Source organism: Paenibacillus rhizoryzae (assembly GCF_059686995.1).
Genome location: NZ_JCAALT010000003.1, coordinates 115,343 through 230,685 on the forward strand (window position 1 = coordinate 115,343; position 115,343 = coordinate 230,685).

Sequence of the window (115,343 nt, forward strand, 5' to 3'; positions counted from 1 at the left end):
GAGACTGGCGGCACGGCACTGGTTCCAATCAGCGAGAACGGCAAGAATATGCTGCTTTACAAAATCGTCCACCGTCTCGAGGAGCAGCTGCAATTGTTCAAAGGCAGCGAGACCCAGCATGGATTTATCGAACGTCTGGGCGAGCTGATGACCGAGTGGAAACGATACGGGATCGGCACAGACGAGCTGTCCTCCTTCGTCGAAAGCCGCATGCCTCAGAAGGGCAGCTCGCTGCTAGGGAGAAAACTTCATGATCTACAAATGATAGCCTCAGGCCTTGAGCGTGAATTGGACGGGCTTTATGTGGATGCCGAGGATTATTTGAGCTGGCTGGTTAAAGGCTTTCATCAAGCGCCTTCTATGGCGGATACAGAGATTTGGGTAGATGGCTTTCACGGCTTTACGCCCAAGGAATTCGATGCGCTAGGCACGTTGATGAAGTACTCCAAAGGTATGACGGTGACGCTATGTCTGGACAAGCTTTACGAACAAAGCGAGCAGCCGCATGAACTGGATCTATTCCGGCCGACTGCGGAGACCTATATGAAGCTGCGCGATTTGGCAGTCGAGAACGGCGTAGAGATCGAAGAGCCTGTCCTGTTAAGCGGAACGCCTTACAGGTTCAAGGAAAACCCGATGCTTGCGCATATGGAACGCCATTACGGCGGAAGGAAACCTCTTAATCTGTCGGAGACTGAGTTGAATCAAGGAGGCGTATCGCTCCATGCCGCAGCTAATCGCCGTGCAGAAGTAGAAGCGGTAGCTCGCGATATTACGCGCAGAGTACGTGATGAAGGGCTGCGCTATCGGGATATGGCCGTTATGGTACGGAATGCGCCTGATTACAACGATTATATTAAAGCCGTATTCGCCGATTACGGCATTCCCTTCTTCCTCGATCAGAAGAATGGTGCGCTTCATCATCCATTCGTCGAGTTTATTCGTTCCGCGCTGGAAATCGCGACGCACGGCTGGCGTTATGAAGCCGTATTCCGCTGTATTAAATCAGAGCTTCTCATTCCAGAGGATGGCAGCATAACGCGGGAAACGTTTGATTTGCTGGAGAACTATGCGCTTGCAGCAGGCATGAACGGCAACAGATGGACGACGCTCAGCCAGTGGAAGCCTTTAATGCGAGATACGCTGGATGGCGATCCCGTTCAAGCGGGCGAGAATGAGCTGCGAGAATTTGATGCTATAATGGCCGCCAGGGAAGCGGTTGTACCGATTCTGCGAAAATTCAGCAGAGAGATGAAGAAAGCCAGCAGCGTCAGACAAATGTGCGAGGCCATGTACAGACTGCTCGTCACAATCGAAGCGCCGGATCGGATGGAGCGCTGGAGCCGCAAAGCGATTGCGGATGGCAATCCCCTGCGGGCGAGAGAGCACCGGCAGCTGTGGGACGGCGTTATGGATTTGCTCGATCAGCTGACCGAAATGACGGGAAGCGAATCGATGCCGCTCGAGCTGTTCACGGGCATGGTGGAGACGGGACTTGAGAGCTTAAAGCTTGCATCCGTTCCGCCTTCGCTTGATCAAGTGTTGATCGGAAGCATGGATCGTACGCGCTCCGGTCAAATCACAATCTGTTATTTGCTCGGTGCGAACGACGGCGTCATGCCGCAGCGCATGCAGGAGGATGGCGTACTGACCGAGCAGGAGCGTGAAACGCTGGAATACGGCGGACTTGTCATGGCGCCGGGCGTTCGTCGCAAGCTGCTGGATGAGCGGTTCATGATCTACAACGCGCTTACGACCCCAAGCGAGCATCTGTGGATAAGCTGGCCGCAGTCGGATGAAGAAGGGAAAAGCTTGCTTCCTTCCGAAATTATTCGCCATATTAAAGGACTCTTCCCCGGCATGATGGAGAAGGGAATCGCAGGCGAGCCTGTTCCGGCTATGCCGGAGTCCGAGCAGCAAGCATTTATGGCACATCCTGAACGAACGCTCTCATACCTAATCACGCAATTGCGGATTTGGAAGCATGGCGGCGAGATTGCTCCGCTTTGGTGGGAGGCTTACAACTGGTTTGCCGTTCGGCCGCAGTGGCAGGACAAGCTGCAGCGCCTTGTTTCTTCTTTGCAATATACCAATGAGGAAGTGACGCTTTCCCCGGAAACAGCTGAGCAACTATATGGAACGCTGTTGCGAGGAAGCGTGTCTCGGATGGAGCGTTTCGTGTCTTGTCCGTTTCAACATTTTGCGATACATGGTCTCCGTCTTCGTGAGAGAGCCCTTTATAAACTAGCTGCGCCGGATATCGGACAGCTGTTCCATGCTGCACTGAACCGGCTTACGGAAACGTTAGGCGACAGTTGGGCTTCGCTCACTCCGGAACAGCTGCGCGACGCTTCGACGGAGATCGTAAACGAGCTCGCAATGAGGCTGCAATCGCAGATCCTGTTCAGCAGCAACCGCCATCAATATGTAGCGCGCAAGCTTCGCGATACCATTAGCCAAGCTGCGGTTATTCTGGGTGAGCATGCAAGGCGGGCACAGTTTAAACCGGTTGGACTTGAGATTGGCTTCGGGCCGCAAGGGCCTTTGCCTGCGGTTACGATCCCGCTGTCCGACGGCAAAATGCTGGAGATGGTCGGCCGAATTGACCGTGTTGACGCTGCTCAGACGACTGATGGTCTGCTGCTTCGTGTCATCGACTATAAGTCCAGCGCGAAGCAGCTTCGCTTGGAGGAGGTTGCTTACGGCATGGCGCTGCAAATGCTGACCTATCTGGACGTTCTGCTTACGCATGCACCGGAATGGCTTGGACAGCCTGCGAAAGCAGCAGGTGCGTTATATTTCCACGTGCATAATCCGATGCTGTCTACCTCCAACGGTATGCCGCCTGCGAAGGCGCGCACTGAAATACTGAAACGATTCAAGCTTAAAGGACTGGTTCTGGCAGATGAAGAAACGGTCAGAATGATGGACGGTGCGCTTTCAACCGGTTATTCCGAGCTGCTGCCGCTTGCGCTGAAGCGTGACGGCGGCTTCTATAGCAGCTCGTCAGTCGTATCTGATGAGCAGTGGGGAACGCTGCGCCGTTCGGTGCGAGGAACACTTCGCCGAATCGGCGACCGGATCGCGGGCGGAGATGTTTCGATTACCCCGTATCGGCTGGGCAATAAGACACCATGTCAATTTTGCGCGTATAAGCCGGTATGTCATTTTGATCCATTGGTAGAAGGCAATTGCTATACAAGGCTGAACAAGCCTGGTAAAGATGAAGTTTGGGAGCTGCTTGCGAGCGGTGATGATGATGCAGGCGGTACGGTTGATGTTCAAGAAGATACAGGGAAGGAGCAAAAGGGATGACGACAACGTTACCCGGGAATACGACAATTCCGCCAAAGCCGATCGGAAGCACGTGGACGGATGACCAGTGGAGAGCCATCGTAACAGGCGGCAGTAATATCTTGGTTGCGGCGGCTGCGGGCTCAGGCAAAACTGCCGTACTTGTTGAACGGATTATCCGCAAAATCTCGGCAGATACCGATGTCGATCGGCTGCTTGTTGCGACCTTCACGAAAGCGGCGGCCGCGGAGATGAAAGAGCGAATTCGAATCGCCTTGGAGAAAGAGCTGGATCGAAATCCGGGCTCCGATCATCTGCGACGTCAGCTTGCCTTAATGGGGCGCGCCTCGATCACGACGCTTCATTCCTTCTGTCTTGATGTTATTCGGCGCTACTATTCGTTAATCGGACTCGATCCCGGATTTCGCATCGCCAACGAGACAGAAGCGGAGCTTCTGCGCATTGACGTGCTTGATGCATTATTCGAAGAGCGGTACGGAGAACCGGAATCGGAGGAAGGCCAAGCGTTCCTTCAGCTGGTTGACAAGTTCGGCGGGGAACGCGGCGATGAGCCGCTCTACGCGCTTGTTATGAAGCTCTATCACTTCTCGCAAAGTCATCCTTGGCCGAAGGTATGGCTGGAGGAGACGGCGAACGCGTTCCAAGTTCAGGATGCGGAAGAGCTTAGTCAAACCGAATGGGTGACGAGTTTGACGGATGCCGTATCGTTGTCTCTGCAAGGCGCAGTCAGCCTGCTGGAACAAGCGGAGGCTCTAACCTACCAGCCCGGAGGTCCGGATGCCTATGGCGAGACATTCCGAGATGATTTGGCGCTTGTTCGCTCGCTTCTCTATCGGGTTGAAAGTCAGCCATGGACCACATGGCATGAAGGCTTCACTACTGCCAGCTTCGGGAAGCTGAAGAGCCAGCGAGGCGATGTATGCGACAAGGCACTGCAAGAGCAGGCCAAAGACTTGCGTGATCGTGCCAAGACAATCATCGCTGATTTAACCGACGAGCTGTTTACTCGTACTCCGGAGGAGTTTGCGGCAGAGCTGGCCGAGATGGCTCCGCTTATGAAGACACTGGCTTCCCTTGCCGATCAGTTCGGCAGCCGGTTCGAAGCGGCGAAGCTGGAGAAAGGTCTCATCGATTTCGGCGATATGGAACACTATTGCCTGCGCATATTGCGCGATGCTGATTCCACAGCCGCTTCGTTAGTACCGTCAGCAGCGGCATTGGAATATCAGCAGCAGTTTCAAGAGATTTTGCTCGATGAATATCAAGACACGAATATGGTTCAAGAAGCGATTGTATCGCTAATCTCGCGTTCAGGCAGAGGGAACCGATTCATGGTAGGCGACGTGAAACAGAGCATCTATCGATTCCGCTTGGCGGAACCGGGATTGTTTTTGCGTAAATATAAGAGTTATCACATGGCCGGTGAAGTGGACGCAGCAGCCTCGGAGGATGTGCCTGACGAGCAGGGCAGCGGGGAGTTTGGCGTACGGATCGATTTGGCGCGAAATTTCCGAAGTCGGCAGGAAGTCGTGGATGGCGTTAACAATGTGTTCCGCGCCATCATGCGCGAGAAAGCAGCGGAAATGGACTACGATGCGCGGGCCGAGCTGGTGTGCGGCGCAACCTATCCGTCTTCAAGCGAAGGCGGTTCTGCCGAGCGGTATGCGGTAGAGCTTGCCGTTCTTGACCGTGGCAAAGGGGAAGCTTCGGACCATTCCGCTGAATCGCAAGAAGAGACGGAAACGGAAGGCGAAGGCGTGTCGGCGGCTGAATCCGCGGAAGATTTGCAAACCGTACAGCTTGAAGCGCGCTATATTGCCAGTCAAATTGTTCGGCTGAAAGGCATGCAGACAGATGCCGCAAACGCAGAGCCCTTCGAGGTGTACGACGGCAAGAAGGGCCGTAAGCGACCGCTTGCTTGGCGAGATATCGTAATTTTGCTGCGGGCAGATAAGCAATGGGCGCCTGTCATTATCGAGGAGCTGCAGCAGCATGGCATTCCGGCTTATGCTGAACTAAGCAGCGGCTACTTCGAGGCGACTGAGGTCGAAACGATGCTTTCATTGCTGCGCGTCATAGACAACCCCTATCAAGATATTCCGCTTGCGGGCACGCTTCGTTCACCGCTAGTTGGGCTATCGGGGGAAGAGCTTGCTCTTATTCGAATCGCTGCAGGCCGCGTTTCCTATTTTGAAGCGGTCAGAAATGCAGCGGATGATCCCAATATGCCGGAAGATACGCAGCGGAAACTGCAAAGCTTCTTAGCTGCACTTGAAGTGTGGCGGGGAGAGGCTCGCCAGGGATCGCTTGCCGATTTGTTATGGCGGATCTATCGGGAGACCGGCTATTACGATTTGGCGGGCGGCATGACAGGCGGCTTGCAGCGGCAAGCGAATTTACGCGCGCTTCATGACCGGGCAAGGCAGTATGAGGCGACAACGCTCAGAGGTTTGTTCCGTTTCCTGCGGTTTATAGACCGGATGCGAGAGAGCGGCGGCGACCTCGGAACGGCCAGAGCGCTCGGGGAACAAGAAGATGTCGTACGCATTATGTCCATACACAAGAGCAAGGGGCTGGAGTTTCCGGTAGTCTTCGCTGCGGGCCTCGGCAAGCAGTTTAATAAAAGGGATCTAAGCAGTCCATTCCTTATGCATAAACAGCTTGGATTCGGTCCTCGCTATGTCGATACGGAGCTGAGAGTCAGTTATCCGACATTGCCGCAGCTGGCGATCAAACAGCATCTGGCGATGGAAACGTTGGCGGAAGAGATGCGGATTTTGTATGTTGCGTTGACGCGGCCAAAAGAGAAAATGTTTCTCGTCGGAACGGTCGCAGACGCAGCGAAGCAGCTGCAGCGCTGGGAATCGGCCCTGGATGCAGGCGGCGGATTGGCGGATTTCCGAATCGCCGGCGCGTCTAGATTCCTCGATTGGCTCGGCCCGCTCGCAATGGGAGCGGGATTACCGACTGTCATGGTAAGCGAAACGGTTGACTCCGTGGATGAAGCCGGAAATGCGGAAGCGGCTGAAAGTGAAGAAGCAGCCAGAGACGCTGAGGTTGTTGAGTCGGTGTTAGTTGGGCACGAATCCGAGGCTGCGTTGCCAGATGTCGTGGCAACAGATGGCGATGCCGGAGTCATCTCCTTCCGCGATTGGCGGACTGCAGTCGTTCCTGCTTCAGTCCTCGGCCTTGAAGCGGCAGTAGGCACGGAGGAAGAAACGGAAGAGGCGGCGGCATTCGCTGAGCGCATGCAAGCTGTACAGGAGCTTGTTCCACTGCCTGAATCGCCGGAGGCTGCGGAGGAGATCGAACGTCGACTTAGCTGGCAGTATCCCTATACAGCGGCTACGATGACGGCAGCCAAAACATCCGTAACCGAGATGAAACGGCTGCATGCCGAAGCCGGAAGGGATGAGGCGGCATTTCTGCTGCCGGAGCTTGCGGGAGACGACGGGTTAGCCGGCCTGGGATCAGCGGAAGAAGCTGATTATCTTGAAGAAGCTTCAGAGATTGAGGCTGTACAATCCTCCACTGCAAGTATAGGGATGGAGGAGCAGGTTGAGTTTCTTTTTGACGAAGAGACTATCAGTTTGGTTCAAGAGGAACCTCAGACTCGGCGTTTAGTAGAAGAGACAGCCGAACATAAAGGAAAACAAGGCGGCGATGGCGAGTATACCTTCCGTCTGCGCCGTCCGAAGTTTATGGAGGAAACTGCATTAACGCCAGCCGAACGAGGGATGGTCAGCCATCTCGTGATGCAGCATATCCCGCTGACGGACGAGCTATCGGAAGAGGCGGTTCAAGCAACAGTAGCGAGTCTTCGAGAGCGTAATATGCTGTCTGCTCAGCAGGCGGCGGCCGTGGATATCGCGGGTTCGGCGGCATTTTTTCAAAGTGAGGTCGGCCTTCGGCTGCTTCGGGCACAATGGGTGCGCCGCGAGACACCGTTTAGCTGTACGTTCCCCGCCGATCGCGTTTACCCGAATGCGTCGCACCAACTGAGCGACGAGCCGATCCTCATTCAAGGGGTTATCGACTGTCTGTTCCAAGATGAAGAAGGCAGACTTGTGCTGCTAGACTATAAAACGGACCGGATTACGTTGAAACGATGGGCGGAGGCGGCGGAACGCCACCGTTTCCAGCTCACGCTGTATGCGGAAGCGATTCATTCTATTATTGGACGCAAGATTGATGAATGTTACGTGTTCTTCTTCGATGGGGGAGAAGCGGTGAAATTGTTTTAATCAGAAAGGATGGGGAAACAAGCGATGCGCATACTGCATACGGCAGACTGGCACTTCGGGCGGTCGCTCGAGGGTCGCAGCCGATTAGAGGAACAAGCGGCTTTCGTAGACGAGCTGGCTTCTCTCGTTAAGGACGAAGGGATCGATTTGGTGCTGCTCGCAGGCGATGTCTACGATTCCGTCAACCCGCCGGCAGCAGCGGAGCAGCTGTTCTATGAAGCGGTTGCCCGATTAGCCGATGGCGGCAAGCGGACCGTAGCGGTGATCGCGGGCAATCACGATCATCCGGAGCGGGTATCTGCATCTGCACCGCTTGCAGCACGCAGCGGCATTCGGCTGGTAGGGATGCCGACAGACCAACCGATTATCGTCGATGTTGCCCGCACGGGAGAGCAAGCAGTTATTGCAGCTTTGCCTTATCCGTCGGAATCCAGGCTGCGCGAGCTGCTAAGCGAAGCGACCGATGAGGCGCTTTTGCGCACGGCCTATTCGGAGCGAGTGGGGCGGCTTATGACGCAGCTTGGTGGTGCTTTTCGCAGCGACACGGTGAATTTGGCGATGAGTCATATTTATGTGCTTGGCGGTTTGGAGACCGATTCCGAGCGTCCGATTCAAATCGGCGGCGCTTATACGGTTGATCCGTCCGCACTCCGAATCGGTGCGCAATATGTGGCGCTTGGTCATTTGCATCGTCCCCAGCGGGTAGCCGGCGATGAGACGATGCGTTATAGCGGTTCGCCGCTTGCCTATAGTTTCTCAGAAGCAGGCCAAGCGAAGTCGGTTACGGTATTTGATGCGGAGCCGGGTAAGGTAGTTGTGCCGCAGGAGATTCTGCTTCGCTCAGGCAAGCCGCTCGTGAGTTGGAACGCTAAGGGCGGTCTGGCCGAAGTATACAGCTGGCTCGAAGAAGGACGCGATGCGCGTGCATGGATTGATCTGGACGTGTGGATGACGGAAGCGATGACGCTTCAGCATATCCAGCAGCTGCGCAAGCTGCATGACGGACTGATCCATATCCGTCCGATCTATCCGGAATCTGCCGAAGCGCTGGAGTCAGGCGAACGTTCGCGTGAGCAATTACCTGCCGAAGAACTGTTCAGACGTTTTTTTGCCAAGCAGACCGGAGGCGGAGAGCCTGATGATCAGACGGTTCAGTTGTTCTTGGAGCTTATTGCCGAAGAGGAAGATTTGCAAAGCGGCGACAATGGCGTAACGTCATCCGACGACGAACTGGTGTCGGGAGGCGAGCGCGTATGAAGCCGATATCCCTTCGATTAAGCGGATTACAGAGCTATCGGGAACCGCAGGATGTCGATTTTGAACGGCTAACCGAAGCCGGCGTATTCGGTATCTTCGGTCCGACCGGGAGCGGGAAATCCAGTATTCTTGACGCGATTACGTTATCGCTCTACGGCAAAGTTGAACGGGCTGCGAACGGGACGCAGGGCATTATGAATCAAGCGGAGAAAACGCTCGCGGTGTCGTTCACGTTCGAGCTCTCCGGTGCCGGAGAGAAGAAGCGTTTCCGTGTTGAACGGCAATTTAAGCGCGGCGGCGACGTGTCCGTCAGCAATACGATCAGCCGTTTCGTGGAGATTACCGAAGCGGGCGACGTCGTTCTCGCGGATAAACTCGCTGATGTGACGCGCTGCGTGGAAGCGCAGATTGGTCTTCATATGCAGGACTTCACGCGCGCGGTTGTTCTCCCGCAAGGGAAGTTCGCGGAGTTTCTGTCGCTGACCGGCAAGGACCGACGCTCGATGCTACAGCGTCTGTTCCGTTTGGAGCGGTTCGGCGACGGCTTAGCGCTGAAGCTTAGCCAGCGCATGAAAGCGGCGGAAGCCGCGCTCAATGAGGCGGCGGCCGAGCAGCTTGGCCTCGGCGACGCTTCTGCCGAAGCGGTGGCTGCCGCGGAGGCCCGTTACCGCGAAGCGGCAGCCGCAGCCTCGGCAGCGCGCGCCGCGCTTGCCGAAGCGGAGCGGCTGCACGCGGAGCGCCTGCATGTGCGCGAGCGCCTGAGCGCGCTGCGCGAGAAAGAGGCGCTGCAAGCGCAGCTGCTCGCGGAAGCGCCGCGCGTCGCGGAGCTTGAGCGCGAGCTTGCGCGCCTCGCCGCCGCGGAGCGGCTCGCGCCCGCGCTCGGCGCAGCCGCCGCGGCCGAGGCGGCGCTGCGCGCTGCCGCCTCGCGCCGCGAGGCCGCCGGGCTGGCGCACGCCGCCCGGCTTGAAGCGGCCACGGCCGCAGCCGCCGCGCGTTCGGCGGCCGCCGCCGAGGCCGCGGCCGGCGAGCCGCGCCTGGCGCAGCGGCTCGAGCAGCTCGCGCAGGCGCAGCGGCTCGAGAGCGAAGCCGCCGCGCTTGCGCGGAGCGTCGCGGACGGCGAGCTGCGCGCCCGCGAAGCGGAAGAGCGCAGCCGCACCTACGGCGAGCAGGCTGCCAAGGCGCAGGAGATGCTCGGCAAGGCTGCGGCCAAGCAGGGCGAGCTGCGCCGGGAGCTGAAGGCGGTGGAGCTTACCGCCGCGGACCGGGATAAGCGCAATGCGCTGAGCAAGAGGCTGCAGCAGCATAATCACTTGCATGCTCAAGCTTCGGCTGCGCATTCAGAACGGAACGCTGCGGTTGAGCTGCACAACCAAGCGCAGCTTCGGATGGAAACGGCGCAAGCCGAGCAGCGTCAAGCGGCGAGCGAACTTCTCGGACAGCTCCGGCAATTGAAGCCGGTATATGCTTCTTTGACAGGCTTGAACCATGAGCTGAGTGAATGGAGCCGGTCGCTGCCGCAGTGGGTGGAACGCGTCCGCCGGGAGCAGCGCGAGCAGCAGCGGTTACAGCTGGCTTCGCAGCTGGCGGAAGGCTTGACGCAAGGCGAACCATGTCCCGTATGCGGCTCATGTGTACACCCCGGTAATCATGGGATTGCCGCCGAGGATCAAGCTTCCGCTGGCGATACGGTGCTTGCTGCATGGGAGCTGGTGACCCAACAAGCCCAGCAGCTGCAACTGCGCCTATCACCCTTGCATACTAAAGCCAGTACTGCATTAGATCGGCTAACCGATACGATCGATTCGGTTTCAAATGTTTCGCCTTCGTTAGACTCGGGATCTGATGACTCTAACTCTATTGATTCTGATTTCAGTTCGACGAAGATGTTAGATAAAGCAATGCCGGAGGCTGCCGCTGCAGCCGAGGTCGCCGAAAGGCTTACATCGGATGACGTAGCTTCTGCCGAAGCACTGGCAGCACATAAAGCAGCCTTTAAGGCTATTGCTGAAATGATAGCCATGCACGAAAACTGGCTTGCTAGTGCGGAGAAAGGTTTTGCCGGCAGCCGAGGCCGGTTCACGGAAGCCACTCGAATAAGTGAACAGTACGCCAACGACTATCGCACCCAAGCTGCGCTTTCGGATCGCGCGCAGGTTCAATATGAGCAATGCGCGAAGGAATTGAAGCAGGAACAAGCTTTGTGGTTGGAGCAATTCGGAGCCGCCTTGCAGCCGTCGCAAGGGGATGAGCTTCTTCAAGAGCTGGAGCGTCGTGAAACAGCTGCACTTGAATTGCGAAGCCGCCTTGAGCGGAGCGTCAGTTACATCGAGGATACGACGCGGACGCAGCAAGAAAGTGCGAACAAGTCACAAGCGGCTCAGCTGGAATTCGCGACTCTGTCGGCAACGCTTGCCGGCCAGCAGCAGCAGTTAGGCGAGAAACGCAGCCAATTGCATAGCATTACTAACGGAGTCTTAGCAGCAGGATTAATTACGGAAACAGAACAAGAATTGTCTAGGCTGCGAGCGAATCTGAAGACGCTAACCGATCGGCACGAAACCGCACAGCAAGCTTTGTCGGAAGCGGCGCAGCAGCGGAGTGCTGCTGAAGAGGCGGAATTCGCGGCTGACAATCGGCATAAGGAAACAAGCGAGGCTTGGCAGGAAGCCTTAGCGGCGTCCCCGTTTGAGAGCAGCGAGGAAGTCACTGCTTTGCAGCCAATGCTTGTCCATCAATCCCGGATTAAAGAAGATGTCGCCAAATATCATGAAGCGCAGCAGCAGTTAGCCGCGCAAGTGGAACTGCTTCGAGATCAACTGCAAGGACGCAGTCAAACCGAAGAAGAATGGCTAGAAGCGGTTGCTCTGCTAGAGCAAGGACGCGCGATGAATGAGAGCATGCTGCAAGCGGCTGCCAAAGCCGAACGGGATAGGGATGAGCTGAAAGCGAAACAGGAACGGTGGAATGGCCTGGAAGCGAAACGTCTGGAGATGGAGCAGCTTTGCGGCAGACTGAAGTCGCTGCAAACCGTGTTCCGGGGGAATGCATTCGTAGAGTATGTCGCCGAAGAACAGCTGGTACAAGTATGCCGAGCTGCTTCCGAACGGCTTAGCTTCTTGACGAAGCGCCGCTATGCGCTTGAAGTCGATTCCAGCGGCGGCTTTGTCATTCGAGATGATGCCAACGGCGGCATTCGCCGTCCGGTTTCGACGCTCTCCGGCGGAGAAACCTTCTTGGCATCGCTGGCGTTGGCACTTGCATTGTCAGGTCAAATTCAGCTCCGCGGCAAATATCCGCTGCAATTTTTCTTCTTGGACGAGGGCTTCGGGACGCTGGATCCGGAGCTGCTGGATACGGTTATTACCGCGCTGGAGAAGCTGCATAACGATACGCTGTCCGTGGGCGTCATCAGTCATGTACCGGAGCTGCGGGCACGCTTGCCGAGACGGCTTATCGTTATGCCTTCCGAACCGTCGGGGCGAGGCAGCCGGGTCGAACTCGAAACGATGTGACGGAACTGTTAACGTTGCTCCATTCCGGTTGCATTCGCGAGCGGAAAACGCTAACTTAGTGGAGGGCCCTTACCGCCAAACCAAGCATAGGCGCCAATCCTAATCGAACTAACCTTTTGGAGGTAACACCGTGGAGGAGCACAAGCCAAAACGACCGATTTTCACGCCAGTCGTCCTTATTTTGCTTACATTCAGTTTAATCGGCAACGTGTTTCTATACAGCCGTTCGATTCAACATGACAAGGATGAACGCATCAGCCGCGGTACGTCGATCCTGCAGTCCGGCAATGATGCCAAGCTTTACTTTGATCAAGTGACAGCTGGACTTGAGGATTTACTGAAGCATCAGGATATTCCTACCCGGTTGGCAGCCAAGAGTTTGCTGATTGCTGCGTACCATAAGAGCTCTGCCATCACGACTTTTATTAAAGAAGCGGAGACCGTGAGCGGCGCAGAATTCCCGGCAACGAAACGCAATGCAGCCACGTTCTTGGAGCAATCGGAGAAATCGCTGCAGACGCTCGGCAATCACACGGGTCCGCTGACGAATGAGGAACGAATCTACTTAAAATCGCTATTAGCCGTCAATCAAGCGTGCGCGGCAGAGATGGCAACCTTCAAGCATGATACGATATCCGAAACGACCTCCCTGACGATACTTGTCGATGAAGCGTGGGTCAATTCGGGGAAGAAGCTGGTGGAATTTATGAACAAGCCGGCGAATGTTATGTTTGGCAAGTAGTTGGAGTCAAGAAAGGCAGTTCTCCAAGTGCGAAATTGCACTGGAGAACTGCCTTTTTTCATTTCTTATTTCTTATACCCATCCCTAACTCCACAGCCTTGCTTCAATTCTTAATGCCCTTCGAAATAATCTCAACATCCACCTTCGTCTGAAAATCGGTTTTCGGGTAAACAGTCTCCCAGTCGATCGATTTCCAATAGGCGGGATGGAAGGCAATCAAGTCTCGGCCGATGCCAAGTGCATCGGAATTCGAGCGCCGAAGCACTTTCGTAACCTGTTCGGTTTCAGCAGTTAGCAGGCCAGAGAGGCGTTTGTTTAAGTCTGCGATGACCTTTTTATCGGCTAGATTGTCCTTTCCGTATTCAATAACGGAAGCTTTCAGCGACAGCTGCAGCTTAACGGTTACGTTTCCTTCGGCATTAATCGAGACATGCTTGGAGCGCTTTAACTTCACGATATCGATGGAGATGTACTCCTTTATATCGCCAGGCGCGTTCTTTTCTCCATCTTCTAAGTTTCGGGTCATTACGCAGATACCTTCGAGCTTGCCGCTTAGCAATAACAGCATCATGGATTGGTTGGCATTCAGGTGATACCCGGTATATTTGCGATTATTCATCAGTGCGACACCATCGATTTCGGCGCGGCTTCCGACCTTCTTCAAGATGGGCAGGACCGAATCCCGGCCCGGATCGAAGAAGATGGGAAAGACGGAATGCAGGGTCACGTTTGGAATCGCTGTTTCATAACGCGCGCTGATGATGAGCTTTCTCAGGTATTCGCCTGCCGTCGCCGACCCGAATCGTTCCAGTCGAATTAAGTCGCTGGCTTTGCCTTGCACGATCGCAACCATCGATAGCATCGGATCTGCGGAGCTTCGGAATGTGGCATCGAGCAGCGAGGCCAAATCTTGGCGTGCCAGCTTATCGCTGATCAGCATCACTTGATTCTTGGAGGTGGCAACAGGTCCGGCCAATTGCACGCCGATTTTCTTATATAAGGATTCCTCCATCGTAGCGCCTGAGGCCGAGATAACCTCATGTGTCGGAGCCGACCGCTCTTTTCCCCCGGGTGATTGTATGGTTACGGTCGTCACGATCTCATTGTTATCGTTCAAATCCAGCGATGTGGCATAGATTAGCTGTAAGTTCTTTAACTCATTATGGTAGCTGCACCCCGGAACCGTCAGTACAGTGAACAGACATGACAAGAGCAGAACGGTTCGCTTCATGCAGCCTGACCTTCCTTTTTACCCGTCATCCAGGCAATTAGCAGCAGGGCAACCGGGAATCCGAGTACGAAATAAGCTCCGAATTCAATCATTTTCGTTAAATGCGCGATCCCGGTGTCCGATCTCCAGAACAACCCTCCGATACAGATGAGCGGAGTCATGTAATAGATGGCGACTTTTTGTTTATTACGATGAAACAGGTGACCGAGCCCTTTACAGGTCGCATATACATAGCTCGTTAATGTCGCCGTTACTTTGACCAGCCACAAAGACAGAAACAACAGATCAAGCCGCTCCACGAATGGCAGCGAAATTCCATTCATGTAGTAAGGAACCGGCTGCGGAACGCGGACCAGCGCTTCCGGGCTAAAGTTAAAGGAGCAGGTGAGCACGACGACGAGGTAGAAAAATGCAGCCGAACCATTCGCCCATAACATGGGTGCGATTAAGCTTTTCCCATTCTTCTTGACGTCGGAATTGATGACAAGCAGAAGCTCAAAGCCGAGAAAAGAGATCACGGAGCTCTTCATTCCGAGCAATATGGCGCTCCAGCCGCTCTCGCCGATCGGCAGCAGGTAGCGGTAATCAAAATTATCGTGGCCGAAGCACAGCAAGGCCAGCATGAGGATGAGGATGAACGATATCAAAGTATGGTAACGTGCGATAATAGCGGCGCTTTCCTTGGCGAAGTAGAGGAGGATTACGCCATTTGCGATAATGACAAGCCATGGATTGGAGAAGGGGAGGATCCACAATTCCACGAACACCATCTCCAGAAGAAGGATCAAAGTGGAAGTCATCGTAAAATAAGCGACATAGACGATAGTCACTAAGCTTCCGACCCATTTTCCAAGCAGAAACGGCGCAAATTCAAATAAGTTTTTCTGTGGGAAGCGGGCGCAAAGCGCAACATAGCAGAGCAGCAGAAGCTGAATGACGCCTCCTGCCAGGATCACAGATATCCAACCATCCGGTCCGGCCGCAAGGTGCAGCAGATAAGGGAAAGCAAGCACGCCAATCCCGACCTGTGTTTGTAAAATAAAGCCGAACAACTGAAAACGTGACATGCTGGTTCACTCCTGCTTGGACGTCTTGTTGCCAAACATCCGAATAGGCAGCTGTATTAGCGCGGGCAGCAGACGCCGGGGCTCTAATGGTGCAAACGGATAGAAATAAGGGACGCCATACGATTCGAGTTTCGTGAGATGCATGAACAGCAAGCTGAAGCTAAGCGCGATTCCTACAAATCCGAGCATCGCGGAAGCAAACATAACCGGAATGCTGACAAGCCGAAGGGCGAGCCTCATTTCTTGGGAAGGTAGACTGAAAGAGGCCACCGCCGTTAGTGCTATGACGACGATCATCGTTGTGGATACCAGGTTCGCGTTAACCACTTCCGTTCCGATAACCAAACCGCCAACGATCGACAGTGTAGAGGCAATTGATTTCGGCAGACGGAGTGCTGCTTCCCGCAGCAGCTCCAGCACGATGATCATGAATAACGCTTCGATTAACGGATCGAATGGAATATTTTCAAGCGAAGCTTTGAGTGAAAACACGAGATCAATCGGCAGTACTTCGAAGTGGTTGGATACGATCGCAATATAGATCGATGGAAGCGCGACGGTCAGCAGCATGCTAATGTAGCGAAGGAATCGGAAGAAAGTCCCGTTCCACCATCTCGATACGTAATCGTCCGGTACTTGAAAAAACATAAAGAAGGTAACCGGAAGGATTACCGCCATCGCATTGCCGTCAATTAACAGCACGACTCTGCCCTCCATTAAATGAGACACCGTTGTATCGGGGCGTTCAGAGAAAAGCGTTTGAGGGAAAAAGGAGAATGCGCTGCTCTCGAGCAATTCCGTAATCTGGCCGGCAGACTTTACGAAATCAACGGAAATTCCGGCGATTTTGGCTGCGATTTGCTCTACCACGTTGGGATCAGCCACTTCTTGCAGATAAAGGAGTGATACATTCAGCGAGCTCTTCGCACCGAGCACATAATTTCGTTCCACAAGCTCTGCCGCCGTTAACCGCTTTCGGATGAGCTGAGCATTGATCACTAAATCATCGACAAATCCTTCGTGAGAGCCGCGTATCGTTTGTTCGTTTTGCGGTTCGGCAGCATGGTCGGTCAACTGGATGCTGACATCTGCCAGCATGATCTCGGTGCATTGATCCAGCAATATCGCACATTTACCCTGCTCCATCCCCTCGGCAGCGGAGTGGAAGTCGGTTACGCGCTGCAAATCCAAGATAGGGAGCACGTCTTCAAGGCGATTCTCAGTCGCACGCTGAATGGGTTTAAGTACGCTGTTTTGCAGACGCTCTCGGTCTGTGTAAGCAATATGGTAAAGGATGCAGCCTTTGATGTCCTGCAGCCGAAATTCTCTGCTGTAAATATCGCCGGGTGCCTTGAAAACATCGGTTAAGCCGCGGATATTCGACTCCAGATCAGCGGAAGTCGGCAAAGCATGAAGATTAGCCATCGCCACAATTCCTCCACATAGCCCGATTAATCCATTTGAGTATGTACCATTATTGGTGTTTTCATCCAAAAATAGTAGGGCTGCCCACTGGAGCTTGACCCAATAAGCCTGCCGCCAAAAACAAAAAAGCCGAGAACGGAATAGCCGTTTCTCAGCTCTTTACAATGACCGGTAAGATAAATCAATTAATAGGCGCCCCAGCAGCGCCTATACGCCGTTCTACAGCTCCGCAGCATGTCTTCTTGGCTTCGATGCCTGCTCTTGCGATAATTCCGCTATAAGCCGCTCCGCCACGCGCCGACCGCTTGAGAAAGCCCGCTCGGCTAGCTCGCCTTTCCCTTCACAGCCATCGCCGCAGAAGTAGAACGGCATGCTTTCAATTCGATTTGGCACAAGCCGGTTGCCCGCAATGTTTTTCACACTCTGAACCATTGCTTTCTTGGATACCCGTTTCACGGCAACGGCATCCCGCCAGTTCGGATAATGGCGATCAAATAAAGACTCCATTTGCTGCGTACGTTCTTCCAAGTAGGCTTTGCGGTCTACATCGCTGCTGCTCTCGTCGCTTAAGTAAGCGATGCCCTGCAGCAGCTGTCCGCCTTCCGGCACGAGGGTGTGGTCAGTGGCCGATACATCCGAAATAAACAGCTTATGGTTCATATCGCTAATATAGCTGAAAGGCCTTGCAACAACGTGATTCAATCCAATGTCATAGACCATGACTTCGGTTGCCGTATTTTGCTCGTAAGGGGCCAGGAATGGCTCCCAAGGCGTCCCGCGCAGCAGCTTAACGACCTGCTGAATCGGCATCGCGAATATGACGCGATCGAAGGTTTCTTCTCGTGCTTTTGTATTCAGCACATACTTGCCCTGCTCATAACGGATGCCGTCAACACCCTCCTGAAGCGCGATTGACCAGCGCTCGGATGAGTTGATTTTGTCGCGCAGCTGATTCGTTATGACCGCCCAGCTGCCCAGCACATAGTTCACGGGCCGATGCGATAGAAACAAATTATGATAATAATCGCTGATGACTGTACCCGGCACACGTCGTGCATCCTCCGGCGTAATGAAGAAGTTGCTGCACACCAGATGCTCCCACAGTTCCTTCACATCTTCTGCCGCACCTGATTCCGCTAAGTAATCGCCCAGCGTCGCGTAATGCTTAACTTGGTGAATATTCGCCATTATGGCTGTTATTTCACCGACGAAACGGACCTTCTGCATGGGGGTCAATATATCGGTTTTTACTAAATTCACAAAATCCAGCGGAGCAGGGGTCAGATGCTCACCTTTCTCATACATGACTTTGCGTTTGTCCACTTGTTTGCTGCTGAAATCCAAGTGCAGCTCGCGCTCCATAACCGAGAGTGTATGCCGGTCCAAGCCATAAATAGCGTGTGCCCCGTAGTTCAGCGTAAAGCCTGCCTTCTCATACGTGAAAGCGCGTCCGCCAAGCTGCGGACTCCGCTCGAATAGAACACCACTGACGCCGGGCTGCTCTGACAAGTATGCGGCAGCGGTTAATCCCGCAAGTCCGCCTCCGATAATGGCAACATTCATTTCCGATCTCCTCCTAGTGACAAGCGGCCGGGTTTTGCTTGCAGGTTTGCAGCGTGACGAGCAGCTCGTCCAATCCAGCCCTTGGCAACTTATGTCCTTTCACATTATACGCCGCTTGATTGAAGCCAATCTATCTCATTTCTGACTGATAGACTTGCCGATTCGGCATCGGTTTTCTAAGGGACAAAAGCCCATTTTTAGCGCTTGAAGGCGCCATTTGCCTACGGGCGAATATCATGGTAGGAGAATGAAGGAGGTCATGATCCGCATGGAAAAGAAGGTTTCAACGTCGCCGGTAGGGAAAACGCCAAACCAGCCGATGTCTAACAAATCGTTGTCCAACAAATCGATGCCTAACAAGTCGATGCCTAACAAGTCGATGCCCAATCAGCCCATGCCTAACCAGCCGATGCACAAGCAGTCAACTGCAATGATGCCGGCGAAGCACGACAACATGCCTATGGAGAAGCATGAAATGAAAAAAATGTGCCAAGACCATATGCACCGTTACGTGCTCGTGCAAACACGTGACGGCTGGTGCTGCGATGGGATTGTTGAGCATATCGATGACGAATGCGTCTGTATTGCCGTGCCATACTGCGGCCCCCATATGGACCGTGCATTTTTCCCTGGAGGAGGCGGGTTTTTCCCACCCCCGTTCTTTCCGCGCCGCCGGTTCGTTCGGCAAGTGTTCCCGCTTGGCGGATTGCTCGGCTTATCGCTGCTTCCGTTTTATTGGTAAGCGTGACTATTTTCTTGGTTTTGTTAGAGCCGGCGTTCCACGGGGCGCTGGCTTTTTGCACGTGCAAGAGCCATGATTCCGGATTGGACTTGCCCTTTATTTTTCGCTATGATGGACGAAGAATTGTAAACTCGTGAAAAGGAGCAGAGTCATGGACTGTATATTTTGCAAGATTATAGAAGGAAGCATTCCTTCAAAGAAAGTGTTCGAGAATGAACGCGTACTTGCTTTCCACGACATTCAGCCGCAAGCACCGGTACATACACTGATTATTCCGAAGAAACATATCCCGACGATGAATGACGTTACAGATGAGGATGACGCAGTAATGGCGGAATTATTCACGGTTGCGCGTCAGCTTGCGAAGGAGCTGGGCGTTGCTGAATCGGGCTACAGAGTTGTCAATAATTGTAACAGCGACAGCGGACAAATCGTGTTTCACCTGCATCTTCACCTGCTCGGCGGAGAGAAATTAAAGCCTTTGGGTTAAGTGTATAAAAATAGCATCGTCTTTCAAGTTGACACTGCCTTTCCTTATAACATATAATTTAGTTTGATGAACCGTGTTAACTTTTACTGGACGGTCTGATTCGGAGGGAGGGAAAACTGGTGTCTGAAACAAAAGTTCGCAAAAACGAGACGATCGATGCTGCACTCCGCCGCTTCAAACGTACCATCGCAAAGGATGGCGTATTGGCCGAGGTGAAGAAACGCAAGCATTATGAGAAGCCTAGTGTCAAGCGTAAGTTGAAGTCCGAGGCTGCGCGTAAGAGAAAGTTTTAGGAGGATCCTTCCACAATGAACCTTAGCGAACGATTAAACGACGATATGAAGCAAGCGATGAAGAGTCAGGAAAAATTCAAGCTCACCACAATTCGAATGATACGAGCTTCTATCAAGAATTTGGAGATCGACTTGAAACGTCCGCTCGAAGACGCAGAAGTGCTTGATATCTTAAGTCGTGAGATCAAACAACGTAAAGATTCCCTCCAAGAATTTCAGAAAGCCGGCCGCGACGATCTCACGAAAGATGTCGCAGCAGAAATTGAAATTATTAGTGTATACCTGCCTCAGCAGCTGACCGAAGAAGAGATCAAGTTGATTGTTCAGCAGACCATCCAGGAAACCGGTGCTTCTTCCAAAGCCGAGATGGGGAAAGTCATGAGCGCACTTTTGCCTAAAACAAAAGGGCGGGCTGATGGTAAACTAGTAAACACATTTGTGCAGCAATTTCTGCAATAAACATAGGCTGACAGCCAAACACTCCCCGTAAGGGGAGTGTTTTTTCGTTTTATCTGGGCTTACTCCAATCAAGACCTATTGACCATTTGCCCAAACTAGCCCAAAATTAGGCTAACCTATAGAAACGAGGCATACAGCAGCATGTTGCGTAATTGGAAAGAAATTCTAATGTTAGCCATTCCATCGCTTGTCTCATTTGCAAGTATGACGATGACCGGTACCATTAACTTGATTTTGGTCGGACAGCTCGGAGCACTTATCATTGCTATTGTAGGCGTATCCAACATCATCATGTATAACGCTTTCGCATTGTTCTCCGGTATCGGGCACACCGTCAATTATTTAGTCGCACAGAATCACGGCGCAGGTGATATGAAAAAGGGCATTCAGCGAACGTACATCGCCATGTACATGTGTCTCATTTTTGCCTTGCTGATTGCAGTGGTCGGCTGGATTGGCGCAGATGATATTTTGCGCTGGACGGGCGGCTCGAAGGAGCTGGTTGAAACCGGCGATTTCTATTTGGAGCTGCGGTTTTACGCGATGTCCTTTGGTATCGTCAACTTTGCGTTCCATGGTTTTCTGCGCGGCATAGGCGCAACCAAGTTGTCCATGGTCGTTTCGCTTCTTGTCAATGTACCGATAATTTTGCTTACGTACACCTTGACCTTCGGCCATTGGGGAATGCCTGATCTCGGATTAACGGGAGCCGGAATTGCCATATTAATCGGTGAAGGTTTGCAAACGCTTATTTGCGTCTTTATCTTCTTCATCGTGCTTCACAAGAAATATCACACCCGCAGTCGTATTGCTTTCGCCATCCAGTGGATGGAAATGAAGCTTCTGATGATCGAGAGCGGAAAACTCGGCATTCAAGAGTTTTCGCTGAGCATCTCGATGTACATCTTTACCGCTTTCGTGGCAAGGCTTGGCGATCATGCCCTGGCCGCCAATGAAGTGGCGTTAAGCATCATGTCCTTCGGATTCATGCCTGCATTTGCGTTCGGCTCGACCGCGACTATTCTCGTCGGCCAGCATGTCGGCAAAGGCACACCGCTCAAGGGACGCCGAGTCGGTACCGATACGGCGATATTAGGCTCGATCTTTCTTATTTTGCTCGGCACAGTTGAATTTATTTTCTCTAAGCAAATTACGCATCTCTATACGAATGATCCCGAGGTCTATAAGCTCGCTGCACATCTGATTCAGATTTCTGCATTCCTGCAGATCTTTGACGGGCTTCTGAACTTCTATGCGGGCGGTCTGCGAGGAATTGGAGATACCACATTCCTGCTTCGTGTATCCTTCGTCGTAAGCTGGTTTATTTTCGTTCCGCTTGCCTATGTGTTCATCTTCGTCTTTCATTGGGGCAGCATGGGGGCATGGCTCGCGCTCTATGCATTCCTCATGGTATTCGGCATAGCAGTGATGGTGAGGTTCTATCGAACCGATTGGACCGCAGTCCGTCTGAAGGAAGCCAGCCATTAATAACTGAAACGAATTGGTGTCATGTACGTAACATTAACTTAGGTTATAAGCTTGTTAATGTACAAGGAGGGACTGGCGTGCAGCTTGCCCAAAGGTGGAGATTGAAATTGGTGCTTCCTGCTCTGATGGCGCTGCTTTATGTGATGGCGATGGCTATTCCGGCCTTTGCCGCAAATGGCGACTCAGACAGCGCATCGGTAGGCTCAACCATTTACATCGTGAATGTGAAGCAGACCGTTGAATCCGGCTTGCAGAAGACGCTGGAGCGGGCTTATCAGGAAGCCGAGGATGCAAAGGCTAAACGTATGCTGATTGTTCTCAATACGCTTGGAGGGCGGCTGGACAGCGCTCTGGAGATCGGAGAACTAATTAGAACGAGTAAGGTGCCGACAACGGTATATGTGCAGGGGAAAGCCGTTTCAGCCGGGACATACATTGCCCTAAACGCAGACGAGATTATTATGCAGCCCGGCAGTACAATCGGAGCGGCAGCCGTTGTGGATGAATCCGGTGAGCTGGTCACGAATCCGAAGACGCTTTCTTTCTGGACGGAAGAGATGAAAGCGGCAGCACTGCTGAACGATCGCGATCCTAATATTGCAGCAGCGATGGTGAACTCGAATCTGGAGCTTGAATTGAGCGCTCTCGGGCGTACGAAAGCCAAAGGCGACATTCTTACGTTATCTGCCGGAGATGCGCTGAAAGTAGGCTATGCGGAGTTTACGGCGGCAACGGTGGATGACGCGCTCGCGAAATTGAATCTGCCGCAACCGAACATTGTGAATTACGAAGTCAGCGCACTTGAGCGGGTCGGACAATTCTTAACGCTGCCAATCGTTATGACGCTGCTGCTGATTATCGGCATAGCAGGCGTTGCGATCGAGCTGATGATACCGGGATTCGGAGCTCCGGGCATCATTGGCGTCATCGGCTTCGGACTGTATTTCTTCGGCCATTATATTGTTGGCTTTGCGGGACTTGAGGATGTGATCCTGTTTATTATCGGGATCTTGCTGCTTGTCTCGGAACTGTTCGTACCGAGCTTCGGGATACTGGGTATACTTGGTTCTATATCGTTAATTGCCAGTGTGCTCATGGCAGCGCCGAATCCGAAATCGGCCGGTTTATCACTCATCGTGGCTGTCGTTGTTGCGGGTGTTATCGTATTCATCATCGCCAAACGGTTTGCACATCGCGGGATATGGAATAAATTCATTCTGCGTGATCAGCTGACGACGGCTGAAGGGTATATCTCAACGGCAAGCAAAGTATCGTATCTGGGGATGAATGGCAAGACGCTGACACCTCTGCGTCCTGCAGGAACCATTCGAATTGGCGATAGCCGGATAGACGTTGTCACATCAGGGGAGTTCATTCCATCCGGTGCCGACGTTACGGTTATTAAAGTCGAAGGCGCACGTGTCGTTGTCGCCCAGCTTGATGAGAAGAACTAATTAATTGGAGGGGTTTACATGACAGTCGATCCAACTGTAACGATTGTAATTATTGTAGTGCTAGCGGTCATCGCATTATCCGTATTTCTAACCTTCTTCCCAATTATGCTATGGATTTCTGCGCTTGCTTCAGGTGTGCGAGTCGGAATCATTACGCTCGTTGCGATGCGCCTTCGCCGCGTTGTTCCTAGCCGGATCGTCAATCCGCTAATTAAAGCGACGAAAGCCGGTCTTGGGCTTACGATTAATCAACTGGAAAGCCATTTCCTAGCGGGCGGTAACGTTGACCGTGTCGTCAACTCCTTGATTGCCGCGCAACGCGCGAACATCGATCTTGAGTTTGAACGTGCCGCGGCAATTGACCTCGCAGGACGCGATGTACTGCAGGCTGTTCAGATGAGCGTTAACCCGCGTGTTATCGAGACGCCTACGGTTGCGGCCGTAGCGAAGAACGGGATCGAAGTGAAGGTTAAAGCGCGAGTAACGGTTCGTGCGAACATTGAACGTCTGGTCGGCGGTGCCGGTGAAGAAACGATCATTGCGCGTGTCGGTGAAGGGATTGTAACAACCGTCGGTTCCTCTAATTCGCATAAGGATGTTCTGGAGAATCCGGATTTGATTTCGCGTACAGTACTTGGCAAAGGTCTTGATGCCGGAACGGCCTTCGAAATCTTGTCGATCGATATCGCGGATGTTGATGTAGGCAAGAATATCGGCGCGCATTTGCAAACCGAACAAGCGGAAGCGGACAAACGGATTGCGCAAGCGAAAGCCGAGGAGCGCAGAGCGATGGCTGTTGCGCATGAGCAGGAAATGAAAGCGCGCGTTGTTGAGATGCGTGCGCTCGTTGTGGAATCCGAATCGCAAGTTCCGCTTGCGATGGCTGAAGCGCTGAAGCAAGGCAAGATCGGCGTGCTCGATTACATGAATTTCAAGAATATTGAAGCCGATACCAGCATGCGCAATTCGATCGGCAAAACAGACGCGTCGGCGCCGGAAAAAGAAGAACGTTAATCGCTGACCCATTCTTGAGATGACAACGATAATCTGAAGGGGGTGAGCGTTTGAATGAGCTGATCAAGCTGTTGGTTTCCAACATCTACGTCGTTATCGTGCTCGTAGGTTTTCTGCTTACGCTCATAAACAAAATGAAGAACAAGCCGGGCAATCCGAATACGCCAAGTAATCGGATGCCGCCGTTCGGGGGAGAGCCTCCTCTAAGACGGCCGGCTGCGTCTCCGGTGGATTCGCGCCCGGTACAGCCGCAACGGCGGCTTGTCCAACAACGGCCCGTAGAGCCGTCCCAGGAGCCGCGACAAGTCGTGTATAAGTCGCAGTTCGATACAGCCGGCGAAGAAGGCGTCAGCTCTGAGTATGCGGATCCTGGGTTGCTGCAACGTACCGTGCAGCCGGTTCGCGGAAATGACAGAGCGCCACTTCCCAGAGCCGCTCAAGCAGGGCAGCAGCCAAAGCAGGCGGATAGCTTCCGCGTTCCGCAAGGCGATGAGCTGCGCCGTGCATTTATTATGGCGGAAGTACTGGGCGCACCGCGTTCGAAGCGGCCGCTGCGCAAATAACGAAATGGTTAGCAAATGGCTGTATGAAACAGAATCAAGCAGAACCGACCCGATTGGGTCGGTTTTTTTGTGTTTGATTGGTGTGCACGCGGCCATATTCCTCATATTTGGGGCCGCTCTCGCATAATTTGGTACAGTACGGGAAGGGGGCTTCTGCCTGCATGCGCCGATTAAATCGCAAACTGCGTAAGATGGCAGCGGATCTACTGGATCTGCCGCCGGATGTCGTAATGGATTTGCCACGATTAACGATGATCGGCGACCGCCAATTATACATCGAGAATCACCGCGGCGTACTGCATTTCTCCAGCGACAAGCTGCGGCTGGCGCTCAGTAAAGGAGAATTGGAAGTGACGGGCAGCGAGCTGGTCATTCGTACGATTTGGACAGAAGAAGTGTTTATAGAAGGGGTTATTAAACATATCGAAGTGCGAGAATAGGGGGCAATTGTAATGAATGCGACATGGATGCAGTGGCTCCGCGGATTTGTATCGATTCGTGTACGCGGCGGGGCTATAGAAAAGCTTGTGAATGCTGCTCTGGCGAAAGGGCTGCAACTGTGGTCCATTCGCCATACAAACGATCGCGAGCTCGTTTGTTATCTTCAGGTCAATGATTTCTTCCGGCTTCGTCCGATTCTGAAAGAGACAGGCTGTCGCATTCACGTCACGTCGAGGCAAGGATTGCCATTCTGGCTGCTGCGTGTGCGGAGACGCGTTTTTTTTGCGGCGGGGCTCGTCCTTTTCTTCATTGGCATGTACTTGCTCTCCTCGCTCGTCTGGTCCATTGATGTGAAGGGGAATAACCGTTTGTCGGAGGAGCAAATTCTTCAGGTGGCCAAGCAGGAGGGGCTGTACCCGTTTCAGTGGTCGTTCCGGCTTGATGATGCCTCTGTATTGTCCAAGCGTCTCGCACAGAAGCTGCCGGGAGCAGCCTGGGTAGGCGTGGAGAAGCGGGGGACGCGCATAACGATACAAGTGGTCGAGACTTCGGTTGCAACGCCGAAAATCCCTCAGAATCCGCGGCATCTTGTCGCTTCAACGGATGCTGTTGTCACCAAAATATTAGCAGAGACCGGGAAGCCGGTCGTGAAGCGTAATATGAGGGTGAAGCAAGGAGATATTTTAATCTCCGGTTTGCTTGGGGATGAGAATAATACCGCAGCTGTAGTCGCGAAAGGCGTTGTGAAGGGAGTCGTATGGCATGAATACGACATCGTTTCTCCGCTTGAGCGTACGATGAAAGTCTATACAGGCGAGAAGAAGGTCATCTGGTATGGTGTCGTGGCAGGCAGAGCGCTTAAGGTGAGCGGGTTCGGCAAACCCCCTTATGCCATGTACGAGAGCATCAAGCAGGAAGAGAAAGCGGCTTGGCGGACGATGAGTCTTCCGTTTGGAAGGATCAAAGAAACGATTATGGAAGTGCGGATGGAGCACCAAACCGTTGGCGTAGAAGAGGCTAAAGCGGAGGGCATTCAGCAGGCCAGAGCGGATTTAATAGCGAAGGTAGGGCCTGATGCAGAGGTGCTGGCCGAAAACATTTTGCATGAAAAGACGGAGAATGGTAAAGTTTATATGAAAGTGCTTTTTGAGGTGGATCAGTCGATTGCGATAGAGAGACCGTTAGTTCAGATGCAAGGGGATTGAGTATTTTTGCAAAATGAATTCAAAGTAGCCAAAATTCCACTTGCAAACGCAGCGGAAGGACTTGCTCTGCTAGGCCCGCAGGATAAATTTCTGCGATTAGTCCAGCAGCAGACATCGGCGGACATTATGTCTCGCGATGCGGAGATTTCCATTTCAGGGCCAACGTCCGAGGTGGATTCTATTGAACAGCTTTATACCGTTTTGCAGCAGCTTATAAGAGGCGGATACTCGCCGACAGAGCGCGATATCGCTTACGCCCTGGATCTTTCCAAGACGATGCAGGCCGAACAATTGCTAGACCTCTTCAAAGCGGAAATTACGACAACGTTTCGCGGCAAACCGATTCGGGTAAAAACGATTGGCCAGCGCCATTACGTCAAAACGATCAAGAAGATGGATATCGTATTCGGTATCGGTCCGGCCGGTACGGGTAAAACGTATTTGGCAGTCGTGCTTGCCGTAGCGGCATTGAAGGAAGGCTCGGTCAAACGGATCGTGCTGACCCGTCCTGCTGTTGAAGCGGGCGAGAATCTCGGATTCCTCCCGGGCGATTTGCAAGAGAAGGTTGATCCGTATTTGCGGCCGCTCTATGATGCGCTTCATGATGTGCTTGGTCCGGACCAAACGACCAAGGCATTTGAACGAGGTCTCATCGAAGTGGCGCCGCTCGCCTATATGCGTGGACGGACACTTGAGGATTCATTTATTATTTTGGACGAAGCGCAGAACACGACACCGGAGCAGATGAAAATGTTTCTGACGAGGCTCGGGTTTGGCTCCAAAATGGTCATTACCGGAGACGTCACCCAGATCGACCTGCCGCGCGGCAAGCGCTCAGGACTCATCGAAGCACAGCGCATCTTAGCGAACATTCCGGAGATCGGCTTTATCTTATTTACAGAGCAGGACGTTGTCCGTCACAGCCTCGTCCAAAAAATCATAACCGCCTACAACATCGACGCCGAAGCACAGAGTTAAATCCTGCTCTCCAGTTGGCAGTAAGCCGCATTAAGCGGTAGGTAAGCCTTGTGACCGGAGGTCACAAAGCGACTCCTTGCACAACGTAACGCTAGCGGCACGAATGCAGCAGCATTCCACTCGGGGCATCAAGCCGGGGAAGGACGCCGCATGAAAAGTGCGTCCGCGTCAGCGGACGAAAACGAGCCAACGTCGAAGTATGGCCGAAGACGGCCCAGGCGGCAGGCGCGGTACATTCCGGGTCCAGGGACGGCGTCCCTGGGGTCCCCCTTAGGTAAGGGGGATTTAGGGGGATGTATCGGCATTAGAAGTAAGTTTTAATTGAAAGAATATCGTCGTACATAGGGTCCAGGGACAGTGTCCATGGGGAGCTCTAGCTGTAAGGGTTCCAGGGACATAGTCCCTGGATTTCTCCTTACGAAGGAGATCCAGGGGGATGTGTAGTTTCTAGGAGGATATCAACCATGGTAAACCAACAAGCCAACCCGGATGAGTCTAAATCATCGTCCTCCGGATGGAGTGGATGGAAGCACAGCTCGGCTGTTCGCTGGGTATTGCTGCTTCTGTTTGTTTTGCTATTTTATTTCTCTCTTGCCCCACACGTGCTCCCCAAAACGTATAACATCGAATTAGGTAAAGCCAGTGACCGCGACATTGAAGCGCCGGTGGATATTAAGGATGAGAAGGCGACGCTTCAGGCGCAGGAGCTTGCTGCCGAACGGGTGGAGCCGATTTACTCGATCGTAGCTCTTCGCAGCGAAGCGCTGCTGGAGCAGATTTTCGCACGCATGGAGCAGTTGAATCAGGATGACCAAGTCACGTTGGAAAACAAGGTGTCCATTTATCGCAACGAAATTCCGCAGCTGTACACGGAATACGTCGATCAATTTGTTCAGAATAACAAAGGTAATGGCACCTATAACGATACATTGCTTAATGAAATGGCAGAAGTAGTGAAATCGCAGGCTTATCGCATTCCGGAGGAAACCTATTATAAGCTGCCTTCGCTTTCAGCGATCCAGCTCAGCGACATGCATTTGGTCGGTGTGAATATCGTCCGTAAGCTGATGGGTGATTCGCTTCGCGAAGCGGAGACGGCAAGAACGAAAGTAGCGGAGCTCGTCAATGCGAGCACGCTTACCGAACGTAAAACAAGGGAAATCGTGCAGGAGCTTGCCCGATACGCGATCATGCCGAATAAGTTTCTCGATACGCAGGCAACTAACGACGCCAAAGTAGCAGCGAAAGAGAATACGACGCCCGTTGTGGTGAAGCAAGGAGATATTATCGTCCATAAAGGCGAGGTCATTTCAAAGGATCTTTATGACCGGCTTTCCTCCATTGGTGTGCTGCAAACCAAGAAGTCCTATTGGCCGCAGCTCGGATTGCTGTTGCTCTCCGTCCTGTTTCTTATCGTGATCTACAGTTATCTGGAGAGAGCGGCGGGCTTAAGCAGCGGATCGTCTAATGTGCGTTACAGCAACGCCCAGCTGTCGATGCTGCTCTTGATTTTCTTGCTCAATATTCTCGCCATGCACATTGTGGAATTAACACAAACGCAGGAGATGCCGTATGTCGGCTACCTAGCGCCTTCCGCAATGGGTGCGATGCTAATCGTATTGCTGCTGGACATTCAGCTGGCAGTTGTGAGCTCATTTTTATTTGCGATTGTGGGCAGCGTTATTTTCAATATGGAGTCTGGGCAGCTATTCGACTTTAATTATGGCTTTACGACGGCTGTCGTTTCGTTCGCCGCGATCTTCGCGATACATCGCGCCAGCCAGCGTTCGACGATTCTGAAAGCCGGTATTATGGTCAGCTTGTTCGGCTCGGCTTCTGTTCTGGCCATTCTATTGTTAGGCGAGCTTCCTCCCAAATCAGAGATCATCATGACGGTCGCCTTTGCGTTTGCGAGCGGGCTGTTGACGGCGATACTGGTAGTGGGATTAATGCCGTTCTTTGAAGTGACATTCGGTATTCTATCTGCCCTGAAGCTTGTAGAGCTGTCCAATCCGAACCATCCGCTGCTTCGCAAGCTGCTGACGGAAACACCGGGTACCTACCATCATAGCGTGATGGTTGGGAATTTATCAGAAGCGGCTGCGGAGTCGATTGGCGCGAACGGTCTCTTATGCAGAGTGGGGTCCTTCTATCATGATATCGGCAAGACGAAGCGACCTAGTTATTTTATCGAAAATCAGACAAACTATGAAAATCCGCATGATTCCATCGAGCCTAAATTAAGTAAATCGATCATTATCGCCCATGCGCGCGACGGCGTGGAGATGCTTCGCAACCATAAGCTGCCGAAGCCGATCCGGGATATTGCCGAGCAGCACCATGGTACGACTTGTCTGAAATACTTTTATCACAAGGCTTATAAATTGGCTGAGGAAGCGGGAATGGAACCTGATTTTACTGAGGAAGACTTCAGGTATCCGGGACCTAAAGCGCAGTCGAAGGAAGCGGCAATCGTCGGTATTGCGGATTGTGTGGAAGCGGCGGTACGCAGCCTGCGAAGTCCAACGGTGGAGCAGGTAGAATCGATGATTCACAAGATCATTAAAAGCCGGCTGGACGATGACCAATTCAATGAATGTGATTTGACGCTCAAGGAGCTGGAGAAGATCGCACAGACGTTGAAAGAAACGGTTATCGGGATTTTCCACTCGCGCATCGAATATCCGGAAGATGTAAAACAAAAGGAGCGTCTGGCATGAGCTTGAAGTTAGAATGGAGCAATGATCAAGAAAAAGTCGAAATTTCCGAGTCCTTTATCGGCGTGCTGGAGCAGCTGCTGCAATTGGCTGCCGAAGCAGAGGGGATGACGGATGGAGAAGTGACCCTCTCGATCGTGGATGATGAGGAAATCCATCAATTGAACAAAGAATATCGCAACATCGATCGTCCTACTGACGTATTATCCTTCGCGATGCAGGAGGAAACAGACGAGGAGCTTGAAATCATCTACGAGGTAGAAGATGAGAGCGAGAAGGTGCCGTTTGAAGGGATGCTTGGCGATATTATTATTTCGGCGGAACGGGCTAAACTACAAAGTGAAGAGTATGGCCATTCCTTGGAGCGGGAGCTCGGATTTCTGTTTGTGCATGGTTTCCTTCACCTGATCGGTTATGATCACCAAGACGAAGCGAGCGAAGCTGTGATGACCGAGAAACAGGAAGCCGTTCTCCGCCTTGCAGGTCTGACCCGTTAATGAAACGACTGCTGCGCAGCTTCTATTATGCGGGGTCAGGTATCATTTCTGCAGTTCGAACCCAAGCGAATATGCAAATTCATGTGGTTTGCGCGATAGGCGTTAATGTGGCGGGACTGTTGCTTGGACTGACGCGAATAGAATGGGTTGCCATCGTTGCGGCCCAAGCTGTCGTGATGGCAGCCGAACTGATGAATACGGCAATTGAGCATGTCGTTGATCTGGCAAGTCCAAGCCGGCATCCGCTTGCGAAAGCTGCCAAGGATACAGCAGCCGGTGGTGTGCTGGTTACTGCAATTGGGGCCGTTATTATCGGCCTGTTTGTATTTATTCCACATCTTTGGCCTTAGCGGAGAGGAGCTTAAACGATGACATCATCAATCGGAGAATTATCGCCGGTTTGGCGGCAGTTAATGCAGCAAGCCGTAGAAGCTCGGAGCCGAGCCTATGTGCCCTATTCGAATTTTCAAGTCGGAGCGGCACTGCTGGATGCCGAAGGCGGCGTGCATTTTGGCTGTAACGTAGAGAATGCAGCTTATAGTCCAACGAACTGTGCGGAACGTACTGCATTGTTTCGGGCTATAGCAGACGGGCAGCAGGCAGGCTCGTTCGAAGCGATTGCGGTCGTTGGAGATACCGATTCTCCAATTACGCCTTGTGGCGTATGCAGACAAGTGCTGGTGGAGCTTTGCCCGCCGGACATGCCTGTTATAATGAGTAATATGAAGGGAGAATGGCGTATATCGACAGTGGCGGAGCTGCTGCCGGGCGCCTTCTCATCGGATGCATTGACGAAAGCGTAGGAACGCGCAACGTTCTGGAAGGGGATAAAGTTACAGCTTATGAATTCATCATCGTCGGGATCTAAAGGATCCAAGGAGAAATACCATTCCGGGTTTGTCGCCATAATTGGCAGACCAAACGTCGGCAAATCGACCTTAATTAACGAGGTCATCGGACAGAAAATCGCCATTATGTCAGACAAGCCGCAAACAACGCGGAACAAAATTCACGGGGTATATACGAAGGACAATTCTCAAATTGTATTCCTCGATACACCCGGTATACACAAACCGACTTCAAAACTAGGCGACTTCATGGTGAAGTCCGCCGTAGGTACGCTTGGCGAGGTAGACGCAGCTCTATTCCTCATCGATGCTTCTGAGGGACTTGGCGGGGGAGACCGCTTCATCATCGAGGCGCTTAAGAAAGTGAAGACGCCGGTATTCCTCATCATGAACAAGATCGACAAAATCGAGCCGGAGGCGCTGCTGCCCCTAATCGTGCAATATAAAGACTTGTATGATTTTGCGGAAATTATTCCGATCTCTGCCTTGCAAGGCAACAATGTGAATACGCTTCTAAGAGTGCTCAGCAGCTATTTGCCGGAAGGACCGCAATATTATCCGGCCGATCAAATTACCGATCACCCGGAGCAATTCGTATGTGCGGAGCTTATCCGCGAGAAAATTCTTCATCTGACGCGCGAAGAGGTACCGCATTCCATCGCCGTAGCGATTGAGAATATGAAGGTGCAAGAGAACGGCGTCGTAAACATCGGAGCTGTTATCTATGTCGAGCGTGATTCCCAGAAGGGGATCGTCATCGGCAAGCAAGGTGCTCTGCTCAAGCAGGTTGGTAAAGAAGCACGCCGTGACATTGAAACGTTGCTCGGCTCTCGCGTCTTTCTGGAGCTGTGGGTGAAAGTGAAGAAGGATTGGCGGAACCAAGAGCGGGTGCTTAAAGATCTTGGCTTTAGAAACGACTAGACTCTTGCGGCGGCTAATATAGTCATGCGGTCCCCAGCGTATGAAACGGCAGTGAGGAGTTAATTTCCTTTCTACGGGAAAATGTCCGATATTTGTCTGGCATAGCGATATCATCTTCATCGCATCCTAATCCGTGAGCAACATTTCTGAGCGCGGAAAGGATGAATACGAATGCGAGACTTTTCGTGGAAGTATTTTACGCTGACCGGGGATGTGGAAGCTTTCATGCTTTACAGGGAGATGGACGAGCAGGCAGTTTCTACGGAAGCTGTCGGCAGCGAGGAAGAGGGAGAACCAGCGCCCGAAACGGATAACTCCGTTTAGGACGCGCAGGTTAGGGGAGAAGCGATATGCAGTACCGAGTCGAAGGCATTGTCATCCGGAGCATGGATTATGGGGAAGGCAACAAAATCATTACGCTTCTGACGAATACGCACGGCAAAATCGGAATTGTCGTGCGTGGCGCCAAAAAACTGAAGAGCAGGCATGGATCACTCGCGCAATTATTTACGTATGGCGAATATCTATTCTTCCGAAACAGCGGCCTGGGTACGTTAACGCATGGTGAGATTATTGAATCTCACCATGTTTTGCGTGAACAGCTGGATAAAACCGCCTATTCATCTTATGCGGTGGAATTAGTAGATCGAGCACTGCAGGAAGAGGACTTGGGGGCGTTCATGTTTGAACAGCTGAAGGCCTGCTTGACCGCCATATGCGAAGGGAAGGATTTGCTTATTACGATCCAGCTCTTCGAAATGAAAATACTTGCGGCAGCCGGTTACGCCCCAGACCTTGGTGCTTGCATTTCGTGCGGCAATGAGAGCGGCCCGATGGCGCTCAGCGTAAGAGGCGGAGGCATTATCTGCGCTAGATGCCGCTATAAAGACGGAACAGCAATCGAGCTCAGCGATGGCGCGCTTAAGCTGCTGCGATTATTCTGGCAGCTCGATATGCGCAGGCTTGGCAACATACAAGTGAAGGACGAGACCAAACTGCAATTAAAGCACATTATGCGTTCATTAATGGATACGCATATTGGACTGCAGCTGAAGTCTCGCTCTTTTCTGGATCAGATGGATCGTTATTCGTTGTAATTAGGCAGGAGGAATCGTTTCGATATGGCTGGGCAGTCGACACCGAGAATTTGGTCGCTGACATGGCCGATTATGATTGAGATGATGCTGCAATTTATGCTCGGAACAGCAGACACCCTTATGGTGAGCCGAATTTCGGATGATGCCGTCGCTGTTGTCGGGATATCGAATATGTTCTTTAATGCAGTCATTATTTTATTCACACTTGTGACGAGCGGGGCCGGAATTCTTATTGCGCAGAAACTGGGCGCAGGCAAGCCGGACGAAGCGCGCAAAATCGGTATCATGTCCGTTTCCATCACCGTAATACTAGGAATAATCATTAGCGTTTTACTTATTTATGGAACGCCTCTATTTACAACGGCACTGCATGTCCCCGACAATTTGAAGGGTTTATCGCATACATACATGTCGATCGTCGGTGGCGGGATGGTCATCACCGCGCTGAATTTGTCCATGAGCACGGCGGTTAGGAATACCGGGAATACTCGTTCTCCCATGTATATTGCGCTTGGAATGAATGCGTTGCATGTATTTTTAAACTATGCGTTTATTTTCGGGGCGTTCGGCTTGCCGCAGCTCGGACTTATGGGGGTTGGGATATCGACCGTTATCAGTCGAACAGTAGCCTTCTTCTTCCAGCAGCATTTGTTCCGACATGCGTTTGGCGTGCCTGTATTAGTTCGGGAATTTGGCCGCTTTCATGCAAAGCTGCTCAGAGAAGTGCTTAAGATCGGCTGGCCAATCAGCGTGAACGGGGCTTCGTGGACCTTCTCGCAGGTTGTTATTTTCAGCATTATCGCCTCCATGGGCGAGCAGCCGCTGGCGGCACGCACGTATATGAACACGATGGAGTCGTTCGCCTTTACATTCGGCTGGTCGCTCGCGCTTGCTGCTCAAATCCAAATTGCGCATCTGTATGGAGCGAAGAAACTAAGGCAAGCATACTATAGTGCATATCGAGCGCTGGGCTTCGGAGTAATCGTCGTACTTGCCAATACAGCCATCCTGCTGCTATTCCGAACCTCCATTATTACCACCTTCACAAAGGATCCATGGATCATCGATATGGCCGTATCTCTTCTATGGCTCAATTTAGCGCTGCAGCCCGGCAAAATGCTCAACATGGCACTTGGCCAGTCACTCGGAGCGGTAGGCGACAGCCGAACCGTTATGACATACTCTTTACCGAGCATGTGGATTATTGCCGTTGGCGTCTCCTATATGCTTGCCAACCCAATGCACTGGGGCCTGTATGGCATTTATATCGGCATGATCAGTGACGAGTATCTGCGCGGTGCATTATGTTATTTCAGATGGCGCAAGCATCGCAAGAAGCTGTTGTTTGCCGATGCTTTCCGTGAAAATGTGAAACTGGGCACACGCTCCAGCAGCAGCGATACTGTGCCGCTGTAGGTGAATAAAGCTTTTCATTGACACGAGTGGTTAGAATTGCTAAGATAGGATATTATGAAATATGAACGATGATGGAGAAAGTAGTCACGTACAGTCGTCAGATATAGCGAGCCGGGGATAGTGGAAGCCTGGTCGGACGTTCGCGATGAAAGGCACTCCGGAGTTTATGCGAGTTTAGAAAAGAGGGTTTTCAAGCATCCATGCGGATTTGCGCTTGAAGGCCAAGTAGGGTGGAACCGCGGGAGCGTAATAGCTTTCGTCCCTATGTCTGACATCAGACGTAGAGGCGAAGGCTTTTTTATATGCCTTTACATACGTTTCGTTCAGACGCCTTGCATGGCAAACAATTTCGATAGGAGATGAATGACATGAACTTTCAAAACATGATTTTGACGCTGCAGCAGTTCTGGGCCGAGCAAAATTGCATCCTCGTTCAGCCATATGACACCGAGAAGGGTGCAGGCACAATGAACCCCATGACATTCCTTCGTTCGATCGGCCCGGAGCCTTGGAACGTGGCGTATGTGGAGCCGTCCAGAAGACCGGCAGACGGCCGTTATGGCGAGAACCCGAACCGTCTTTATCAGCATCATCAGTTCCAAGTTATCCTTAAGCCATCCCCGGACAACATTCAAGAGCTGTATCTGGAAAGCCTGAAGCGCCTTGGCGTAGATCCGCTTCACCATGATATTCGTTTCGTTGAAGATAACTGGGAATCACCGACACTTGGCGCGTGGGGTCTTGGCTGGGAAGTGTGGCTGAACGGCATGGAAATTACGCAGTTCACGTATTTCCAACAAGTCGGCGGCATTGATGCCAACCCGGTTGCGGTTGAAATCACGTACGGTATGGAGCGTCTTGCTTCTTACATTCAAGAGAAAGAAAATGTGTTTGATCTGGAGTGGGTAGACGGCGTCACTTATGGCGATGTATTCCTGCAGCCGGAATTCGAGCATTCGAAATATACGTTTGAAACTTCCGATACGGCAATGCTGTTCACGCTGTTCAACATGTATGAGGAAGAAGCGAAGAAAACGATGGAGCATAAGCTTGTATTCCCGGCTTACGACTACGTACTTAAATGCTCCCATACCTTCAACCTGCTCGATGCAAGAGGGGCAATCAGCGTAACAGAGCGGACCGGTTACATTATGCGTGTTCGTAACCTCGCACGTGCTTGCGCAGCGACCTACCTGGAAGAACGCGAGCGTCTTGGATTCCCGATGTTGAAGAAAGGAGTGAACGATAATGGCTAAAGACCTTTTGCTTGAAATCGGATTAGAAGAGGTACCGGCGCGTTTCGTCCGCGGTGCTATGAATCAATTGAAAGAAAAGATGGCGAAGTGGCTTGAAACGTCCCGCATCGGTCATGGTGCCGTAGAAGCGTATGCGACTCCGCGCCGTCTTACCGTTCTCGTTCGCGATGTAGAAGAGAAGCAGGCCGATGTGAATGAAGAAGTTAAAGGTCCTTCCCGCAAAATCGCATTGAATGAGCAAGGCGAATGGAGCAAAGCAGCACTCGGCTTCGCTCGCAGCCAAGGCGTGGCACCTGAAGATTTCTTCTTCAAGGAGCTTGCGGGAGTAGAGTATATCTACGCAAACAAGAGCAGCATAGGTACGGTCACTAGCGACGTGCTTCCGGAAGGTTTGGTTTCGCTCATCACTTCGATGTCATTCCCTAAGAATATGCGCTGGGGCAATTATGATCTTCGTTTCGTGCGTCCGATCCGCTGGATGGTAGCTTTGTTCGGCGAGGATATCGTTCCGATCGAAATTACGGCTGTTCAAAGCGGCAGAACGACTCGCGGTCATCGTTTCTTGGGCGGCGAAACGGTTATTGCGGAGCCTTCGCAATATGTGGAGCGCCTAAGAGAGCAGCAAGTTATTGTAGATACTGCTGAGCGCGAAGCCCTTATCGTCTCGCAAATTAATGCACTTGCGGCCGAGAAAGGCTGGCAAATTGCGATTAAAGAAGATTTGCTTGAGGAAGTTGTATTCCTCGTTGAATACCCGAATGTCCTGTTCGGCACATTCGATCCGTCGTTCTTGAACATCCCTCAGGAAGTCTTGATCACTTCGATGCGCGAGCATCAGCGCTACTTCCCGGTACTGGACGATAACGGCAAGCTGCTGCCATTCTTCGTAACGGTTCGTAACGGCGACCGTACATCGATCGAATCGGTTGCCAAAGGAAATGAGAAGGTACTGCGCGCACGTCTGTCGGATGCGAAGTTCTTCTATGGGGAAGATCAGAAGCTCGCGATTTCCGATGCGCTTGCGAAGCTTACATCGATCGTATACCACGAGGAACTGGGTACGGTTGCAGATAAAGTGGCTCGCATCGTGGCCACTACTGAGAAACTGTCGCATGCGCTAAGCACAGATGCTCAAACGGCAACAGATGCAGCTCGCACAGCTGCGATTTGCAAATTCGACTTGGTTACGCAAATGGTCTATGAATTCCCTGAGCTTCAAGGCATCATGGGTGAGGATTATGCGCGTAAAGCCGGCGAAAGCGAATCCGTAGCGAGAGCAATTAACGAACACTATCAGCCGCGTTTCGCCGGTGACAGAGCGCCTTCCTCCTTGGTAGGAGCACTGGTCAGCCTTGCAGACAAAATCGATACCATTGTCGGCTGCTTCTCCATCGGAATCTTGCCAACAGGTTCGCAAGATCCGTATGCACTGCGCCGTCAAGCTGCCGGTATCGTACAGATCGTGCTGGCACACGGACTGAAGCTGCCGCTTAGCACGCTGTTTGATCTATCGCTTGAGGTTCATGCTGCGCGTTCGTTGAAACGCGATGCGGCTGAAATACGTAAAGACTTGTATGAGTTTTTCTCCCTCCGCGTGAAAAACGTGCTGTCGGAGCAAAGCGTTCGGTACGACGTAGTCGATGCCGTTATGGCCGTTGGCTACAATGATTTGCGTCAGACGGTGGACCGTGCGGCTGCCGTTATGGCGGTAGCTGCGGGAGATCGCCGAGATGAGTTTAAAGCCGTGGTCGATTCGCTTAACCGGGTTTGCAACCTTGCTGCGAAAGCAACGTCTAAAGAAGTAGATGAAAGCTTGTTTACGGACGAAGCCGAAGGCGCTCTGTATCGTGCTTGGTCAGAGCTTCGTGACGACGTAGCTGCGCAGGTAGAAGAAGGACGTACTGCAGAAGCGATTGCCAAGCTTGCCAGCTTGAAGACGCCGATCAATGTATACTTCGATAAAGTCATGGTAATGGCTGAGGACGAAGCTGTACGTGCTAACCGTCTTGCTACACTTGCTGCTATTGCAAGCAGCGTCGTGAAAGTGGCGGATTTTTCGAAACTTGTTTGGTAAGTGTTTTTCCGCAGGAAAAGACACTACCTTGGACTAACTTGTTTTTCCGCAGGAAAAGACACTACCTTGGACTAACTTGTTTTTCCGCAGGAAAAGACACTACCTTGGATTAACTTGTTTTTCCGCAGGAAAAGACACAGGAGGGGAAGGAATGGCTACAGATACGCAGCCTGAAGTGATTATTTACGTCGTTTCCGATTCCGCCGGTGACACCGGCGAGCTTGTCGTTCGGGCTGCGATAGCCCAATTTCATCCCATCAACGCCGATATCCGCAGAGCGCCGTTCGTCCATGATGAGGCGTCGCTCGAGCGGTTCGTGCTGCAAGCCAAGGAAAATAGCGCCATCATGCTCTATACACTCGTACTTCCGGGATTGCGCGATCGTATGGTCGAGTTTGCCCGTATCCACGAGGTAACAGCTATCGATTTGCTGGGGTCGTTAATTACGAGCCTCGAAGACAAAACAAACCGCAAATCGCGGCAGGAGCCCGGTCTCAATCATGTGCTGGATGAGGACTATTTCCGCAAGGTGGAAGCTGTTGAATTCGCCGTCAAGTACGATGATATGCGTGATACGACAGGAATTCTGAAGGCCGATATCGTGCTCGTCGGCGTTTCACGCACGTCAAAGACCCCACTCTCTATGTATTTGGCTCATAAACAGTTCAAGGTCGCTAATGTTCCGCTCATGCCGGAGCTCGATCCGCCGGACGAGTTGTTTCAAATTCCTAAAGAGAAAGTAGTAGGTCTTACAATTGATATCAATTATTTGAACGGTATTCGCAAAGAACGGTTGAAAGCACTCGGATTACCGGACAGCGCTGCTTATGCAACAACAGCCCGAATTGAGCGAGAGCTGAAATATGCGGCGCAAATCACGGATCGAATCGGTTGTCTGGTCATTGATGTCTCCCACCGGGCCGTCGAAGAAACAGCAAGTCTGATTTTGGAGTATATAGAATCCAATTGATGCAAGATGGGTGCAGGATTTTTTGGTTATTTGCCGTATATAATAGTACGGTAGTTACAAGAAGATGCGGTGATGCAACGAATGACAGCAATACCAACGATTGTAGTAGATGCTGATGCGTGTCCGGTTAAGCGGGAAATTGTCGAAGTGGCGCGAAAATTCGCGGTTCCTGTTCTGATGGTGGCTTCCCATGACCATCGGCTCCAAGAAGAAGCGGGTGTTTCGATTATGCAAGTCGATCGAAGCGACCAGTCTGTCGATTTGTATATCGTCAATCATATTCAGCGCGGCGATATTGTCGTCACACAGGATTTTGGCCTAGCTACAATTGTATTGTCGAGAGGTGCGATTGCACTATCCCCACGCGGTCAACAGTATGATGACAGCAACATCGATTACTTGATGGAGCGCAGGCACGAGCTGGCGAAGAAGCGTCGAAGCGGCGGCAGAACGAAAGGGCCAAAGGCGATGTCTAACGAGGATCGTGTGTATTTTCAGCAAAACCTGACAAAAGTTTTGCAAACTCGGCAGGAGAATGCCAAGCCGTAGCGAATAGTATTACTTGTCATTTAGGATGAAGGTGAAGGTGTATGGCTTACGAGAAAATACCGGATTCTGTCATTGAAGCGGTGCTTAAGCATCACGATATTGTAGACACGGTAGGAAAGTACGTTCACCTCTCGAAGCACGGGAAATACATGAAGGGGCTTTGCCCGTTTCATTCAGAGAAGTCCCCGTCGTTTACCGTTACCCCGGAGAAGGGAATTTTTTACTGCTATGGGTGCGGTAAGGGCGGCAACGCTATTAAGTTTATTGAGGAGATTGAGGAATACACGTTCCCTGAAGCTATTCGTGTAATGGCGGAGGAAGCGAATATTCCCATCACCTGGTCAGGATCGCAGGAACGTCAACAATCCGCTGATGGGGGAGATCGCGATACTCTGATCGAAGCGCATGAGCTGTCGGTGAAGTTTTATCATTATTTATTGATGAATACGACGAATGGACAGGCTGCGCTGCAATACTTACGCAATCGTGGAGTTACGGATAAGCAAATCGATCATTTTATGATCGGGTATGCGCCTCCGGCTTGGGACACACTCGCGCGATTTCTCGAGGGGCGGGGATTTAATCTCGCGCTGATGGAGAAAGGCGGACTGCTTATTGCCAAGCAGGACAAGAGCGGCTACATCGATCGGTTTCGTGATCGCATCATGTTTCCGATCTGGAACCGCGACGGCAAGGTTATCGCCTTGGCAGGCAGGATGCTCGGTGAAGGTCAACCGAAATATTTGAATTCACCGGAGACGATGCTGTTTAACAAGAGCCGCAACCTGTATAACTTTCATCATGCCCGGACAGCCATGCGCAAAAGCCGCCGAATTGTTCTGTTTGAAGGTTATATGGATGTCATCAAAGCTTGGAGTGCAGGCGTGCATAACGGTGTAGCCTCTATGGGTACGGCACTGACAGAAGAGCATGCCTCGATATTGCAGCGCAATGTTGAAGAGGCGGTGCTCTGTTATGATGGCGATAATGCTGGACAAGCTGCTGCCTTGAAGACGATCCCGCTATTGGAGCGAGTGGGATTACGTGTACAGGTTGCGATGCTGCCCAGAGGAATGGATCCGGATGAGTACATTGAGAAGCATGGAGCAGAAGCGTTCATGCGAGAAACGATTGAACATCCGGTGTCCGCAACGAAATTTAGACTACTATATGCTAAGAAAAACCATATACTCCTAGAAGAAGAGGGACAGAAAAATTACCTGCTCGAAGCGGTCGGCATCATTGCCGTGCTTGATTCTCCGACAGAGCGGGAATTTTATTTGAAAGAGCTGTCCCGCGAGTTCGATATGTCTCTGGATTCTTTGAAGCAGGACTGCTTTGATCGACGGCAGCAGCTGCAAAAAATGAAACCGCAAAGGGATAATAACGACAATTCGTGGAATAATGGTAGGAATGAAAACCGCGAGAACCGTCGTACGTCCTCTGCACCGCCTGTTTTGCCTGCTTATCAGGTCGCTGAACGCAAGCTGCTTGCGCAGATGCTGCAGGATGCTGATACAGCAAACACGGTGCATCAGAAGCTCGGAGAGGCTTTTAATGTAGAGGATCACGCAGCGCTTGCTGCTTACTTATATGCTTACTATGCGCAAGGACATGATCCGGATGTTAGTCGGTTTATCGCTTCGCTCCAAGATAGCCGGCTTGAACGGACCGCTGCTTCTATATTGATGTCGGACGATGACATTCCCTTCGACGAGCATATGCTCGCTGATTATGTGAATGAAATCTTGAAGGTGCCAAAGTTTCGGGAAATCGATCAGATGAAAGAAGCTATGGTACGCGCGGAACGTTCCGGGGACATGTTGAAAGCAGCACAAATTGCAATTGAGATGAATGCCCTAGAGAGACAGCTAAAAGGTCGGCAGGATGATCGTTTCTAGGGAGGAGGGAGTCGGATTATGGCGAATGATCAACATACTGAATTGGATACTGAACAGAAGCTGGAACTCGTCAAGGAACAGCTGATTGAACACGGGAAGAAAAGATCCTCCTTAACGTACAAAGAGATTATGGAGAAGCTCTCACCTTTCGATCAGGATCCGGAACAAATCGATGAGTTTTTCGAGCAGCTCGATGATATCGGCATTGAAGTGGTAAATGAGAACGACGATCTTCCGATTAGCAATCGGGACGATCAAGAGCGTGAGCATGACGACTTCAATTTCGATGATGATCTGGCGCTCCCGCCCGGCATCAAAATCAACGATCCGGTTCGCATGTATTTGAAAGAAATCGGACGTGTACCGCTGCTATCGGCAGATGATGAAGTCGAGCTCGCCAAGCGGATTGAGAATGGGGACGAAGAAGCGAAGCGCAGACTTGCGGAAGCGAACCTCAGGCTCGTGGTCAGTATCGCCAAACGTTATGTTGGACGCGGCATGCTGTTTCTGGATCTCATTCAAGAAGGCAACATGGGTCTAATTAAAGCGGTTGAGAAGTTTGACCATACGAAGGGCTATAAGTTCAGTACTTATGCCACTTGGTGGATCAGACAAGCGATCACGCGTGCGATTGCAGACCAAGCACGTACGATCCGGATTCCGGTTCATATGGTCGAAACGATCAACAAACTTGTTCGGGTATCGCGTCAGTTGCTGCAGGAACTCGGACGTGAGCCAAGTCCGGAAGAAATTGCGGCTGAAATGGATTTGAGCACGGAGAAAGTGCGTGAAATCATGAAGATCGCACAGGAGCCGGTATCGCTTGAAACTCCGATCGGGGAAGAAGACGATTCGCATTTGGGCGACTTTATCGAGGATCAAGAGGCACTCGCGCCGGCAGATGCTGCCGCATACGAGCTGCTGAAGGAACAGCTTGAGGACGTGCTGGATACGCTCACGGAGCGTGAAGAGAACGTACTGAGACTTCGTTTCGGACTTGATGACGGTCGTACACGTACGCTGGAGGAAGTCGGCAAAGTGTTCGGCGTTACGCGTGAACGGATTCGTCAGATTGAAGCGAAAGCACTTCGCAAGCTTCGTCATCCATCGAGAAGCAAACGTTTGAAAGATTTTCTTGAATAACAACCGGGACCTTTCTGCTTGAAGCAGCAAGGTCTTTTTTCCACCTTGTGGAATTTATATGTGTACACTCTTAAGAAACCACCATGAGAGGAATTACTGTGACGTTATGGATCAAGAGCGCCGCAAGACTATCGTAAGAGAGATCGAGCATTGGCAGCGCAGTAAACTGCTTCCCGAGCAATATTGTGATTTTCTGCTCAACTTATATTTGGAAGAAGGAGAAAAGCGTGCTCCGTCGACCTTTGCGGGTCGAGCGGCGGTAATCGTGAAAGGAGCATCGGTAAAACAATGGCTCCTGACATTTGGAATTTTTTCCTTGATCTGTTTTGTTTTTCTTTATTTTACTGTTTTTCATCCGGCATTGCAAATTGCGCTGTCGATAATAGGCGTCTACATCCTGCTGCTCCTAGGACAGCGATATCGTGCCAAAAACGAATCTGTAGGGATCGGACTAATCGGGACCGGGATGCTGCTGATGCTAGGTGCCGGCTTATATATGCTGCAGCTCCATGCGCTTGAAGGATGGGGATGGAAAGCCGGACTTCTTGCTTGCTGTTCCTTATTTTGGATTGCATTTGGCATCGGAGCACGAATACCGCTGCTTCATCTATGTGGCTGGATGGCATCGTTTCTCGTCTATGCTTGGCTGCTGTCTAACAATACGGATTCGCCAAAATGGTTTGAAATCCAGCTGTACTGGCTGCCGGCTTCGTTCGTTTTTGGCTGGTGCAGCTGGTTCTTTCACCGCTGGTCGAGACCTGTGGCTTCGATTTTGTTTGTTGCCGGTGCGCTCGTTTGGTTCATGCCCGAGCTCTACTCGGCTGTATTCGCAGATGCGGAGTTTGGATTACAGCTTCAATTAATGGTCAAAATTATGGCGGGAGGGGCACTGCTCTTCTCCCTCCGAAAACAATGGATTGCGTGGGTTGCATGAGATGATAAAGTTGTCTAAACGTTTACAGCAAATTGCAGATCTGGTCTCGGCACAATCGCGAATTGCCGATATCGGTTCCGATCATGCGTTGCTGCCGGTTTATTTGCTGCAAAGCGTTAAATGTCCGTCCGCTATAGCGGGAGAGTTGAATACAGGACCGTTTCAAGCTGCCAAGAGACAAGTAGCTGAGGCGGGGTTGACGAGGAAGATTGAAGTTCGACAAGGTGACGGATTAGCCGTGCTTGCTCCTGGTGAAGCAGACACCGTCACGATTGCCGGAATGGGCGGCAGCTTAATGGCCGACATCTTGGAGGCGGGTCGTCAGGCAGGCAAGCTTGAAGGCGTTCGTGAGCTTGTGCTGCAGCCGAATGTCGGCGAAGAAATCGTTCGTAAATGGCTCGTAGAGCATGGGTACGTCCTGCAGGATGAAGTAATCCTAGAAGAGGATGGTCGCATCTATGAGGTGCTGCATGCCCTGCATGAACAGCATAGCCCGTCTGGGGTCACCAACGAAAGTGTATATAATCCGTCGTTTCTAGACATTCCGTCAATGACCGAGGCTGTTAAGAGTGATTGGCTTTACCGTATGGGCCCCTATTTGCTGAGACAGCCGAGTGATTGGCTGCATAACAAATGGCAGCATGAGCACGGGAAACTGGATCGGATTTGCCGCCAACTCGGGCAATCGGATTTAGCGGAATCGCGCGAGAAGGAAGCGCAGCTCCGTGGTGAAATGAAGGGGATTGAGGAGGTGCTGTCATGTTTGCGAACGGCCAAACCGTTATCCAGCTCATAGAACAGCTTGCTCCTAAACATATCGCGATGGAGAACGACAAAATCGGTCTTCAGCTCGGCACCTTGCAGAAGGTGGTCAGTAAAGTGCTTGTTGCTCTTGATGTTACCGACGAGGTAGTTGATGAAGCCATCGCATTAGGCGCAGAATTGATCATTGCCCATCATGCTATTATTTATAGACCCCTTGCGAAGCTGGACACTTCAACTCCGGCAGGGAAGTTATATGAGAAGCTGATCAAGAACGACATTGCTGTCTATATTGCGCACACCAATCTGGATGTTGCCGACGGCGGAATCAATGACTGGATGGCTGATATGCTCGGATTGCCAGCTGAAGGCCGCGCGTCACTAGAGGATGTTCATACGGACAAGCTGTTCAAGCTGGTCGTCTTTGTTCCGAAGACGCATCACGAACAAGTGCTGCAGGCGATTTGGAATGCAGGGGCAGGCGATATTGGCGGTTATAGCCAGTGCAGCTTTAATATCGAGGGGGTTGGCACCTTCCTGCCGGGCGATAGCGCAGAGCCGTTCATTGGGGAGAAGGGCAAGCTTGAGCGTGTACAGGAAATTCGCGTGGAAACGATTGTACCTGCAAGCGTGCACCGGAAAGTCGTACAAGCGATGCTAAAGGCTCATCCCTATGAGGAAGTTGCTTATGATTTGTATCCCGTTGATATGAAAGGCCGCGTATTTGGTCTTGGCCGCGTAGGCAAGCTGCCTGCCGCAGTGAAGCTGCGTGAGCTTGCCGAGCGGGCGAAAGCGGCATTCGAGGTTCCTGCTCTGCGCGTCGTTGGCGATCTTGATCGCGATGTACGCAAGGTGGCAGTGCTTGGCGGCTCCGGAGCCAGATATGTGAGACATGCGTTGTTTGCCGGCGCCGATGTGCTCGTAACGGGTGATATCGACTACCATACGGCGCATGATGCTGCCATGGCCGGGCTGTCGATTATCGATCCCGGCCACAATATCGAGAAGCTGATGAAGCCCCGTGTGGCAGAGTGGCTGCGCCGAGAGCTCCAGCAGCGGAAATATGCGACGGAGGCGATTGCCTCGCAGGTTGAAACCGAACCGTTCCAATTCTTGTAAAATGCAAGTGGATATTGTTACAGCCGCTATACGTTCGTCCCGATGGAAATGATACAGACCTTGAGCTTTTCCTTCGATCAGCGTATACTGTGTTGTACACGGAAAGTTTGACAGACAATCGCTGGCGGCCTTGTTGCCGCGAGAGGAAAGTCCGGGCTCCGTAGGGCAAAGATGCTGGATAACGTCCAGTCGGCGCGAGCCGAAGGATAGTGCCACAGAAATGGACCGCCGATGGCCGGATGCAAATCCGGTACAGGTAAGGGTGGAACCGTGGTGTAAGAGACCACGAGCGCCATTGGTGACAATGGGGCTGGTAAACCCCATCTGGAGCAAGACCGAGAGAACGCGGCAGCTTCGCGCTGCACCTCTGCCCGGGGAGCGTTCGGGTTGGTCGCTTGAGCTGATTAGCAATGATCGGCCTAGATAGATGATTGTCGCTTCAAACGTGGGAGGGTAGTTCCCGTCACACCACAAGAGGCACAGAACCCGGCTTACGGCAAGCTTTCCACATGCTCAAAAAACCCGCAAGGCTTATGCCTTGCGGGTTTTTTCGTTTCGTCTGGGATGAAAACCGATTCGAGCTGTTATCTCAAACGGCTTTTATCCTGCTATTCATATTTGCTTGCGATTTGGGCCAGCCGCCGTTCAACCTGCTGTGGAAATTGCTGCAGGGATACCTTCGACTGCTGCGCCGCTTTTAGGGCATTAACGATGTCGATTTGGCCATAGCCGAAATATTTATCCTTGCCTTTATCGCCAAGATCCTTGGCAGATTTCCGCATAATGTCCATGACTTCCACATTGGTTAGCTCCGGATTGATCGACCGAATGAGCCCTGCAAGAGCAGCTACATGCGGACTAGCCATCGAAGTACCGGAGAGCGCGGCATATTGGCTGCCCGGGTAGGTGCTGGCGATGCTGAAGCCCGGTGCGGCTACATCGATGTAATCCCCGTAGTTAGAGAATGAAGAACGAGTGCCGTCCGAATTTGTGGAAGCCACTGCGAACACCTCGGGATAAGCGGCCGGATAGCCGGGACGTTCCGTATTGTCATTGCCGCTTGCGGCTATTAGAACTACGCCTTTGTCATAGGCATATTTGATCGCATCATGTAGAAACTGAGCTTCCGCATAGTTCCCTAAACTCATGTTGATGACTTTGGCACCATGATCCGTCGCCCATATAACACCTTCTGCGACCGTGTAAGTGGAACCTGCGCCACTGCTGTCCAGCACTTTGACCGGTAACACTTTGTTGTACCAGGTCAGACCTGCGACGCCTTCTCCGTTGTTGACAGCGGCAGCGATGATTCCTGCGACATGCGTGCCGTGACCCACATCGTCATCGGGCGGGGTCCCAGTGATGACCAGATTCGTGCCTTCTGCAAGCTTTCCTTTCAGATCGGGATGATCCATTTGCACGCCTGTATCCAATACTGCGATAACGACGTTGTTGCTGCCTTTTGAAACATTCCAGCCCTTCTCGGTTTCGATTACGGGCAGATTCCATTGATATTCCGAATAAAGGGCATCGTTAGGTATAATATCTGATGCCGCATTGGTCATATATAGATAGTGAGGCTCGGCATACACAACATGCCAGCTCGTTTTGAAATACCGCATCATCGATTCCGCATCCATCACTCTGGAGCGAAAAACGTAGGTGTATCCCAACTTTTTCACGGAAAGGGCGGTAATATCAAGCTTGATTTGGGCTAATTGATCTACCGTAGGCGGTTGACGGAATTTCACGACAACTTCATTCATATGGTAGTGGCTCGCATTGCCGTTGTCTTCACCGGTTCTAACCGTAATATCTTCGGTTGAATTCGGTTTGACGGACTCGATCTTGTACTTGCCTTCGGCCGGGTAAGGGACAAGCCGCAAATTGCGCTGTTGATGGCCCTGTACCTTCGTCACGATGTCCTGAAGCAGAATAGCGGCTATGCCGTCGCCTATGTGCTTCGTATCCGGCACACCGATGATCATGTAGCGATGTCCGTTTAATTGAAGCGGAGAGGAGGAGTAAGCCTTCCCTACGATGACATGCTGCTTCGCCTTCATCATCTCTTCGTTAAGCTGCGATAAAGCAGGACTGCTGCCCTTCGTAATGGAGTGACTTTGATGTCTCCACCAAACGTAGATCATCTGCTTGTGCATCTTCATTAAGTGGGTGAGATGCTGCTCATTCGTTGCTGCAGAGGCTTCATGCTTCATCAGCTTCTGGAAGTTCTTCGCGCACTCGGCGTGGCATAGAACAGCGGTAGCGTCCATATCATGTTTTACCGTCGCTAGCTTGAGCTGGCGCTCACGATGCGCGGACATGGTGCGCATTTCGGGTTTCTTTTCGTTATTGGCGGGACTTGGCGAGCTGAACCAAGGTGTGAGCGGAATAAGCAAAGCGAGAGCTGCCAAAATACAAAACCAGCCGACCCACTTTCGCCTCGTCATGATGAATACCCCCTTGAATGGCTGTACTTGCTTTGTTAGACTGGAAGCCCGAAATGGGGCTGCTTGTCTTAGGGTGACGTCGGGTAGGTGAAAATATACGGAGGCTTTGGTAATCCGGAGTACCATCTGTTTGCTATTTGTGGTACGATGTTGATGATTTAAGTATTGTTTGCGATGATGAAAGGGGATCTACCATAATGCCTTCGACTAACGTAAAAGCGATTAGCGAATCAACGAGAGACAAATTAAAACTTGCGGTCGGCCATTTGGAGACGTTTCTGAACCAGTATGCGCTTCCACAGCTAACAGAAGAAGACCAAGGAAGCGATTCCGAGCTTTTCTATAAAGGTCTGCTGGCAGACTTAAGACACATGCTTGTATTCTCCGAAGTTGCTTACGAAAAATTGGGTGTGGCGCTAAGACGTCCTAATTTCGATATTGATTTTGCTGAGCGTGGTCTTTACGAAGCTTATCATCAATGTGTAAATGCATTTTTCTACCCTAAGAACGAATGTTATTCCGAGGACGGCCGTTACGCGTACACTGGACAAGATGCGATCCGTTTCCGCAAAAAGCCGGTACGTGTCGCTCGTGATATCGTACTTACTGTATCGAAAATTTATGAAGAGCTCCGCGATGATCTATCCTACTATGAGAGCGACTATATGACTCAGCGCCGTATGCAGGGTCAAAAATAAGGAAAGCATAACTCACCCCCGGTACGGGCAACTTGATACCGGGGGTGATTTTTATGCCGAATGGCGTAAGCTGTAGTGTTGCTAACTGTTCGTTCTGGAAAGAAGGAAATCAGTGCAATGCCGCGAAAATTGAAATCGACATCGACAGTCATGCGAACAATCATTTCGGATCTGAATTTGCTGAAGAGGGCTTTGGCGGTGAACATCACGATACCGCGGCGAACAAGGCAGCAACCTGCTGCCATACCTTTAAAGCGAAGGAGTGAGGCTTGATGGAACGCGAATCAGAAGGGCATTTCTCCCATAGCCCGCATGATGACTCATCGACTAATCCTTTGTATCATCCTGACATGAAGGCTTACAACGAAGAGATGTCTGCCGAAATTGCAGTACCGCGTCAGGCGATCCATTCCTATCCAAGCCGTGAGAGCAACCATCTCACGAATGATGCTGTCCGTGAAACGAAGTCTGCCGGCCGCGCAACAGGCTGGGCAGCGCTAATATTAGCGGCATTGTCATGGGTGGTATGGCCGGTCGTACTCGGTGCTACGGCAATCATTGTCGGTTTTATTGCTTACAGGCAGGGTGCTCGCGGTCTTGGCGTTTGGTCCATTACGCTTGGATTTATAGCCGCTGCTGCTTACTTGGTCCTTGTTCCCCTTTATTACGCGATAACCTAATGGATCTGAAGCCGGTCAGAGATGAATCTCTGCCGGCTTCTTTCATGACAAACAGACACCCCGTACATCGGCCGGGACTATTGTCGCACTGGCGGAGCCCGTGAAAAAGTTGTAAAATAGTGCTAACTAATGTCGAATTGCGCAAAGGGATGTGGAGGTACACCATGAGCATCGATCCACGAATAATGAAATCATTGCTGCAATTGCAGATGATGCCCAGTTTAGATTTGAACGGGAATGAGAATGTCTTATCTTCTGCAAGCGGCCAAGACGGTTCCTCGATGTTTGATACGTTGCTTCAACAGTATATGGCAGGCGGGACAGGCTCTTCAGCACTGGCTGACATGACCGCGCAACCTGGCATGATGTCATTGGATTCATTAAGCAGCTTCATACCGCCGATCCAATCTGCAGCCATTCAAGGCTCATCGGATGACGGTGGAAGTCCCGCTGAATATGAGGCTTATATCAATGAGGCAGCGGCCAAGTATGGCATAGATCCAGCACTTATTAAAGCTGTTATACATACGGAATCCTCCTATAATCCGGATGCGGAATCCGCTGCCGGAGCGAAAGGTCTCATGCAGCTGATGGATGGAACCGCTCGCGGCCTTGGTGTAACCAATTCGTTTGATCCGCAGCAAAACATTGAAGGCGGCACCAAATTCCTCGCTTATCTCATGCGCAAGTATGATGGCAATGAACAAACGGTATTGGCTGCTTACAATGCCGGCCCGGGCAGGGTCGACCGTGCGGGAATGAAGAGCAATGAAGATTTTACGGCAATGATGTCGTTGCTTCCTCAAGAAACACAACGCTATGTAGCGAAGGTACAACGCGCCAAAGATCAATACGACAGTACGATTTAAGCATGCATGCTAACAGCCGCAAGAGATCATTAAGGGCTGGGGAGAATAAGAGATCACGGGGATCGCTGTGACTATGGGCAAGATGTAAGAAGCCCTCGACAGCATTTTCGCTGATCTTTTTCGTTTGTTGGCAGAAGGATGAGAGGAAGCTGGATATGAAGTATTATTTTGACCACTGTGCTTCGACGCCGCCGCATGAAGAAGTCATTCGCACGATGGCGGAAGTAATGGCGAAACATTATGCAAATCCGTCGTCGCTTCACAGAAGCGGACAAGAAGCGGGGAATTTACTGGAGCGTGCAAGAGGTGCCATTGCTTCGCTATTTCCGGCTACAGATGCGAAGGAATGGATATTTACCTCCAGCGGGACGGAGAGCAACAACATCGCCGTTATGGGAGCGGCCAGGGGTGGAAAGAAACGCGGGAAGCATTTAATTACAACGGCTGTGGAACATCCATCCGTTTATGAAGCCTTCAAAGCGCTTGAACGCGAAGGATTCCAAGTGACCTATTTACCGGTTGATTCGCTTGGGGTGATATCCGTATCCGAACTTGAAGCAGCGATAACCGATGAAACGATACTGGTAAGCGTCATGCATGTGAATAATGAAGTTGGGGCCGTTCAGCCGATTGAGGAAATCGGCAAGCTGCTGAAACAACACAGAGGCGTACTGTTTCATGTGGACGGGGTGCAAAGCGTCGGTAAATTGACGGTTGATCCGGCAGGCTGGGGCATCGATATGTTCTCGGCATCCGCACATAAAGTGAATGGTCCTCGAGGCGTGGGATTGTTGTATGTACGGCAAGGCTTAACGCTGGAGCCGCTGTTCAGAGGCGGGAGTCAGGAGCGGGAACTTCGTCCGGGCACGGAGAACGTGCCGGCCATTGTTGCTTCCGCAAAGGCGTTCCGTCTTGCCGTGGAGAGCAGCCCCGCAAGAGCTGAGCGCATGTACAAGCTCAGAGAACAGCTTATAGCATGCATCAAGGATATACCTGAGCTGCTTATTAACGGCAGCACCGAGTGTAAGCCTGGCAGCTGCGCAGCGCCTCATATCGTGCATTTCTCATACCCCGGCATGAAGCCGGAGGTTATGATTCATATGTTGGAGAAGCAGGAGATAATGGCATCGACCAAATCGGCTTGCTCGTCCAAGAGCGATGAGCCAAGCCGCGTACTGCAAGCCATGAAGGTTTCATATGAAAGCGCAGTGAGCGGAATCCGCATGAGTTTCGGGGATGAACATGGTGCGGCGGAGCTGGACTGGCTTTGCCGGAAGCTGCGTTTGGTCGTTCAGCAGCTAAAGCCGCTCGAGAGGAAGGGGTAAACCGATTATGAATCCGGATATGATCCTAATTCGTTTCGGCGAATTTACGATGAAAGGCAAGAACCGGGACCGTTTCGACAAACGAATGGTTGAGCAAGTGAGACGAGCGGTAGCCGGCTATGTTCGCGCTGAAATTGCGCGGACATATGGAAGAATTTATATCACATTAAATGGTGAACCGTATGAAGAAATTGCTGCAAAGCTTAAGGATATTTTCGGAATTGCTACCTTCAGTCCGATTCGGAAAGTAGCTAACGAATTGGAAGCCATTCGTGCTGCCGCACTGGAAGTGATGCGTGCGCTTCCGGCGCAGCCTGCGACATTCAAAGTTTCCACAAAGCGGGTAGAGAAGCAGTTTCCACATGATACGCAAGAGATGAACCATTTGGTCGGCGGCCATGTGCTGCGCGAAACCCCTGGTTTGAAAGTGAATGTAAGAGAACCTGAGGTTGAGCTTCGCGTGGAAATTCAACCGGAAGGCACCTATGTCTTCAGCAGCGTCGTACAAGCCGCAGGAGGCTTTCCTTACGGCACGAACGGCAAAGCGGTGCTGTTGCTCTCCGGAGGAATTGACAGCCCTGTAGCGGGCTATCTGGCGATGAGACAAGGTCTGGAGATCGAGGCGGTTCATTTTCACAGCTACCCGTTCACCAGCGATAAAGCAAAGGAGAAAGTAATCGACCTAGTCAGACGATTGTCACATTACAGCGGAGTGCCGATCAAGCTTCATTTGGTCTCGTTTACGGATATCCAAACGGCACTGGCGCAGTCCGGACAAGATCCGCTCATCATTACGCTGATGCGCCGCTCGATGCTTCGTATCGCAGAATTGATTGCCGAACAGGTCAGTGCATTCGGCATCGTATCCGGCGACAGCTTAGGACAAGTCGCTAGCCAGACGCTTGGCAGCATGAATGTAATCGGCCGGTCCACGCAGCTGCCGCTGCTCAGACCGCTCATTACAATGGACAAGAATGAAATTATTCGAATCGCTCGTCAGATCGAGACGTTCGAGACGTCGATTCTGCCTTATGAGGATTGCTGTACGTTATTTGTGCCAAGATCACCGAGCACCAACCCGAATCTGGCAATAGTCGAGAAAACCGAGCAGGCAATTGACGGACTGGATGCGATGATCGCGGAGGCTGTAGCGAGCGTGGAAGTTATGCGTATAACGCCGGAAGTGCGAAGTGCTGTTCAGACAGCAGGCGAGGATCGCTGGTTCTAAACAAAAAAGCAGGGAGCCCCAAATTAATGGGTTTCCCTGCTTTTTTCCATTCCGGATGCTTGTTTGCGCGAAGCGTTTTTCCAAAGACCGGCTACGATAATGACAATGACGATCAGAATCAAAAATGACCATTCAAACGCGGGATTGCTCTTGAAGAATTCTTCCAATTTAATTTCATGTGTAATCATCTTGGCAGCCGTGTAAGCCAGCACGCCGGAACCGACATAAACTATCCACGGGATCTTGTTGATCAGCTTAATAAACAGCGTACTGCCCCATACAACGATTGGAATACTGATGATCAGTCCAAGCAGAACAAGTGCTACACTGCCGTGAGCTGCACCTGCGACAGCAATGACGTTGTCTAAACCCATTGCTGCGTCGGCTATAATGATGGTACGAACGGATTGCCACAATGTGTTGCCTGCTGTGATATTGTCATGTGCTTCATTATCAACCAGCAGCTTGTAGGCGATCCATAGCAGCAGAATGCCGCCTGCCAGCATGAGCCACGGAACATTTAGCAAATATACAACTAATGTGGTAGCAATGGCCCGAATACCGACGGCACCGACTGTCCCCCATATGACGGCTTTCTTTTGCTGTTCCTTAGGCAGTTTTCGAGCTGCCAGCCCGATTACGATGGCATTATCACCGGCAAGAATGAGGTCGATAAAGACGATTGTAACCAGTGCAGATAGGAATTCAAGCGATAAAATGTCCATTGACTTCCTGTCCTCCTTTTCTTAAGAGCGCTATGATGTTTATCGTTGTTACGTTCGAAATCGAAGAAGGATTCAAAAATTGATAAACATAAGCTGTCCACTTGGGACATACACGTTCATAGACGAGTGCTTTCCGTACTTAATAGGAAACTCGCATCGCAAAAAGGACGGCAAAAGCCGTTTCTTCTTGAGGGGGCGTAATTTTGTGGACAGCTTAATCATTTTCGTTCAAATTATGTTTATCAATTTGCTCTTGAGCGGTGACAATGCCGTAGTGATCGCTCTGGCAAGCCAGCAGCTCCCGAAAGCCCAGCGGCGCCAGGCTGTTGTGTGGGGCGCTGCTGCGGCCGTACTGCTGCGCTGTTTATTGACGCTGATTGCGCTGACGCTGCTGCAAGTACCGTATCTTCAGGCAGTTGGCAGTATCTTGTTGTTCATGATTGCGATAAAGCTGGTAACGGACGCTTCGGCACATGCAGAGGAATACCACAACATGCGCAAGGTAACCTCGCTTTCCAGTGCGATCCGTACCATCGTGATCGCTGATTTTATTATGAGTTTGGACAACGTCCTTGCCATTGCCGCAGTGGCGGAAGGAGAGCCCGTACTTATTCTTCTCGGGATTGCCCTTAGCATACCTATGATTATTTGGGGGAGTCAGCTGCTTAGTACCATGATCCGTAAATTTCCGTCATTTGTTTACATCGGAGGGGGATTACTCGGTTATGCGGCCGGTGAAATGCTGGTTCACGATCCAGCGATTCACCCTTTATTTTCGAATGAATTATCCGTTCTGTTAAAGGCCATTCCGGTTCTTTGCATCCCTTTGGTCATTATTGTGGCATTGCTGCGAATAAAAAGATAAGGTAAACTATATTTTTAGAGTAAATATAGCAGTAACACTGGTTTTTTGCCTGCTGTTCCAGTACACTAGTAGATGTTAAAAAAGTGCCAAAGAGAAAGGAACATAGGCATGTCGAAAAACCAATACACCATCGGTCTTCTTTTTTTGATCGTAGGTGCTGTTATTTTACTCGGAAAGCTTGGACTGTTTGCGTTTATCGGCACAAACTTCTGGCCGCTTTTCGTTCTGATTCCCGGCATATTGCTGCACGTGCTGTTTTTTGGACGACTGCTTCCTCCGATTGTTCTGATCCCGGGAGCTATTCTGACAATTGACGCCTTTATTTTTTTCTTTTGCATTGCGTTCGGATGGAGCAACATGCACTACTTATGGCCTTTATTTATCTTGGGGGTTTCCATCGGTTTATACGAATATCATTTGTTTGATACGTACCATCCGAAGTTTCCACGAACGCTTGCCATTATCCTTGCTCTTGTTTCAGCGTCGTTTTTTGGCATCATGCTGGTGTGGGGCTGGGGTTTATACCTCATTGCCATTGCATTTATCGCGCTTGGTGCTTGGCTCGTTGCGGGACGTAAAGCTCGCTGGTAAAGGTTCAATTGTTTAACACGTTTGACGCAAGCCCGCACACAGCAGACTAATAAATAAAAAAAAGTTGGAGTGGATTCTTAACATGCAAGTCAGAGAGAACATCAGGAATATCGCAATTATTGCGCACGTTGACCATGGTAAAACTACGCTAGTCGACAAATTGCTTCAACAATCCGGCACGTTCCGCGACAATGAAACGGTTCAAGAACGCGCAATGGATTCCAATGATTTGGAACGGGAACGCGGTATCACCATTTTGGCGAAGAACACAGCTGTTAACTACAAGGAATATCTAATCAACATCGTGGATACTCCTGGACATGCCGATTTCGGCGGCGAAGTAGAGCGTATTATGAAAATGGTTGACGGCGTTCTTCTTGTCGTTGACGCGTTCGAAGGCTGTATGCCACAAACGAAATTCGTACTTCGCAAAGCACTGGAAAGCAATTTGACTCCGATTGTTGTTTTGAACAAAATCGACCGTCCGAATGCCAGCCCAGAGCAAGTTGTCGACGAAGTATTGGATCTGTTCATCGAGCTTGGTGCCAGTGACGAGCAGCTTGAGTTCCCAGTTGTCTATGCATCTGCATTGATGGGAACAGCTAGCTTGGATGTTGACAAACAAGATGAGAACATGCAGGCGCTTTATGAGACTATCATCGAGCAAATTCCAGCTCCGACAGAAAGCGTAGACGAGCCGCTTCAATTCCTCGTTACGCTGCTTGATTACAACGAATACTTGGGCCGTATCGCAGTTGGCCGCGTAAACCGCGGTATCATCCGTCAAGGCCAATCCGTCGCAGTTATTAACCGCGATGGCGTGACGAAACAAGCTCGCATCGAGAAGCTGTTCGGCTTCCAAGGTCTGAAGCGCGTCGAAGTCGAAGAAGCAGGCGCAGGCGATATCGTTGCCATTGCCGGTATTCGTGAAATCAACATCGGTGAAACCATTGCAGATCCTGCTAACCCAGAGGCTTTGCCGGTTCTGAAAATCGATGAGCCGACACTGCAAATGACATTCCTCGTTAACAATAGTCCGTTCGCAGGCCGCGAAGGCAAATGGGTAACTTCCCGTAAGCTTCGTGAGCGTCTGTTCAAAGAGCTTGAAACAGACGTGGCTCTTCGTGTTGACGAAACAGACAGCCCGGATGCATTTGTCGTTTCCGGCCGCGGTGAGCTTCACCTTGGTATCCTGATCGAGAACATGCGCCGTGAAGGCTTCGAGCTTCAAGTTTCCAAACCGGAAGTTATCATCAAAGAAATCAACGGTCAGAAAAACGAGCCTTATGAGCGTTTGCTTATCGACGTACCGGAAGAAAGCACTGGCGCGGTAATGGAGAGCCTTGGCTCGCGTAAAGCCGAAATGGTCAACATGATCAATAACGGTACAGGTCAAGTGCGTATTGAGTTCATCATTCCAGCACGCGGATTGATCGGATACCGTACGAACTTCTTGACCCTGACTCGCGGCTACGGCATTATGAACCATGCCTTTGACAGCTATGGTCCTCTTGCAGGCGCATCTGTTGGCGGCCGCCATCAAGGCGTTCTGATCTCCAGCGAGAATGGCGTAACGACTTTCTACGGCATGATGGGCGTAGAAGATCGCGGCGTTCTGTTCATGGAGCCGGGTACAGATGTATACGAAGGTATGATTGTCGGCGAGCATAACCGCGACAACGACATTATCGTCAATATCTGTAAAGAGAAAGCACTGACAAACGTTCGTTCTGCTGGTAAAGACGACACGGTTCGTTTGAAAACACCGATCTTGTTCTCCCTTGAACAAGCGCTGGAATATTTGAACGATGATGAATATTGCGAAGTGACCCCGAAGTCGATCCGTCTTCGTAAGAAGCTTCTCAATAAGAGCGAGCGCGAGCGCGCTGAGAAACAACGTAAAACAGCTCAAGCTGGCGTTTAAGAAGTATACGATCGCCATTGATGGTAGTAGATGACAGGCAGGGCTTGCAGCGTCCTCTTCAAAGGAAGAGTTCGTTGTTGCCCTGCCGTTTCTCGTCCCTGACCTAATGGAAGTCATTTCAAGTAAATCAGGAGGTAGAAGCATCATGCAGAACTGGTTTCATGCTCATCCGATTTTGACCTATCTCATCATTCTGGCTTTAACCATTTATATTTTTAACGCCGTATTTCGCGTACAACGTTTGCCGATTCTAAAAGAAGTACTTGTGCATCTCGTTATGGCCGTGGGCTCATTCGTGCTGTTCGTGCTGCAATTTGATAAACTGCCCATTATTCAATGCATGTCCGTTGCCGTATTTATGATGGCGCTGCTTCGCGGCAGACAGTTGTATGACAAAATCAAAGCAAAACGCGGTGGTAGCAGCACGGATACGGGAGGGGCTTAACTTGCGGTTTGAGGATGCCTTGTTCAATTGGCTTCAAATTCAGCTGGTAGCAGATGCAAGACCGGAAGATCGTGCTGCAGTAGACACCCGGGATTTCTTCCTTGAGATTCTAACGGAGGATCACGGCATATCGAATCTGCACATACATACGGTAGATGACACGATGATCCATTTGAGGTATGACAAGGAAGGCAAGAGCAAGCTGCAAATGTTTCCCCGCGAATCCGGTGAGCAGCTCCTTCAAGATATTAACGAGAATCCGAAATATAACTGACGAAGGTGGAAGTCATGACTAGGGAATCCGATTTGCCTCCACGTAAGGGCAAGAAGAGATATTGGCTGCGCCGGATGATGGTTCTGTTTCTGGCCTTATTGATTGGTGTTGCGGGATATCTTGGCTATTTGTATAAGGTTTCGAAGGACGTGCTGGGTGAAATCACGACGGATGCCGATCCGACGGTTACGGTCTCGGCGAATCAGTCGGTTAAAGTGAAACCGGTAACGATTATGCTGCTTGGCGTAGATACACGGAAGGAAACCGGCAGTTTAAATACCGATGTTATGATGATTGCGACGTTTAATCCGAATACGAAGTCAGCAGTTGTCGTGTCCATTCCGCGAGATTCCAAAATTGAGCTGTCCGGTTACAATAGCCGTAAAGCAAATGCGTACTATTCGAGATTCCTCGCAGGTGCAAGAAGCGACGGATTGAAGGGCAAAGACGCGGAGCGGCAAGCGAAGCAGGATTTGCGTAAAATGTTCAGCAAATATTTCGATATTCCGATCGACTATACGGCAACGATCAACTTTCAAGGCTTCGTTGATGTCGTAGACGCGCTTGGCGGCGTCGATGTAGATGTGGACATGGACATGCGTTATGTCGACACGGCTGACGGAACGAACATCGATCTGAAGAAAGGCCCTCAGAACCTGAAGGGGGATGATGCGCTTGATTTCGTCCGTTACCGCAAATCCAACGACGGTACGAACATGTCCAGCGACTTTGACCGCAATCGTCGTGAAAGCCAGGTGCTCGGCGAAATCGCGGATAAGCTTAAATCCTTCTCCAGCGTGCCTAAGATAGCTAACGTTATTAAGGCAGTAGGCAACAATATGCGCATGGATATTCCGAGTAACGAAGTGGAAAATATGATGAAAACTTACTTCGGGATCAGCAAAAGCGATATCACCTTCATCCCGCTCGTAGGAGAGTGGCACTCGCCATATGTTCGCCTGGATGAAGCCAAACTTCAAGAAGCGAAATCGGCACTGGCGTCCAAATTGGCGGAATGAATGTGGTAGTACGACGTATGCTATGTTATAATAAAACCATCGAAGCACTGACACAATAGGCAAGGAGGACTGCGGATGACTGAACTTGTCACCGTACTTACTGACGAGCTGCTAAGTGGCCTGGAGAAAGAACCGTTTGTACTGTTGCACACGATTGATGCAGACAGCGGAACTCCGACTTCAAGCGTAATATCGTGGGTTTATGCGGTCAACCGCTCCACACTGCGTTTCGCCATTGACGGCCGTTCGCGCCTAACGGTGAATATGACTTCGAAAGTGGATGTAAGCGTTACTGTGTTTGCGCCGGGTACTGTTCAAACGATCTACGGCACGGCACGGCTTGTAACTGAAGCGCTTGAGGACGTGCCATTCAAACTGGTATGCTTCGATATCGACATTGCTTCGGTTCGCGATGCGATGTTTTACGGCGCACGCTTGTCCGCAAGACCTGAATATGAGAAAACTTACGACAGAAGAGCCGCAGACAAACTGGATGGACAGGTGTTTGCTGCCATGAAGAAAGCCTAGTGAGGAATCACTAGGCTTTTTGTGTTCTTATACCGACTCTCACGGTGCCGGTGTCTTCGTAAGTCTAAAGCTTTTGACTCATTTTTTGCTTATCAGTCTTAGCGTGATCCGGTTGCTCCGGTTGGATATCTCTCGGCACTTGAGGGACGATCCGCCCTATGATGTCGGCCATCTCTTCGGCAAATCCGGCAATGGGTCTGCCGCGCTTCATGTCGGCCTGTACTTCTTTCAGCCGAGTCCCAATGTCGATATCGGCCGTTACGATGGCGTCAATACCATAGGGATCTTTACGGAATGCTTCCGCGACCGCATATTTAATCGTGCCAACTCGGGATCGTTCCAAATTTCCTGCCACATCGATGCCAACGATCGCTGTATTTTTAAACACGACACAGTGAGCGGCCTTCACGCCGGGTACATGCCGCGCCAGATCCTCAAGATGAGCTGCGACTTGTTTAGGGCTGCTGATTTGCTTCTTCTGCGGAGCGCTCTGCTGTGCGCGAACGCGATTATCATTTTGTGGAGAGGGTGATGTCTCATTGCGGGCGACAGTATTACAGCCTGTTGCCAGCAAGCAAAGGATCATAGCGGGCACCAGCCACTTTCTCATATTCGCCACCTGACCTTTCTAGAGTCTGCAAAGTTTGTTCAAGCATAGTTTGCCTAGATGAAGGCCGCGCTATGTACGCCTTTGAACGAAATTCCAACGCCAGGAGGGCTCACGATGAAAAAGATATTCGTGCTCGACACCAATGTACTCTTACATGATCCGCAAGCGATCTTCGCTTTTGATGACAATGAGGTCATTATTCCCGCGGTGGTGTTGGAAGAAATTGATTCAAAGAAAAGATTGGCCGATGAGCTTGGCCGCAATGCGCGGCATGTTTCCCGGCTGCTCGACCAAATGCGGCTGACGGGCCGGCTGCATGAAGGAATTGAACTTGATAACGGGGGCGTTCTCAAGGTAGAACTGAATCATCGCAGCTTTATGCGTGTACAGGAAATGTTCGGCGAAATGTCTAACGACAATCGAATCCTTGCGGTAGCGCTCAATTATCATCTCGAAGAGCAGGACAAAGGGGACCCGCGTCCTGTCATTATCGTCAGTAAAGATGTACTCGTCCGCATTAAAGCGGATGTGCTGGGGCTTGAAGCTCAAGATTATTTATCCGATCAGGTGGTAGCGCCATCGGATGTGTATGCGGGTTATTTAACCCTTAAAGTGCATCCTTCGGTCATTGATGAATTTTATACGTACCGTTTTCTTACGATCAAGAACTTGCTGCTGAATACTCGGCTGCACCCGAATGAATTTGTCATCCTGCGGGATGAAATGGGGACATCTAAATCCGCACTGCTCAAAGTGAGCCAAGACGGAGCGAGGCTGGAGCCGCTGTATCTGAGCAATGATCCGGTGTGGGGGATTACCGCCCGCAATGCGCAGCAGCGCATGGCACTGGAGCTGCTGCTTAGCGACGACATACCGCTCGTGACGCTGACCGGTAAAGCCGGCACAGGCAAGACGCTGCTGGCGCTTGCTGCAGGTCTGATGAAGGTGGAGGATGAGCACAAATACAAGAAGCTGCTGATCGCAAGGCCGGTCGTTCCAATGGGGAAGGATATCGGGTATTTACCGGGTGAGAAGGATGAGAAGCTGCGTCCGTGGATGCAGCCGATTTATGATAATTTGGAATATTTGTTTGATACGAAGAAGTCGGGCGATATTGATAAAATATTAATGGGACTCGGCAGCATTCAAGTAGAGGCGCTCACCTATATTCGGGGGCGTTCGATACCGGGGCAATTCATTATCATCGATGAAGCGCAAAACTTGACTCGGCATGAGGTGAAGACCATTGTATCGCGTGTCGGAGAAGGGAGCAAGATCGTCCTGATGGGCGATCCGGAGCAGATCGACCATCCTTATCTGGACTCCATTAGCAATGGCCTTACGCATATCGTGGAGCGCTTTAAGCAAGAAAGCGTCAGCGGCCATATGACGCTGGAGAAAGGCGAGCGTTCGAGACTCGCCCAACTAGCTGCGGATCTGCTCTAATCGGATTCCGATGCTTCCAGCACAGTTGTTGAGCAGCAGCGGTAGGCGCGTGCAATCCCCTCAATAAGTGCAACCTGATGACGGTCAATGGCGAGCAGCCGGCGGCCGTCATTTTGCATCAGGTGGGCAAGGGCATGCTCGTCCGCTTGTTCTGCGGCTGAAGCAGGCTCAGCATCTGGCGCCGTGCCCGGGATCAAGCAAACAATCGATGCGAGCTCCAAGTTGAGATAACGATTATTTGATTCCGTAATGAGCCCATAATCCGTAAAGGTGCGGCCATTAAGCGACCATGTCTCATCAAGCTGGGCCCATTGTCCATGCTCGCAGCTTACTTTAAATCGCGTGGCGGCAAACGCTTCAATAGCATCCGCGTCTGCTAGGCTGTTGACGAGAAGCAGCGTGTCATCGCGATCCAGCAAGGTAAACGGCGATTCGGCCAATTCTTGCAGCATTTGCACAAAGTGTTCCGGCAGCATACCTTTCGGTAATTGCATGTCAACGCTATAAATCGGCTGCATGGTCTCTACCTCCTTGCAAGGGGAGTTTTCACCAAGTATGACGGATTCTGCAGCGCGAATCAATTTGAAATTCCGTGGACCAGCTGCAATTGACAGGCGACAAAAAAGCGCTTTCTTGCTAAAATAAAGATTAGCTAAAATTTAGCGTTAGAGGTGAGAGTTTGTCTCCGACAAACTCCCTATTAGCGTTAGAGGTGAGAGTTTGTCTCCGACAAACTCCCTATTAGCGTTAGAAGTGAGAGTTTGTCTCCGACAAACTCCCTATTAGCGTTAGAAGTGAGAGTTTGTCTCCGACAAACTCCCTATTAGAGGAGGGACACGGTGTCACGCAGAAAATATGTCATGCTGCTGCTGTGCGTATTTACGATTTGTGCTGCGCTGCTTGTTCCCATGTTCGGTAAGCCGGGATCGCCGGTCACTCACTCAGATGACGATCAATTATCGACTGACAAACCTCAGGTCGTAGATGGGGATGAGCAGGATCGGAAGACGATTTCAATTGCAGTCTCGATGGACGAGGCTGAATACCAATATTGGCAAGGCGAGAATGAGCACTTTGAGTTATCCCATCCTCGAATCAGCATTCAAATGACGAATATACATAACGAAGATGCTGATGAGGCAAGGAAGAAAGCATCGGAGAAAGGCGAACCTTTCGATCTGATGCTGTTAGACAATGATCGCGTACGAGAATTTGCCGTACAAGGGTTTCTGCTCCCCGTCGACGATATTGTTTCCGGAGATACGGCTGCCGATCAAATGGAAGCGCTAACAAGTATTGTGAAGTGGAATGGCTCGCTGTGGGGTGTTCCTCTTGACTGTAATCCATTGCTTGTAGTTTGGCAGAAAAATCTGCTGAAGGCTGCCGGCCTGATTGCCCCGCCTAAAGATCTCGAAGCATTTAAGGCTGCTGTCACGACCTTAGTTGCAACGAACCCACAGCTCAGTCCGTTTAACCTCAACACGGCTGACGCGAAGGAAATGGCTGCTTGGATGGGGATGTTTAGGGAGAACAGCGAGGCGGCTGCCAATCTGTCTCCATTCACCATCACGCAGAAGGAACAGCTTTATTTTGCCGCCGAATATGCTGCAAAGTTGTACAGGCTAGCACCTGTTCAGCAGAAGAATCAGCTGCTCGGAGCATTTGGTGCCGGAACGCTGATGTCTGCGATCATGCCGTGGACGCTCTTCAAATCCTTAACGGATGAGGAGAGAGAGCTGCTGTCGGTTGGCACATCGATAAGCTCTGTTGTCCGCACGAATGGAAGAAGTTTTGTCATGCTGGCAGAAACAGAACGGGTGAGCGAAGCCAGTGCGTACATTACGGAAATGACCTCCACAGAAGCGCAGTTGGATCACTATCAATCGCTTGGGCGGTTGCCTTCGCGTATTTCGGGAATGACAAATGAATTTGAATATAACGATATCGATCAAAGGCCGCCGCACTACCTTGTCAGTATGCTGAGCCGGGCATCCGTAACGCCTGATCCTTCCTGGAGGGAAAGATGGGAACGCTGGTCGAAGCTGCTTGTCATACTTGGCGGGAACAAGACCGAACTCGCACCAGAGTTGGCTAGTAAATTTATATCCCTATGGAACGAGGAGCCGGAACAACCAAAAGGCGGTGCCGAAGCACCGCCTGAGGAGCCATCAAAGACTGATGGTAAGCTTAATCAATAGCTTGCCATCTTCTACGGAGACCGATTTGGTTTTGAGGAAGGATACGATTTTGGAAGGATAGAAGCCGAGATCGAATTCTTTCTCGAGTGCTGCTCTTGTCGTGTCCGGCAGCTCCAAGCCGTTAAAAATAAGCGAATCGACATGAAATAAGATGGAGCCGTCCTTCTCCAAGGAATAATGACCTGTTAATTGCACTTCCATGTTGTCGCGTTTGCCGGTTACGATGACTTTGTCCGATTTGAAGACGAAGGAGAAATTGTCGAACAGCTCGTTTTGCTCTCGCAGGAAAGCATTAAGTTTATCGTCCGGGATAGAGAGGGAGTAATTGAAGCCGTCAATTTCAAGCATGTCTTTATTGTTTTGCACCCAAGCCGGCATTTTCTTCATCGCTTTGGACAGCGCACTGAAGTACCGTTTTACCTCTAACAATCCGACATTCTGCCAGTAGTCCGTAAATTCATTAATGAGCAGCTTGAGTTTGTCTGCATCGGATCGGCCGCTTAACGAGGAGTCGACATCTTGCTGAAGTGCCATAACTCGGTTTCGCTGCGTAGTGAGACGTTCTTCGACTTCTGTAAGTTGTTCCGACTGCGTATCGAGCTTGCTGATGCTTTTCTTCAGTTCTCGATATTGCTTCACGTACGAGTTGAGCGTAAGCTTGTCATTAGTAAAGATAAGGTCGAAAAAATCAAGCAGCTGCAGCAGTTCTGATAAATTGTGCGAAGACACAAGCGCCGTCAGGAAAATATCCCGTTCACCGGTGTAGTAGGCGCGAAGCACTTTCCCTGCCTCTTCGCGTTTCTTCTCGATCGTTTGTTCTTGGCTTGCCAGCTTTAATTTGGAATCATCCAGCTGCGCAAGGATCGACTGCTGCTGTTCTTTCACGCGTGCAATTTCTTTGTCAATTTCAACGACGGAGAGGCTTTTCTCCAGTATCGCTCGGACCTCTTCATCCTTCGGGGTTGCAGGGTCGGCAAATACGGGGAAAATAGTTAGCCACACTGCGAGCGCGCAAACGGCGAACGCCGCAATCCGGCGGCGTATCGTTCCTTTCACGAAGGGCTCCCCTTTCTTTCATCTTCACACATTGCATGCACTACTATATGCATGTACCAATTCTATTATATCTGTAAGCACTAATTTTGTCCTTGATTTGGAGGGGGATTGCATGAGCAGAAACGGCGGGCGGTTGCCCTTGTTAATTGGGGAGCAAATCGCACGGAGCGAGCTGAAGGGACGGGATTCTGTACGCGCCCAAGAGACTGCCGAAGTCAGCTGTATCTCGTTCCATGATTATATGGCCCTGTGTTTATATGACGAGAAGGAAGGCTATTATCGCTCGGGGAAAATACGAGTGGGCAAGAAAGGCGACTTTTATACGAGCTCTGCGATCGGCTCCATAATGGGAGAGAAGCTGGCAAGCTGTGCAGCCTCGTTAATCGGAGACCGTGGGGAGTCAGCGCCTGTTAGGATAATGGAATGGGGGGCAGGTACCGGGCTGCTCTCCCAGCAAATGATTGCAGCATGGTCCACTTCAGGGCATTCGTGGCTCTCTCAAGCGGAGCACGTTATTGTGGACAGCAATCCTGTGCATCTACAGGAGGCACATTCGAGGCTGGAGCAAGCAGCAGCGGACCTGGATCGTTCAGAATCGCCGCGGCCGCAGTTGCGTTACATGACGCCGGAAGAAGCGAATAAAGCATTGCTGGATGCAAACGACAGGGGGACCTCATCGTCTTCTTCGTCGCCGGCGACTTATTCGATCATGATTGCCAATGAGCTGCTGGATGCATTTCCGGTACATCGAGTCGTCTTAAAGGATGGTCAGCTCTGGGAGCTTGGCGTTGCAGCTAGGAACGACAACGAAGATGGAGAAGCATTTCGCTATGTCTACACACCTTTAACTGATGAACGGATTGCAGAAGTACTGAAACGGGATGGAATCGCCTTGCGGGAAGGGCAGATTACCGAGGTAAACCTCGCTGCCGAGCGGTGGATTACAGAACTTAGCGGCATGATAAAACATGGGGCACTCCTTCTCGTGGACTACGGTCACGAAGCGCAAGAATTAACGGCATCGCATCGAATGCAAGGAACGCTGCTGTGCTATAAGGATCATGTGGCGCATGACCGGCCCTTCAGCGCTCCCGGAGAACAGGACATCACCTCGCACGTCAATTTCACGGCTTGCAGACACGCAGCCGAACAGTCGGGCTGGCAAGTGCAGTATTATGATACGCAGAAGCAATTTCTCCTCGATCAAGGCTTGCTGCAGGACCTTGTCGCACATGATGGGACGAATCCGTTCGGTGAAGCAGCAAGACGCAATCGTTCCATCCGCCAGCTGCTGCTGAGCGATAATATGAGCGAGTCGTTTAAAGTGATGGTGCTGCTCAAAGGCGAATAGTGCGGCGAAACGAAAAAAGGCTGTTCCGGAGATGGTATCCCATCTTCTCGGAGCAGCCTTTTGGCTATTTGTGTATGTCAGAAGGTCCGTTATTAGAATGGGTTCCCCATTACAAATACGGTCCAATACGTGAAGCTGACGAACGAGATAAACATGTATCCCCAGAACATCAACATATAGGTTCTTTCGGAAAAGTTCAAATAGCCTAACAGGACAAACACGACGGTTTGAATAAAGAACAAGAGTGCCATCTCGGTCATATGTCCTGCAAACGCCATAAGCGCGATTACAAGCGTCCAGAAACCGAGCACTCGGAACATGCGTGCCATGATTTCATCCCCCTTCTCGTCAGTCTCGACCCGATTACTATTGCCCATTATAACGTTTCAGGTAACATGTGTAAACTGTTTCACTCGTGACGAATTGGCAAACTTTTTGCCTCCTTTTCACGCTCTGATACAAGTTTGCTTCAAATTACGAAAAAACATGTATGAGCCGTCAAAAAAATGGATATACAAATTAGTATCCGATAGATTCTATGAACTCTACCAAGGGCATAGAGATAAAGTAAGCGCCTAATGTTAGGAGGTTTTGGTTGCATGACAGCAGTCAGACAAGATGCCTGGAGCCCGGATGACGATCTCATCCTAGCCGAAGTGACGCTGCGGCATATCCGCGAGGGAAGCACGCAGTTGGCCGCTTTTGAGGAAGTAGGAGAGCGGATCGGCCGGACATCGGCCGCATGCGGATTCCGCTGGAACAGTTGTGTCCGCAAACGCTATGAAGATGCGATACAAATTGCGAAGCAGCAGCGCCAGAAGCGGAACTATATGAAAAAACAAACGTACGTTGCAACACCTCATGTATCCGCGATCAGCATGCTCGACACAGAAGAACGTACGTACAAGAACGATCCGTTGACGGAAGAATCGCTATCAATTGATACCGTTATCCGATTTCTGCGGCAATGGAAAGGTACTTATCAAGAGCTTAATCGCCAGATCAAGACGCTTGAACGCGATCTGCGCGAGAAAGATGAAGAATTGTTCACCTTACGCGAGCTGAATGAAAGATTATCGCTTGAAGTCAACAATGCCCAAACGGATTATCGTGCGGTCAATGACGACTACAAAACGCTCATTCAAATTATGGACCGTGCACGCCGCTTGACCGTGCTGACAGAAGAAGATGAGGCAAAACCTCGCTTCAAAATGGATGCGAACGGTAACTTGGAACGAATCGAATAGCCGGCTTGTTTGACTGAAGGGCCGCTCTCCAAAATCTCTCCGAACCTGCTATGGGTGCGGCGGGATTTTTTAGTTTGCTTCTGTTACGATAAGTTTAATCAGGCGGAAGAAGAAATGAGGCAAAGCAGTGAGAATGATCATCGTGGGAGCGGGAGCGCTCGGACTTTTATATGGGGCAAGGCTGGCGGAAGCCGGAACGGAGGTTATCCTTCTGACTCGCTCGGAAGAGCAGGCGAAGCGGCTGCGTGAGGAAGGTATCCGGTTGACCAAACGGGATGGCATGGAGTGTCAGGTGAGTGTACAGGCTTCGACGATCGATACCTATGTTCCAGATGGACTACGTCAAGAGGATTGGATCTGGCTCACCGTCAAGCAAGTGCATTTGGATGCGCGGTTGCTGCAGCAGGTGGGGCGTTTGGCTGCCCACGGTTGTTCGATCCTGGCGCTTCAGAATGGGATAGGGCATCTGGATTTGCTGCGCACGGTATGTCCCGAGGAGCAGATGAATGCTGCTATTACGACAGAAGGCGCAATGCGAATCGACGAACATTCCGTTCACCATACAGGAAGCGGGACGATAACCTTCGGCAGTTGGCTGAAAAACGAAGAAAAAGCGAGCAAACCTCAAAAAATGTTGTTAAAAGCGCTGAATGGGGCAGGAATTGAAGGCAAACTGTCGAATGAGATGGAGACTGTTGTTTACAGGAAATTACTGATCAATGCCGTCATCAATCCGCTAACCGGCATATTCGGTGTCCGGAATGGGGAGCTCCCGTCCGATCCAAGCCGGTTGCGCTGGATGAAGGCTTTGCATGAAGAGAGCGAGTACATTCTCGTTCGATCCGGAATGGTGAAGGATGCGCATAGCTGGGATCAGCTGCTTCATATTTGTGAAGCTACCGCAGGGAATCAATCTTCCATGCTGCGAGATGTACTGGCAGGACGTTCAACGGAGATCGATTGGATCAACGGCGGCATCGTGTCGCTTGCAAGAACCATTCAAGCTCCTGCTCCGATGAATGAAGCCGTACTGACGCTTATTAAAACACTCCAAACGAACTAATGACCGTAGAGAGGGGCGAACCGAGGATGCAGTGGATTTGGGAAAGCATCAAGAACGTCTACGCTTTTCTAGCTGTTCTTCCGATCATACCGTTTCTACTCGTTTATTTTGGTTATGGAGCTTTCACCGGCGATAAGAAGAGAGCGTTCAGCACCGCTATGGATGTCACTACCGCGCTATTAATTGGCTGTGTGGCCGTATTGTTTAATAAAATTTTTCATAGTTCCTTTGGAATATACGGAATCTTACTTCTTCTGCTCCTTGGCGGCGGTTTGCTCGGCAACGTGCAATATCGGTTGAAAGGCAATATCAACATGCGCCGCATTATGCGCGCAATCTGGCGGCTCGGCTTCTTTCTAATGAGTCTATGTTACGTCATACTGATGTGTATCGGCATCGGGAAGAGTTTTTTTAACGTGTAATCGTTGTTCATAGATCAATATAGATTCGAGGATCACTCTCCATTCACGGAGGGTGGTTTTTTTTTGACGGTGCGCTTTACGTTGTGTACAATGAATGAGAAAAACTGCACTTATCCTAGAGGTGTTACTTACAAGGAAGAAAGGTAGAGACTGTCCATGAAAATCGATACGGTTCAGCTGCCTTTCGGACAGCCTGTCACCGAAGCTTATATACATCGAAGCCACCCCGGCGTAGAGGCGCTGTTCGGCAGCCACGCGGCAGAAAATATGCACTGGAAACGCAGGATGAACTGGCTTTCTGAGAATGCGGATAAGCGCACAGAGGCCCAGCTTCTTGGCGATACGCTCCAAACGTACAATACGCGTTATAACAGCAACGCTGCGGTTATGGCGAATATCGAAGCAATCCGCTCGGGAGCGCCGGTCGTTGTGACCGGTCAGCAAGCTGGGCTGTGGACAGGCCCGCTGCTCGTCATCCATAAAGCGGTTACGGCGATTTCAGCTGCGAAGGAAGCATCGGCTCGGCTGGGTTCGGTTGTTGTGCCGGTGTTCTGGATTGCCGGTGAGGACCATGACTTCGATGAAGTTAATCACGCCTATGTGCGAGGAGAAGCGGCGTTGACCCGATTGGCTGTCCAGAGACCCAGAGGTGCCCGCACCGCCGTCAGCAGGACGAAGATCGCACAGGAAACGTTCACGGAAGCAGTTCAACTGCTTAGCGCGGCATTGCCGGACGCATCCTTTAAGCCGGAGCTCCTAGAGAAACTGAGCCTATTCGCGAAACAATCCGAGACCTTGTCCGATTTGTTCGCTTATTTGCTTGGTTGGCTGTTCGGCAGCCAAGGCCTAATTCTGCTTGATGCGGATGATATCGGCGTTCGGAAGCTGGAAGCGCCGATGTTCGGACAAATGCTGGCACGCAACGATGAGCTGGAGTCGGCTTACTTCCGCAGTGCAAGCCAGCTGCAGGAGCTCGGATTCTCGCCTTCCGCGGATGTTACGCAGGGGAGTGCGAACCTGTTTCTCTTTGACGAGGAAGAACGGATATTGCTACACAAGCATGATGGCCGGTTTCGGAATCGGAAAGGATCGAAATCATGGTCCATCGAGGAGTTGCAGGCATGGGCAGACGGCGATCCGCAGCGGTTCAGCAACAATGTACTGACGAGGCCGATCATGCAGGACTATGTGCTGCCTGTTCTGGCTGTTGTTCTCGGTCCAGGCGAGATCGCATATTGGTCGCTAACCGGTGAGGCGTTCAAGGTTTTAGGCATGGAGATGCCGATTGTTGTGCCGCGGATGTCCTTCTCGCTGATCGAGGACAAAACGTCCAAGTATATGTCCAAGTATGGATTGTCTTTCGAGGAAGTGGCTTACCGATTTAAGACATGCAGAGAAGCATGGCTTAAGGAGCGGGATGAAACCGGCATTGAAGGCGGTTTTGCCGCTGCCCTAGCAGGTATTGAAGCCCTATATGAGCCCATAAAGGCTTTAACCGTTTCGGTTGAGAATGGTTTGGGAGAATTGACGGATCAGAATCTGCTTCGAATCAAGGATCAAATCTCGTATCTTCAGAAGCGGACAATGGATGCGCATGCCAAAAAGTTCGGAGCCGCACTTCGTCAATTGGACTGGATTGCCCTTTCATTGTGGCCGGAGGGCAAGCCTCAGGAACGTGTACTGAATGCGATGGAATTCTATAATCAGTATGGAAGATCGTGGATCGACAAACTGCTGGAGATCCCCTATGATCAGCGGAACGGCCATCATTTGATTTCGATTTAAGGCAAGGATCAACAACGAGCATGTAGAAGAAGAGAGGGTGCTGAAGAACAATGACCGTTAATGCGAAGCAAAACAGTATCGTGCGTGATATGGCGCTTGCGCCGGAAGGACATTTGAAAATTGATTGGGTTGCAGCCCATATGCCGGTACTTAACCGTATTCGTGAGCAATTCGAGAAGGAGCAGCCGTTCAAAGGATTGAAGGTTGCGATCTCCCTCCACTTGGAAGCCAAAACAGCCTACTTGGCTAAAGTTGTTCAAGCAGGCGGTGCAGAAGTAACGATTACGGGCAGCAACCCGCTGTCCACGCAAGATGATGTATGTGCGGCGCTCGTTGAAGACGGCATCACTGTATTTGCCAAATACAATCCGGAGCCTGCTGAATACAAGTCATTGCTTATCAAAGCACTTGAAACGAAGCCTGACCTCATTATTGACGACGGCGGCGATTTCGTTTCGATCCTCCACGCGGAACGCCCTGACCTTATGGAGAATATTCGCGGCGGCGCAGAAGAAACGACGACAGGTATCCTGCGTCTGAAAGCGATGGAGAAGGATGGTTCGCTCAACTTCCCGATGGTTGCCGTTAATGACGCGTTCTGTAAATATTTGTTCGATAACCGTTACGGCACAGGCCAATCGGTATTTGACGGTATTAACCGGACGACTAACCTTGTCGTAGCAGGCAAAACAGTTGTTGTTGCTGGTTATGGCTGGTGCGGTAAAGGGGTAGCGATGCGTGCGAAAGGTCTTGGCGCGCAAGTTATCGTAACAGAGATCGATGCGATTCGCGCCGTTGAGGCGTACATGGACGGATTCACTGTCCTTCCGATGATTGAAGCTGCGAAGCTTGGGGATTTCTTCGTTACGGTAACGGGTAACAAAGATGTCATTCGCGGCGAGCATTATGAAGTCATGAAGAATGGTGCGCTCCTGTCCAACGCAGGCCACTTTGATGTTGAAGTGAACAAACCTGAGCTAGAGGCACTTTCCAACGGTAAGCGTGTAGTGCGCCGCAACATTGAAGAGTACCAATTGAAAGATGGCCGCAGCATTTACTTGCTGGCTGAAGGCCGCTTGGTCAACCTCGCTGCAGGCGATGGCCACCCAGCCGAAATTATGGATATGACGTTCGCTCTGCAAGCGATGTCGCTTAAATATGTGAACGACAACTATAACAGCATCGGCAAGAAAGTTGTAAACGTGCCTTACGCGCTGGATGAGCAAGTAGCTCGTTACAAGCTTGAAGCAATCGGAACGGGCATCGATAAACTCTCCGATGAACAGAAAGCTTATCTCGACAGCTGGCAAGAGCATTAATACAACGTAGTAAATACAAGACGCGTGAACTCGTGTTCCTTATGGAACCGGTTCATGCGTCTTTTTTCTCCCACAATATGCAACATCTACCTTTCTGCCAACGTTTGATAGGTAGGTCGACCATATTAAAGAAAAGCGGGGGTTGTATCATGAGCATGCTTCATGGCGTAGGCGCAACAAAAAAGAGAAGCGTCCGATGGTTATTGCTGGTTAGCATTGTGGTCATGGTATGGATGCTGGCAGGTTGTTCTGCGGGCAACAGTAATTCAAACGATGCGAAGAGCGACGGGTACGCAGGCAGTAGTGCAACCACAAACAGCGCCGCGATGAACACGGAGATGGCAGCGCCGCCGATGGCAGACGGGGACGTAGCCACGAGCAATTCTTCTTCGAATGCGAGTACTACGGACACAGCCAGCAGTGAGGAGGCGCCTGCAGCCGGACTGAGTGATGCCAGCAGCAACATTCCGGATGGCGAATCCAGCTTCACACGCAAAATCATTTATAAAGCGTCTGTGAACATGGAGGTTGAAGACTATGGCAAGGCTCAAACCTCTCTAAGGAATTTGATTCATTTGTCTGGCGGCTATCTGCTCTCCTTCTCGGATAAGAAAACTACCTCCGAGCTTGGCGGTACCTACACGATTAAAGTGCCGGCTGCCGGCTTTGATACCTTCATCAGCGAGCTGGAGAAGATCAAACACGAAGGCTTCGAGAGCAGCGCGCAAGGGACTGATGTGACGGAAGAATACGTCGATATGGAGGCAAGGCTGAAGGCTCGTCAAGTGGTAGAGGCTAGATTGACAGCTTTCATGGAGAAAGCGACGAAGACGACGGATCTGCTGCAAATTTCGAACCAGCTCGGTGAAGTGCAAACCGAGATCGAGCGGATTAAAGGACGTATTCGCTATTTGGACAAAAATGTGGAATACTCCACCATTGATCTTAGGATGTATCAAGTGCTGGAGCCTGTTACGACCAAAGAAGAAGAGAATCCAGGGTTTCTGAATCGAATTTCGGATGCTATGTCCGGCAGCACGAATGTGGTATACGCGTTCATTCAAGGCGTATTTATCTTCATTGCCGGTGCATTACCGGTTCTGGCTTTGGTGGCAATCGTAGGTATTCCTGCTTATATGGCATACCGAAGCAACCGGCGTAAACGTAATTCACATCCGGCGGCGAGCACGAAAAATATCCCGGTGCCTGAGGCTCCGGAACCAGTTAAAGAAGATTCAGAAGCTTAGAAGATCCAATAGGCAAACCGAAGAGCTGCATCACATGTCCCCGGCGACGTGTGGTGTCAGCTCTTTTTGCCGTGTCTGGCTGCTGCCGGCAGCACGCTGGAGAGCAAAAGTTATGGCGGTTTTCCTGGCGATCGCAGAGCGTTCCTCCTCGGAAGCTTCCAAGAAGGTTGGATTGCGGAATAGAGCAGTCAGTGCTTCCTCGCTGGCAGCTGCAGCTTCTTCCTCACTGCGGAGTAAATAGTGTGATACTTGATAACAAAGCAGCTCGACCTTGCGAAGAAGGTTGATTTTATAGGTCAAGGCGGAAGTGCCGGTCATAGGCAGGCCCCCTTATGTATGATTCATCCAGCATTTCTTTTCTAGTGTACACGATCCAAAGCACTAAAAAGTTTCAAAATCGTAACAAGGTTAATCCCATAAATTATTTTATTAAATCCTGCTTAAGGAGCAGGATTTCAAGTGGCGGTGGCGAATAGTTCAACCTAAGTGGTAGAAAGTGGGGTTAAGTGGAGGATTCGGGGGAAGGGGTGGAGCGGTTCAATGTTTATGGGCGAATATCAACATAGCATTGACGAGAAAGGCCGCATCATTATCCCGGCTAAATTCCGCGAACAACTTGGCGACCACTTTGTTGTCACTCGAGGACTTGATAACTGTTTGTTTGTTTATCCGCAGAGCGAGTGGAGCTTGCTCGAACAGAAGCTGAAATCGCTGCCCATGATGAAGTCAGATGCACGTGCGTTCTCCCGTTTTTTCTTCTCCGGGGCAACGGAATGCGAGCTCGATAAACAGGGAAGGGTAAACTTACCGAATACGCTGTGCGAATATGCCAAGCTGGACAAGGACTGTATTGTGCTGGGCGTTTCGAACCGTGTAGAGATCTGGAGCAAACCGATCTGGGAGAGCTATTTCAAGCAATCCGAAGAGACCTTCAATGATATTGCAGAGAAGCTTGTTGATTTTGATTTTAATTTTTAGCTCGCTTGCCGAATCATTTAGGTGGTGCGAGGGGTTTAGAGCAGGGAGGATTACAGCATGTTTCAACACATCACGGTATTGAAAGAAGAAGCAGTAGATGGACTTGCCATTAAACCGGACGGCATCTACGTCGATTGTACACTCGGAGGAGCCGGCCACAGCGAGCTTATCGCATCAAGGCTTGGACCCCAAGGAAGACTTATTGCATTGGATCAGGACGACTGGGCACTCGACAACGCGCGTGTCAGACTGTCCGCTTACATGGACCGCGTCACATTGGTGAAAAGTAACTTTCGATATTTAGCGCATGTTCTGAAGGATTTAGGCATTTCCGGCGTAGACGGCGTATTATTCGATCTTGGCGTTTCCAGTCCGCAGCTTGATGAAGGCGAACGCGGCTTTAGCTACAATCACGATGCGCCGCTCGATATGCGGATGGATCAAGACGGTATGCTGACAGCAGATGATATTGTCAATACATGGGATGAACGAGAAATCTCCCGTATTATTACGAACTACGGTGAAGAGCGGTTTGCCAGATCCATTGCCCGCAAGATCATCGCAGCCAGAGAGCAGAAGCGAGTCGAAACAACCGGCGAGCTGGTCGAAATTATTAAATCCGGCATACCAGCCGCTGCAAGGCGGACTGGCCCGCATCCTGCGAAACGTACGTTTCAAGCGCTGCGCATTGCGGTTAACGATGAGCTTGGTGCTGAAGAGGAAGGTCTTGAACAGACGATAGACGTATTGAATGCCGGAGGCAGAGCTTCAGTCATTACGTTTCATTCCTTGGAAGACCGTATTTGCAAGCAGTTGTTTGCGAAATTTGTTGAAAAATGCACCTGTCCAACCGACTTTCCGATGTGTGTTTGCGGCGGAGGGGGCAAGCTGAAGCTTGTGAATCGCAAGCCGATTCTGCCAAGCGAAGAGGAATTGGAACAGAACCCAAGATCACGTTCAGCGAAGCTTCGCGTTGCCGAGAAATTGTAACCGCATAGAAGACAACACACCATAGATGATGAGGTAGTAGTAACAGAGAAGGGGAGAGGGTACCGCAATGGCATATGTGAATGGGAATCTAGCGCTGCAGCCAAAACGAAAGACGGAGCCGCGGCCGCAGTTCCGCGAAACCAAAAAAGTTGTAATCAAACGCAAGTCGCTGCCGGTGCAGGAGAAGCTGCTGTACATGTTTACGATTCTCGTTTGTGTAATTGTAGCCGGCGTCGTTATTTTCCGATATGCACAAATCTACCAGATGGAGCTTCAAATCAAGCAATTGACAAAGCAGCATGCGCAGCTGACCGAGCAGGTAGCATTCTTGAAATCGGAATACGAGAAAGCGAACGACCCGAAGAATATTAGGGATCTTGCAGAGAAGTACGGATACACTTATCCAGAAGACGACTCCTCCCTAATTAAAGTAAATGCGGCTACTGAAACGACTGTCGCGAGCAGTAAGGAATAGGTGAACAGTTATGACAAAGAGAATTAGATTACGGACATTGTTGGTCGGAGGGTTCATCACCCTCCTTTTTGTTTTATTAGTAGGTCGAATCTATTGGGTTCAAGTGGTGCACGCCGACTTCTGGGCGGATAAAGCCAGAGAAGTATGGTCGAAGTCGGAGAAGATTATTCCGGTTCGCGGGACGATTTCTGATCGGGAAGGCAATATACTCGCTATGGATGTCGCGGCGTATACGGTTGCTGTCAATCCGAAGATCATTCATGACTTGAAGCTGGAAAATGTAATCATCAATAAACTGAGCGGTGTTCTTGGCAAATCGCAGATTACACTGCGCGAGATTGTAGAAGCAAAGCAGAAGAACGGCGAATACTATCAACAGCGCGAGGTGCGTAAAGAAGGCTGGAAGATTGATAAATCGGTTGCGGATCGCATTCTCCGTTTCAGAGACCAGCTTGTCGAGCAAACCGGCCAGAAGGATGTTGGCATCTACTTGATTGATCAGCAGAAGCGCTCCTATCCGAAAGGCAGCTTGGCTTCACATATTCTCGGCTATGAGAATAAAGAAGGAAAGGCTGTTATGGGGCTTGAAGCCGCGCTGGATGATAAGCTGAAAGGTACAGAGGGCGAAATCAAATACGAGCGGGACGGCAACGGTGTCATTCTGGAGAATGGAACCGTCAACTTTAAGCCTTCCGTGGACGGTAAAAATATTAAGCTGACGATCGATACCGAAATCCAGCACTACATCGAAGAAGCGATTAAAGAAACGTACGATAAATATAAGCCGAAGAGCATCACGGCGATTGCGGCGGACCCGCAAACGATGGAGATTCTCGGGATGGCGAATATGCCCGATTTTGACCCGAATACGTACTGGACTGCACCGCAGGAGAACTTTTACGATCATTCGATTAAGTCCTTGTATGAGCCGGGTTCGACATTTAAGATCGTGACGCTCTCTGGCGCGGTCCAAGAAGGTTTGTTCAACCCGGACGCGACCTATAAATCCGGTGCCATTAAAGTACCCGGCGGCACGATTCATGATATCAACCGTGAAGGCTGGGGCACCATTTCGTTCTTGGAAGGGTTGAAACGCTCCAGTAACGTCGCTTTCGTAAAGCTGGGCTATGAAGGACTGAAAGCGGAGAAACTGATGAGTTATATCTCGAATTTCGGCTTCAGCCAGAAGACAGGCATTGAGCTTCCGGGCGAGATCAAGGGACAGGTTAACTTTAATCCCCGTTATCCAACTGAGGTTGCAACCGCAGCTTTCGGTCAAGGTAAAGTACTCGTAACGCCGATTCAACAAGTCGCGGCCGTGGCTGCCGTAGCCAATGGCGGCAAGCTGCTTGTGCCGCATTTGATCAAAGAAATTCAAGATCCGGTAACAAAGAAAGTAGAAGTGATCAAACCGCAGGTCGTCCGTCAGGTGATCACCGAACAAACGGCCAAGAAAGTGGATGAATACTTGGAGCAAGTCGTATCCGACCAAGAGATTGGTTCCGGACGCAGAGCCTACATTGAAGGCTACCGTGTTGCCGGTAAAACGGGTACTGCTCAGAAGGTTATCAACGGCGGATATGCAGACGATAAGTACGTGATTTCCTTCATCGGCTTCGCGCCGGTAGGCAACCCGAAGATCGTCCTTTACCTCGTAATGGATGAGCCGAATGATCGGTTAGCATCCGGCGGTACGGTTATGGCGCCTGTTTTCAAGCAGATCGTGCAGCAAAGCCTTCGCCATATGGGTGTGGATCCGGTGACAACGGTGAAGACGACAACCTCTAGCACGCCGAATCAAGAGCAAACCGTCGAAATTCCGAGTTTGACTAAGCTGGATCTAACGAAAGCGAAAGCGCAGTTGAAATCGCGTAAGCTAAACTACGAAATTGTCGGTAAAGGCACCACCGTCTTGCAGCAAATTCCGAAGGCTGGCACATCGGTCAGCCCGGATCAGCGAATCTATCTGTTAACGGAAGAGCGGACGAAGCTGCCGGTACCGAATATGAAAGGCTTATCGCTTCGTGACGCAATGGAAATGTGCTCGATTCTGCAGATTCGCGTGATGACCACAGGAGAAGGTTTTGTAACCTCCCAGTCATTAGCGAAGCAGGGGGAGAACAAAGTGCTTAAGCTTGTTCTGTCACCGCCGGCAATACAAGCCACCACGCAGACGAGTAACGGAGAAGATGCGACAACAGAAGCAAAAGACAACAGCAAATCGGGAACTACTTCAGGGGGCTAGGCTTGTTCTAAGCCCCTTTTTCTTTGAATAGGCTTGGATTAGGAAACGGATGGACGAACGTTCCCGTTTTACGAGCTATTCGGAGGGGATGTTAAGTGAAGGTTTCGAGTGTGACGATCAGGCGCAGGCTGTTCACGGCGCTTCTTATTGGCATTCTTGCATTCTCGCTTCTGGCCGGACGATTGGGTTATGTGCAGCTGTGGAAAGGCGAGGAGCTGGCAGCGAAGGCGGAGGATTCCTGGCGCAGGGAGATTCCGTTCTCGGCGAAGCGGGGCGAAATATTGGACCGAAATGGCTCCATGCTTGCGTATAATATAAGCTCACCTACCGTGATGGCGATACCTGCCCAGATCAAGGATGCAAAGTCGACGGCCGCGCAGTTGGCCGGTGTGCTGGATATGTCTGAGGATCTTATTTATACCACGATCAAGAAGAAGCAGATGATCGTCAGTCTTAAACCGGGCGGCCGCAAAATCACTACGGAGAAAGCGCAGCAAATTAGGGATCTTAATCTGCCCGGAATCGTGGTAGCTGAAGATAACAAGCGTTACTATCCGCTCGGAAGCTTTGCCTCGCATGTGCTCGGATTTACCGGGATCGATAATCAAGGCTTAACCGGTATTGAAGCCAAGTATGACAATATGCTGGAAGGCATTAACGGGAATATTTCTTTCTTATCGACGGCCGGAGGCGGGCAAATGCCCGGTTCGGGTGATACGTATTTGGAGCCTAAAGACGGACTTAACTTAGAGCTAACGATAGACAAGCAGATCCAGACGATTATGGAACGGGAGCTTGACCAAGCGATGGTCAAGTTTCAGGCGGACGACATCATAGCAATTGCCATGGATCCTACGAATGGCGAGATTCTCGGGATGGCCAGCAGGCCAACCTACGAGCCCGATAAATACCGCGATGTAGATCCGGCGATCTACAACCGCAATTTGCCGATTTGGATGACGTATGAGCCGGGGTCCACATTTAAGATCATTACACTGGCAGCCGCGCTCGAAGAGAAAAAGGTCAATCTCACTAGTGAGCATTTCTTTGATCCGGGTGCTGTTGAAATCGGCGGCGCACGGCTGCGCTGCTGGAAGAAAGGCGGCCATGGCAGCCAAACTTTCCTTGAAGTAGTGCAGAATTCTTGTAACCCGGGATTCGTTGCGTTAGGCAATAGACTTGGCAAAGAGAAGCTGTTCGATTATATTAAGAACTTCGGCTTCGGCAAAAAAACCGGAATCGACCTCGGCGGCGAGGAGAACGGCATTATGTTCAAAATGAGTCAGGTCGGACCGGTTGAGCTTGCGACTACTGCATTCGGTCAAGGGGTATCGGTTACCCCGATTCAACAGATCGCAGCTGTTTCGGCAGCGATCAATGGGGGTACACTGTATAAGCCGCATGTCGCCAAATCATGGATTAATCCCGAGACGGGCGATACCGTAAGCACGGTACAGCCGGAAGCGGTTCGAACGGTCATCTCCGAGGATACGAGCAAGCAGGTGCGAGAGGCGCTGGAGAGCGTCGTTGCGAAAGGAACAGGACGCAACGCTTTCATAGATGGCTACCGTGTCGGCGGTAAGACAGGTACAGCCCAGAAGGTTATCAACGGCCGCTATTCACCGAATGAGCATATCGTGTCCTTTATCGGTTTTGCTCCGGCAGATGATCCGAAGATTGTTGTCTATGTCGCAGTCGATAACCCGCAAGGGATTCAATTCGGGGGCGTCGTCGCCGCGCCGATTGTGCACAATATTTTGGAAGATGCACTGCCGTACATGGGCGTTGCTCCGCGGAAGGATCAGCTGAGCAAAGAGTATAAATACGGTGAAACACCGATTGTGGAAGTGCCGAATCTCATCGGCAAGACCGTCTCTGATATTTATGAAGATTTGAATATGAACTTCAACCTTACCTCGGCAGGGAGCGGGGACACCGTAATTAGGCAGTCGCCTGCTGCGGGCACGCGGGTCGACCGAGGGTCAACCATACGGATTTATTTAGCAAAAGACGATGATGAAAGCACTGTTCGCTGACTATAATGAGTATAGATAGATGAAGTAGGCCGCGACCCAACTTTGCTGCTTCTTCATAGGCGGCCCTGCGCAGATTTGATCTGCTCACGGGAGGGGACTTAAGCGATGCGTGTGGAACACTTGGCTGCACTGCTGCTCACATCTGTTCTTGTCGGCGAAGGGACTGCGGAGGTTGGTGGTATTGAGACCGATTCCCGCCGCGTCTTGCCCGGCTGCGTCTTTATCTGTTTGCGTGGACATACGGTTGACGGGCATGAATATGCGGCAGAGGCGGTTGCCAGAGGGGCTGTTGCCCTGGTTGTGGAGAGGCAGCTTGATCTGCCCGTTCCGCAGCTTATCGTGAAAGACAGCCGCTATGCGATGGCTGCGATCGCCAATCATTATTTTGATTATCCGAGCCGTAAGCTGAGATTAATAGGTGTAACGGGGACGAACGGCAAGACAACGACGACCTATTTGATTGAGAAAATTATGAGTGACGCCGGATTCAGCACAGGTGTTATTGGAACGGTGGAAATGCGCTACGCAGGCAAAACGCTGCCGATGTCGGGAACGACGCCTGAAGCGCTGGAGCTGCAACGTTCCCTTGCCGTCATGGTTGAAGCCGGTACGGAGTACTGCGTCATGGAAGTTTCCTCGCATGCACTGGAGCAGGGACGAGTAAAGGGCAGCCGGTACCGGATCGCGATTTTCACCAATTTGACGCAGGATCATCTCGATTATCATGCTACGATGGAGCGGTATGCTGCAGCCAAAGGGCTGTTGTTTTCCCGGCTTGGCAATGAATTCGGGCGTGCGCCGGAAGATCGCTTATTCGCGGTACTGAATGCCGATGATGAAGCCTCGCCGAAATATGCGGACGTAACGGCAGCTGAGGTGGTTACGTACGGCATCGATCATGATGCGGATGTACGTGCCGACAAGGTACGTATTACTGCACACGGGACCGCGTTTCATGTGGAAACGTTCGCCGGCTCTGCGGATATTACACTGCGCATGGTCGGTAAATATAATGTGTACAATGCGTTAAGCGCCATCAGCGCTGCTCTAATTGAAGGCGTGTCGCTGAAACAGATCAAGCAAAGTCTGGAAGAAATCCCCGGTGTTCCGGGCCGTGTCGAGTCGGTGCAAGCCGGACAGAAGTTCGCGGTCATTGTGGATTATGCGCATACGCCTGACGGATTACAGAATGTGCTTACTGCCGTAAAGGAATTTGCGGTAGGCCGCGTCATTTGCGTATTTGGCTGCGGCGGCGATCGCGACCGGACGAAACGGCCTCTCATGGGACGAATCGCCACGCAGCTCGCGGATTATTGCATCATTACATCGGATAATCCCCGTACGGAGGATCCGGAACGAATCTTGCTGGACGTTGAAGCAGGACTCATACAGGATGAAACGGCGGCTGATCGTTACGAGCTGCTTGCGGACCGCAGAGCGGCGATACAAAAAGCGGTTGAAATGGCGAGGCGTGACGATGTAGTATTAATTGCGGGGAAAGGCCACGAGACCTATCAGGATATCGGAGGCGTCAAGTATGACTTTGACGACCGCGAGGTGGCTAAAGAAGCGATAAGGAGTCTTTCATAGTGATTACACGTAAATTAAGTGCGATTGCCGCGATGTGCGGTGGAACGATACAAAACGATACAGACGCCGGCAGTCTGGAAATTGCCGGCGTCTCCATCAACTCCCGGCGCATGTCGCCGGGACAATTGTTCATTCCGATCAAAGGCGAGAACTTTGACGGTCATGAATTTGCAAGCAGCGCGATAGAAGGCGGAGCAGTCGCTACGTTATGGCAGCGGGATAAAGAACTTCCAGAAGCGCTTGCGAGTGGAGTGCCGCTTATTCTGGTGGACGATACAACGGCGGCCTTGCAGCAGCTTGCCTCCGCATATCGCGATGAATTGCAGGTGCGCGTCGTTGGCGTGACGGGCAGCAATGGCAAAACGACGACAAAAGATATGGTCGCAGCGCTGCTGTCGGGCTTTTTTCGCGTGCATAAAACAGATGGTAACTATAACAATCATATCGGCTTGCCGCTGACGCTTCTGGCTCTAGAAGAAGATGTGGAAGTTGTTGTGCTCGAGATGGGGATGAGCGAGTTCGGCGAGATCGATCTGCTGACACGGCTTGCGAAACCCGATGTCGCCATCATTACGAATATCGGCGAATCTCATATGCTCCAGCTTGGTTCACGTGCGGGCATTACCCAAGCGAAGCTTGAAATTGTGGCTGGCTTGAAAGAAGGCGGCTTGCTGCTTATTAACGGTGATGAACCGCTTCTACATGAAGGACTTAAGCAAGTTTCGTTGCCGGAGAACACAGAAGTACAAACCTTCGGTTTGCAGGAGGGGAATCGATGGGCGGCTGCGAACGTTATCGTGGATGCTACGACTTCAACCTTTGATGTTAGCGGCGATAATGGGCTCCAGCACGTTGAACTTCCGGTGGCCGGGACGCATAATGTATCGAATGCGCTCGCTGCGATTGCGACAGCGAAGAAATTCGGTCTGCCCGACGATGTGATTCGTCAAGGATTTGCTGGGCTGAAGCTGACAGCTATGCGCATTGAGCCGGGTGTTGCGTATAATGGAGCAATGCTACTTAATGATGCCTATAATGCCAGTCCGACTTCCGTCCGCGCAGCGATCGATCTCGTAGCAGGGCTATCTGGCTATAACTGTAAATGGCTCGTCCTTGGTGATATGCTGGAGCTAGGGCCTGATGAAGAAGCGATGCATAGCGCAATCGGCGCTTACGTGAATCCATCGAAAGCCGATCAGGTACTGACCTTCGGTAAGCTTTCGCAGAACATCGCCTCAGCAGCGGCAAAGCAGTTTGGCAGCTCTGACCGTGTAAAGGCATTCGAAGACAAACAACAACTTATAGAATGGCTCCGCGCACAACTAGTGCCGGAAGATCTCGTACTGGTGAAAGGATCCCGCGGCATGCGCATGGAAGAAATTATCCATGACCTGCAGCGTGCATAGAGGTGAAATTATGGACGTAAAGGTCATTCTTCTGTCAATCGGCGCTTCCTTCATGCTTGCGATACTGTTCGGACCTTTGTTCATTCCGCTGCTGAAACGGTTGAAATTCGGCCAGCAGATCCGTACAGACGGCCCGCAAAGCCATCTGAAGAAATCAGGGACCCCGACGATGGGCGGCATCATTATTATGCTTGCTGTGTTGCTGGCGTTTCTGAAGTTCTCGGATAAAACGTCTTCCTTCTGGGTGCTGCTCGTCGCATCGCTCGGATTTGGGCTGGTCGGATTTCTGGATGATTATATCAAAATCGTATTTAAACGGTCGCTTGGCCTGACAGCGATGCAAAAGCTCATCGGCCAGCTGCTTTTTGCCGTAATTATATGTGTACTGCTCTATCAAATGCATCATAGCACGGTGATCGGAATTCCAGGGACATCCGTGGAGCTCGATTTCGGATGGTTCTACTATCCGTTCGTCGTTATTATGCTGTTCGGTACTACGAATGCGGTTAACTTCACAGACGGCGTTGACGGATTGTTGGCAGGGACAGGCGCAGTCGCGTTCACAGCCTTCGCGATCCTCGCACTCCATGCAAGCGAACACGAATCGGCGATCTTCTCGGCCACGATGGTCGGCGCGATGCTGGGCTTCTTGGTGTTCAACGCGCATCCGGCAAAGGTGTTCATGGGCGATACAGGCTCACTCGGCATCGGCGGCGGTATGGCGGCTGTGGCGATTCTTACGAAAACCGAAATCCTGCTGGTCATTATCGGCGGCGTTTTCGTTCTGGAGATGCTGTCGGTTATACTGCAGGTAGGATCTTTTAAACTACGAGGCAAGCGAATTTTCAAAATGAGTCCGATCCATCATCATTTTGAATTGTCCGGCTGGTCGGAGTGGAAGGTTGTTACTTCCTTCTGGTTTGTTGGAATCGTGTTCGCGGCGATTGGTTTGCTGCTGGGAAGGTAAGGGGCTGGAGGCGCTTTAGGGATAGGACGCTGGGAGTACACCGCTGCGCGTGCGGATCATTGTTACGATCGCCGTTGTCCGTCGGAATTTTTTGAATTTATAACCGATTTATCGGTTGAATTCCGTCGGACAAAGGCGAACGCTGACGCTTCTACACAACGCCCGCCCGCTCCGCTCTTGTACCCGGCTATTCTTTTAAAGTCCCGAAGGGACAAGGCAGCGAAGCTGCCGACTGTCCTCAAAGTCCCGATAGGGACAAGGCAACGAAGTTGCCGATACGACCTCAAAGTCCCGAAGGGACAAGGCAGCGAAGCTGCCGACAACTTACCCTGCGCGGAAATGGGAGCGTGTCCCGAAGGGACGAAAGCGGGCACTACGCATAGGTTGCAACAACGCCGCGCCTCAGTGGCCCAAACGTTCTTCCGTGACGAAGTCAACAGGTAACACAGGCGCACCAAAATGATAGTTAGTCCCGCAAGGGACTTCGAGCACCCCCACCAACCGGACCTAGGAGCGCCTCTGACACTCGAACGTTATACCTTCCGGGTGTCCAGAGGGCCGGGGCCTCGGGGTCCCCCTTTCAAAGGGGGATTTAGGGGGATTGTCAATTGAAGGAGTGGTTACATATATGAAACACCCATCCTTATACAAGGATCAACAGGTTGTCGTCCTCGGCTTAGCGAGAAGCGGGGTCAGCGTCGCGAAGATTTTTCACAAGCTTGGCGCGAAGGTGACCGTTAACGATATGAAAGAACGTCATTTATCTCCCGAAGCGGACGAGCTGGACGCTTTGGGTGTTTCTGTTATATGCGGCAGTCATCCGGCTGATCTCATTGATGCGCGTACGGCACTGGTTGTGAAGAACCCGGGCATCCCGTACACGTCCGCACCGGTCAAGCAAGCGCTGGAGCTGGGCATCGAAGTGGTCACAGAAGTGGAAGTCGCCTATCTGCTGTCGCCTGCGCCGATTATCGGGATTACCGGGTCCAATGGCAAGACAACGACAACGACATGGATCGGCGAACTGCTGGAAGCGGCAGGACTCAATCCGATCGTAGCCGGCAATATTGGGACGCCACTATGCGAAGCGGCGCAGACGGCATCGAGCGAAGATTGGATTGTCGCGGAGCTTAGCAGCTTCCAATTGAAAGGCACTACGAAGTTTCGGCCGCTGATCAGCATGCTGCTTAACGTAGCGGAGACCCATCTGGACTACCATGGCGGCATGGAAGACTATGTCGCGTCCAAAGCGAAGCTTTTTGCAAATCAGACGCCTGAGGATACGGCGATTTTGAATGCAGATGATCCGGTTTGCCGCGAGCTGATGCATGCTGGAACGATACGCGCACGCATTCTGCCGTTCTCTACGACCAAAGAGCTTACATATGGCCTATGTGTAATCCCGCCGTTCCCAGCGGACCTCACGGAGCCTGCCGGAGATGTGAAGCGTCTGATTGTATGGCGTGACGAGCAAGGGCAGTCCCACGACATCATACAGGTGGACGAAGTTGGCATTCCGGGCCGCCACAATACCGCTAACGCGCTTGCAGCCATTGCGGCGTGTATCGCAGCAGGCGCGAGCATCGAAGCGCTTGTAGAGCCGCTTCGTCAGTTCCGCGGTGTGGAGCATCGACTGGAGTTTGTCCGCACTCACAACGGAATCGCTTACTACAATAATGCCAAAGCAACCAACGGAACAGCCACGATCATCGCGCTGCGCTCGTTCCAAGGCCGCCGTATCGTACTCATTGCCGGTGGGCTGGACAGGGGCTCCGACTTTATGGAACTGCTGCCGCATTTCCGCGATCAAGTGAAAGCTGTCGTCACGCTCGGCGAAACCCGCGGCAAAATTGCCGAAGTGGCAAGGCTCGCAGGTTTAACGTCCATTAAAGTCGTCGAACCTGTGGAGGACGCCGAAAGCACGCTGCTGCTCGCCGTACGGGAAGCGGCAGCCCTCGCGGAGCCGGGAGATACCGTTCTCCTGTCTCCGGCCTGCGCAAGCTGGGATATGTTTAAATCCTATGAAGAACGAGGGCGCATTTTTAAAGAATCGGCGCATAACTTGTAAGTAGGGGGCTTGTCCCTACTTAAGCTTGCAAGAGGTGTTCGCGCTATGGCAAAAGCCAGGTCTGCCCCGGATATGTGGATGATCATTTCGATTGGACTCATTTTGGCGATCGGACTTGTAATGGTATACAGCGCCAGTGCGGTGCTGGCCTTCCATGAATTTGGAGACAAATTCTATTATGTGAAACGACAGGTTTTGTTTGCTGCGCTCGGTATTGGGGCGATGATCGTCACCATGAACGCAGACTATTGGATTTGGCGCAAGTGGGCGAAGCTCGGTCTATTCGTTTGTTTCGGCATGCTGCTGCTCGTACTAGTACCCGGTATCGGGGTCGTACGCGGCGGTGCGCGAAGCTGGCTCGGGATCAGCTCGTTTGGCATTCAGCCTTCCGAGTTTATGAAACTCGCGATGGTTATTTTCCTCTCGAAGCTGCTTGCGGACAAGCAGCAGGCGGTAACGCAGTTTACGAAAGGCCTGCTGCCGCCGCTTGGGATTATGGGACTGGCCTTCGGGCTCATCATGATGCAGCCGGATTTGGGCACAGGCGCTGTCATGATCGGCGCTTCGCTGCTCGTGATTTATACGGCAGGTGCACGCTTAGCGCACTTGGGATCGTTAGCTTTAGTAGGGGTAGCCGGCCTCGTCGGGCTAATACTGGCGGCGCCATACAGGCTGCAGCGGATTACAGCTTTTCTTGATCCATGGGCAGATCCCCTTGGAGCGGGCTATCAATCCATACAGTCGCTCTATGCGATTGGACCAGGCGGGCTGGTAGGCCTTGGCCTTGGAATGAGCAGGCAGAAGTTCAGTTATCTCCCCGAGCCGCAAACCGATTTTATTTTTTCAATCGTGTCTGAGGAACTCGGCTTTATTGGCGGGACAACCATTATCACCTTGTTTGCGATCTTGCTATGGCGCGGCATGCGCACTGCAATTGCAGCACCGGATACGTTCGGCAGCCTGCTGGCCGTCGGCATCATCGGCATTGTCGCCGTACAAGTGTTTATCAATATCGGTGTTGTAATCGGCATGATGCCGGTTACGGGTATCACGCTCCCGCTGGTTAGCTATGGAGGCTCCTCGTTGACCCTACTGCTGACATCGTTAGGTATTTTACTGAATATATCCCGTTACTCGAGGTGACTAATACATGCGTATCGTATTGACAGGCGGCGGAACAGGCGGCCACATCTATCCCGCGCTTGCAATTGGCAAGCAGGTGATGGAAGAGCAGCCGGACTCGTCCATCCTGTACATCGGCTCCCCGAAGGGGCTTGAAAGCCGGATCGTGCCTGCGCAGGGCATTCCCTTCGAATCCGTCGAAATTACAGGCTTTAGACGAAAGCTTTCGTTCGAGAATGTCAGGACGGTCATGCGTTTTCTAAAAGGTGTTCGGAGGTCGAAGCAGCTGCTGCGAGATTTTAAGCCGGACGTTGTAGTCGGTACAGGGGGTTATGTGTGCGGACCTGTCATTTATGCCGCAGCCAAGCTAGGCATTCCGACACTCATCCATGAGCAGAATGCTGTCGCAGGCTTGACCAATCAGTTTCTCTCCCGCTATGCGAGCAGCGTAGCGGTCAGCTTCAAGGATGCGCTGTCGCAATTCAAGCGGCAGCCGAATACCTTATTTACCGGCAATCCTTGTGCAACCAGCGTCGTTAGAGCCGATAAAGAGCAAGGCTACTCCAGACTAAACATCCCGGCAGGCAGCCAGGTCGTGCTGCTTGTAGGGGGCAGTCGCGGAGCGAAAGCGATAAATGATGTCATGGTGGACATGGCACCGCTGCTTGAGCGGCTGCCAGACGTCCATTTTGTGTTTGTAACCGGAGAGAGCTATTACGAGAACACGAAGCGCCGCATTGAAGAGGTACGACCGGTACGTTCCGAGCGCCTCCAAGTGCTGCCGTATTTGCATCACATGCCAGAGGTGCTTGCGATTTCCGATTTGGTGGTCGGAAGGGCAGGCGCATCCTCTATTGCCGAATTGACGGCACTCGGCATCCCATCGATTCTGATTCCATCGCCGAACGTGACGAATAATCATCAGGAAGCGAATGCGAGAAGTCTGGCAGATGCCGGTGCCGCCGAAATGATCCTTGAACGCAATCTGGACGGGGAGCTCCTATTCGAGCGAATCAGCCGGATTATCCATAGCAAGCAAACGCAGACGGCGATGAGCGCTGCTGCAAAATCACTGGGCGTGCCGGATTCGGCAGCGCTGATCGCCCATGAATTGAAGCAATTAACAACTAGACAAAAATAAGTCTGTCCTATGGGCGATTGTCACACTCCTGTGCGGGAAGGCATAGTATATTGCATAATCGTGACCGTCACCCGGCGGGCCTCTCAGTCTCTGCTTCGCAGCAGGGCGGCGGGCCACCCGGAGGAGCGAACGAGCGCCAGGCAAGTTTCAATCGCTATAGCAGAAGGAGGTACGACAGATGGAGCAGTTTTTGGCGGAGCTTAGCGAATTAGATGCAGGCAGAGTCCTGTTTAACAAGCCACTCTCCGAATTTACAACTTGGAAAATCGGTGGACCGGCAGATGTACTTATTATTCCGAATACCGAAGACCAGCTGGTGTCGGTCGTCCGGTTGCTCCATAAACATGGGGTACAGTGGACCAATCTCGGACGCGGCTCCAACATGCTAGTCAGCGACAAAGGAATCCGCGGCGTCGTCATTCAACCGGGTGAAGCATTCGATTATGCACGATTTGATGGCACGCTCGTTCATGCAGGTGCCGCTTTCTCCTTTATTAAGCTGTCGGTTCTGGCAGGCAAAGAAGGGTTATCCGGATTGGAGTTCGCAGGGGGAATTCCAGGATCGGTAGGCGGAGCTGTCTATATGAACGCCGGCGCTCACGGGTCGGATGTGTCACGTATCTTCAAATCAGCTGACATTGTACTGGAAACAGGGGAATTGGTTCGCTACGGAACAGAGGATATGAATTTTTCTTACCGCCATTCATGCTTGCATGAACGGCCGGGCATCGTCATTGGAGCCGTGTTTGAGCTTGTGCAGGGAGAACGCAAAGAAATAATGGCGACTACTTCTGCTTATAAACAGCGTCGACTGTTGACTCAACCGCTGCAATTGGCTTGTGCCGGAAGTGTGTTCCGCAATCCGCCGAATGATTTTGCCGCAAGGCTCATTCAAGAAGCGGGTCTCAAAGGAATGCGCTGCGGTGGCGCCGAGATCTCGAACTTGCATGCCAATTTCATTGTCAACACCGGGCAAGCGAAAGCTGAAGACGTTCTCACCCTGATGAAAACCATACAAAGCACCGTGAAGGACAAATTTGGAGTCGAACTGGTGGCGGAGGTACTGGTTATGGGTGAGCGGTAATCCGGAGGTGATAAATTGGACAAATTGGTGATTGAAGGCGGGAAACCTCTCTCAGGAACCATTGTTATCCAAGGCGCGAAAAATGCCGCTTTGCCGATTTTAGCTGCTAGTATGCTGGTAGAAGGAAAAGTGACGATCGATCATGTACCGAAATTGCTTGATATCGACGTCATGCTTAACATTTTGCGCGAACTTGGCTGCCGAGCCGAGCACGAGGACGAAACCGTCACGCTCGATACGTCAAGCTTGCATTCTTCCCACATTCCTGAGGCTCTTATGCGTCAAATGCGATCATCCATTTTTCTTATGGGGCCGCTGTTAGCAAGGTTTGGCGAAGTAACGATATATCAGCCAGGCGGCTGCGCGATCGGAGAACGGAAAATCGATTTGCATCTTAGCGGCCTTCGGGCGCTGGGGGCGCAGGTCGACGAGGAAGACAGCCGAATAGTTTGTTATGCGAAACGGTTAAAAGGCGCGGAAATTCACCTGGATTTCCCGAGCGTCGGAGCTACGGAGAACATTATGATGGCCGCGGTGCTTGCCGAGGGGCTGACCACGATCAGCAATGCTGCTCGTGAACCGGAAATTCAAGATTTACAGCATTTCTTGAACAGTATGGGTGCCAAGATCTTCGGTGCCGGTACGGATACGATTACGATCGAAGGAGTAGAGAAGCTGACGCCTTGCCGCTATCAAGTCATTCCGGACCGGATTGTTACCGGAACAGTGATGGTAGCCGCTGCCGCAACGCGCGGGCAGGTGACACTGCTGAATACATGTCCTTCGCACTTAACCTCTCTCATCCATGTGCTTAGACGCACAGGTGTTCAAATAACGGTTGACGATGATATAATCAAAGTAGGTACAGCAGCACGCCCTAAAGCTGTTGACCGCATCGTAACCTCGCCTTATCCTGCTTTTCCTACCGATTTGCAATCGCAAATAATGGTTCTGCTTGCACTGGCGGACGGTGTAAGTGTCATGAAAGAAACGATTTTCGAAGGCAGATTCAAGCATGTCGATGAACTCTCACGCATGGGAGCCGATATCCGCGTTGATCTGAACTCCGCTTTCATCCGCGGCGTGTCACGTTTATATGGCGCTACGGTTGAAGCAACGGATTTGCGCGCCGGTGCAGCTCTGGTCATTGCGGGGCTTGCCGCGCAAGGGAAAACGGTCGTGGAGCAGGTGCATCATATCGACCGCGGCTACGACCGGATCGAGACGATGCTAGGCAGGCTGGGAGCCAGAATTACCCGCTATTCTCCTGTGCCGAACAATCAAATCGTTCCATAACAACAGGTGTGGACAGATATAAGAACGCGTGAGCGGCTTTTGCCATGATTGGCGGGAAGCCGTTTGCGTTTATACAAAGAGGGGACAACCTATGCAAGAGAAGATGCCCGTGCTGCGCGAACCCGTGAAACGGCGCAGAAGCGGCAAGAAGCTGTTAGCGGTGCTATTCTTATTGTTCGTCGTGATTCTTGGCGTACTATTCTTTAATTCTTCCATTAGCAAAGTAGCTACTGTGACTATTGAAGGCCAGCATTACCTGAACGCAGCCGAAATCCGGAAGGTTGCCGGCATTGCGGCAGGGGATTCTTTCTTTGGGACATCTGCAAGCAAATTAGAAGCAAGAGTGCATACGATTAAAGCCATTGAGAATGTGAAGGTCACCAAAGCATTCCCCGGAAGTATCACGATCCATGTGCAGGAGTTCAAAACCGTCGCCTACACCTTGTCGAAGAACGGCGAAATCACGGCTATTTTGGCTAACGGCACCGGTATTGCGGCCGGCACTGAGATGATTGTCGACAAGCCGATTCTGTCAGGCTGGAAGTCGGATGATCCGATTTTGGCCGAGCTCTGCAAAACGCTATCGACGATTCCAGAAGATTCCATAGCTGACTTCTCAGAGATTAAACCGGAGCCGTCTCCATCGTATAAGGATCGGATCAAGATCTACACCAGGACGCGTTTTGAGGTGATTACAGCGGTGTCGCTGCTGCCCGAGAAGATCCCAACGCTGAATGCCGTCATTGAAATTCAACCACCGGGACTAATTACTATGCTGCTTGCGGATAAATATGCTTCATTTACGCCTGAAGTCGCAGATAATCAAGGGATTTCCCAAAAAGAGACTACTCAATAGCTTCAAAGAATGATAGAATTTTAGTTATGTAGATTTAATTGCCCTTTTTGCATTTTTTCGGAAGAACTTCAACCAGAGCATGTACATTCATGTAATGGACGTTTAAATAAACCTTGAAAAAATTGTAGAAAAAAGAGGGATATTCAGGATTACGTTGAATTAAAAAGAAATGCAACGCAGTCGCGGCATTTAATGTACCTAATTAATGTACCTAATTAATGTTGAACGGAGGTGCCAGAGGTTGAGCAGCAATGACATCATCGTCAGTTTGGACATCGGTACATCCAAGGTTCGTGCTATTATTGGCGAAGTGAATAACGGCGTCATTAATATTATTGGGGTTGGATCGGCCGACTCGGAAGGTATCCGTAAAGGGGCTATCGTTGATATTGACCAAACCGTTCAATCCATTCGCAATGCGGTGGATCACGCCGAGCGTATGGTCGGTATTCAAATAAGCGACGTATACGTAGGCGTTCAAGGTAATCATATCGGTTTGCAAACGAATCACGGCGTTGTCGCCATATCCAATGAAGATCGCGAAATCGGAGAAGAAGACATCGAACGCGTTTTGCAAGCGGCGAAAGTAGTAGCTTTACCTCCGGAACGCGAAATCATTAACCTAGTTCCAAAGCAGTACTTGGTTGACGGTCTTGAAGGCATCTCGGATCCTAGAGGCATGATCGGTGTTCGTCTGGAAGTCGAAGCAACACTCGTTACCGGGGCCAAAACAGCGATACATAATTTAGCCCGGTGCGTCGAGAAAGCGAATTTGCGTATTGCCGGCATTATTCTAATGTCATTAGCGTCAGGACAAATGGCGCTCACCAAAGATGAGAAAATGATGGGTACTGTCCTTGCAGACATTGGCGCCGGATCCAGTACCATTGCAATTTTTGAGCAAGGAAGCATTGTTGCAACTTCCACGCTGCCGGTTGGCGGCGAGTATGTTACCAGCGATATTTCCTACGGACTCCGCACTCAAACCGAGCAAGCCGAGAAAATCAAGCAGAAGTTCGGCTGTGCGCTTATCGATGATGCGGCTGAAGATCAGAAATTCAAAGTGATGCGCATGGGCAGCAACGTGGAGAAGGAATTCTCTCAGGTTGACCTGGCCAACATCATTGAGCCACGCATGCAAGAAATTTTTCACTTGATCCGTCAAGAAGTGCGCCGACTTGGCTATGGAGATAAGATCAATGGATATGTATTAACGGGCGGTACAGTGACGATGCCGGGAACATTGGCACTGGCCCAACATGAGCTGGAAGCAAGCGTACGTATTGCAGTGCCTGATTATATCGGTGTTCGTGATCCTGCTTTTACCAGCGGTGTTGGTATGATTCAATATGTTTCAAAGTATATGAAAGGCAAGGTGGTTTCTTCGCCTAAGAAGAGCGCCAGCCGGAAGTCCAGTTCAACGAATTCGCCCTCGAAGCCTGGCCTTTTTGAAAAATTGAAAAATATGTTTAGTGAATTTATTTGATCGGGGGATACAACAGCATGTTGGAATTTGATTTCGAAAATGAGCAGCTGGCTCAAATCAAAGTCATCGGTGTTGGCGGTGGTGGCAGCAATGCCGTAAACCGAATGATTGAGAATGGTGTCAGAGGCGTAGAATTCATAACGGTGAATACAGATGCGCAAGCATTGCATATGGCGAAAGCGGAGCAGAAGCTTCAAATCGGTGACAAGCTGACTCGCGGACTAGGTGCAGGTGCAAACCCGGAGGTCGGCAAGAAAGCAGCTGAAGAGTCGCGCGAATCGGTCATGAACACGCTTAAAGGCGCGGACATGGTATTCGTAACAGCAGGTATGGGCGGCGGAACCGGAACCGGCGCTGCTCCCGTAATCGCTGAGATCGCTCGCGAATGCGGCGCGCTGACAGTCGGCGTCGTAACACGTCCATTTACGTTCGAAGGACGCAAACGCTCCGGACAAGCTGAGCTCGGTATCGAAGCGCTCAAAGAAAAAGTAGACACGCTGATTGTGATCCCGAATGACCGTTTGCTAGAGATCGTAGACAAGAAGACACCTATGCTTGAAGCATTCCGCGAAGCGGACAACGTGCTTAAGCAAGCTGTACAAGGGATCTCGGATCTGATCGCAGTACCGGGCTTGATCAATCTTGACTTCGCTGACGTGAAGACAATCATGACGGAACGCGGATCTGCTCTAATGGGTATCGGTAACGCAACCGGCGAGAACCGTGCTGCGGACGCAGCTCGCAAAGCCATTCAAAGCCCGCTGCTTGAAACATCCATCGATGGTGCGCGCGGTATTATCATGAACATCACAGGCGGCGCTAATCTCTCGCTCTATGAAGTGAACGAAGCGGCAGAGATCGTCATCTCAGCTTCCGATCCGGATGTAAACATGATCTTCGGTGCAAGTATCGACGAGAACTTGAAAGAAGAGATTAAAGTAACGGTTATCGCAACAGGCTTCGAGCACCGTAACAGAGCTGAGGTTCGCCGTCCTGTAACCGGACAGCCTGAACCAACAAGCGCTGACGCTCCACGCCAGCAAGCTGCAAGCACGGGTCCTAAACCGTTTGGCAGCAATGTATCCAGCGATCAACTCGATATTCCGGCATTTCTTCGCAATCGTCGCAATACCTAGTCATCTATAATAAGGACTTTAGCCGCTTTCCGGATCATCGGAAAGCGGCTTTTTTGCTATTTTCGCAGCTGGAAATCGTTACTTTTATTGGCACCGCAGAGCACAAACCAATCCCTTTGCACTAACCGAACGCTGCCCAATTCGCGTTAACGGTTAGTGCGGCATCGACAAAAAAAGATCGCTCCTGACGGCATGTTTAGACAGACATTGTAATAGGATTTAACTATACTAGACACAAGCCGCAAATCCTCGCTAAGCTTTTACGAGGGAATCGGCGACCAGGGAAGTGCGGCAGGAAGGTGAATGCACTGGATGCAGTTTATCTCGACGTATTATTCATGGTCAACCTGCTCATAGACGGCTCGAATTTGCTGCTGACAGCTTGGGTGCGAAGTATACGTGCAAAGTGGTGGCGGGTTCTCCTCGCCGCAGGTGTAGGCAGCTTGTATGCCGTAATGATTGTGTTTCCGCCGTTGTCGTTCATGTTTACGATCGTCATCAAGATCGCACTGTCTATCATCATGCTGCTCATAGCGTTCGGATTTGGAAGCGTTCAATATTTTGCTCGCCATGTAGGTGCGTTTTACGGCGTCAACTTTGCTGCCGCCGGTGCTGTAATTGGAGCCCATTATTTGTTTATGAACAGCTCCAATAAGCTTTGGAATACCGTCGCCACGGTAAATGGGAAATTATATTTCATGCTGAAGCCATCGATGCTCTTTGTCTTCAGTCTTATTGGCGTCGGCTATTATATCTACCGATCGGTGATGACACAGCGCAAAGAACGTGATTTGGTCACCAATCATCTCGCGGAGGTGAAAGTTCGAATCGAGGATAGGGAGCATAGCTGCACAGGGCTGATCGACACGGGCAATCAGCTGTACGAACCGTTGACCCGTACACCGGTTATGGTCATGGAAGCTGCCGTTTGGCAAGATGTGCTGCCTGCTTCATGGATTGCTCAAATTCGGGAATCGCAGGTCGATAAGCTCTTAGCGAGCATGACGGATGATAAGCCCTTCATTTGGCGAGACCGGCTAAGATTAGTGCCCTATCGTGGTGTGAATCGCGGTGCACAGTTCATGCTGGCGATTAAACCGGATCTTGTCATCATCAATCGCGATGGTGAAGTCTATGAATCCAAGAAAGTGCTCATTGGTTTAGACGCCGGTAAACTCGTCGCTGACGGCACCTACCAGGCGATCATCCATCCGTCACTTCTTCAAAATCGAAGTGTCACGATCGATACAATACACAGTTCTTCGGGAAGGGATGGAACAGCATGCTCGTCAAATGGAAATTGATCCTGCAGTTATATTATTATCGCGTTTTGTTTTTATTCGGATTAAAGAGCGAGGAAATTTATTATATCGGCGGGAGCGAGGCGCTTCCACCCCCGCTCACGCGTGAAGAAGAGGAATATTTGCTCGAGAAGCTGCCATCAGGTGATTCCGCGATCCGTGCGATGCTGATCGAACGCAATCTTCGCTTAGTCGTGTACATTGCCAGGAAATTCGAGAATACGGGCATTCATATCGAAGATTTGGTGTCCATCGGTGCAATCGGACTCATTAAAGCGGTCAACACGTTTGATCCTGAGAAGAAAATCAAGCTCGCTACGTATGCCTCACGCTGTATCGAGAATGAAATATTGATGTATTTGCGCCGCAACAGCAAGACGCGGACAGAAGTCTCGTTTGATGAACCGCTCAATATCGACTGGGATGGCAATGAGCTTCTCCTATCCGATGTGCTTGGAACCGAGAATGATACCATCTATCGTAATATTGAAGAACAGGTAGACCGCAAGCTGCTGCATAAAGCACTGGATAAGCTGACGGAGCGCGAACGGATTATTATGGAGCTTCGGTTTGGGCTTGCTGATGGGGAAGAGAAGACGCAGAAGGATGTTGCCGACTTGCTCGGCATTTCGCAGTCCTACATCTCAAGGCTGGAGAAACGGATCATTAAACGGCTGCGCAAAGAGTTTAATAAAATGGTCTAATTGGTGAACAAAGCGTCCGCAATCCCTGCAACAGCAGGGGTTGCGGATTTTTTTGCGCGTAACTAGAAACTCATTCCAGTGACAATGAAGCCAAAAATTGTTTATAATGCTTGTTGTTCTTTCAAGCCGGGCATCAGATTGATAATGAGGGAACAGGGTATTCTAGCGATAACGGCATAGATGGATGGCAGGAGGTTTTACCGCTGATTGAGCTCTTAGACATAAGTAAGTCATATAGCACGGGCAAGACGAATGTGGAAGCAATCAAAAGCATTAGTCTTACTATAAATAAAGGCGAAATATTCGGCATCATCGGGCATTCAGGAGCAGGGAAAAGCACATTGCTGCGCTGCGTGAATCTATTGGAACGGCCTACTTCAGGGTCTGTGAAGGTTGGAGATGTAGAGTTAACGAAGCTCTCAACTACACAGCTGCAGCAGGAGCGTCGCCGCATTGGGATGATTTTTCAGCATTTTAATCTGCTCTCCATGGCGACGGTTCGCGATAATATTGCTTTCCCGCTGGAATTGGCTAAACAATCGAGGTCAGCGATCAAGCAAAGAGTGGACGAGCTATTGAAGTTAGTAGGCTTGGAGCAGCATGCAGATAAATATCCCGCTCAGCTGTCAGGCGGTCAGAAACAGCGTGTCGGCATAGCAAGAGCGCTTGCCAACAATCCGGATGTGCTCCTCTGCGACGAAGCAACCTCAGCGCTGGATCCGCAGACGACTAATGCGATTCTATCGCTTCTGCTTGATATAAATGAGAAGCTTGGCATTACGATTCTTCTGATCACGCATGAGATGCATGTCATTCGTTCGATTTGCGATCGCGTCGCTGTCATTGACGGGGGAGAAATCGTAGAGATGGGGGAAGTGCTGGACGTATTCCTCAAGCCGCAGCATGCCATTACGATGGATTTTGTCAGCCAAATTGCAGATTCCTTCGATCCGCGCGAGCTGATCGGTACGCGCAGCGGTCGACTTGTTAAGGTAAACTATGTCGGCGAAGTAACATACGAGCCGCTTCTGTTTAATGCGGTTAAATCCACTACGGTGGAATTTACGATTTTGCAGGGGACGGTTTCACGTATGAAAAATACACCGTATGGCCAGCTTGTGATCGAATTTATCGGCAATGACCGTGAGATTGACGAAGTACTTGCGGGTTTGCGCGGTAAAGGGCTGGAAGTAGGTGAGCTGAAATGATCCTAAAACAGGGAATCGATTGGTCTGATGTTCGCTGGGAGGAAGTTTGGAAGGCGACTAAGGATACATTAACTATGCTAGGCGCCTCTTTGCTGTTCACTATCATTCTTGGCTTGATTTTGGGTGTAGTTTTATTCCTGACCTCCAGAAGACAGCTGCTGGAACAGCGTGTCGTCTATGCGGGACTTTCGCTTGCTGTTAATATTCTTCGCTCTGTCCCATTCGTTATTCTCATGATTATGATCATGCCGCTTACGAAAGCCCTAACAGGCACAACGCTAGGCGTGCAAGGCTCTATTCCGCCTTTGGTGATCGCTGCGGCTCCGTTCTTCGCAAGGCTTGTGGAGACGTCGCTGCGTGAGGTTGACCGCGGCGTTATCGAAGCCGCACAGTCGATGGGGGCTTCCCGCATGGACATTGTAAGACGCGTGCTGCTGCTTGAAGCAAGGCCGGGTTTGTTAGCGGCCATTACCATAACAGCGGTTACGCTCGTTTCCTACACGGCGATGTCCGGTGTAATCGGAGGCGGCGGTTTAGGTGACCTGGCGCTGCGATACGGGTATCAGAGATTTCAGACCAGCGTCATGATTGTCACGGTAGCATGTCTAATTATTTTGGTTCAGATCCTGCAGATGGCCGGTGATTATCTGGTACGCCGATTTAGCCGGAAGTAAGGTGAACAGCATAGAAAGCTTTATACAGACGGAGGAATGAAGAATGAAAAAGGTAAGTTTTGCACTATTGCTTCTAGTGCTCGTTGTGGCATTGTCCGCATGCGGAGCCAAAAATAACGAAGCGAACAATTCGAACGCAGGCAATTCGGCTGCCAATAATGGCGGTAATGCTCCTCAAGAAGTAACCCTTAAGGTTGGCGCGACGCCGGTACCGCATGCTGAAATTCTTAATTTCATCAAGCCGGTACTGAAGGCTAAAGGCATTAATCTTGAAGTTGTAGAATTCAATGACTACGTACAACCGAACACGCAATTGTACGAGAAGCAATTGGATGCTAATTTCTTCCAACACACACCTTACCTGGAGCAATTCAACAAAGACAAAGGGTATGATCTGGTCAATGTTGCCGGCGTCCATATTGAGCCGTTCGGTGCTTATTCGAAGAAAGTGAAAAGCGTAGACGAACTGAAAGACGGCGCTAAGGTCGTTATTCCGAATGATCCGTCCAATGGCGGCCGTGCACTGGCGTTGCTTGCAGCAAACAATGTCATTAAGCTGAAAGACGGCGTAGGCGTTGCTGGTACTGTTCATGATATTACGGAGAACCCGAAGAACCTGAAAATCACAGAAGTTGAAGCCGCGACGCTGCCACGGGTTCTGGATGAAGTGGACCTGGCTTTGATCAACACGAACTATGCACTTGAAGCAGGTCTTGTTCCAACGAAGGACGCACTGTTCATCGAAGGCAGCGATTCACCCTATGTGAATATTGTTGTTGCTCGCCCGGATAACAAGGATTCGGATGCGATCAAAGCATTAACAGAAGCGCTGCAATCGGCAGACGTGAGGAAATTCATCGAAGACAAATACGAAGGCGCGATTATCCCGGCCTTTAAATAATACAAATATAATCAGAGCACTGTCTCTCCCGAACCTAATCGGGGGCGGACAGTGCTTTTTATTTTGCCGAAACAAGGCAGTTGACAAGGCAGTGTACTACGGGTATAGTACACGTATAAGGTGTATGAACTAAGTAGTACACACACTTCAAAAATACGGAGTTGGATATGGATGAACAATAGTGATGGCAGCGTGGATGTGAAATTCAATACCCGAGATCCGGTCTATTTACAGGTGGTCAAACACTTCAAGGAGCAGATTGCAACCGGGCGATTAATGAAGGGGCAAGTGATTCCTTCCCGCCGCGAGATTGCAGGGGCACTCAAGATAAATCCGAACACCGCCCAGAAAGCTTACAAAGAAATGGAGGAACAAGGCTTGATCGTTACGGAAGGCAACTCCCCGAGTCGTATAACGACGGATGAACAAATACTTAGTTTGATTCGCAGTGAACTCATTACGGATGCCGTTGATGCATTCGTGCAATCTATAGCCAATATCCAAGTTCCGGTCGATGAGCTGCTTGCAATTGTAAAGACCAGCTATTCCAAAGCCGCAAATGGTGGAGAGAAGGAGGTACAGTCATGATTGAAGTGAAATCGATCCGTAAAAAATACGGACGTAAGAAGGTGTTGTCCGATGTATCCTTCTCGGCTAAGAAAGGCGAAATTACCTGCTTAATTGGGATTAATGGTGTCGGTAAGTCAACCATCTTGAAAGCGATTATGGGGCTTACGCCATTAGATGCCGGGAGCATTACGATTGATGGCATGACCATCGGCAAACAAATCTATGAACATATCGCCTATGTGCCGGACAATATCACGATGCCGCCGTCGATGACCGTAGCAGCAAGCATGCAGTTTATGAAGGACTTCTACACATGCTGGAATGAAGCTCGCGCGGAAGAGATGCTAACGTTCTTTAAACTGAACCGCAAGGATCGGATCAGTGAACTGTCCAAAGGGAATACGGCTAAGCTGAATCTGCTGCTGGGTTTGTCCCTTGATGTTGATTATGTGCTCATGGATGAGCCGTTCTCCGGTATTGATATTTTCAGCAGGGAACAAATTGCTTCGGTCTTTACCAGCCATCTGGTTGAGGACAGAGGCGTTATCATTACGACCCATGAAATCAACGACATCGAGCATTTGATTGATGAAGTTGTGCTTCTAGACAATGGTGTCGTGAAGAGTCAGTTCAACTGTGAAGCGATGCGGATGCAAGAAGGCAAATCGGTCATGGATGTTATGAGAGAGGTGTTTTACGGATGAATCGCTTTTTGAAGCTGCTCCATATGGAGGTCACGCGTTTTTGGAAGATTTATATATCGTTGTTCGCTCTGACGATAGTGATGCAGGGACTCGGAATCGTTATTATGTGTAATCGGTACATGGATCAGGTTAATGAATCAAATACAGGTTCCATCGCCAAATATGTAGCAGAGAACGGGAAGACTAGTTTCTCGGTGATACTCAGCCAAGCGAATCTGTGGTTTCTAAGCCCTATTGCGCTCTGTATTGGCGGGCTTTCCTTATATGTGTTCCTGATTTGGTATCGGGAATGGATGGGGAAGAACTCATTTATTTACCGGCTGCTTATGCTGCCAACGGCCAGACATAATGTGTATTTGGCTAAACTCGGTGCGATATTGATTTTTGTACTTGGTTTGGTGGCTTTCCAACTGTTAATCCTGCCGCTTGAATACAAACTCTTTGATTCGATAGTCGACGAGGGATTGCGGAACCAAGAATCGCTGTCGTTCATCATTCAAACGCACTCTATACTGCAGGTATTGATTCCATACTCCTTCACCGAATTTGTGCTTTCTTACGGGTCAGGCTTGCTCGCAGTCATTATTTTATTCACAGCCATCCTATTGGAGCGGAGTTATCGTTTCAAAGGTATTATCGCAGCAGTGCTCTACATTGGTCTTACTATTCTGATCTTGGCGCTGCCGGTTCTCATTTCGAATCGAAACGAAAACTATTTGTATCCGATTGAGCAATTCGTGATAGAGCTTGTTGTCGCCATACTCGTAGGGGCTATGTCGCTTGCAGTCAGCTTCTACTTAATGAACAAGAAAGTAACGGTATAAGGAGGTATAGAGAAAATGAAACGCTATTGGTTCTCCACACTGCTCGTCATCTTCATCCTTGCGAGCGTCTGCACTTATTATGTGAGAGCGGCTACCCGAAGCTTGCCGGAATATCGACTCGAAACCATATCGGGTGATGATAGAGAAGCAGCAAATCTGGTGCTGTACGGATCTGAAATCAATGAAGGCACGCTCGAGATTACTTCGAAGGGCAGCGCATTTGACAGCCAGAAGTCATTATTCGAACGGAAGTACTCGATTACGGAGATGTACAAATTTAGCCCGGACATCCTCAAGCTGATTAAAGAACATCGCGGCTTTATGCGTGGGAAGCGGGCTTACTCCGTTTTCTATCAAGACGAACAGCACTTGGCTTATGCCGGAGTGAACAGCGGCAGCCAGCGTAATGATGGTTCACGGAGCATGAGCTTCTCTTTTGATCTGCTGAACTTGAAAACAAAGGAGAAGAGCGGCTTTACAACGAAGCTTCCAAACAATGAGAACTATAATTGGGTGAACGTTAACAATATTCAAGTAGAAGATCACACGCTGAAAGTATTGACTACCAATTCAAATAAGAGCAGCGCAAACTCGGCAGACGGTCCTCTTCAAGAGGTTCACCTGTATACCGTTGATTTGAAAGAAAAGCAAATCGTTCGCGACGATATTGTTTTAGCGGACAAGAAGGCAGAGGATGGGACCGTGGTTCATTACATCATGGAGCAGCCTATTCACTCGTCCCTTCCTACGGAGCAGATGATTTACAAGCAGGATACGGTGAAAGTTACGAAGAATAAAGAAGGCGATCAAACCACGGAGACGGGAAAAGAAGAACTGTTTACTTACAACCTTAAGACAGGACAATCGCAAGCAATCCCGGCTTTTACTAGCAGCGATTTGCTTGGTTCGCAGTTATTTGTTGACGGTGATACGGTCATCCTCTTCACTCAAGGCGGTAATTCGGTTTCTGTAAAACGGTACAGCATTAGTAAGAAAGACTCGAAGCAATTCGAAGTTCCTTTGGTTACTGGCAGCAATCCAAACTACGTGTTATCCGGCGATCGAATTTATACAATTTCGACGAACGGCGAGTCAAAGGATGTAGCCATCATCGATCTTTCGAAAGGTGAATTGGTCTATACGGGTTCCGTTACTGTCAATGAATCAGGCGCAGAACGCAAGAAAATGATGCAGCGCTTGAATGTGTACTCCCTTTACTTGAATAATTAGTACGAAATTGTTTCGCAAGCAAGCCCTCGGAATCACTCCGGGGGCTTGGTTGCGTTTACATCGCAGGTCAGCTTTGAGAATGACTTTCTTCTTGCGGGAGGGGGAATAAATTGGGGGGGCAAGGAGATACTGAACATTAATGTTTCTCCTTGGGAGGTAATCACGTTGACCCGAAACAAAGTCGAGATTTGTGGAGTGGATACCGCGAAACTGCCTGTCCTCACTAATGCGGAGATGCGCGAGCTATTTACCGCATTGCAAACGCAAAATGAGTGGGCAGCAAGAGAGAAATTAGTCAATGGCAACTTGAGGCTAGTGCTTAGTGTGATTCAACGGTTTAACAACCGCGGGGAATTCGTCGACGATCTCTTCCAAGTCGGCTGCATCGGCCTCATGAAAGCAATCGACAATTTCGATCTCAGTCAGAATGTTAAGTTTTCCACCTATGCGGTTCCGATGATTATCGGTGAAATCCGCCGTTATTTAAGGGACAATAACCCGATTCGTGTGTCGCGTTCATTGCGTGATATCGCGTATAAGGCACTGCAGGTGCGGGACAGCTTAACGAACAAAAACTCAAGGGAGCCGACGATTTTTGAAATTTCCGAGGCGCTGAACGTTCCGAAGGAGGATGTCGTTTTTGCGCTCGATGCCATTCAAGACCCGGTATCATTGTTCGAACCGATTTATCATGATGGGGGAGATCCCATCTATGTGATGGACCAAATCAGCGATGACAAAAACAAAGACGTGTCATGGATCGAGGAGATCGCTCTTCGAGAAGCGATGCACAAACTAAATGAACGCGAGAAAATGATTCTGTCGATGCGCTTCTTCGAAGGGAAAACGCAGATGGAGGTAGCCGACGAAATCGGCATCTCACAAGCGCAAGTATCCCGTCTCGAGAAATCTGCCATCCAACAGATGCAAAAGCATGTTAAAACGTAAATCGACCAAAGTGAAACGGCGCCTAGCGCCGTTTTTTTGCTTTGTGTCCGAAAAGCTATAATTACTGGCAAGCAGGACATTTTGCCCATTTGGCACATATAGTGATAATAAGGTGATGGGCAGTTCTCTCGGAAGCGTGGTGAACGGTTAATGAAAATATCGGATTTTCAGACGAAGGACGTTATCAATATCGTAGATGGACGCAAGCTCGGGCAGGTCAGTGACTTGGAGCTGGATTTGCGGCAGGGACGCATTGACTCCATCGTTGTACCGAACTATTCCCGTTTCTTCGGCTTGTTCGGAGGCGGCACAGATGTGGTGATCCCTTGGCGTAATATTGTGAAGATCGGCACAGATGTCGTACTCGTACGGATTGATGATGCAAAGGTGTACCGGACGGAGGAAGACGATGTGCAGGTTCGATAAGCGCGTCAGACTGCCGTTTGATAGGAGCCTTGCGGGCGGATGGCCGCTCGCAAGGAGGCTGGCATGCGTGGTACACTGGTAGTGAGGTGATTGAATCATGGAACCGTTTAAACATGTTGATACAGCGAAGAGCCCTTCGCTTTTTTTATTGCCACAATGGATAGAGCGGTTTGATGGATTAACCGTCGGATTCACCGGCAGGGAAGGCGGCGTCAGCCATGCGCCTTGGCAATCATTGAATTGCGGGCTTCATGTTGGGGATGCGCCTGATGATGTTGTACGTAATCGCAGTTTATTGGCAGAGTCGCTAGGCTGGCCGTTCGAAGCATGGACCTGTGCGGAGCAAGTGCACGGCAATCATGTCCATATTGTCGATGCAAATGACCGAGGCAAAGGCAGAGCGAGCCGTGCGTCCTCGATTGCGGATGCCGACGCGCTAGTGACCGACCAGAAGAATGTACTGCTTACTTCCTTCTACGCGGATTGTGTGCCGCTTTATTTCTTCGATCCTGTTCGCGAAGTCATTGCGCTTGCCCATGCCGGCTGGAAAGGGACCGTGCTGGAAATCGCCAGGCTGACCGTCGAACGCATGGTCTCGACCTTCGGCTGCGATACGGCATCCATTCAAGCAGCGATTGGTCCATCTATAGGGATGTGCTGCTATGAGGTGAATGACGTTGTGCTTAATCGCGTGCTGCCTTTAATCGCGGACTTAAAAGCGAATCCAGCCGACATGGTCGTGCCGACCAGCCAAGGAAAAGCTAGGATAAACTTGAAAGAATTGAACCGACAGATTATGATAAAAGCAGGAATTTTGCCGAGCCGTATCGAATGTTCAGATTGGTGCACCGGTTGCGCAACGAATCTGTTCTTCTCTCACCGAGTCGAAGGCGGAGCGACTGGCCGAATGGTGAGCTGGATCGGCATGAAAGAAGGAGACAAGTAAGGCGTGACGACTTTATCGCAGCGTATTGAAGATGTGGAACGGCGGTTGGCAGAAGCATGTGCAAGAAGCGGCCGGCAGCGTTCGGAGATTGAACTGATTGCAGTAACGAAGTATGTAGGTGTACCCCAGACGCAAGCAGTCTTGCGGCAAGGTCTCGTTCATATGGGTGAGAATCGCTGGCAGGATGCGGCAGAGAAGTGGAACGCGATTACAGGCAGCCAGTGGGATGCAAGCTTAGAACATGCGCCGTCCGGACAAGCTGTATGGCACTTCATTGGGTCACTGCAAACGAATAAGGTTAAAGAAGTCATAGGGAAATTTACATACATCCATTCCTTGGATCGTCTTTCATTAGCAGAGGCAATCGAGCGTAAGGCTGCGCAGCTTGAGATCAAGGTCCCATGCTTTATTCAAGTTAATGTATCCGGCGAAGACAGCAAGCATGGTCTACAGCCTGAAGAACTGATCCCTTTCGCCAAGCAGCTAGAGGCCTTTCCTCATATCGAGCCGGTTGGGCTGATGACGATGGCGCCGCTTGACGGCGAAGCCGAGCAATCCCGTCCCGTATTTCGCGGGCTAAGACAGCTTCGCGACGAACTGAACCGCAGCGCTGTATTGAGCAAGCAGGTTCACGGTTTGTCGATGGGCATGTCCGGAGATTTCGAGGTTGCTGTAGAAGAAGGCGCAACATGGTTAAGACTAGGAACGGTACTGGTAGGTCACAGCTAAGGCTGCGTTTCAGCAAATGAAGAACTGGAATGCAAATTATGAGGGAAAGAAGGCGACGGGCATGATGAATAAATTTATGAGCTTTCTCGGCCTGCAAGAGGAAGAGGAAGTCGTAGAACGTGAACGAATCGACAATCATGACGAACAAGATAATGAAACTTCTCCCTTTGAGCAACGTAAACAACCTGCAAAGGGAAATAATATCGTCAGTATTCATTCGCAGAAGAATGTGCGCGTTATTCTGAACGAACCCCGTTCGTACGAAGAAGCACAGGATATTGCGGACCACTTGCGCTCGCGTCGTTCAGTTGTCGTGAACCTGCAGCGTGTTCGTTCGGATCAAGCAGTGAGAATCGTTGATTTTCTCAGCGGTACGATTTATGCGTTGAACGGCGGCATTTCAAAGCTAGGTCCTAATATTTTTCTTTGCACGCCCGACTCGGTTGAAATTCAAGGCGCAATAACGGAAATGCTGGCAGATGAGCAAGATTACAAAAAAATGAGGTGACCTTGAGTTGGACGTAGCAAATTTAATCTTAACCCTATCACAGATTTATCAGTATATGATCATTGCTTACGTGCTGTTGTCATGGCTGCCGAGCCTGCGTGAGAGCTTTATCGGCGAATTACTGGGTAAGCTGGTTGAGCCGTATTTGGCGCCATTCCGCAGATTTATCCCAAATATCGGAGGCGTGATTGATATCTCCCCGATCGTAGCTTTGTTTGCGCTTCGTTTCGTGGCCCTGGGACTGATATCGGTCATCGATATGTTTATCTAATGAAAAACGAAATCTATGTCCATTTCCATCCGGATGAGCGGCCCTTCGTGGACCGCGCCTCGGAATGGATAGAACGAGCAGCGTTCGGTCACGAAGTGAAAGTGACCGATTTTCTCGATCCAAGGCAGGCCGATATCGTAGCGTCGCTAGTGAATCGGCGTGCAGATGTTGGTCTTCGCTTTGTAGGCGGCTATGAAGGCGCAGAGCGTAGACGGGCAATTATTGCGCCTGATTACCGTGATCTCGACAGTGAGCCTGAAGGGATTGCTTTAATCGAAGTAACCGGCGGCACGCAAGGTCATTTGGAGCTCGATCATGGCGATTACCTGGGAGCGCTTCTTGGTTTAGGCATCAAGCGTGATCGCATCGGTGACCTTCATGTACATGGAGATAGCTGCCATTGTTTAGTCGTCTCGGAAATAGCCGATTATATTAATATTCATTTACGACAAGTCCACCGTGTTCATGTCCTTACGGACATCCTTCCTCTGGATCAGCTGCGGCCTGCGGTTTCCGCCATGGAAGAGATGAATTTGTCGGTGGCTTCTTTGCGTCTTGACGGGATTGCCAGCGATGTACACCGGATCAGTCGATCCAAGATCGTGGATCCCATCAGGGCAGGACGTTGCCGCGTCAATTGGAAAGTAGAAGAGGATCCTTCCGCGCAATTGAAGGAAGGCGACGTCGTTTCGATGCAAGGGCTTGGCCGATTCAAAGTGCTTCTTGTAGAGGGTGTTACGAAGAAAGGCAGAGTTCGGGTCAAAATCGGCAAATTTATCTGATCGTTTGCAGGAAAATGACTCCATCTGTCGAAATTAGAAGTAAACTCAGGAAGGATAATGCTTAAGGCGCTAGTCCCATACGGGGATGGCCTAAGCATGATCCCCTTCGACTACAATCAGGAGGTGCGCCAATGCCGCTTACGCCATTGGACATACATAACAAGGAATTTGGCAGACGACTTCGCGGGTACGATGAAGATGAAGTAAATGAATTTCTTGATCAGGTCATTAAGGACTATGAGGCGCTCATTCGCGAGAACAAAGAAATTCAGAATCAAGCACTATCCATGCAGGAGAAGCTGAATCACTTCTCCAACATTGAAGAAACGCTAAGCAAAACAATCATTGTGGCGCAGGAAGCGGCAGATGAAGTGAGAAGCAATGCGAAGAAAGAAGCGCAGCTGATCGTCAAAGAAGCCGAGAAGAATGCAGACCGCATCATCAATGAGTCGCTTAGCAAATCCCGTAAAGTGGCGCTTGAAGTAGAGGAGCTTCGCAAACAAGCTTCGATCTATCGTGCCAGATTCCGGACGCTCGTAGAAGCACAGCTTGAGCTGCTTAGCCATGACAGCTGGGATACATTGGATGGCCCGCCAAGCATTTCGAGTGAAATCGCTCGCGGCGTGTAAATTTTGCCGCGATTGGTTTGACAATTGTTTAGGAATCGCGTATAAATGGTAATAATCAATCTATACGATCAGTTCGTTGACGAGAACGAGTACGTTTCTGTTAGCTCTACAGAGAGCCGGTATTTGCTGAAAGCCGGTGTGTGAACAGTTGCGGAATATCCTCTCCGAGAAGAACTGCCTAACCTTATGGACGCCATAAGCAGTAAGCAGTTCCGGAAGTCCACCGTTATGAGGAACTCGGATGCATGCATCCGTGACGAAGGTGCCAAGCATAGCGGCGCGTCCATTTGCCATCTCGCGAAGAGAAGGTAGGAGGAACGTGGCTAAACTTGGAATTAGGGTGGTATCGCGAGCTATAGTCTCGTCCCTTTACAGGGACGGGGCTTTTTTTATTTTCCAGGAGAATGAAAGGGGTTTGAGCGTATGCAACGCGTCGATGTCAAAGAGAAAGCAAGAAGTCGGGACTCGCGAGTACTGGCCAAGTGGAGAGAAGAAGAGACGTTTAAGCAGTCGATTACGAACCGGGAAGGCAAGCCGAATTTTGTTTTCTATGAAGGGCCGCCAACAGCGAATGGCGCTCCTCATATCGGTCACGTGCTGGGACGCGTTATCAAAGACTTCATCTGCCGCTACAAGACGATGGATGGCTATCGCGTAGTTCGTAAAGCAGGCTGGGATACGCATGGATTGCCCGTAGAGCTTGGCGTGGAGAAGCAGCTGGGGATCTCCGGTAAACAGGAAATCGAGAAATACGGTGTAGAAGCTTTCATTACGAAGTGCAAAAACAGCGTATTCGAATATGAGCGTCAATGGCGCGAACTGACGGAAGCGATCGGCTATTGGACCAATATGGATGATCCGTACATCACGCTGAACAACAACTACATCGAGAGCGTATGGCATATTCTATCGACGATCCACGGTAAAGGACTGCTGTATCGCGGTCACCGCGTTAGTCCATATTGCCCTTGCTGCCAAACGACACTAAGCTCGCATGAAGTTGCACAAGGGTACGAGGATGTCAAAGATCTTAGCGCCACAGTAAAATTCAAGCTCGTGGACTCCGATGAATATGTTCTCGCTTGGACGACAACGCCTTGGACGCTTCCGGCGAACGTGGCCCTTGCCGTTAATCCAAATTTGGATTATGCGCGCGTGCTGAAGGATGGTCAAGTTTATATCGTCGCTGAGGCGCTTGTTGAGAGTGTAATGAAAGGCGAATTCGTCATCCAATCGACTTTAAAAGGGTCAGAGTTGGTCGGTAAGAAATACGAGCCGCCATTCAATTACGCACAAGTCGAGAACGGTCATTTCGTAATCCCAGGCGATTTCGTCAGCGATACAAGCGGTACAGGTATCGTTCACATTGCTCCGGCACACGGTGAAGATGACTATAAAGTCGCTCGTCAAAATGGTGCCAGCTTCTTGAATGTGGTGGACAATGCAGGTCGATATGTCGACGCCGTAACGGATCTGGCAGGACGTTTCGTGAAAGAATGCGATGTCGATATCGTCAAAATGTTAAGCGAACGCGGCTTGCTCTTCTCCAAAGAGCGTTATGAGCACAGCTATCCATTCTGCTGGCGCTGCAAAACGCCGCTGATCTATTATGCGACAGACAGCTGGTTCATCGAAACAACAGCAGTGAAAGACCAATTGATCGCTAATAACAGCGGCGTGGAATGGTACCCGGGTCACATCCGCGAAGGCCGTTTCGGTAAATTCCTGGAAGATCTCGTTGACTGGAATATCAGCCGTAACCGATACTGGGGAACGCCGCTGAACGTTTGGATTTGCGATAGCTGCGGCGGGCAGCATTCACCGGGCAGCAGAGCGGACCTGGTTGCACGCTCCACATCGCCGATCTCGGAAGATATTGAGCTTCATAAGCCGTACGTGGATGAAGTGAAACTGAACTGCCCGCATTGCGAAGGCGGCGTGATGGCACGGACTTCCGAAGTTGTCGACGTTTGGTTCGACAGCGGCTCTATGCCATTCGCGCAATACCATCAACCGTTCGAGAAACAAGAGATTTTCGCTGAGCAATATCCGGCGGACATCATTTGCGAAGGTATTGACCAAACGCGCGGCTGGTTCTTCAGCTTGCTGGCCGTATCTACGCTGTACAAAGGTAAGGCACCGTACAAAGCGGTTATTTCCACCGGCCACATCCTGGATGAGAACGGACAGAAGATGTCCAAATCCAAAGGGAATGTTATCGATCCTTGGGAAATCATTAACGAATACGGCACAGACGCATTCCGCTGGGCGCTGCTGGCTGATAGTGCGCCATGGAACAGCAAACGGTTCTCGCGTGGAATCGTAGGTGAAGCGAAATCCAAAGTAATCGATACGATCGTTAATACGCATGCATTCTTCGCTTTGTATGCATCGATCGACGGTTACGACCCTGCTGCCCAACCGGCACGCCTATCCGCTAATAAGCTGGATCGCTGGATCGTATCCCGCTTGAACAGCTTGACTGCTCAAGTGAACAAGAGCCTGTCCGTCTATGACTTCCTCAATGCTGCCAAGGGCATTGAAACTTTTGTCGACGAGATGAGCAACTGGTATATCCGTCGTTCCCGTGACCGTTTCTGGGGCAGTGGTCTGACAGACGACAAGCTGGATGCTTACGGCACGCTTCGTACCGTCTTGCTTACGGTTTCTCGCCTGATCGCACCGTTCGCGCCGCTGGTAGCCGAAGATGTGTATACGAATCTCGGAGACGGCAGCAGCGTACATCTGGCGGATTATCCGAAGGCCGATGAAGCGGCAATCGATGAAACGCTGGAGCGCGATATGGAAACAGCGAGACAAATCGTTGAGCTTGCTCGCAACGTCCGTAATGAAACGGGCATTAAGACACGTCAGCCTCTATCGGAGCTTATCGTAGCGCTGGACAATGAATTCGACCTGTCGCCATATGAAGCGATCATCAAGGATGAAATCAATGTGAAGACGATTACGATTGCCAGCGGCGACACCGGTTTCGTTGACTTTGCGTTTAAGCTGAACCTCAAAGTAGCCGGCAAGAAATACGGCAAACATGTCGGACCGATCCAAGGCTACTTGAAGTCGCTGACTCCGGAGCAAACGAGCGGCATTATGAAAGCAGGCGTGCTGACATTCGCATCACCGGACGGGGAGTCGCTTGAGATTGCGCTTGATGAGCTGCTCGTTGAGAAGCAGGCTAAATCCGGTTTTGCATCGGCATCGGGTTATAATTTGACGGTTGCTATCAATACCGATATCACTCCGGAGCTGGAGCAAGAGGGTTTAGTACGGGAAGTGATCCGTGCTGTACAGGACACGCGTAAGAAGCTCGATCTTCCGATTGAGATGCGTGTACATCTTGTTTTGGATGTCGATGCGGAGCTGCTTGCGGCACTGCAAGCCTTCGAATCCGTGCTGTTCGAAAGCGTCCTGCTGCGCAGCGTGGAGTATGGCAGCCAAGCGGATATGGAACGCGTATCGCTCGGAGATAAAGAGATTGGAATTTCTGTCGTAAGGGTATAGTAACCTCATAGCAGCAAACAACACGAACGCCCATGAAGACGAACGGCGAGCGGCATATTTGCCGCTTCCGAACCGCTGCATGGGCGTCGTTCTTGTTTGCTTCAAGCCCTGGGGAGGGATCCTTCATGACAGAAGAAAATAAAGATTTAGTCGGCGTCCGCCACGCCTTGGATGCCTTGGAGAAACGGCTGCAGAAGGTTGCCGTAGAGATGGAGCGATCGCAAATCGCCGATTATGTGCTGCTCCTTAATCGCCCGTACTCGCTCATGTGGCGCAATTTGCTCGGCGGCACTGCGCGGGGCGTCGGGATCGCGATTGGCTTTACGTTCTTTGCGGCAACGATTCTCTATGTGCTGCAGCTGCTTGGCGCACTCAACTTGCCGATCATTGGTGACTATATTGCAGACATTGTCCGCATCGTACAGCATCAGCTGGAAGGGAAGACTTATTAATTTAAGGGGTAGGGGAATTAGTCGTCATCGCTCTATTGCTGTTCGAGCATATGATCGCCTTCCTCATGCTCCATATAATCATAATATTCCCGATTGCGGACAACACTGATATGTTTGCCTGTAATATCCGTTGCCAGGAAGCTTTCGAGCGGCTCCACGTAGCCGTCCGGTTCATCGGCTTCGATGCCGATCTCTTCGTATGAACGAACATTGGCGTTCTCCGACATGGCCGGTGAATCGGAGTTGCCCCAGCTCTCGACGATTTGCCAGGCATCTTCGCCATCGAAGCCGTTGTATCCATCTTCATGCTCATCCATGCTGGAGCGGCCAAAGCCGGGTGCAAGGAATTGTTCCTCCACCGGACGGTGCTCCGAAATGTCTTGTCTTGGTGAATGCGCAACACAGTACAGCGAATCAGGCAGTGCTTGCAGCCGTTCGAGCGGTATACTGCTCCCGCATGTAAGGCAGCTGCCATAGCTGCCTTCCTCGATGGCGGTTAATGCAGCTTCAATGCGGCTTAGATGGAGTTCTTCCTGCTCATGAAGCGCAAGGTCTTTGCCGCGCTCATAAGTTTCCGTAGCCGCATCCGCCGGATGGTTGTCATACGATGACAAATCACCGGATTCATCCTTAAGTGAGGCGGAGAATCCGTAATGCTCGCTGCTTGCTAGCCGCTGTTCAATCGCCGCTTTCTCTACAACAAGGCTGCTGCGTAGATTTCGCAGCTGGGTGTTCGTAAGGTTCGTCATGATAAGTGCCCTCTCTTCGCATTGGCATGATGGCATACTTTCTGTCGTTAGTTTCCCAACAAAGCCGATGTTTTAGAGGCGGGTATTCATGGATGAATTGGCAAGGGCATACGGAATTTGTCCTAGTCTGTATTAGCTCTCCTATGCTACAATGTTGAGGACAAGGGGGCATATGCGATGAAATATTATTACTATTGGCTAGCGGTTGTTGTATTCGTAATTGACTATTTTACCAAACAATGGGTTGAGAAAAGTCTTACGATCGGTGAAACTAAGCATGTGCTCGGCGATTTCTTTATTCTAACTTCCATTCGAAACAAAGGTGCCGCGTTTGGAATTTTGCAAGAGCAGCGTTATCTGTTTATTTTGATTACGCTTGTTGTTGTAGGTGGCATTGTATGGTATATGATGAAGAACCGCGACTCTGGTAAAGCTTTGCTTCTGGGAGGTCTTGGTCTCGTACTTGGCGGCGCACTTGGCAACTTCTTGGAGCGCGCACTGTATGGCGAGGTTGTCGATTTTCTTCAGTTTACGTTTGGCAGCTATGTATTCCCCATCTTTAACATCGCCGATTCCGGTATTTGTATCGGTGTAGGTATGATTTTGCTGGATGCGATCCTGACATCCAAGAGAGAGAACGGAGATTCAAATTCAAATGGACAAAAAGAACCTAATGGACAAGGGCACCAATTTATTCAATGATGAGCCCATGAGTTTTACCGCGGATGATGCGGATGCCGGTGAACGGCTTGATAAATTCGTAACGGAAAGTATTGAAGAAGGCTCTGTTTCCCGTACAATGGTGCAGGATTGGATCAAATCCGGCGCCGTACTGGTAAATGAGCGTCAAGTGAAAGCGAATTACAAGCTAGCCGTGGCCGACGTGGTCACGGTTATTATTCCTGAGCCGGAAGAAGCCGTTATTGAAGCGCAGGACATTCCGCTTGATGTGGTTTACGAAGACAGTGATGTAATCGTGATCAACAAACCGCGCGGCATGGTTGTTCATCCTGCACCGGGGCATTACTCCGGTACGGTCGTGAATGCCCTGATGTTCCACTGCAAGGATTTGTCGGGAATCAACGGTGTGCTTCGCCCAGGGATCGTGCACCGCATCGATAAGGATACTTCCGGCCTAATTATGGCTGCGAAGAACGATCTGGCACATGCTTCACTGGCTGCGCAGCTCAAAGCCCACACGGTGACGCGAAAATATCTTGCCCTCGTGCACGGGACGATGCCGCATGAGCATGGAACCGTTGATGCGCCGATCGGGAGAGATCCTCAGGATCGCAAGGTGTTCATCGTTACGCAGCGCGGCAGTAAGGAAGCCATCACGCATTTCCAAGTGGCGGAGCGTCTTGGTGATTTCACGCTGCTCGAGCTGAAGCTGGAGACGGGTCGGACGCACCAGATCCGCGTGCATATGAAATACATCGGGCACCCGCTTGCAGGCGATCCGATTTACGGACGTAATAAGACGATCGGTCTCAAAGGACAGGCGCTGCACGCGGCCGTTCTTGGATTCGACCATCCGCGCACAGGCGAATATATGGAGTTTTCTGCACCGATTCCGCCTGACATGGAGCATGAGCTGATGATTTTGCGTCAACGCTAGTTGTGGAATAGTACAAACTTTTCACTAATTTCTTTATGTGGTTCAAGGCTTACGTTGCGCTATGATGATAACAAACTGTAAGCAGTGACAATGAAAGGTGAGATGGATCGATGACTCAAATCAATCACAACTATACGCAGCTGCAAGGGAGCTACCTGTTCTCTGAAATCGCTAAGCGCCGGACTACATTTATTCAAAACAACCCAAATGCTCAAATTATCAGCCTCGGCATTGGCGACGTAACACGTGGATTGCCGGACGCGGTAACGAAAGCGATGCACGCTGCAGTTGATGAGCTGGCTAATCCGGGTTCGTTCCGCGGCTATGGCCCGGAGCAAGGTTATGACTTCCTCATTAACGATATCATCAACAACGACTATAAAGCGCGCGGCATCGACATTGCGACGAATGAAGTATTCGTCAGCGACGGATCTAAGTGTGACGTGGGTAACATTCAAGAGATCTTCAGCCAAGATGCTGTTATCGCGGTTCAAGATCCGGTATACCCTGTATACGTGGACACGAACGTAATGGCTGGCCGTTCCGGCAAGTTCAATAAAGAAACGAACCAATACGAGAACATCGTCTATCTGAAATGCGACGCGTCGAACAACTTCACGCCTAGCCTGCCGGAGCGCAAAGTTGACCTGATCTACTTGTGCTACCCGAACAACCCGACAGGGATGACGCTTTCGAAGGAAGAGCTGAAGCGCTGGGTTGACTTCGCGAAAGCGAACGACTGCATCATCTTGTACGATTCGGCTTACGAGGCATTCATTCAAGAAGCGGATGTTCCGCGCAGCATCTATGAAATCGAAGGCGCGAAAGAGGTAGCGATCGAATTCCGCAGCTTCTCCAAAACTGCCGGCTTCACCGGTGTTCGTTGTGCGTACACTGTTGTTCCGCGCGAGCTGAAAGCAAAAGATGCAGACGGCAACGTATTGCTCGTTAACGATCTATGGAACCGCCGCCATACAACGAAGTTCAATGGCGTCTCCTACGTGACACAACGCGGTGCTGCAGCAATCTATACGCCGGAAGGCAAAGAACAAATCGGCGCGATCATCGATTACTACATGACGAATGCGGGAATTATCCGTGAAGGTCTTGCATCGCTTGGTCTTGAAGTGTTCGGCGGCGTAAACGCTCCGTACATCTGGCTTAAAACACCGAACGGTCTGGACTCATGGGCATTCTTCGATAAGCTTCTGTCGGAAGCGAATATCGTAGGTACACCGGGTGTAGGCTTCGGTCAAAGCGGTCAAGGCTATTTCCGCCTGACAGCGTTTGGCAGCCGAGAGAATACAGAAAAAGCGGTTGAGCGGATTACGAAGCTCAGCTTGTAACAAAGAAACTTACGCAGGCGTCCTCGGACGATGCGTAAGTTTTTTCTTTATAGAGAAATATACATACTATCGCATATTAATCCGAATACGGAGCAAAAGAACCTTGACAGCTTTTGTCGAACGTGGGATAATTCTTTTGATAAACAATATGTACCTTTAACTCAGTCCAGAGAGGCTGGCAAGGTAACGTGAATCGTTTATTCGCTTCTTATAGCAGGACAACTTCCCACTCGCGCTGTGTGCGCAAGTGGAGCTTGTCTAACGGCTGAGATGCGAAACTAATGAACGTGAAACTCCTTGCGCACCCGCAGGGAGTTTTTTTTGTGGCCAACGTTGATTGCATTGACTCAAGGAGGCGGAAGAAGCGCATGGATGA

The 115,343-nt window shown here is 50.8% G+C and carries 106 protein-coding genes, 1 other RNA gene and 1 other annotated feature (2 of these 108 running past the window's edge); of the genes, 95 read left to right on the forward strand and 12 right to left on the reverse strand.

What is annotated here, in order from left to right; genetic code table 11:
- From addB to AC6ESO_RS09330, 5 genes are all read left to right on the forward strand, one after another.
- A protein-coding gene (gene addB / locus AC6ESO_RS09310) for a helicase-exonuclease AddAB subunit AddB (protein ID WP_497091159.1) crosses the window boundary here: on the forward strand, positions 1-3,315 show its 3' portion. The gene continues 231 nt to the left of window position 1, outside the view; 3,315 of the gene's 3,546 nt are visible here — the last part of the coding sequence; its start codon lies off the left edge, out of view; it ends in the stop codon at positions 3,313-3,315.
- Positions 3,312-7,559 carry a helicase-exonuclease AddAB subunit AddA gene (addA, locus tag AC6ESO_RS09315; protein ID WP_497091160.1) on the forward strand — a complete coding sequence of 1,416 codons (4,248 nt, stop codon included), beginning with the start codon at positions 3,312-3,314 and terminating at the stop codon, positions 7,557-7,559. Before addB ends, addA begins: the two co-directional genes overlap by 4 nt.
- A gap of 24 nt (positions 7,560-7,583) precedes the next feature.
- Positions 7,584-8,816, forward strand: coding sequence for an exonuclease SbcCD subunit D (locus AC6ESO_RS09320; RefSeq protein WP_497091161.1), 1,233 nt, complete (start codon positions 7,584-7,586; stop codon positions 8,814-8,816).
- The gene (locus AC6ESO_RS09325; protein ID WP_497091162.1) at positions 8,813-12,328 is read left to right on the forward strand and encodes an AAA family ATPase; all 3,516 of its coding nucleotides are present in this window, start codon (positions 8,813-8,815) and stop codon (positions 12,326-12,328) included. The genes AC6ESO_RS09320 and AC6ESO_RS09325 overlap by 4 nt, the downstream gene beginning before the upstream one ends.
- A 130-nt stretch (positions 12,329-12,458) precedes the next feature.
- On the forward strand, positions 12,459-13,070 hold the full coding sequence (locus AC6ESO_RS09330; RefSeq protein WP_497091163.1) for a hypothetical protein: 612 nt from the start codon (positions 12,459-12,461) through the stop codon (positions 13,068-13,070).
- 103 nt (positions 13,071-13,173) lie between these two features.
- On the opposite strand, the gene AC6ESO_RS09335 is transcribed toward AC6ESO_RS09330, so the two are convergent.
- From AC6ESO_RS09335 to AC6ESO_RS09350, 4 genes are all read right to left on the reverse strand, one after another.
- On the reverse strand, positions 13,174-14,301 hold the full coding sequence (locus AC6ESO_RS09335; RefSeq protein WP_497091164.1) for a Ger(x)C family spore germination protein: 1,128 nt from the start codon (positions 14,299-14,301) through the stop codon (positions 13,174-13,176).
- Entirely contained in the window at positions 14,298-15,368 is a 1,071-nt protein-coding gene (locus tag AC6ESO_RS09340; protein WP_497091165.1) for a GerAB/ArcD/ProY family transporter, read from the reverse strand. Before AC6ESO_RS09340 ends, AC6ESO_RS09335 begins: the two co-directional genes overlap by 4 nt.
- A 6-nt stretch (positions 15,369-15,374) precedes the next feature.
- Positions 15,375-16,793: a spore germination protein gene (locus AC6ESO_RS09345; RefSeq protein ID WP_497091166.1), complete on the reverse strand. Its 1,419-nt coding sequence runs from the start codon at positions 16,791-16,793 to the stop codon at positions 15,375-15,377.
- Positions 16,794-17,012: 219 nt separating this feature from the next.
- A complete protein-coding gene (locus AC6ESO_RS09350; protein ID WP_497091167.1) occupies positions 17,013-18,356 on the reverse strand; it encodes an FAD-dependent oxidoreductase in 1,344 nt (447 codons plus the stop codon).
- Positions 18,357-18,624: 268 nt separating this feature from the next.
- On the opposite strand from AC6ESO_RS09350, the gene AC6ESO_RS09355 reads away from it, so the two are divergent.
- From AC6ESO_RS09355 to rnpB, 29 genes are all read left to right on the forward strand, one after another.
- Positions 18,625-19,098: a hypothetical protein gene (locus AC6ESO_RS09355; protein ID WP_497091168.1), complete on the forward strand. Its 474-nt coding sequence runs from the start codon at positions 18,625-18,627 to the stop codon at positions 19,096-19,098.
- A 151-nt stretch (positions 19,099-19,249) separates the two neighbouring features.
- Complete coding sequence (locus AC6ESO_RS09360; RefSeq protein ID WP_494818706.1) at positions 19,250-19,588, forward strand: HIT domain-containing protein; 339 nt, start codon at positions 19,250-19,252, stop codon at positions 19,586-19,588.
- Positions 19,589-19,707: 119 nt separating this feature from the next.
- The gene (gene rpsU / locus AC6ESO_RS09365) at positions 19,708-19,881 is read left to right on the forward strand and encodes a 30S ribosomal protein S21 (protein ID WP_090573672.1); all 174 of its coding nucleotides are present in this window, start codon (positions 19,708-19,710) and stop codon (positions 19,879-19,881) included.
- A gap of 15 nt (positions 19,882-19,896) precedes the next feature.
- Positions 19,897-20,340, forward strand: coding sequence for a GatB/YqeY domain-containing protein (locus AC6ESO_RS09370; RefSeq protein ID WP_090979935.1), 444 nt, complete (start codon positions 19,897-19,899; stop codon positions 20,338-20,340).
- Positions 20,341-20,481: 141 nt separating this feature from the next.
- Positions 20,482-21,828, forward strand: coding sequence for an MATE family efflux transporter (locus AC6ESO_RS09375; RefSeq protein WP_497091169.1), 1,347 nt, complete (start codon positions 20,482-20,484; stop codon positions 21,826-21,828).
- 77 nt (positions 21,829-21,905) lie between these two features.
- Positions 21,906-23,282, forward strand: a complete 1,377-nt coding sequence (locus tag AC6ESO_RS09380; RefSeq protein WP_497091170.1) for an NfeD family protein — start codon at positions 21,906-21,908, stop codon at positions 23,280-23,282.
- An 18-nt stretch (positions 23,283-23,300) separates the two neighbouring features.
- Entirely contained in the window at positions 23,301-24,296 is a 996-nt protein-coding gene (gene floA / locus AC6ESO_RS09385) for a flotillin-like protein FloA (protein WP_494818710.1), read from the forward strand.
- A 50-nt stretch (positions 24,297-24,346) separates the two neighbouring features.
- Positions 24,347-24,859: a hypothetical protein gene (locus tag AC6ESO_RS09390; RefSeq protein WP_497091171.1), complete on the forward strand. Its 513-nt coding sequence runs from the start codon at positions 24,347-24,349 to the stop codon at positions 24,857-24,859.
- Between the two features lie 161 nt (positions 24,860-25,020).
- Positions 25,021-25,299, forward strand: a complete 279-nt coding sequence (yqfC, locus tag AC6ESO_RS09395) for a sporulation protein YqfC (protein WP_090979929.1) — start codon at positions 25,021-25,023, stop codon at positions 25,297-25,299.
- Positions 25,300-25,311: 12 nt separating this feature from the next.
- Complete coding sequence (yqfD, locus tag AC6ESO_RS09400) at positions 25,312-26,505, forward strand: sporulation protein YqfD (protein WP_497091172.1); 1,194 nt, start codon at positions 25,312-25,314, stop codon at positions 26,503-26,505.
- A 6-nt stretch (positions 26,506-26,511) separates the two neighbouring features.
- Positions 26,512-27,483: a PhoH family protein gene (locus tag AC6ESO_RS09405; protein ID WP_091219660.1), complete on the forward strand. Its 972-nt coding sequence runs from the start codon at positions 26,512-26,514 to the stop codon at positions 27,481-27,483.
- Positions 27,484-27,947: 464 nt separating this feature from the next.
- Positions 27,948-30,203 carry an HD family phosphohydrolase gene (locus AC6ESO_RS09410; protein ID WP_497091173.1) on the forward strand — a complete coding sequence of 752 codons (2,256 nt, stop codon included), beginning with the start codon at positions 27,948-27,950 and terminating at the stop codon, positions 30,201-30,203.
- Positions 30,200-30,697, forward strand: a complete 498-nt coding sequence (ybeY, locus tag AC6ESO_RS09415) for an rRNA maturation RNase YbeY (protein WP_497091174.1) — start codon at positions 30,200-30,202, stop codon at positions 30,695-30,697. The genes AC6ESO_RS09410 and ybeY overlap by 4 nt, the downstream gene beginning before the upstream one ends.
- Complete coding sequence (locus AC6ESO_RS09420) at positions 30,697-31,047, forward strand: diacylglycerol kinase family protein (RefSeq protein WP_497091175.1); 351 nt, start codon at positions 30,697-30,699, stop codon at positions 31,045-31,047. Before ybeY ends, AC6ESO_RS09420 begins: the two co-directional genes overlap by 1 nt.
- A gap of 18 nt (positions 31,048-31,065) precedes the next feature.
- Complete coding sequence (gene cdd, locus AC6ESO_RS09425) at positions 31,066-31,500, forward strand: cytidine deaminase (protein WP_497091176.1); 435 nt, start codon at positions 31,066-31,068, stop codon at positions 31,498-31,500.
- 39 nt (positions 31,501-31,539) lie between these two features.
- Positions 31,540-32,466 (forward strand): GTPase Era, encoded by a 927-nt coding sequence (gene era / locus AC6ESO_RS09430; RefSeq protein ID WP_494818718.1) that lies wholly within the window; start codon positions 31,540-31,542, stop codon positions 32,464-32,466.
- A gap of 171 nt (positions 32,467-32,637) precedes the next feature.
- Entirely contained in the window at positions 32,638-32,790 is a 153-nt protein-coding gene (locus AC6ESO_RS09435) for a YqzL family protein (protein ID WP_497091177.1), read from the forward strand.
- 26 nt (positions 32,791-32,816) lie between these two features.
- Complete coding sequence (gene recO / locus AC6ESO_RS09440) at positions 32,817-33,563, forward strand: DNA repair protein RecO (RefSeq protein ID WP_497091178.1); 747 nt, start codon at positions 32,817-32,819, stop codon at positions 33,561-33,563.
- Positions 33,564-33,587: 24 nt separating this feature from the next.
- Complete coding sequence (locus tag AC6ESO_RS09445) at positions 33,588-34,979, forward strand: MATE family efflux transporter (protein ID WP_497091179.1); 1,392 nt, start codon at positions 33,588-33,590, stop codon at positions 34,977-34,979.
- 368 nt (positions 34,980-35,347) lie between these two features.
- Positions 35,348-36,235 carry a glycine--tRNA ligase subunit alpha gene (gene glyQ / locus AC6ESO_RS09450; protein ID WP_497091180.1) on the forward strand — a complete coding sequence of 296 codons (888 nt, stop codon included), beginning with the start codon at positions 35,348-35,350 and terminating at the stop codon, positions 36,233-36,235.
- Positions 36,228-38,309, forward strand: a complete 2,082-nt coding sequence (gene glyS / locus AC6ESO_RS09455; protein ID WP_497091181.1) for a glycine--tRNA ligase subunit beta — start codon at positions 36,228-36,230, stop codon at positions 38,307-38,309. The genes glyQ and glyS overlap by 8 nt, the downstream gene beginning before the upstream one ends.
- A gap of 151 nt (positions 38,310-38,460) precedes the next feature.
- The gene (locus AC6ESO_RS09460; protein WP_497091182.1) at positions 38,461-39,279 is read left to right on the forward strand and encodes a pyruvate, water dikinase regulatory protein; all 819 of its coding nucleotides are present in this window, start codon (positions 38,461-38,463) and stop codon (positions 39,277-39,279) included.
- Positions 39,280-39,360: 81 nt separating this feature from the next.
- On the forward strand, positions 39,361-39,828 hold the full coding sequence (locus tag AC6ESO_RS09465) for a YaiI/YqxD family protein (RefSeq protein ID WP_497091183.1): 468 nt from the start codon (positions 39,361-39,363) through the stop codon (positions 39,826-39,828).
- A 41-nt stretch (positions 39,829-39,869) separates the two neighbouring features.
- Entirely contained in the window at positions 39,870-41,729 is a 1,860-nt protein-coding gene (gene dnaG / locus AC6ESO_RS09470; RefSeq protein ID WP_494818725.1) for a DNA primase, read from the forward strand.
- Between the two features lie 18 nt (positions 41,730-41,747).
- Positions 41,748-42,872 carry an RNA polymerase sigma factor RpoD gene (gene rpoD / locus AC6ESO_RS09475; RefSeq protein WP_090979899.1) on the forward strand — a complete coding sequence of 375 codons (1,125 nt, stop codon included), beginning with the start codon at positions 41,748-41,750 and terminating at the stop codon, positions 42,870-42,872.
- A gap of 106 nt (positions 42,873-42,978) precedes the next feature.
- Positions 42,979-43,806: a hypothetical protein gene (locus AC6ESO_RS09480; RefSeq protein WP_497091184.1), complete on the forward strand. Its 828-nt coding sequence runs from the start codon at positions 42,979-42,981 to the stop codon at positions 43,804-43,806.
- A gap of 1 nt (position 43,807) precedes the next feature.
- Positions 43,808-44,602 (forward strand): tRNA (adenine(22)-N(1))-methyltransferase, encoded by a 795-nt coding sequence (locus AC6ESO_RS09485; RefSeq protein WP_497091185.1) that lies wholly within the window; start codon positions 43,808-43,810, stop codon positions 44,600-44,602.
- The gene (locus tag AC6ESO_RS09490) at positions 44,566-45,687 is read left to right on the forward strand and encodes a Nif3-like dinuclear metal center hexameric protein (protein WP_497091186.1); all 1,122 of its coding nucleotides are present in this window, start codon (positions 44,566-44,568) and stop codon (positions 45,685-45,687) included. The genes AC6ESO_RS09485 and AC6ESO_RS09490 overlap by 37 nt, the downstream gene beginning before the upstream one ends.
- 102 nt (positions 45,688-45,789) lie before the next feature.
- Positions 45,790-46,196: RNase P RNA component class A (rnpB, locus tag AC6ESO_RS09495), an RNA gene on the forward strand.
- A 99-nt stretch (positions 46,197-46,295) separates the two neighbouring features.
- Here rnpB and AC6ESO_RS09500 read toward each other — a convergent pair.
- Complete coding sequence (locus AC6ESO_RS09500; protein ID WP_497091187.1) at positions 46,296-48,137, reverse strand: S8 family peptidase; 1,842 nt, start codon at positions 48,135-48,137, stop codon at positions 46,296-46,298.
- 197 nt (positions 48,138-48,334) lie between these two features.
- Between AC6ESO_RS09500 and AC6ESO_RS09505 the strand changes: the two genes are divergently transcribed.
- From AC6ESO_RS09505 to thiI, 6 genes are all read left to right on the forward strand, one after another.
- Positions 48,335-48,835, forward strand: a complete 501-nt coding sequence (locus tag AC6ESO_RS09505; protein WP_497091188.1) for a YpuI family protein — start codon at positions 48,335-48,337, stop codon at positions 48,833-48,835.
- 53 nt (positions 48,836-48,888) lie between these two features.
- Positions 48,889-49,101: a DUF1540 domain-containing protein gene (locus AC6ESO_RS09510; RefSeq protein ID WP_494818730.1), complete on the forward strand. Its 213-nt coding sequence runs from the start codon at positions 48,889-48,891 to the stop codon at positions 49,099-49,101.
- Between the two features lie 6 nt (positions 49,102-49,107).
- Positions 49,108-49,515, forward strand: a complete 408-nt coding sequence (locus AC6ESO_RS09515) for a hypothetical protein (RefSeq protein WP_494818731.1) — start codon at positions 49,108-49,110, stop codon at positions 49,513-49,515.
- Between the two features lie 164 nt (positions 49,516-49,679).
- Positions 49,680-50,384, forward strand: coding sequence for a lytic transglycosylase domain-containing protein (locus tag AC6ESO_RS09520; protein WP_497091189.1), 705 nt, complete (start codon positions 49,680-49,682; stop codon positions 50,382-50,384).
- 155 nt (positions 50,385-50,539) lie between these two features.
- Positions 50,540-51,709, forward strand: a complete 1,170-nt coding sequence (locus AC6ESO_RS09525) for a cysteine desulfurase family protein (RefSeq protein WP_497091190.1) — start codon at positions 50,540-50,542, stop codon at positions 51,707-51,709.
- A gap of 7 nt (positions 51,710-51,716) precedes the next feature.
- Positions 51,717-52,937, forward strand: a complete 1,221-nt coding sequence (gene thiI, locus AC6ESO_RS09530) for a tRNA uracil 4-sulfurtransferase ThiI (RefSeq protein WP_497091191.1) — start codon at positions 51,717-51,719, stop codon at positions 52,935-52,937.
- A 23-nt stretch (positions 52,938-52,960) separates the two neighbouring features.
- On the opposite strand, the gene AC6ESO_RS09535 is transcribed toward thiI, so the two are convergent.
- Positions 52,961-53,662 carry a YjbE family putative metal transport protein gene (locus AC6ESO_RS09535; RefSeq protein WP_494818735.1) on the reverse strand — a complete coding sequence of 234 codons (702 nt, stop codon included), beginning with the start codon at positions 53,660-53,662 and terminating at the stop codon, positions 52,961-52,963.
- A 205-nt stretch (positions 53,663-53,867) separates the two neighbouring features.
- On the opposite strand from AC6ESO_RS09535, the gene AC6ESO_RS09540 reads away from it, so the two are divergent.
- The 7 genes from AC6ESO_RS09540 to AC6ESO_RS09570 all read left to right on the forward strand — a co-directional run bounded on the left by AC6ESO_RS09540 (position 53,868) and on the right by AC6ESO_RS09570 (position 59,308).
- Entirely contained in the window at positions 53,868-54,527 is a 660-nt protein-coding gene (locus AC6ESO_RS09540) for a YjbE family putative metal transport protein (protein ID WP_494818736.1), read from the forward strand.
- Positions 54,528-54,635: 108 nt separating this feature from the next.
- The gene (locus AC6ESO_RS09545; protein WP_497091192.1) at positions 54,636-55,118 is read left to right on the forward strand and encodes a hypothetical protein; all 483 of its coding nucleotides are present in this window, start codon (positions 54,636-54,638) and stop codon (positions 55,116-55,118) included.
- A gap of 82 nt (positions 55,119-55,200) precedes the next feature.
- Positions 55,201-57,042 (forward strand): translational GTPase TypA, encoded by a 1,842-nt coding sequence (typA, locus tag AC6ESO_RS09550; RefSeq protein ID WP_494818738.1) that lies wholly within the window; start codon positions 55,201-55,203, stop codon positions 57,040-57,042.
- 145 nt (positions 57,043-57,187) lie between these two features.
- Positions 57,188-57,487, forward strand: coding sequence for a YlaH-like family protein (locus tag AC6ESO_RS09555; RefSeq protein WP_497091193.1), 300 nt, complete (start codon positions 57,188-57,190; stop codon positions 57,485-57,487).
- Between the two features lies 1 nt (position 57,488).
- On the forward strand, positions 57,489-57,761 hold the full coding sequence (locus AC6ESO_RS09560) for a hypothetical protein (RefSeq protein ID WP_497091194.1): 273 nt from the start codon (positions 57,489-57,491) through the stop codon (positions 57,759-57,761).
- A gap of 14 nt (positions 57,762-57,775) precedes the next feature.
- Entirely contained in the window at positions 57,776-58,780 is a 1,005-nt protein-coding gene (locus tag AC6ESO_RS09565; protein ID WP_494818741.1) for an LCP family glycopolymer transferase, read from the forward strand.
- 75 nt (positions 58,781-58,855) lie between these two features.
- Positions 58,856-59,308 carry a pyridoxamine 5'-phosphate oxidase family protein gene (locus tag AC6ESO_RS09570; RefSeq protein ID WP_494818742.1) on the forward strand — a complete coding sequence of 151 codons (453 nt, stop codon included), beginning with the start codon at positions 58,856-58,858 and terminating at the stop codon, positions 59,306-59,308.
- Between the two features lie 64 nt (positions 59,309-59,372).
- On the opposite strand, the gene AC6ESO_RS09575 is transcribed toward AC6ESO_RS09570, so the two are convergent.
- Positions 59,373-59,918, reverse strand: a complete 546-nt coding sequence (locus AC6ESO_RS09575) for a YhcN/YlaJ family sporulation lipoprotein (RefSeq protein ID WP_497091195.1) — start codon at positions 59,916-59,918, stop codon at positions 59,373-59,375.
- A gap of 114 nt (positions 59,919-60,032) precedes the next feature.
- On the opposite strand from AC6ESO_RS09575, the gene AC6ESO_RS09580 reads away from it, so the two are divergent.
- Complete coding sequence (locus AC6ESO_RS09580) at positions 60,033-61,364, forward strand: PhoH family protein (RefSeq protein ID WP_494818744.1); 1,332 nt, start codon at positions 60,033-60,035, stop codon at positions 61,362-61,364.
- Here AC6ESO_RS09580 and AC6ESO_RS09585 read toward each other — a convergent pair.
- Positions 61,361-61,882 carry a hypothetical protein gene (locus AC6ESO_RS09585; RefSeq protein ID WP_497091196.1) on the reverse strand — a complete coding sequence of 174 codons (522 nt, stop codon included), beginning with the start codon at positions 61,880-61,882 and terminating at the stop codon, positions 61,361-61,363. The genes AC6ESO_RS09580 and AC6ESO_RS09585 overlap by 4 nt on opposite strands.
- A 321-nt stretch (positions 61,883-62,203) precedes the next feature.
- Between AC6ESO_RS09585 and AC6ESO_RS09590 the strand changes: the two genes are divergently transcribed.
- Positions 62,204-63,562: an ABC transporter substrate-binding protein gene (locus AC6ESO_RS09590; protein ID WP_497091197.1), complete on the forward strand. Its 1,359-nt coding sequence runs from the start codon at positions 62,204-62,206 to the stop codon at positions 63,560-63,562.
- Here the strand turns inward: AC6ESO_RS09590 and AC6ESO_RS09595 are convergent.
- Complete coding sequence (locus AC6ESO_RS09595; RefSeq protein WP_497091198.1) at positions 63,533-64,618, reverse strand: coiled-coil domain-containing protein; 1,086 nt, start codon at positions 64,616-64,618, stop codon at positions 63,533-63,535. The genes AC6ESO_RS09590 and AC6ESO_RS09595 overlap by 30 nt on opposite strands.
- Positions 64,619-64,730: 112 nt before the next feature.
- On the opposite strand from AC6ESO_RS09595, the gene AC6ESO_RS09600 reads away from it, so the two are divergent.
- A complete protein-coding gene (locus tag AC6ESO_RS09600) occupies positions 64,731-65,969 on the forward strand; it encodes a class I SAM-dependent methyltransferase (RefSeq protein WP_497091199.1) in 1,239 nt (412 codons plus the stop codon).
- Between the two features lie 92 nt (positions 65,970-66,061).
- On the opposite strand, the gene AC6ESO_RS09605 is transcribed toward AC6ESO_RS09600, so the two are convergent.
- Positions 66,062-66,298 carry a DUF2626 domain-containing protein gene (locus AC6ESO_RS09605; protein ID WP_090979850.1) on the reverse strand — a complete coding sequence of 79 codons (237 nt, stop codon included), beginning with the start codon at positions 66,296-66,298 and terminating at the stop codon, positions 66,062-66,064.
- A gap of 270 nt (positions 66,299-66,568) precedes the next feature.
- Here AC6ESO_RS09605 and AC6ESO_RS09610 point away from each other — a divergent pair, with 270 nt between their 5' ends.
- The 6 genes from AC6ESO_RS09610 to AC6ESO_RS09635 all read left to right on the forward strand — a co-directional run bounded on the left by AC6ESO_RS09610 (position 66,569) and on the right by AC6ESO_RS09635 (position 73,052).
- The gene (locus AC6ESO_RS09610) at positions 66,569-67,216 is read left to right on the forward strand and encodes an RsfA family transcriptional regulator (RefSeq protein WP_494818749.1); all 648 of its coding nucleotides are present in this window, start codon (positions 66,569-66,571) and stop codon (positions 67,214-67,216) included.
- Positions 67,217-67,349: 133 nt separating this feature from the next.
- Entirely contained in the window at positions 67,350-68,279 is a 930-nt protein-coding gene (locus AC6ESO_RS09615; RefSeq protein WP_497091619.1) for a ketopantoate reductase family protein, read from the forward strand.
- A gap of 26 nt (positions 68,280-68,305) precedes the next feature.
- Positions 68,306-68,701 (forward strand): DUF3397 domain-containing protein, encoded by a 396-nt coding sequence (locus tag AC6ESO_RS09620; RefSeq protein WP_497091200.1) that lies wholly within the window; start codon positions 68,306-68,308, stop codon positions 68,699-68,701.
- Between the two features lie 156 nt (positions 68,702-68,857).
- Positions 68,858-70,486 (forward strand): bacillithiol biosynthesis cysteine-adding enzyme BshC, encoded by a 1,629-nt coding sequence (bshC, locus tag AC6ESO_RS09625; protein ID WP_497091201.1) that lies wholly within the window; start codon positions 68,858-68,860, stop codon positions 70,484-70,486.
- Positions 70,487-70,536: 50 nt separating this feature from the next.
- Positions 70,537-71,805 carry an adenosylhomocysteinase gene (locus tag AC6ESO_RS09630; protein WP_494818752.1) on the forward strand — a complete coding sequence of 423 codons (1,269 nt, stop codon included), beginning with the start codon at positions 70,537-70,539 and terminating at the stop codon, positions 71,803-71,805.
- Positions 71,806-71,954: 149 nt separating this feature from the next.
- Positions 71,955-73,052 carry a DUF4349 domain-containing protein gene (locus tag AC6ESO_RS09635; RefSeq protein ID WP_497091202.1) on the forward strand — a complete coding sequence of 366 codons (1,098 nt, stop codon included), beginning with the start codon at positions 71,955-71,957 and terminating at the stop codon, positions 73,050-73,052.
- A gap of 30 nt (positions 73,053-73,082) precedes the next feature.
- Here AC6ESO_RS09635 and AC6ESO_RS09640 read toward each other — a convergent pair whose 3' ends face one another.
- Positions 73,083-73,370: a hypothetical protein gene (locus AC6ESO_RS09640; protein WP_497091203.1), complete on the reverse strand. Its 288-nt coding sequence runs from the start codon at positions 73,368-73,370 to the stop codon at positions 73,083-73,085.
- A gap of 222 nt (positions 73,371-73,592) precedes the next feature.
- On the opposite strand from AC6ESO_RS09640, the gene mraZ reads away from it, so the two are divergent.
- The 35 genes from mraZ (at position 73,593) to AC6ESO_RS09815 (ending at position 111,254) form a co-directional block, all read left to right on the forward strand.
- A complete protein-coding gene (gene mraZ, locus AC6ESO_RS09645; RefSeq protein WP_494818755.1) occupies positions 73,593-74,030 on the forward strand; it encodes a division/cell wall cluster transcriptional repressor MraZ in 438 nt (145 codons plus the stop codon).
- Positions 74,031-74,087: 57 nt separating this feature from the next.
- On the forward strand, positions 74,088-75,020 hold the full coding sequence (gene rsmH, locus AC6ESO_RS09650; protein ID WP_497091204.1) for a 16S rRNA (cytosine(1402)-N(4))-methyltransferase RsmH: 933 nt from the start codon (positions 74,088-74,090) through the stop codon (positions 75,018-75,020).
- 67 nt (positions 75,021-75,087) lie between these two features.
- Positions 75,088-75,495 carry a septum formation initiator family protein gene (locus AC6ESO_RS09655; RefSeq protein ID WP_497091205.1) on the forward strand — a complete coding sequence of 136 codons (408 nt, stop codon included), beginning with the start codon at positions 75,088-75,090 and terminating at the stop codon, positions 75,493-75,495.
- Positions 75,496-75,505: 10 nt separating this feature from the next.
- Complete coding sequence (locus AC6ESO_RS09660) at positions 75,506-77,740, forward strand: penicillin-binding transpeptidase domain-containing protein (RefSeq protein ID WP_497091206.1); 2,235 nt, start codon at positions 75,506-75,508, stop codon at positions 77,738-77,740.
- Positions 77,741-77,835: 95 nt separating this feature from the next.
- Positions 77,836-79,776: a stage V sporulation protein D gene (locus AC6ESO_RS09665; protein WP_497091207.1), complete on the forward strand. Its 1,941-nt coding sequence runs from the start codon at positions 77,836-77,838 to the stop codon at positions 79,774-79,776.
- Between the two features lie 105 nt (positions 79,777-79,881).
- Complete coding sequence (locus AC6ESO_RS09670) at positions 79,882-81,366, forward strand: UDP-N-acetylmuramoyl-L-alanyl-D-glutamate--2,6-diaminopimelate ligase (protein WP_497091208.1); 1,485 nt, start codon at positions 79,882-79,884, stop codon at positions 81,364-81,366.
- The gene (locus AC6ESO_RS09675; protein WP_497091209.1) at positions 81,366-82,772 is read left to right on the forward strand and encodes a UDP-N-acetylmuramoyl-tripeptide--D-alanyl-D-alanine ligase; all 1,407 of its coding nucleotides are present in this window, start codon (positions 81,366-81,368) and stop codon (positions 82,770-82,772) included. Before AC6ESO_RS09670 ends, AC6ESO_RS09675 begins: the two co-directional genes overlap by 1 nt.
- 10 nt (positions 82,773-82,782) lie before the next feature.
- On the forward strand, positions 82,783-83,739 hold the full coding sequence (mraY, locus tag AC6ESO_RS09680) for a phospho-N-acetylmuramoyl-pentapeptide-transferase (protein WP_497091210.1): 957 nt from the start codon (positions 82,783-82,785) through the stop codon (positions 83,737-83,739).
- Between the two features lie 628 nt (positions 83,740-84,367).
- Positions 84,368-85,807, forward strand: a complete 1,440-nt coding sequence (gene murD, locus AC6ESO_RS09685; protein WP_497091211.1) for a UDP-N-acetylmuramoyl-L-alanine--D-glutamate ligase — start codon at positions 84,368-84,370, stop codon at positions 85,805-85,807.
- Between the two features lie 45 nt (positions 85,808-85,852).
- On the forward strand, positions 85,853-86,950 hold the full coding sequence (spoVE, locus tag AC6ESO_RS09690) for a stage V sporulation protein E (protein WP_497091212.1): 1,098 nt from the start codon (positions 85,853-85,855) through the stop codon (positions 86,948-86,950).
- Positions 86,951-86,957: 7 nt separating this feature from the next.
- A complete protein-coding gene (gene murG / locus AC6ESO_RS09695; protein ID WP_497091213.1) occupies positions 86,958-88,070 on the forward strand; it encodes an undecaprenyldiphospho-muramoylpentapeptide beta-N-acetylglucosaminyltransferase in 1,113 nt (370 codons plus the stop codon).
- A 178-nt stretch (positions 88,071-88,248) separates the two neighbouring features.
- The gene (murB, locus tag AC6ESO_RS09700; protein WP_497091214.1) at positions 88,249-89,154 is read left to right on the forward strand and encodes a UDP-N-acetylmuramate dehydrogenase; all 906 of its coding nucleotides are present in this window, start codon (positions 88,249-88,251) and stop codon (positions 89,152-89,154) included.
- 15 nt (positions 89,155-89,169) lie between these two features.
- Complete coding sequence (murA, locus tag AC6ESO_RS09705) at positions 89,170-90,450, forward strand: UDP-N-acetylglucosamine 1-carboxyvinyltransferase (protein ID WP_091219514.1); 1,281 nt, start codon at positions 89,170-89,172, stop codon at positions 90,448-90,450.
- Between the two features lie 91 nt (positions 90,451-90,541).
- On the forward strand, positions 90,542-91,306 hold the full coding sequence (locus AC6ESO_RS09710; protein WP_497091215.1) for a cell division protein FtsQ/DivIB: 765 nt from the start codon (positions 90,542-90,544) through the stop codon (positions 91,304-91,306).
- A 241-nt stretch (positions 91,307-91,547) separates the two neighbouring features.
- The gene (gene ftsA / locus AC6ESO_RS09715; RefSeq protein ID WP_494818769.1) at positions 91,548-92,792 is read left to right on the forward strand and encodes a cell division protein FtsA; all 1,245 of its coding nucleotides are present in this window, start codon (positions 91,548-91,550) and stop codon (positions 92,790-92,792) included.
- A 17-nt stretch (positions 92,793-92,809) separates the two neighbouring features.
- Complete coding sequence (gene ftsZ / locus AC6ESO_RS09720) at positions 92,810-93,928, forward strand: cell division protein FtsZ (RefSeq protein WP_494818770.1); 1,119 nt, start codon at positions 92,810-92,812, stop codon at positions 93,926-93,928.
- A 299-nt stretch (positions 93,929-94,227) separates the two neighbouring features.
- Positions 94,228-95,232, forward strand: coding sequence for a sigma-E processing peptidase SpoIIGA (gene spoIIGA, locus AC6ESO_RS09725; protein ID WP_497091216.1), 1,005 nt, complete (start codon positions 94,228-94,230; stop codon positions 95,230-95,232).
- Entirely contained in the window at positions 95,211-95,933 is a 723-nt protein-coding gene (gene sigE / locus AC6ESO_RS09730) for an RNA polymerase sporulation sigma factor SigE (RefSeq protein ID WP_090638315.1), read from the forward strand. The genes spoIIGA and sigE overlap by 22 nt, the downstream gene beginning before the upstream one ends.
- A 203-nt stretch (positions 95,934-96,136) precedes the next feature.
- Complete coding sequence (locus tag AC6ESO_RS09735; RefSeq protein WP_497091620.1) at positions 96,137-97,141, forward strand: methionine ABC transporter ATP-binding protein; 1,005 nt, start codon at positions 96,137-96,139, stop codon at positions 97,139-97,141.
- A complete protein-coding gene (locus AC6ESO_RS09740; protein WP_497091217.1) occupies positions 97,138-97,815 on the forward strand; it encodes a methionine ABC transporter permease in 678 nt (225 codons plus the stop codon). Before AC6ESO_RS09735 ends, AC6ESO_RS09740 begins: the two co-directional genes overlap by 4 nt.
- Before the next feature lie 43 nt (positions 97,816-97,858).
- A complete protein-coding gene (locus AC6ESO_RS09745) occupies positions 97,859-98,716 on the forward strand; it encodes a MetQ/NlpA family ABC transporter substrate-binding protein (protein ID WP_497091218.1) in 858 nt (285 codons plus the stop codon).
- 192 nt (positions 98,717-98,908) lie between these two features.
- Positions 98,909-99,304 (forward strand): GntR family transcriptional regulator, encoded by a 396-nt coding sequence (locus AC6ESO_RS09750; RefSeq protein WP_497091621.1) that lies wholly within the window; start codon positions 98,909-98,911, stop codon positions 99,302-99,304.
- Positions 99,301-99,990 carry an ABC transporter ATP-binding protein gene (locus tag AC6ESO_RS09755; RefSeq protein ID WP_497091219.1) on the forward strand — a complete coding sequence of 230 codons (690 nt, stop codon included), beginning with the start codon at positions 99,301-99,303 and terminating at the stop codon, positions 99,988-99,990. The genes AC6ESO_RS09750 and AC6ESO_RS09755 overlap by 4 nt, the downstream gene beginning before the upstream one ends.
- Entirely contained in the window at positions 99,987-100,814 is an 828-nt protein-coding gene (locus AC6ESO_RS09760) for a hypothetical protein (protein ID WP_497091220.1), read from the forward strand. Before AC6ESO_RS09755 ends, AC6ESO_RS09760 begins: the two co-directional genes overlap by 4 nt.
- Positions 100,815-100,829: 15 nt before the next feature.
- Complete coding sequence (locus AC6ESO_RS09765) at positions 100,830-102,044, forward strand: hypothetical protein (protein ID WP_497091221.1); 1,215 nt, start codon at positions 100,830-100,832, stop codon at positions 102,042-102,044.
- A gap of 165 nt (positions 102,045-102,209) precedes the next feature.
- A complete protein-coding gene (gene sigG, locus AC6ESO_RS09770) occupies positions 102,210-102,992 on the forward strand; it encodes an RNA polymerase sporulation sigma factor SigG (protein ID WP_090573745.1) in 783 nt (260 codons plus the stop codon).
- A gap of 150 nt (positions 102,993-103,142) precedes the next feature.
- A complete protein-coding gene (locus AC6ESO_RS09775) occupies positions 103,143-103,418 on the forward strand; it encodes a YlmC/YmxH family sporulation protein (RefSeq protein ID WP_494818777.1) in 276 nt (91 codons plus the stop codon).
- A 97-nt stretch (positions 103,419-103,515) separates the two neighbouring features.
- On the forward strand, positions 103,516-104,364 hold the full coding sequence (gene pgeF, locus AC6ESO_RS09780; protein WP_497091222.1) for a peptidoglycan editing factor PgeF: 849 nt from the start codon (positions 103,516-103,518) through the stop codon (positions 104,362-104,364).
- 3 nt (positions 104,365-104,367) lie between these two features.
- Positions 104,368-105,093 (forward strand): YggS family pyridoxal phosphate-dependent enzyme, encoded by a 726-nt coding sequence (locus AC6ESO_RS09785; protein WP_497091223.1) that lies wholly within the window; start codon positions 104,368-104,370, stop codon positions 105,091-105,093.
- Positions 105,094-105,154: 61 nt separating this feature from the next.
- A complete protein-coding gene (locus AC6ESO_RS09790) occupies positions 105,155-105,601 on the forward strand; it encodes a cell division protein SepF (protein WP_091219483.1) in 447 nt (148 codons plus the stop codon).
- 7 nt (positions 105,602-105,608) lie between these two features.
- The gene (locus AC6ESO_RS09795; protein WP_494818780.1) at positions 105,609-105,872 is read left to right on the forward strand and encodes a YggT family protein; all 264 of its coding nucleotides are present in this window, start codon (positions 105,609-105,611) and stop codon (positions 105,870-105,872) included.
- Positions 105,872-106,654 (forward strand): YlmH family RNA-binding protein, encoded by a 783-nt coding sequence (locus tag AC6ESO_RS09800; RefSeq protein WP_497091224.1) that lies wholly within the window; start codon positions 105,872-105,874, stop codon positions 106,652-106,654. The genes AC6ESO_RS09795 and AC6ESO_RS09800 overlap by 1 nt, the downstream gene beginning before the upstream one ends.
- A 131-nt stretch (positions 106,655-106,785) precedes the next feature.
- Positions 106,786-107,283: a DivIVA domain-containing protein gene (locus tag AC6ESO_RS09805; protein WP_494818782.1), complete on the forward strand. Its 498-nt coding sequence runs from the start codon at positions 106,786-106,788 to the stop codon at positions 107,281-107,283.
- Between the two features lie 67 nt (positions 107,284-107,350).
- Positions 107,351-107,655, forward strand: a binding site (T-box leader).
- Between the two features lie 51 nt (positions 107,656-107,706).
- Positions 107,707-110,802 carry an isoleucine--tRNA ligase gene (gene ileS / locus AC6ESO_RS09810; protein ID WP_497091225.1) on the forward strand — a complete coding sequence of 1,032 codons (3,096 nt, stop codon included), beginning with the start codon at positions 107,707-107,709 and terminating at the stop codon, positions 110,800-110,802.
- A 125-nt stretch (positions 110,803-110,927) separates the two neighbouring features.
- Positions 110,928-111,254, forward strand: coding sequence for a DUF5665 domain-containing protein (locus tag AC6ESO_RS09815; protein WP_494818784.1), 327 nt, complete (start codon positions 110,928-110,930; stop codon positions 111,252-111,254).
- Positions 111,255-111,286: 32 nt separating this feature from the next.
- On the opposite strand, the gene AC6ESO_RS09820 is transcribed toward AC6ESO_RS09815, so the two are convergent.
- Positions 111,287-112,003: a TraR/DksA C4-type zinc finger protein gene (locus tag AC6ESO_RS09820; protein WP_494818785.1), complete on the reverse strand. Its 717-nt coding sequence runs from the start codon at positions 112,001-112,003 to the stop codon at positions 111,287-111,289.
- Between the two features lie 177 nt (positions 112,004-112,180).
- On the opposite strand from AC6ESO_RS09820, the gene lspA reads away from it, so the two are divergent.
- The 4 genes from lspA to pyrR form a co-directional block, all read left to right on the forward strand.
- A complete protein-coding gene (lspA, locus tag AC6ESO_RS09825) occupies positions 112,181-112,705 on the forward strand; it encodes a signal peptidase II (RefSeq protein WP_494818786.1) in 525 nt (174 codons plus the stop codon).
- Positions 112,677-113,621: an RluA family pseudouridine synthase gene (locus AC6ESO_RS09830; protein ID WP_494819224.1), complete on the forward strand. Its 945-nt coding sequence runs from the start codon at positions 112,677-112,679 to the stop codon at positions 113,619-113,621. Before lspA ends, AC6ESO_RS09830 begins: the two co-directional genes overlap by 29 nt.
- 110 nt (positions 113,622-113,731) lie before the next feature.
- Positions 113,732-114,967, forward strand: a complete 1,236-nt coding sequence (locus AC6ESO_RS09835; protein ID WP_494818787.1) for an LL-diaminopimelate aminotransferase — start codon at positions 113,732-113,734, stop codon at positions 114,965-114,967.
- Positions 114,968-115,335: 368 nt separating this feature from the next.
- On the forward strand, positions 115,336-115,343 hold the beginning of the coding sequence (gene pyrR, locus AC6ESO_RS09840; protein WP_494818788.1) for a bifunctional pyr operon transcriptional regulator/uracil phosphoribosyltransferase PyrR. Its footprint extends 526 nt past the window's final position; only the first 8 of its 534 coding nucleotides appear in the window; its start codon is at positions 115,336-115,338; its stop codon lies off the right edge, out of view.

Bases quoted from the DNA above. Each gene is read 5' to 3' on its own strand.
- AC6ESO_RS09515 (WP_494818731.1), top strand. From the start codon at position 49,108: ATGGAACGCGAATCAGAAGGGCATTTCTCCCATAGCCCGCATGATGAC.
- lspA (WP_494818786.1), top strand. From the start codon at position 112,181: ATGAAATATTATTACTATTGGCTAGCGGTTGTTGTATTCGTAATTGAC.
- AC6ESO_RS09350 (WP_497091167.1), bottom strand. From the start codon at position 18,356: ATGAATGTTGCCATTATCGGAGGCGGACTTGCGGGATTAACCGCTGCC.
- AC6ESO_RS09345 (WP_497091166.1), bottom strand. From the start codon at position 16,793: ATGGCTAATCTTCATGCTTTGCCGACTTCCGCTGATCTGGAGTCGAAT.
- AC6ESO_RS09740 (WP_497091217.1), top strand. From the start codon at position 97,138: ATGATCCTAAAACAGGGAATCGATTGGTCTGATGTTCGCTGGGAGGAA.
- thiI (WP_497091191.1), top strand. From the start codon at position 51,717: ATGAATCCGGATATGATCCTAATTCGTTTCGGCGAATTTACGATGAAA.
- AC6ESO_RS09585 (WP_497091196.1), bottom strand. From the start codon at position 61,882: ATGCAGCCGATTTATAGCGTTGACATGCAATTACCGAAAGGTATGCTG.
- dnaG (WP_494818725.1), top strand. From the start codon at position 39,870: ATGGCTTACGAGAAAATACCGGATTCTGTCATTGAAGCGGTGCTTAAG.
- AC6ESO_RS09525 (WP_497091190.1), top strand. From the start codon at position 50,540: ATGAAGTATTATTTTGACCACTGTGCTTCGACGCCGCCGCATGAAGAA.
- cdd (WP_497091176.1), top strand. From the start codon at position 31,066: ATGACATCATCAATCGGAGAATTATCGCCGGTTTGGCGGCAGTTAATG.
- spoVE (WP_497091212.1), top strand. From the start codon at position 85,853: ATGGCAAAAGCCAGGTCTGCCCCGGATATGTGGATGATCATTTCGATT.
- AC6ESO_RS09500 (WP_497091187.1), bottom strand. From the start codon at position 48,137: ATGACGAGGCGAAAGTGGGTCGGCTGGTTTTGTATTTTGGCAGCTCTC.
- AC6ESO_RS09555 (WP_497091193.1), top strand. From the start codon at position 57,188: ATGCAGAACTGGTTTCATGCTCATCCGATTTTGACCTATCTCATCATT.
- ybeY (WP_497091174.1), top strand. From the start codon at position 30,200: ATGAGCTTGAAGTTAGAATGGAGCAATGATCAAGAAAAAGTCGAAATT.
- AC6ESO_RS09445 (WP_497091179.1), top strand. From the start codon at position 33,588: ATGGCTGGGCAGTCGACACCGAGAATTTGGTCGCTGACATGGCCGATT.
- AC6ESO_RS09325 (WP_497091162.1), top strand. From the start codon at position 8,813: ATGAAGCCGATATCCCTTCGATTAAGCGGATTACAGAGCTATCGGGAA.
- AC6ESO_RS09460 (WP_497091182.1), top strand. From the start codon at position 38,461: ATGGCTACAGATACGCAGCCTGAAGTGATTATTTACGTCGTTTCCGAT.
- AC6ESO_RS09815 (WP_494818784.1), top strand. From the start codon at position 110,928: ATGACAGAAGAAAATAAAGATTTAGTCGGCGTCCGCCACGCCTTGGAT.
- glyS (WP_497091181.1), top strand. From the start codon at position 36,228: ATGGCTAAAGACCTTTTGCTTGAAATCGGATTAGAAGAGGTACCGGCG.
- AC6ESO_RS09370 (WP_090979935.1), top strand. From the start codon at position 19,897: ATGAACCTTAGCGAACGATTAAACGACGATATGAAGCAAGCGATGAAG.
- yqfD (WP_497091172.1), top strand. From the start codon at position 25,312: ATGAATGCGACATGGATGCAGTGGCTCCGCGGATTTGTATCGATTCGT.
- murD (WP_497091211.1), top strand. From the start codon at position 84,368: ATGAAACACCCATCCTTATACAAGGATCAACAGGTTGTCGTCCTCGGC.
- AC6ESO_RS09600 (WP_497091199.1), top strand. From the start codon at position 64,731: ATGAGCAGAAACGGCGGGCGGTTGCCCTTGTTAATTGGGGAGCAAATC.
- AC6ESO_RS09830 (WP_494819224.1), top strand. From the start codon at position 112,677: ATGGACAAGGGCACCAATTTATTCAATGATGAGCCCATGAGTTTTACC.
- AC6ESO_RS09620 (WP_497091200.1), top strand. From the start codon at position 68,306: ATGCAGTGGATTTGGGAAAGCATCAAGAACGTCTACGCTTTTCTAGCT.
- mraY (WP_497091210.1), top strand. From the start codon at position 82,783: ATGGACGTAAAGGTCATTCTTCTGTCAATCGGCGCTTCCTTCATGCTT.
- AC6ESO_RS09710 (WP_497091215.1), top strand. From the start codon at position 90,542: ATGCAAGAGAAGATGCCCGTGCTGCGCGAACCCGTGAAACGGCGCAGA.
- typA (WP_494818738.1), top strand. From the start codon at position 55,201: ATGCAAGTCAGAGAGAACATCAGGAATATCGCAATTATTGCGCACGTT.
- AC6ESO_RS09580 (WP_494818744.1), top strand. From the start codon at position 60,033: ATGAAAAAGATATTCGTGCTCGACACCAATGTACTCTTACATGATCCG.
- AC6ESO_RS09575 (WP_497091195.1), bottom strand. From the start codon at position 59,918: ATGAGAAAGTGGCTGGTGCCCGCTATGATCCTTTGCTTGCTGGCAACA.
- bshC (WP_497091201.1), top strand. From the start codon at position 68,858: ATGAAAATCGATACGGTTCAGCTGCCTTTCGGACAGCCTGTCACCGAA.
- glyQ (WP_497091180.1), top strand. From the start codon at position 35,348: ATGAACTTTCAAAACATGATTTTGACGCTGCAGCAGTTCTGGGCCGAG.
- AC6ESO_RS09790 (WP_091219483.1), top strand. From the start codon at position 105,155: ATGATGAATAAATTTATGAGCTTTCTCGGCCTGCAAGAGGAAGAGGAA.
- AC6ESO_RS09545 (WP_497091192.1), top strand. From the start codon at position 54,636: ATGTCGAAAAACCAATACACCATCGGTCTTCTTTTTTTGATCGTAGGT.
- AC6ESO_RS09670 (WP_497091208.1), top strand. From the start codon at position 79,882: ATGCGTGTGGAACACTTGGCTGCACTGCTGCTCACATCTGTTCTTGTC.
- AC6ESO_RS09630 (WP_494818752.1), top strand. From the start codon at position 70,537: ATGACCGTTAATGCGAAGCAAAACAGTATCGTGCGTGATATGGCGCTT.
- addA (WP_497091160.1), top strand. From the start codon at position 3,312: ATGACGACAACGTTACCCGGGAATACGACAATTCCGCCAAAGCCGATC.
- AC6ESO_RS09505 (WP_497091188.1), top strand. From the start codon at position 48,335: ATGCCTTCGACTAACGTAAAAGCGATTAGCGAATCAACGAGAGACAAA.
- ftsZ (WP_494818770.1), top strand. From the start codon at position 92,810: ATGTTGGAATTTGATTTCGAAAATGAGCAGCTGGCTCAAATCAAAGTC.
- AC6ESO_RS09570 (WP_494818742.1), top strand. From the start codon at position 58,856: ATGACTGAACTTGTCACCGTACTTACTGACGAGCTGCTAAGTGGCCTG.
- murB (WP_497091214.1), top strand. From the start codon at position 88,249: ATGGAGCAGTTTTTGGCGGAGCTTAGCGAATTAGATGCAGGCAGAGTC.
- AC6ESO_RS09340 (WP_497091165.1), bottom strand. From the start codon at position 15,368: ATGTCACGTTTTCAGTTGTTCGGCTTTATTTTACAAACACAGGTCGGG.
- AC6ESO_RS09640 (WP_497091203.1), bottom strand. From the start codon at position 73,370: ATGACCGGCACTTCCGCCTTGACCTATAAAATCAACCTTCTTCGCAAG.
- AC6ESO_RS09375 (WP_497091169.1), top strand. From the start codon at position 20,482: ATGTTGCGTAATTGGAAAGAAATTCTAATGTTAGCCATTCCATCGCTT.
- AC6ESO_RS09655 (WP_497091205.1), top strand. From the start codon at position 75,088: ATGGCATATGTGAATGGGAATCTAGCGCTGCAGCCAAAACGAAAGACG.
- AC6ESO_RS09320 (WP_497091161.1), top strand. From the start codon at position 7,584: ATGCGCATACTGCATACGGCAGACTGGCACTTCGGGCGGTCGCTCGAG.
- AC6ESO_RS09635 (WP_497091202.1), top strand. From the start codon at position 71,955: ATGAGCATGCTTCATGGCGTAGGCGCAACAAAAAAGAGAAGCGTCCGA.
- AC6ESO_RS09760 (WP_497091220.1), top strand. From the start codon at position 99,987: ATGAATCGCTTTTTGAAGCTGCTCCATATGGAGGTCACGCGTTTTTGG.
- AC6ESO_RS09335 (WP_497091164.1), bottom strand. From the start codon at position 14,301: ATGAAGCGAACCGTTCTGCTCTTGTCATGTCTGTTCACTGTACTGACG.
- rsmH (WP_497091204.1), top strand. From the start codon at position 74,088: ATGTTTCAACACATCACGGTATTGAAAGAAGAAGCAGTAGATGGACTT.
- AC6ESO_RS09745 (WP_497091218.1), top strand. From the start codon at position 97,859: ATGAAAAAGGTAAGTTTTGCACTATTGCTTCTAGTGCTCGTTGTGGCA.
- AC6ESO_RS09465 (WP_497091183.1), top strand. From the start codon at position 39,361: ATGACAGCAATACCAACGATTGTAGTAGATGCTGATGCGTGTCCGGTT.
- rpoD (WP_090979899.1), top strand. From the start codon at position 41,748: ATGGCGAATGATCAACATACTGAATTGGATACTGAACAGAAGCTGGAA.
- AC6ESO_RS09420 (WP_497091175.1), top strand. From the start codon at position 30,697: ATGAAACGACTGCTGCGCAGCTTCTATTATGCGGGGTCAGGTATCATT.
- AC6ESO_RS09660 (WP_497091206.1), top strand. From the start codon at position 75,506: ATGACAAAGAGAATTAGATTACGGACATTGTTGGTCGGAGGGTTCATC.
- pgeF (WP_497091222.1), top strand. From the start codon at position 103,516: ATGGAACCGTTTAAACATGTTGATACAGCGAAGAGCCCTTCGCTTTTT.
- AC6ESO_RS09520 (WP_497091189.1), top strand. From the start codon at position 49,680: ATGAGCATCGATCCACGAATAATGAAATCATTGCTGCAATTGCAGATG.
- AC6ESO_RS09435 (WP_497091177.1), top strand. From the start codon at position 32,638: ATGCGAGACTTTTCGTGGAAGTATTTTACGCTGACCGGGGATGTGGAA.
- AC6ESO_RS09610 (WP_494818749.1), top strand. From the start codon at position 66,569: ATGACAGCAGTCAGACAAGATGCCTGGAGCCCGGATGACGATCTCATC.
- AC6ESO_RS09615 (WP_497091619.1), top strand. From the start codon at position 67,350: ATGATCATCGTGGGAGCGGGAGCGCTCGGACTTTTATATGGGGCAAGG.
- AC6ESO_RS09605 (WP_090979850.1), bottom strand. From the start codon at position 66,298: ATGGCACGCATGTTCCGAGTGCTCGGTTTCTGGACGCTTGTAATCGCG.
- AC6ESO_RS09490 (WP_497091186.1), top strand. From the start codon at position 44,566: ATGTTTGCGAACGGCCAAACCGTTATCCAGCTCATAGAACAGCTTGCT.
- sigE (WP_090638315.1), top strand. From the start codon at position 95,211: ATGCTCGTCAAATGGAAATTGATCCTGCAGTTATATTATTATCGCGTT.
- yqfC (WP_090979929.1), top strand. From the start codon at position 25,021: ATGCGCCGATTAAATCGCAAACTGCGTAAGATGGCAGCGGATCTACTG.
- era (WP_494818718.1), top strand. From the start codon at position 31,540: ATGAATTCATCATCGTCGGGATCTAAAGGATCCAAGGAGAAATACCAT.
- recO (WP_497091178.1), top strand. From the start codon at position 32,817: ATGCAGTACCGAGTCGAAGGCATTGTCATCCGGAGCATGGATTATGGG.
- murG (WP_497091213.1), top strand. From the start codon at position 86,958: ATGCGTATCGTATTGACAGGCGGCGGAACAGGCGGCCACATCTATCCC.
- mraZ (WP_494818755.1), top strand. From the start codon at position 73,593: ATGTTTATGGGCGAATATCAACATAGCATTGACGAGAAAGGCCGCATC.
- AC6ESO_RS09755 (WP_497091219.1), top strand. From the start codon at position 99,301: ATGATTGAAGTGAAATCGATCCGTAAAAAATACGGACGTAAGAAGGTG.
- AC6ESO_RS09355 (WP_497091168.1), top strand. From the start codon at position 18,625: ATGGAAAAGAAGGTTTCAACGTCGCCGGTAGGGAAAACGCCAAACCAG.
- AC6ESO_RS09510 (WP_494818730.1), top strand. From the start codon at position 48,889: ATGCCGAATGGCGTAAGCTGTAGTGTTGCTAACTGTTCGTTCTGGAAA.
- floA (WP_494818710.1), top strand. From the start codon at position 23,301: ATGACAGTCGATCCAACTGTAACGATTGTAATTATTGTAGTGCTAGCG.
- AC6ESO_RS09535 (WP_494818735.1), bottom strand. From the start codon at position 53,662: ATGGACATTTTATCGCTTGAATTCCTATCTGCACTGGTTACAATCGTC.
- ileS (WP_497091225.1), top strand. From the start codon at position 107,707: ATGCAACGCGTCGATGTCAAAGAGAAAGCAAGAAGTCGGGACTCGCGA.
- AC6ESO_RS09800 (WP_497091224.1), top strand. From the start codon at position 105,872: ATGAAAAACGAAATCTATGTCCATTTCCATCCGGATGAGCGGCCCTTC.
- AC6ESO_RS09360 (WP_494818706.1), top strand. From the start codon at position 19,250: ATGGACTGTATATTTTGCAAGATTATAGAAGGAAGCATTCCTTCAAAG.
- AC6ESO_RS09820 (WP_494818785.1), bottom strand. From the start codon at position 112,003: ATGACGAACCTTACGAACACCCAGCTGCGAAATCTACGCAGCAGCCTT.
- AC6ESO_RS09565 (WP_494818741.1), top strand. From the start codon at position 57,776: ATGACTAGGGAATCCGATTTGCCTCCACGTAAGGGCAAGAAGAGATAT.
- AC6ESO_RS09805 (WP_494818782.1), top strand. From the start codon at position 106,786: ATGCCGCTTACGCCATTGGACATACATAACAAGGAATTTGGCAGACGA.
- AC6ESO_RS09835 (WP_494818787.1), top strand. From the start codon at position 113,732: ATGACTCAAATCAATCACAACTATACGCAGCTGCAAGGGAGCTACCTG.
- AC6ESO_RS09765 (WP_497091221.1), top strand. From the start codon at position 100,830: ATGAAACGCTATTGGTTCTCCACACTGCTCGTCATCTTCATCCTTGCG.
- AC6ESO_RS09485 (WP_497091185.1), top strand. From the start codon at position 43,808: ATGATAAAGTTGTCTAAACGTTTACAGCAAATTGCAGATCTGGTCTCG.
- AC6ESO_RS09480 (WP_497091184.1), top strand. From the start codon at position 42,979: ATGGATCAAGAGCGCCGCAAGACTATCGTAAGAGAGATCGAGCATTGG.
- AC6ESO_RS09410 (WP_497091173.1), top strand. From the start codon at position 27,948: ATGGTAAACCAACAAGCCAACCCGGATGAGTCTAAATCATCGTCCTCC.
- AC6ESO_RS09775 (WP_494818777.1), top strand. From the start codon at position 103,143: ATGAAAATATCGGATTTTCAGACGAAGGACGTTATCAATATCGTAGAT.